The 115,343-nt window shown below is 69.2% G+C and carries 100 protein-coding genes (1 of these 100 running past the window's edge); 45 read left to right on the top strand and 55 right to left on the bottom strand.

The features are described 5' to 3' along the window. Positions 1–724, bottom strand: the 5' portion of a protein-coding gene (locus CIK71_RS14400; RefSeq protein ID WP_096166364.1) for an alpha-L-fucosidase. Its footprint begins 581 nt before the window's first position; only the first 724 of its 1,305 coding nucleotides appear in the window; its start codon is at positions 722–724; the stop codon falls past the left edge of the window. Between the two features lie 188 nt (positions 725–912). On the opposite strand from CIK71_RS14400, the gene CIK71_RS14395 reads away from it, so the two are divergent. The 6 genes from CIK71_RS14395 (at position 913) to CIK71_RS14370 (ending at position 7,665) form a co-directional block, all read left to right on the top strand. Then, positions 913–1,590: a DUF624 domain-containing protein gene (locus CIK71_RS14395; RefSeq protein WP_096166363.1), complete on the top strand. Its 678-nt coding sequence runs from the start codon at positions 913–915 to the stop codon at positions 1,588–1,590. A 298-nt stretch (positions 1,591–1,888) separates the two neighbouring features. Further along, entirely contained in the window at positions 1,889–3,373 is a 1,485-nt protein-coding gene (locus CIK71_RS14390) for a malate:quinone oxidoreductase (protein ID WP_096166362.1), read from the top strand. A gap of 146 nt (positions 3,374–3,519) precedes the next feature. Next, entirely contained in the window at positions 3,520–4,305 is a 786-nt protein-coding gene (locus tag CIK71_RS14385; protein ID WP_096166361.1) for a (Fe-S)-binding protein, read from the top strand. Then, positions 4,302–5,900, top strand: a complete 1,599-nt coding sequence (locus tag CIK71_RS14380) for a lactate utilization protein B (RefSeq protein WP_096166360.1) — start codon at positions 4,302–4,304, stop codon at positions 5,898–5,900. The genes CIK71_RS14385 and CIK71_RS14380 overlap by 4 nt, the downstream gene beginning before the upstream one ends. Next, a complete protein-coding gene (locus CIK71_RS14375) occupies positions 5,897–6,697 on the top strand; it encodes a LutC/YkgG family protein (RefSeq protein ID WP_096166359.1) in 801 nt (266 codons plus the stop codon). Before CIK71_RS14380 ends, CIK71_RS14375 begins: the two co-directional genes overlap by 4 nt. Further along, positions 6,694–7,665: an aldose 1-epimerase family protein gene (locus CIK71_RS14370; protein WP_096166358.1), complete on the top strand. Its 972-nt coding sequence runs from the start codon at positions 6,694–6,696 to the stop codon at positions 7,663–7,665. The genes CIK71_RS14375 and CIK71_RS14370 overlap by 4 nt, the downstream gene beginning before the upstream one ends. Before the next feature lie 156 nt (positions 7,666–7,821). On the opposite strand, the gene CIK71_RS14365 is transcribed toward CIK71_RS14370, so the two are convergent. The 15 genes from CIK71_RS14365 to CIK71_RS14295 form a co-directional block, all read right to left on the bottom strand. Then, on the bottom strand, positions 7,822–8,151 hold the full coding sequence (locus tag CIK71_RS14365) for a histone-like nucleoid-structuring protein Lsr2 (RefSeq protein WP_096166357.1): 330 nt from the start codon (positions 8,149–8,151) through the stop codon (positions 7,822–7,824). A gap of 130 nt (positions 8,152–8,281) precedes the next feature. Next, a complete protein-coding gene (locus CIK71_RS14360) occupies positions 8,282–8,449 on the bottom strand; it encodes a hypothetical protein (RefSeq protein WP_096166356.1) in 168 nt (55 codons plus the stop codon). A gap of 1 nt (position 8,450) precedes the next feature. Further along, positions 8,451–9,959, bottom strand: a complete 1,509-nt coding sequence (gene lysS / locus CIK71_RS14355; protein ID WP_096166423.1) for a lysine--tRNA ligase — start codon at positions 9,957–9,959, stop codon at positions 8,451–8,453. A gap of 43 nt (positions 9,960–10,002) precedes the next feature. Beyond that, entirely contained in the window at positions 10,003–10,890 is an 888-nt protein-coding gene (gene panC, locus CIK71_RS14350) for a pantoate--beta-alanine ligase (protein WP_096166355.1), read from the bottom strand. Next, positions 10,887–11,789, bottom strand: coding sequence for a Rossmann-like and DUF2520 domain-containing protein (locus tag CIK71_RS14345; protein WP_096166354.1), 903 nt, complete (start codon positions 11,787–11,789; stop codon positions 10,887–10,889). Before CIK71_RS14345 ends, panC begins: the two co-directional genes overlap by 4 nt. After that, complete coding sequence (locus CIK71_RS14340; RefSeq protein ID WP_245857591.1) at positions 11,786–13,420, bottom strand: PH domain-containing protein; 1,635 nt, start codon at positions 13,418–13,420, stop codon at positions 11,786–11,788. The genes CIK71_RS14345 and CIK71_RS14340 overlap by 4 nt, the downstream gene beginning before the upstream one ends. Next, positions 13,417–13,986, bottom strand: coding sequence for a PH domain-containing protein (locus tag CIK71_RS14335; RefSeq protein WP_096166353.1), 570 nt, complete (start codon positions 13,984–13,986; stop codon positions 13,417–13,419). The genes CIK71_RS14340 and CIK71_RS14335 overlap by 4 nt, the downstream gene beginning before the upstream one ends. 105 nt (positions 13,987–14,091) lie before the next feature. Next, complete coding sequence (locus CIK71_RS14330; protein WP_096166352.1) at positions 14,092–14,601, bottom strand: DUF3180 domain-containing protein; 510 nt, start codon at positions 14,599–14,601, stop codon at positions 14,092–14,094. Continuing rightward, positions 14,598–15,542 (bottom strand): 2-amino-4-hydroxy-6-hydroxymethyldihydropteridine diphosphokinase, encoded by a 945-nt coding sequence (gene folK / locus CIK71_RS14325; RefSeq protein ID WP_096166351.1) that lies wholly within the window; start codon positions 15,540–15,542, stop codon positions 14,598–14,600. Before folK ends, CIK71_RS14330 begins: the two co-directional genes overlap by 4 nt. Then, positions 15,539–16,399: a dihydropteroate synthase gene (gene folP, locus CIK71_RS14320; RefSeq protein ID WP_096166350.1), complete on the bottom strand. Its 861-nt coding sequence runs from the start codon at positions 16,397–16,399 to the stop codon at positions 15,539–15,541. Before folP ends, folK begins: the two co-directional genes overlap by 4 nt. Before the next feature lie 4 nt (positions 16,400–16,403). Continuing rightward, the gene (folE, locus tag CIK71_RS14315; RefSeq protein WP_096166349.1) at positions 16,404–16,970 is read right to left on the bottom strand and encodes a GTP cyclohydrolase I FolE; all 567 of its coding nucleotides are present in this window, start codon (positions 16,968–16,970) and stop codon (positions 16,404–16,406) included. A gap of 1 nt (position 16,971) precedes the next feature. Beyond that, entirely contained in the window at positions 16,972–19,086 is a 2,115-nt protein-coding gene (ftsH, locus tag CIK71_RS14310; RefSeq protein ID WP_096166348.1) for an ATP-dependent zinc metalloprotease FtsH, read from the bottom strand. Between the two features lies 1 nt (position 19,087). After that, positions 19,088–19,642 (bottom strand): hypoxanthine phosphoribosyltransferase, encoded by a 555-nt coding sequence (hpt, locus tag CIK71_RS14305; RefSeq protein WP_096166421.1) that lies wholly within the window; start codon positions 19,640–19,642, stop codon positions 19,088–19,090. Positions 19,643–19,686: 44 nt separating this feature from the next. Beyond that, on the bottom strand, positions 19,687–20,784 hold the full coding sequence (gene tilS / locus CIK71_RS14300; RefSeq protein WP_096166347.1) for a tRNA lysidine(34) synthetase TilS: 1,098 nt from the start codon (positions 20,782–20,784) through the stop codon (positions 19,687–19,689). Beyond that, complete coding sequence (locus CIK71_RS14295) at positions 20,784–22,193, bottom strand: D-alanyl-D-alanine carboxypeptidase/D-alanyl-D-alanine-endopeptidase (protein WP_096166346.1); 1,410 nt, start codon at positions 22,191–22,193, stop codon at positions 20,784–20,786. Before CIK71_RS14295 ends, tilS begins: the two co-directional genes overlap by 1 nt. A gap of 66 nt (positions 22,194–22,259) precedes the next feature. Here CIK71_RS14295 and CIK71_RS14290 point away from each other — a divergent pair, with 66 nt between their 5' ends. After that, complete coding sequence (locus tag CIK71_RS14290) at positions 22,260–22,772, top strand: inorganic diphosphatase (protein WP_096166345.1); 513 nt, start codon at positions 22,260–22,262, stop codon at positions 22,770–22,772. Positions 22,773–22,944: 172 nt separating this feature from the next. Here CIK71_RS14290 and CIK71_RS14285 read toward each other — a convergent pair whose 3' ends face one another. From CIK71_RS14285 to CIK71_RS14275, 3 genes are all read right to left on the bottom strand, one after another. Next, positions 22,945–23,685 (bottom strand): hypothetical protein, encoded by a 741-nt coding sequence (locus CIK71_RS14285; RefSeq protein ID WP_176485660.1) that lies wholly within the window; start codon positions 23,683–23,685, stop codon positions 22,945–22,947. A 95-nt stretch (positions 23,686–23,780) separates the two neighbouring features. Continuing rightward, on the bottom strand, positions 23,781–24,599 hold the full coding sequence (locus CIK71_RS14280) for a peptide deformylase (protein ID WP_096166344.1): 819 nt from the start codon (positions 24,597–24,599) through the stop codon (positions 23,781–23,783). Positions 24,600–24,695: 96 nt separating this feature from the next. Continuing rightward, a complete protein-coding gene (locus CIK71_RS14275; protein WP_241964108.1) occupies positions 24,696–25,721 on the bottom strand; it encodes an integrase catalytic domain-containing protein in 1,026 nt (341 codons plus the stop codon). 489 nt (positions 25,722–26,210) lie between these two features. Between CIK71_RS14275 and CIK71_RS14270 the strand changes: the two genes are divergently transcribed. The 3 genes from CIK71_RS14270 (at position 26,211) to yczE (ending at position 29,464) form a co-directional block, all read left to right on the top strand. Further along, on the top strand, positions 26,211–27,296 hold the full coding sequence (locus CIK71_RS14270; protein WP_096166343.1) for an ABC transporter ATP-binding protein: 1,086 nt from the start codon (positions 26,211–26,213) through the stop codon (positions 27,294–27,296). A gap of 194 nt (positions 27,297–27,490) precedes the next feature. Then, complete coding sequence (locus CIK71_RS14265) at positions 27,491–28,732, top strand: DUF4032 domain-containing protein (protein ID WP_096166342.1); 1,242 nt, start codon at positions 27,491–27,493, stop codon at positions 28,730–28,732. 12 nt (positions 28,733–28,744) lie between these two features. Beyond that, a complete protein-coding gene (gene yczE, locus CIK71_RS14260) occupies positions 28,745–29,464 on the top strand; it encodes a membrane protein YczE (RefSeq protein WP_096166341.1) in 720 nt (239 codons plus the stop codon). A 237-nt stretch (positions 29,465–29,701) separates the two neighbouring features. Here the strand turns inward: yczE and rlmB are convergent, their stop codons facing one another. The 4 genes from rlmB to CIK71_RS14240 all read right to left on the bottom strand — a co-directional run bounded on the left by rlmB (position 29,702) and on the right by CIK71_RS14240 (position 34,006). Continuing rightward, entirely contained in the window at positions 29,702–30,673 is a 972-nt protein-coding gene (gene rlmB, locus CIK71_RS14255) for a 23S rRNA (guanosine(2251)-2'-O)-methyltransferase RlmB (protein ID WP_096166340.1), read from the bottom strand. Positions 30,674–30,684: 11 nt separating this feature from the next. Next, positions 30,685–32,124, bottom strand: a complete 1,440-nt coding sequence (gene cysS / locus CIK71_RS14250) for a cysteine--tRNA ligase (protein ID WP_096166339.1) — start codon at positions 32,122–32,124, stop codon at positions 30,685–30,687. Positions 32,125–32,211: 87 nt separating this feature from the next. Continuing rightward, a complete protein-coding gene (locus CIK71_RS14245; RefSeq protein WP_096166338.1) occupies positions 32,212–32,694 on the bottom strand; it encodes a phage holin family protein in 483 nt (160 codons plus the stop codon). A 121-nt stretch (positions 32,695–32,815) separates the two neighbouring features. Further along, entirely contained in the window at positions 32,816–34,006 is a 1,191-nt protein-coding gene (locus CIK71_RS14240) for a LacI family DNA-binding transcriptional regulator (RefSeq protein WP_176485659.1), read from the bottom strand. A gap of 341 nt (positions 34,007–34,347) precedes the next feature. On the opposite strand from CIK71_RS14240, the gene CIK71_RS14235 reads away from it, so the two are divergent. Genes CIK71_RS14235 through CIK71_RS14225 form a run of 3 tightly spaced genes read left to right on the top strand, consistent with a single transcriptional unit; the run spans position 34,348 to position 37,303 of the window. Further along, a complete protein-coding gene (locus CIK71_RS14235) occupies positions 34,348–35,721 on the top strand; it encodes a sensor histidine kinase (RefSeq protein WP_096166337.1) in 1,374 nt (457 codons plus the stop codon). Further along, positions 35,718–36,371 (top strand): LuxR C-terminal-related transcriptional regulator, encoded by a 654-nt coding sequence (locus tag CIK71_RS14230; RefSeq protein ID WP_096166336.1) that lies wholly within the window; start codon positions 35,718–35,720, stop codon positions 36,369–36,371. Before CIK71_RS14235 ends, CIK71_RS14230 begins: the two co-directional genes overlap by 4 nt. After that, positions 36,371–37,303, top strand: coding sequence for a DUF4097 family beta strand repeat-containing protein (locus CIK71_RS14225; protein WP_096166335.1), 933 nt, complete (start codon positions 36,371–36,373; stop codon positions 37,301–37,303). The genes CIK71_RS14230 and CIK71_RS14225 overlap by 1 nt, the downstream gene beginning before the upstream one ends. Positions 37,304–37,786: 483 nt before the next feature. Here the strand turns inward: CIK71_RS14225 and acs are convergent, their stop codons facing one another. The 5 genes from acs to CIK71_RS14200 form a co-directional block, all read right to left on the bottom strand. Continuing rightward, positions 37,787–39,766, bottom strand: a complete 1,980-nt coding sequence (gene acs / locus CIK71_RS14220; RefSeq protein ID WP_096166334.1) for an acetate--CoA ligase — start codon at positions 39,764–39,766, stop codon at positions 37,787–37,789. Positions 39,767–39,888: 122 nt separating this feature from the next. Next, positions 39,889–40,740 (bottom strand): VOC family protein, encoded by an 852-nt coding sequence (locus CIK71_RS14215; protein ID WP_096166333.1) that lies wholly within the window; start codon positions 40,738–40,740, stop codon positions 39,889–39,891. Positions 40,741–40,750: 10 nt separating this feature from the next. After that, entirely contained in the window at positions 40,751–40,966 is a 216-nt protein-coding gene (locus tag CIK71_RS14210; RefSeq protein WP_096166332.1) for a ribbon-helix-helix domain-containing protein, read from the bottom strand. A gap of 117 nt (positions 40,967–41,083) precedes the next feature. Next, complete coding sequence (locus CIK71_RS14205; protein WP_096166331.1) at positions 41,084–42,478, bottom strand: L-serine ammonia-lyase; 1,395 nt, start codon at positions 42,476–42,478, stop codon at positions 41,084–41,086. After that, a complete protein-coding gene (locus CIK71_RS14200; RefSeq protein ID WP_096166330.1) occupies positions 42,475–44,256 on the bottom strand; it encodes a DEAD/DEAH box helicase in 1,782 nt (593 codons plus the stop codon). Before CIK71_RS14200 ends, CIK71_RS14205 begins: the two co-directional genes overlap by 4 nt. Positions 44,257–44,326: 70 nt before the next feature. Here CIK71_RS14200 and panD point away from each other — a divergent pair, with 70 nt between their 5' ends. Both panD and CIK71_RS14190 read left to right on the top strand, forming a co-directional pair. Next, entirely contained in the window at positions 44,327–44,752 is a 426-nt protein-coding gene (gene panD / locus CIK71_RS14195) for an aspartate 1-decarboxylase (RefSeq protein ID WP_096166329.1), read from the top strand. Positions 44,753–44,844: 92 nt separating this feature from the next. Further along, positions 44,845–45,771: an AEC family transporter gene (locus tag CIK71_RS14190; RefSeq protein ID WP_096166328.1), complete on the top strand. Its 927-nt coding sequence runs from the start codon at positions 44,845–44,847 to the stop codon at positions 45,769–45,771. 33 nt (positions 45,772–45,804) lie between these two features. Here the strand turns inward: CIK71_RS14190 and CIK71_RS14185 are convergent, their stop codons facing one another. Continuing rightward, the gene (locus tag CIK71_RS14185) at positions 45,805–47,166 is read right to left on the bottom strand and encodes an ROK family transcriptional regulator (RefSeq protein ID WP_176485658.1); all 1,362 of its coding nucleotides are present in this window, start codon (positions 47,164–47,166) and stop codon (positions 45,805–45,807) included. A 267-nt stretch (positions 47,167–47,433) separates the two neighbouring features. On the opposite strand from CIK71_RS14185, the gene CIK71_RS14180 reads away from it, so the two are divergent. From CIK71_RS14180 to CIK71_RS14160, 5 genes are all read left to right on the top strand, one after another. Continuing rightward, positions 47,434–48,456: a carbohydrate ABC transporter permease gene (locus tag CIK71_RS14180; protein ID WP_096166326.1), complete on the top strand. Its 1,023-nt coding sequence runs from the start codon at positions 47,434–47,436 to the stop codon at positions 48,454–48,456. Between the two features lie 16 nt (positions 48,457–48,472). After that, a complete protein-coding gene (locus CIK71_RS14175; protein WP_096166325.1) occupies positions 48,473–49,396 on the top strand; it encodes a carbohydrate ABC transporter permease in 924 nt (307 codons plus the stop codon). After that, complete coding sequence (locus CIK71_RS14170) at positions 49,393–50,805, top strand: extracellular solute-binding protein (RefSeq protein ID WP_096166324.1); 1,413 nt, start codon at positions 49,393–49,395, stop codon at positions 50,803–50,805. Before CIK71_RS14175 ends, CIK71_RS14170 begins: the two co-directional genes overlap by 4 nt. Before the next feature lie 269 nt (positions 50,806–51,074). Further along, on the top strand, positions 51,075–54,020 hold the full coding sequence (gene leuS / locus CIK71_RS14165) for a leucine--tRNA ligase (RefSeq protein ID WP_096166323.1): 2,946 nt from the start codon (positions 51,075–51,077) through the stop codon (positions 54,018–54,020). A gap of 198 nt (positions 54,021–54,218) precedes the next feature. Further along, entirely contained in the window at positions 54,219–55,385 is a 1,167-nt protein-coding gene (locus CIK71_RS14160; protein WP_096166322.1) for a hypothetical protein, read from the top strand. A gap of 121 nt (positions 55,386–55,506) precedes the next feature. Here the strand turns inward: CIK71_RS14160 and CIK71_RS14155 are convergent, their stop codons facing one another. Beyond that, positions 55,507–58,188, bottom strand: a complete 2,682-nt coding sequence (locus CIK71_RS14155) for an ATP-dependent Clp protease ATP-binding subunit (protein WP_096166321.1) — start codon at positions 58,186–58,188, stop codon at positions 55,507–55,509. Positions 58,189–58,587: 399 nt separating this feature from the next. Between CIK71_RS14155 and CIK71_RS14150 the strand changes: the two genes are divergently transcribed. Continuing rightward, positions 58,588–59,982 (top strand): PrsW family intramembrane metalloprotease, encoded by a 1,395-nt coding sequence (locus CIK71_RS14150; RefSeq protein ID WP_096196936.1) that lies wholly within the window; start codon positions 58,588–58,590, stop codon positions 59,980–59,982. Positions 59,983–60,150: 168 nt separating this feature from the next. Here the strand turns inward: CIK71_RS14150 and CIK71_RS14145 are convergent, their stop codons facing one another. From CIK71_RS14145 to CIK71_RS14130, 4 genes are read right to left on the bottom strand one after another with little or no spacing between them, the layout of a single operon-like run. Beyond that, on the bottom strand, positions 60,151–60,576 hold the full coding sequence (locus tag CIK71_RS14145; protein WP_096166319.1) for an RNA-binding S4 domain-containing protein: 426 nt from the start codon (positions 60,574–60,576) through the stop codon (positions 60,151–60,153). After that, positions 60,573–62,021: an amidase gene (locus CIK71_RS14140; RefSeq protein WP_096166318.1), complete on the bottom strand. Its 1,449-nt coding sequence runs from the start codon at positions 62,019–62,021 to the stop codon at positions 60,573–60,575. The genes CIK71_RS14145 and CIK71_RS14140 overlap by 4 nt, the downstream gene beginning before the upstream one ends. After that, complete coding sequence (locus tag CIK71_RS14135) at positions 62,018–62,548, bottom strand: low molecular weight protein-tyrosine-phosphatase (RefSeq protein WP_096166317.1); 531 nt, start codon at positions 62,546–62,548, stop codon at positions 62,018–62,020. The genes CIK71_RS14140 and CIK71_RS14135 overlap by 4 nt, the downstream gene beginning before the upstream one ends. After that, positions 62,545–62,901, bottom strand: coding sequence for a GNAT family N-acetyltransferase (locus CIK71_RS14130; RefSeq protein WP_096166316.1), 357 nt, complete (start codon positions 62,899–62,901; stop codon positions 62,545–62,547). The genes CIK71_RS14135 and CIK71_RS14130 overlap by 4 nt, the downstream gene beginning before the upstream one ends. 24 nt (positions 62,902–62,925) lie before the next feature. Here CIK71_RS14130 and CIK71_RS14125 point away from each other — a divergent pair, with 24 nt between their 5' ends. Next, the gene (locus tag CIK71_RS14125) at positions 62,926–63,291 is read left to right on the top strand and encodes a DUF952 domain-containing protein (protein ID WP_096166315.1); all 366 of its coding nucleotides are present in this window, start codon (positions 62,926–62,928) and stop codon (positions 63,289–63,291) included. Between the two features lie 111 nt (positions 63,292–63,402). Continuing rightward, a complete protein-coding gene (locus CIK71_RS14120) occupies positions 63,403–64,038 on the top strand; it encodes an L-threonylcarbamoyladenylate synthase (RefSeq protein ID WP_096166314.1) in 636 nt (211 codons plus the stop codon). A gap of 106 nt (positions 64,039–64,144) precedes the next feature. Here CIK71_RS14120 and CIK71_RS14115 read toward each other — a convergent pair whose 3' ends face one another. Next, positions 64,145–65,473, bottom strand: coding sequence for an MFS transporter (locus CIK71_RS14115; protein WP_158541965.1), 1,329 nt, complete (start codon positions 65,471–65,473; stop codon positions 64,145–64,147). A 120-nt stretch (positions 65,474–65,593) separates the two neighbouring features. On the opposite strand from CIK71_RS14115, the gene deoD reads away from it, so the two are divergent. Further along, positions 65,594–66,319, top strand: coding sequence for a purine-nucleoside phosphorylase (gene deoD / locus CIK71_RS14110; protein WP_096166312.1), 726 nt, complete (start codon positions 65,594–65,596; stop codon positions 66,317–66,319). Between the two features lie 152 nt (positions 66,320–66,471). Here deoD and CIK71_RS14105 read toward each other — a convergent pair whose 3' ends face one another. From CIK71_RS14105 to gcvT, 6 genes are all read right to left on the bottom strand, one after another. Continuing rightward, positions 66,472–66,738, bottom strand: coding sequence for a hypothetical protein (locus tag CIK71_RS14105; RefSeq protein WP_241964058.1), 267 nt, complete (start codon positions 66,736–66,738; stop codon positions 66,472–66,474). A gap of 70 nt (positions 66,739–66,808) precedes the next feature. After that, on the bottom strand, positions 66,809–67,555 hold the full coding sequence (locus tag CIK71_RS14100) for a gamma-glutamyl-gamma-aminobutyrate hydrolase family protein (protein WP_096166311.1): 747 nt from the start codon (positions 67,553–67,555) through the stop codon (positions 66,809–66,811). 223 nt (positions 67,556–67,778) lie between these two features. Continuing rightward, complete coding sequence (locus CIK71_RS14095; RefSeq protein WP_096166310.1) at positions 67,779–68,990, bottom strand: cobalamin-independent methionine synthase II family protein; 1,212 nt, start codon at positions 68,988–68,990, stop codon at positions 67,779–67,781. Between the two features lie 154 nt (positions 68,991–69,144). Then, positions 69,145–72,141 carry an aminomethyl-transferring glycine dehydrogenase gene (gcvP, locus tag CIK71_RS14090; RefSeq protein WP_096166309.1) on the bottom strand — a complete coding sequence of 999 codons (2,997 nt, stop codon included), beginning with the start codon at positions 72,139–72,141 and terminating at the stop codon, positions 69,145–69,147. Between the two features lie 94 nt (positions 72,142–72,235). Next, positions 72,236–72,607, bottom strand: a complete 372-nt coding sequence (gene gcvH / locus CIK71_RS14085) for a glycine cleavage system protein GcvH (protein ID WP_096166308.1) — start codon at positions 72,605–72,607, stop codon at positions 72,236–72,238. Between the two features lie 58 nt (positions 72,608–72,665). Then, positions 72,666–73,811 (bottom strand): glycine cleavage system aminomethyltransferase GcvT, encoded by a 1,146-nt coding sequence (gene gcvT / locus CIK71_RS14080; RefSeq protein WP_096166307.1) that lies wholly within the window; start codon positions 73,809–73,811, stop codon positions 72,666–72,668. Between the two features lie 222 nt (positions 73,812–74,033). Here gcvT and CIK71_RS14075 point away from each other — a divergent pair, with 222 nt between their 5' ends. Next, a complete protein-coding gene (locus tag CIK71_RS14075) occupies positions 74,034–74,606 on the top strand; it encodes a GNAT family N-acetyltransferase (protein ID WP_096166306.1) in 573 nt (190 codons plus the stop codon). Between the two features lie 26 nt (positions 74,607–74,632). On the opposite strand, the gene CIK71_RS14070 is transcribed toward CIK71_RS14075, so the two are convergent. Further along, positions 74,633–75,871, bottom strand: coding sequence for an arginine deiminase (locus CIK71_RS14070; RefSeq protein ID WP_096166305.1), 1,239 nt, complete (start codon positions 75,869–75,871; stop codon positions 74,633–74,635). A 114-nt stretch (positions 75,872–75,985) separates the two neighbouring features. On the opposite strand from CIK71_RS14070, the gene CIK71_RS14065 reads away from it, so the two are divergent. Together CIK71_RS14065 and CIK71_RS14060 are read left to right on the top strand one after the other, a co-directional pair. Continuing rightward, a complete protein-coding gene (locus tag CIK71_RS14065; protein WP_096166304.1) occupies positions 75,986–76,825 on the top strand; it encodes an aldo/keto reductase in 840 nt (279 codons plus the stop codon). Beyond that, a complete protein-coding gene (locus tag CIK71_RS14060) occupies positions 76,822–77,598 on the top strand; it encodes an SIR2 family NAD-dependent protein deacylase (RefSeq protein ID WP_241964057.1) in 777 nt (258 codons plus the stop codon). The genes CIK71_RS14065 and CIK71_RS14060 overlap by 4 nt, the downstream gene beginning before the upstream one ends. A 59-nt stretch (positions 77,599–77,657) precedes the next feature. Here CIK71_RS14060 and epsC read toward each other — a convergent pair whose 3' ends face one another. Further along, positions 77,658–78,245, bottom strand: coding sequence for a serine O-acetyltransferase EpsC (epsC, locus tag CIK71_RS14055; RefSeq protein ID WP_096166416.1), 588 nt, complete (start codon positions 78,243–78,245; stop codon positions 77,658–77,660). A gap of 8 nt (positions 78,246–78,253) precedes the next feature. Next, positions 78,254–79,183: a cysteine synthase A gene (gene cysK, locus CIK71_RS14050; protein ID WP_096166302.1), complete on the bottom strand. Its 930-nt coding sequence runs from the start codon at positions 79,181–79,183 to the stop codon at positions 78,254–78,256. Positions 79,184–79,386: 203 nt separating this feature from the next. Between cysK and CIK71_RS14045 the strand changes: the two genes are divergently transcribed. Further along, positions 79,387–80,991 (top strand): DUF5129 domain-containing protein, encoded by a 1,605-nt coding sequence (locus CIK71_RS14045; RefSeq protein ID WP_096166301.1) that lies wholly within the window; start codon positions 79,387–79,389, stop codon positions 80,989–80,991. 66 nt (positions 80,992–81,057) lie between these two features. Here the strand turns inward: CIK71_RS14045 and trpS are convergent, their stop codons facing one another. Both trpS and CIK71_RS14035 read right to left on the bottom strand, forming a co-directional pair. Continuing rightward, positions 81,058–82,134, bottom strand: a complete 1,077-nt coding sequence (gene trpS / locus CIK71_RS14040; protein ID WP_096166300.1) for a tryptophan--tRNA ligase — start codon at positions 82,132–82,134, stop codon at positions 81,058–81,060. Between the two features lie 28 nt (positions 82,135–82,162). Further along, a complete protein-coding gene (locus CIK71_RS14035) occupies positions 82,163–83,173 on the bottom strand; it encodes a LacI family DNA-binding transcriptional regulator (protein ID WP_096166299.1) in 1,011 nt (336 codons plus the stop codon). 158 nt (positions 83,174–83,331) lie between these two features. Here CIK71_RS14035 and CIK71_RS14030 point away from each other — a divergent pair, with 158 nt between their 5' ends. The 6 genes from CIK71_RS14030 to CIK71_RS14005 all read left to right on the top strand — a co-directional run bounded on the left by CIK71_RS14030 (position 83,332) and on the right by CIK71_RS14005 (position 92,584). Beyond that, positions 83,332–84,615 carry a sugar ABC transporter substrate-binding protein gene (locus tag CIK71_RS14030; RefSeq protein ID WP_096166298.1) on the top strand — a complete coding sequence of 428 codons (1,284 nt, stop codon included), beginning with the start codon at positions 83,332–83,334 and terminating at the stop codon, positions 84,613–84,615. Between the two features lie 248 nt (positions 84,616–84,863). Beyond that, positions 84,864–86,444 carry an ABC transporter permease subunit gene (locus tag CIK71_RS14025; RefSeq protein ID WP_096166297.1) on the top strand — a complete coding sequence of 527 codons (1,581 nt, stop codon included), beginning with the start codon at positions 84,864–84,866 and terminating at the stop codon, positions 86,442–86,444. A 92-nt stretch (positions 86,445–86,536) separates the two neighbouring features. After that, entirely contained in the window at positions 86,537–87,391 is an 855-nt protein-coding gene (locus tag CIK71_RS14020) for a sugar ABC transporter permease (protein WP_377805754.1), read from the top strand. Between the two features lie 10 nt (positions 87,392–87,401). Continuing rightward, entirely contained in the window at positions 87,402–89,411 is a 2,010-nt protein-coding gene (locus tag CIK71_RS14015) for an alpha-amylase family glycosyl hydrolase (RefSeq protein ID WP_096166296.1), read from the top strand. Between the two features lie 100 nt (positions 89,412–89,511). Further along, entirely contained in the window at positions 89,512–91,206 is a 1,695-nt protein-coding gene (locus tag CIK71_RS14010; RefSeq protein ID WP_096166295.1) for a glycoside hydrolase family 13 protein, read from the top strand. Positions 91,207–91,288: 82 nt separating this feature from the next. After that, on the top strand, positions 91,289–92,584 hold the full coding sequence (locus tag CIK71_RS14005; RefSeq protein ID WP_245857588.1) for a carboxylate--amine ligase: 1,296 nt from the start codon (positions 91,289–91,291) through the stop codon (positions 92,582–92,584). Positions 92,585–92,736: 152 nt separating this feature from the next. Here the strand turns inward: CIK71_RS14005 and cuyB are convergent, their stop codons facing one another. Together cuyB and CIK71_RS13995 are read right to left on the bottom strand one after the other, a co-directional pair. After that, positions 92,737–93,555, bottom strand: coding sequence for a cysteate racemase (gene cuyB, locus CIK71_RS14000; protein WP_241964054.1), 819 nt, complete (start codon positions 93,553–93,555; stop codon positions 92,737–92,739). Then, positions 93,552–94,895 (bottom strand): carboxylate--amine ligase, encoded by a 1,344-nt coding sequence (locus tag CIK71_RS13995; protein ID WP_096166294.1) that lies wholly within the window; start codon positions 94,893–94,895, stop codon positions 93,552–93,554. Before CIK71_RS13995 ends, cuyB begins: the two co-directional genes overlap by 4 nt. A 72-nt stretch (positions 94,896–94,967) precedes the next feature. Between CIK71_RS13995 and CIK71_RS13990 the strand changes: the two genes are divergently transcribed. The 4 genes from CIK71_RS13990 (at position 94,968) to CIK71_RS13975 (ending at position 98,940) form a co-directional block, all read left to right on the top strand. After that, positions 94,968–95,474 carry a YbhB/YbcL family Raf kinase inhibitor-like protein gene (locus CIK71_RS13990; protein WP_096166293.1) on the top strand — a complete coding sequence of 169 codons (507 nt, stop codon included), beginning with the start codon at positions 94,968–94,970 and terminating at the stop codon, positions 95,472–95,474. Between the two features lie 192 nt (positions 95,475–95,666). After that, positions 95,667–96,953 carry a glycosyltransferase family 4 protein gene (locus CIK71_RS13985; protein WP_245857585.1) on the top strand — a complete coding sequence of 429 codons (1,287 nt, stop codon included), beginning with the start codon at positions 95,667–95,669 and terminating at the stop codon, positions 96,951–96,953. Then, complete coding sequence (locus CIK71_RS13980) at positions 96,950–97,726, top strand: TVP38/TMEM64 family protein (protein WP_241964052.1); 777 nt, start codon at positions 96,950–96,952, stop codon at positions 97,724–97,726. The genes CIK71_RS13985 and CIK71_RS13980 overlap by 4 nt, the downstream gene beginning before the upstream one ends. Positions 97,727–97,737: 11 nt before the next feature. Further along, on the top strand, positions 97,738–98,940 hold the full coding sequence (locus CIK71_RS13975) for a glycosyltransferase (RefSeq protein WP_176485656.1): 1,203 nt from the start codon (positions 97,738–97,740) through the stop codon (positions 98,938–98,940). Between the two features lie 115 nt (positions 98,941–99,055). Here the strand turns inward: CIK71_RS13975 and CIK71_RS13970 are convergent, their stop codons facing one another. The 4 genes from CIK71_RS13970 to dnaK form a co-directional block, all read right to left on the bottom strand. After that, positions 99,056–99,493 carry a heat shock protein transcriptional repressor HspR gene (locus CIK71_RS13970; RefSeq protein ID WP_096166292.1) on the bottom strand — a complete coding sequence of 146 codons (438 nt, stop codon included), beginning with the start codon at positions 99,491–99,493 and terminating at the stop codon, positions 99,056–99,058. Positions 99,494–99,635: 142 nt separating this feature from the next. Beyond that, entirely contained in the window at positions 99,636–100,649 is a 1,014-nt protein-coding gene (locus CIK71_RS13965) for a DnaJ C-terminal domain-containing protein (RefSeq protein ID WP_096166291.1), read from the bottom strand. A gap of 118 nt (positions 100,650–100,767) precedes the next feature. Next, positions 100,768–101,442: a nucleotide exchange factor GrpE gene (locus CIK71_RS13960; RefSeq protein WP_096166290.1), complete on the bottom strand. Its 675-nt coding sequence runs from the start codon at positions 101,440–101,442 to the stop codon at positions 100,768–100,770. Further along, a complete protein-coding gene (gene dnaK / locus CIK71_RS13955; protein ID WP_096166289.1) occupies positions 101,442–103,307 on the bottom strand; it encodes a molecular chaperone DnaK in 1,866 nt (621 codons plus the stop codon). The genes CIK71_RS13960 and dnaK overlap by 1 nt, the downstream gene beginning before the upstream one ends. A gap of 307 nt (positions 103,308–103,614) precedes the next feature. Between dnaK and CIK71_RS13950 the strand changes: the two genes are divergently transcribed. The 4 genes from CIK71_RS13950 to CIK71_RS13935 are packed head-to-tail and all read left to right on the top strand — an operon-like array spanning position 103,615 to position 109,178. Then, positions 103,615–104,343 (top strand): TnsA-like heteromeric transposase endonuclease subunit, encoded by a 729-nt coding sequence (locus CIK71_RS13950; protein WP_096166288.1) that lies wholly within the window; start codon positions 103,615–103,617, stop codon positions 104,341–104,343. Continuing rightward, positions 104,340–106,394: a helix-turn-helix domain-containing protein gene (locus CIK71_RS13945; RefSeq protein ID WP_096166287.1), complete on the top strand. Its 2,055-nt coding sequence runs from the start codon at positions 104,340–104,342 to the stop codon at positions 106,392–106,394. Before CIK71_RS13950 ends, CIK71_RS13945 begins: the two co-directional genes overlap by 4 nt. Beyond that, complete coding sequence (locus CIK71_RS13940; protein ID WP_096166286.1) at positions 106,391–107,464, top strand: AAA family ATPase; 1,074 nt, start codon at positions 106,391–106,393, stop codon at positions 107,462–107,464. Before CIK71_RS13945 ends, CIK71_RS13940 begins: the two co-directional genes overlap by 4 nt. A 34-nt stretch (positions 107,465–107,498) precedes the next feature. Then, a complete protein-coding gene (locus tag CIK71_RS13935; protein ID WP_158541954.1) occupies positions 107,499–109,178 on the top strand; it encodes a TniQ family protein in 1,680 nt (559 codons plus the stop codon). 593 nt (positions 109,179–109,771) lie between these two features. Here CIK71_RS13935 and CIK71_RS13925 read toward each other — a convergent pair. From CIK71_RS13925 to CIK71_RS13915, 3 genes are read right to left on the bottom strand one after another with little or no spacing between them, the layout of a single operon-like run. Further along, the gene (locus tag CIK71_RS13925) at positions 109,772–110,479 is read right to left on the bottom strand and encodes an ABC transporter permease (RefSeq protein WP_096166283.1); all 708 of its coding nucleotides are present in this window, start codon (positions 110,477–110,479) and stop codon (positions 109,772–109,774) included. Then, positions 110,476–111,390, bottom strand: coding sequence for an ABC transporter ATP-binding protein (locus CIK71_RS13920; protein ID WP_096166282.1), 915 nt, complete (start codon positions 111,388–111,390; stop codon positions 110,476–110,478). Before CIK71_RS13920 ends, CIK71_RS13925 begins: the two co-directional genes overlap by 4 nt. 17 nt (positions 111,391–111,407) lie before the next feature. Next, positions 111,408–111,755 carry a hypothetical protein gene (locus tag CIK71_RS13915; RefSeq protein ID WP_141393731.1) on the bottom strand — a complete coding sequence of 116 codons (348 nt, stop codon included), beginning with the start codon at positions 111,753–111,755 and terminating at the stop codon, positions 111,408–111,410. A gap of 213 nt (positions 111,756–111,968) precedes the next feature. Between CIK71_RS13915 and CIK71_RS13910 the strand changes: the two genes are divergently transcribed. The 3 genes from CIK71_RS13910 to CIK71_RS13900 all read left to right on the top strand — a co-directional run. After that, positions 111,969–113,102, top strand: a complete 1,134-nt coding sequence (locus tag CIK71_RS13910; protein ID WP_096166280.1) for a sensor histidine kinase — start codon at positions 111,969–111,971, stop codon at positions 113,100–113,102. After that, positions 113,099–113,701 (top strand): response regulator transcription factor, encoded by a 603-nt coding sequence (locus tag CIK71_RS13905; RefSeq protein WP_096166279.1) that lies wholly within the window; start codon positions 113,099–113,101, stop codon positions 113,699–113,701. The genes CIK71_RS13910 and CIK71_RS13905 overlap by 4 nt, the downstream gene beginning before the upstream one ends. A gap of 705 nt (positions 113,702–114,406) precedes the next feature. Further along, a partial coding sequence (locus CIK71_RS13900; protein ID WP_141393730.1) for a hypothetical protein occupies positions 114,407–115,343 on the top strand: 937 nt, incomplete at its 3' end.

Here is a 115,343-nt window from a genome sequence, read left to right as displayed (position 1 = left end):
CGCCGGTCTCGATGACGTCCTCGTCGTAGTTGTTGAGGTCGGTGGAGGTGGTGACGTACTCGACCGGATCCGCCGCCAGGCCATCCTCATTCCCCACCCAGCGGATCGTGGCGGGGCCCATGTTGAAGACCATCGCCGTCGGCTGCAGCTCCGCGATCACCTCGCCGATCCGGTCCCAGGCATATTCACGACCGGCCGATCCGGCACCGTCGAACCACAGCTCATGCAGCTCTCCGTAGTTCGTGCACAGCTCGCGCAGCTGTGCGAGGTAGAACTCGTCGTAGGTCTCGGGGTCCTCGTACTGCGGGGCGTTCCGATCCCAGGGCGAGAGGTAGAGCCCGAGCTTCATCCCGTGCCGACGGCAGGCATCGACGACCTCGGCCACCACATCTCCGCCGCCGTCCTTCCAGGGCGAGGAGGCCACGGAGTACGCGGTGGTCGCCGTGGGCCAGAGGCAGAAGCCGTCGTGGTGCTTCGCGGTGAGCACCACGTACTTCGCCCCGAGGTCCTGGGCGGTGCGCACCCACTGGTCAGCGTCCAGATCGCTGGGGTCGAACGTGTCCGGGGCCAGGGTGCCGTCGCTCCATTCCTTCCCGGCGAAGGTGTTCACCCCGACATGGAAAAAGACGCCGAGTCCGTCCTTCTGCCACGCGAGCTGGGCGGGTGTCGGAGCGAGAACAGCGGGAGCAGTGGAGAGCGCGTCGGCGCGCCGGGTGCTGTGCATGGAACCCATTCCACCAAAGATCGGGCCTTTGATGAACCGCCGGGTGAAGATTTCCCGAGACAGACGTGAATTCTGCAGCGGGCGCCGATCGCTACGTGACACCCCTCTGTAGAGACATCGGTTCTCTGCTGAGAGTGCCCCTTGGACGCTGTGCACGGCCTCACACACGGAGCCGATAGCCTGCCTCCATGAATCGCACCGGAACACCTGCGGGCCCGACGGAGGTCCCCGTCTGGGTGACGCGCCTGAACGAAGGGGTCGAGCTGGTCTATCTGGTCCTGCGGATCAACCTCGTCTGGATGCTCCTCAGCCTCCTGGGCCTCGTGGCACTGGGGGTCGCCCCCGCGAGTGTCGCCGCCGCTGACGCCTTTCGAGCATCTCGCCACGGGGCGAAGGTGAAGGCGCTGCCTGTGATGTGGGAGAGCTACAGGCGACAGTTCGTGACGGCCACTCTGCGGCTGCTTCCCCTGATGATCGTCCAGCTGGGCTCCGTCTCGATGATCTGGATCGTGATTGGCGGCGGGGCCTCCGGCTCGGTGGCTCCGCTCATCCTGGCCGGCCTGGCCGTGGTCAGCGCCACCTGGTCGACGGTCAGCGCCGCGGTGCTCGTGGCGGTCCCCCGAGTGCGACGGCAGGACCTGCTGGTCGCGTGGCGGCTGGCGCTCCTGGTGCCCGGCACCGTGCCGGCGCGGTTCCTCGCTTTGATCCTGCTGCTCGGGGTGTGGATCGTGGTGTGCTCGTTCCTGTGGCCGTTGGCCTTCCTGTTCGGTGCGGCGACCATGATCGTCGTCGCGACGGCCCTGCTCGGCCGGAGGGTCGAGCTGCTGCTGGAGGATCTCGAGGCGCGCAGCGCCGCGACCGTGTGAGCCCGGGCAGGGACCCCTCGACCTCTGCGACGCATCGCTCCGGGCTGTCGGTCCGGTCCCTCGGCCCGGACCGTCAGACCAGACCATCGGCCGAGACCCTCACCCCAGGCCCTCGCCCCTGACTGTCGACCCGGACGTCGGCCCGGACCACCTGCCCGGGTCCCTGGTCCGGAAAGCCGGTTCCGATACCTCCTCGCGACAGGACCAGGGTTACCCTGGTGGGCACGGCCACCTCGACGCGCGAGACCGTTCACGCGGCGCGCACCGGTGCGCCCCGAGACCGCTTGAACGGAGAAACATGGCAGACCTGGACGTGACCCGTGCTGACGCAGTGCTGATCGGCGGCGGGATCGCGAGCGCCACACTCGCCGCGATGCTCACCGAGCTCGAACCGGATTGGCACATCGTCGTGCTCGAGAAGCTCGACCAGCTGGGCCTGGAGTCCAGTGACGGCTGGAACAACGCCGGCACCGGTCACAGCGCACTGTGCGAGCTCAACTACACCCCGCAGGACGTCGACGGATCGGTCAGCCCCCACAAGGCGATCACCATCAACGAGCAGTTCCAGGTGTCCCGGCAGTTCTGGTCGCACCTGGTCGAGAACGACCGCATCGGGGACCCCTCCTCCTTCATCAACTCCGTGCCGCACATGAGCTTCGTGCACGGGATGGAGAGCGTGGACTACCTGCGTCGCCGCCATGAGGCGCTGACCGCGAACCCGCTGTTCGACCGTATGGAGTTCACCACCGAGCACGCGAAGCTCGAGGAGTGGGCGCCGCTGGTCACCGAGGGCCGTCCCGTCACGGAGACGATCGCCGCGACCTATTCGCCCGACGGCACCGATGTGGACTTCGGAGCGCTGACCAATCAGCTGCTGGACTTCTCCGGCCGCGGCGGCACGACGGTCGCGACCGGTTCCGAGGTCATCGATCTGCGCCGGATGGGCACGGACTGGGGCGTCATGGTGCGCTCCACGACCGATGGTTCGATCCAGGTGGTCCGGGCACCGAAGGTCTTCGTCGGCGCCGGCGGCGCGGCTCTCACGCTGCTCCAGAAGTCCGGTATCGACGAGATCCGCGGTTTCGGCGGGTTCCCGATCTCCGGCCAGTGGCTGCGCTGCACGAACCCCGACGTGATCGCCCGTCACGATGCGAAGGTGTACGGCAAGGCCGCCGTCGGCGCGCCGCCGATGAGCGTTCCCCACCTCGACACCCGTCACGTCGACGGGAAGCGCTCGCTCATGTTCGGGCCGTACGCGGGGTGGTCCCCGAAGTTCCTCAAGTCCGGCAGCTACACCGACCTGTTCGCGTCGGTGAAGCCCTCCAACCTCACCCAGATGATGGCGGTCGCCCCGCCGAACCTGGATCTCATGGTGTACCTGATCTCCCAGGTCGCGGCGACCCGGCACCAGCGCTTCGAGGCGCTGTTGGAGTACATGCCCTCCGCCGTCGACGCCGATTGGGAGGAGGTCACCGCGGGCCAGCGCGTCCAGGTCATCGCCCCTGATGCCACCAAGCACGGAGTCCTGCAGTTCGGCACGCAGCTGATCAGCGCGCAGGACGGCTCCATCAGCGGCATGCTGGGCGCGTCCCCGGGCGCCTCGACTGCGACGAGCATCATGCTCAACCTGCTCGAGCGCATGTTCCCCGACCGCATCGAGGGCTGGCGCCCGACGATCTCGCAGATGGTCCCCAGCTGGGGCACCTCGCTGAACGACGATCCCGACGCCGCGCACCGCTCCCTCGAGGCGACGGCGCACTCGCTGGGGCTCGAGCACCCCTGAGCGGCGTCGTCGGCTTCCTGTCCGGGAGGCCGACGGCCCGTCCGTCGCCGGCAGGCCCGGCGGTTCACCGCAGGACACCCCGATCGAGCAGGACCAGGCCGACCAGGACGTCGGCCAGGAAGACGACCAGGAAAGAAGGACGGCGGATGCGCATCTCGCTGATGACCACGTGCTTGGTGGACGTGATGGCGCCGGACGTCGCCCGGGCCACCGTGACCCTGCTGGAGCGGCTCGGCCACGAGGTCGTGTTCGACAAGCGGCAGACCTGCTGCGGGCAGATGCACACCAATACCGGCTACTACACGGAGGCCGCCCCCGTGGTGCGCAGCTTCGTGGACACCTACGAGCCATCGCTGGACAGCATCGACGCGATCGTGATGCCGTCGGGGTCCTGCGCGGGCTGTGTGCGCGATCAGCACCAGCTGGTCGCTCAGCACGAGGGCGACAGCGAGCTCGAGGAGCGCGCCGCCGCCGTCTCCGCGAAGACGTACGAGCTCTCCGAGCTGCTCGTGGACGTGCTCAAGGTGACCGATGTCGGCGCCTACTTCCCCCACAGCGTCACCTATCACCCGACCTGCCACTCGATGCGGGTACTCAAGGTCGGCGCCCGCCCCGTGAAGCTGCTGCGGGCCGTCGAGGGGATCGAGGTCCGGAATCTCCCCGAGTCCGACACCTGCTGCGGGTTCGGCGGCACCTTCTCGGTGAAGAACGACGCCACGTCCGACGCGATGGTGACCGACAAGGCCGCGAACGTGGTCTCCGCCGGCGCCGAGTTCGTGGTCGCCGGCGATGCCTCGTGCCTGATGAACATCGGCGGCAAGCTGCGTCGCAACGGCGCTGCACCGCAGTCGGTGCACCTCGCCCAGATCCTCGCCTCCACCCGGGAGGAGCCCTTCGTGCCCTCGCAGACCATCTTGGGGAGAGCCTCATGAGCACCGTCGACCTCGGCATCCCGTCCATCCGACCCCAGCATGCCTCGCCCTCCTCGAACCTGCGCGGAACGCAGTCGTTCCCGGACGCCGCCCGCTCGGAGCTCGGCGACGAGACTCTGCGCGGCAACCTGCGCCATGCCACCGCCACCATCCAGACCAAGCGCGCCTCCGCAGTCCGCGAGGTGCGGGACTGGCAGAAGCTGCGCAACGCCGGCAGTGCCCTGAAATGGCAGGTCACCGATCATCTCCCGGAGCTGCTGGAGCAGCTCGAGGACTCCGTGACCGCCGCCGGCGGCGTGGTGCACTGGGCCCGCGATGCCGACGAGGCCGGGGAGATCGTCACCCGTCTGGCCCTCGAGCGCGATGCGCAGGAGGTGCTCAAGGTCAAGTCGATGGCGACCCAGGAGATCGGGCTCAACGAGACCCTTGCCCACGCGGGCATCCACGCGATCGAGTCCGACCTCGCCGAGCTTATCGTGCAGCTCGCCGGAGACACCCCCAGCCACATCCTGGTCCCGGCCATCCACCGCAACCGCGCGGAGATCCGGGACATCTTCCTGCGGTCCATGCCGGACATCGACCCGGACATCACCGATGATCCCGCCGCACTGGCGGAGGCCTCCCGCCGCTTCCTGCGCGAGAAGTTCCTGGATCTCCCCGGAGGGGTCGCCATCTCGGGGGCGAACTTCGCCGTCGCCGACACCGGCACGATGGTGGTCGTCGAGTCCGAGGGCAACGGCCGCATGTGCCTCACACTGCCCAGGACCCTGATCTCCGTGGTCGGGATCGAGAAGATCGTCCCGTCCTTCCAGGATCTCGAGGTCTTCCTGCAGCTGCTGCCCCGCTCCTCCACCGGAGAGCGGATGAACCCGTACACGACGCTGTTCACAGGCGTCACCGAGGGTGACGGACCGCAGGAGTTCCACCTGGTGCTGCTGGACAACGGTCGCAGCGCCGTCCTCGAGGACCCCGAAGGCCGCAGCGCGCTGCACTGCATCCGCTGCTCGGCCTGCCTGAACGTGTGCCCGGTCTACGAGCGCACCGGCGGCCATGCCTACGGCTCCACCTATCCCGGCCCCATCGGTGCGATCCTCTCGCCGCAGATGACGGGGATGCACGGTCCGGATGACCCGAACACGTCGCTGCCCTATGCCTCGAGCCTCTGCGGTGCCTGCTACGACGTGTGCCCGGTGAAGATCGACATCCCCAAGATCCTGGTGCACATGCGCGCAGAGGACGTCGATCAGCGCCGTGAGACCTCGGGACAGTTCCGCGGCACCTGGGACGTGGCGATGAAGGGCGCGAGCAAGCTGATGAGCTCCCCGCGCGCCTACGACAAGGCGGTGCGCTCGGCCGGGCCGCTGTCGAAGGTGCTGCCCGGGGACAACATCGGCAAGCTCCCCGGCATGCTTCCGCTGGTTCCGGGCTGGACCGACCACCGCGACCTGCCCAAGCCCGGCACGTCCTTCCGCAGCTGGTGGGACGCCCGGGAGCGGGACCGAGCCAAGAACCCCGACTCGCCGAGCAGCGACTCGCGCACGGGCGGCCCCGATGCTGCCGCAGACGGCCCGGCCACGGACGAGGAGCAGGCATGAGCGACTGGACGGACGAGCGCCCCACTCGCACCCCCGGTGTGAGCGCCAAGGACGAGATCCTCGCCAGGGTGCGCTCCGCGCTCGCGGTCCCGCGCCGCGACGAGGTCACCGATGCCGAGGACGTGCCCCGCGCCTACCAGCGGGCCGACGACAAGCAGGAGGTCTCCACCGACCGCGGGAAGGTGCGCGACGTGCTCGTGCAGCGCCTGGAGGACTACACCGCCGTCGTGCACCGCACCACGGCCGACGGCGCAGCCGCGGTGATCGCCGAGGCGCTCGGCGACGCCGCCCGCGTGATCGTGCCGCCCGAGCTGCCCGAGGCCTGGACCTCATCGGTGACGGCCGACGTCTCCCAGGACGACGGGACCGCCGGCCCTCGCGAGCTCGACGACATCGATGCCGTGCTCACCGGCTGCCATACCGCGATCGCCCTGACCGGCACCCTCGTGCTGCGCGCGGACGGCATCGGCGGTCGCCGGGTGATCACCCTGGTCCCCGATCATCACGTCGTGGTGGTCGAGGAGGACCAGGTGGTGCTGGGCGTCCCCAAGGCGATCGAACGCATGGCCGAGGATCCGCGGGCGGCCTGGACGATGGTCTCCGGGCCGAGCGCGACCAGCGACATCGAGCTCAGCCGGGTCGAGGGCGTCCATGGCCCGCGCAGGCTCGACATCGTGTTCATCGAGCCGGAACCGGATCCCGAGGCCGAGGCCGAAGCGGCCGTGAAGAAGGCCTCCGCGCGGAAGCCGACGGCGAAGCGCTCCTCGACGAACCCCACCCAGGAGAAGACCGCATGAACGAGTACGAGCCCACCGGTATCCCTGCCCCGGACGCCACGGGGGCCGACGTCGGCCGCGACCGCGGAGAGCTGTTCACCCTCACCGCGGGGACGTACCGCGCCGAGGTCTCCGCCGTGGGCGCCGTGCTCGAGTCCCTGACCGTCTCCGGCCGGGATCTGCTGGTCCGCAACCCGGAACAGGGACCGATCCAGTTCTACCGGGGCGCGATCGTCGCCCCGTGGCCCAACCGCATCGGGGACGGCGCCTACACCTGGGACGGGGAGCAGATCCAGGCCGCACTCACCGAGCCCGAGCGAGGAAACGCCCTGCACGGTCTGGTGTCCTTCCAGCCCTTCTCCCCCGTGTCCACCACGACAGAGGCGGTCCAGCTGCGCACCGAGCTGTTCCCCTCCCCCGGGTACCCGTTCCACCTGGAGCTGACGGTCCGGCATGCGCTGAACCCGCAGTCCGGCCTGACCACGACCGTCACCGCCCGCAACATCGGACACCGGGACGCCCCCTACGGGGTGTGCCCGCATCCGTACCTGGTCGCGGGTCCGGAGCCGCTGGACGATTGGTCCCTCCAGGTCGAGGCCGGCACCGTGCTGACCGTCACCGAGGACCGTCTGCTCCCCACGGGGACCGAGCCGGTCGCGCCCGGCAGCGACTTCGACTTCCGCTCCGCACGTGTCATCGGGTCACAGTTCATCGACCATGCCTTCACCGACCTCGGACGGGACCAGGACGGCCATCTGACCGTCTCCGTCACGGCGCCCGGCGGCACCGGCGTCGAGCTCACGGCCGGGGAGGAGTGCCCGTGGCTGCAGATCCACACCGCGGATCGGCCGGAGCCGGAGCAGAACCGTCTCGGGCTCGCCGTCGAACCGATGACCTGCCCGCCCGATGCCTTCCGCAGCGGTACCGACGTGGTGCGCCTCAGCCCTGGACTGCAGCACGAGGCCGCCTGGTCCATCCGGGGCTGGTAACCCGGCCCGGTCACCCCGGACCCGGCCCCATGGCCACGGCCTGGTGACCCCACCGGAGCCCTGGTACGAGGAGCCCGCAGCAGAAGAGCCCGTCGCCATTGCTGGCGACGAGCTCTTCTCAGACGGGGAGGTCGATCCCCGGCGGGAACTACGCGATCACTTCGCGTGGGCGTCCTCGTATGCCTTGCGGATCGTGCCGGAGATGCGGCCACGATCCGGGACCTCGTAGCCCGCGCTCCGGGCCCACTCGCGGATCCGTGCGGAATCGTTCGGGCCGCCGGCGCGGGCTGCGGTGCCGCGGCTGCGACGGCCTCCGACACGACGCGACTTGGCGATCCATCCACCGAGCTCCTCGCGGAACTTCTCGGCGTTCTGGTCGGACAGGTCGATCTCGTAGTCGACGCCATCGACCGAGAAGCTCACGGTCTGCGATGCCTTGTCGCCGTCGATATCGTCGACGAGCTCCACATAGGTCTTCCGTGCCATGGGATGCTCCCTCATTGGTCTGGGTATCTCGGGTGCGCGGTCCGGTGTACAGATCGCGATCGACGCCCAGTATCCACGGGAAATGAACGAATATCAATCCGTCGCAGAAAATGTGTACCGAGCGATACTTCTATTCTTCGGAGGCGCGAAGGTCCCGGTATTCCTGCTCCGCCTGGCGCTGGGCCTCTCGTTCCCGTCGGTCCGCGCGCAGCACGGCACGCATCACGAACCAGAACAGCAGGCCCACGCCGATAGATGGCAGCAATGCGCCGGCCTCGAACCAGAATCCTGAATCCATCTCAGGCCTCCGGCTTCACGAGCGGGAAGAGGATGGTCTCGCGGATGCCGAGTCCCGTGAGCGCCATGAGCAGTCGATCCACTCCCATTCCCATGCCGCCCGTCGGGGGCAGTGCGTATTCCATGGCCTCGAGGAAGTCCTCGTCCAGGAGCATCGCCTCGTCGTCGCCCTGCTCCGCGAGGCCGGCCTGCTGGGCGAAGCGCTCGCGCTGGATGACGGGGTCGACCAGCTCGGAGTAGCCGGTGCCGAGCTCGAAGCCGCGCACGTACAGGTCCCACTTCTCGACCACTCCGGGAGTGCTGCGGTGGGCACGCACCAAGGGGCTGGTCTCGACCGGGAAGTCGCGCACGAACGTGGGCTCGTAGAGGTGATCGCCCACACGGTTCTCGAAGAGCTCCTCGACCAGCTTCCCGTGACCGAACTTCGGGTGCTCCAGGTCGAGGTCGAGCGACCGGGCGATCTCGCGCAGCTTCTCCGGAGTCGTCTCGGGGGTGATCTCCTCGCCGAGGGATTCCGAGAGGGAGCCGTAGACCGTGATCTTCTTCCATTCCCCGGAGAAGTCGTACTCCGAACCATCCGCAAGAGTGACCTGCTGGGAACCGGTGGCACGCTGGGCGGCCTCCTGGATCAGCGTCTGCGTGAGGTCCGCGATCGTGTCGTAATCGCCGTAGGCCTGGTATGCCTCGAGCATCGCGAACTCCGGCGAATGCGTGGAATCTGCGCCTTCGTTGCGGAAGTTGCGATTGACCTCGAACACCCGCTCGAGACCGCCCACGGCGGCCCTCTTCAGGAACAGCTCAGGAGCGATTCGCAGATACAGATCGAGATCGAAGGCATTCATATGGGTGACGAACGGGCGTGCCGCGGCGCCCGAGGGGATCACCTGGAGCATCGGGGTCTCGACCTCGACGAAATCGCGCTCGCGGAACGATTCGCGCAGCGAGTGCATCACCTCGGCGCGCTGGCGCACCGCGTCTCGGGCCTGCTGGCGCACGATGAGGTCGACGTAGCGATGACGCACGCGGGATTCCTCGGACAGCTCCGCGTGGAGCACCGGAAGGGGGCGCACGGCCTTCGCGGCCATTCGCCAGGTCTCGGCGAAGACGCTGAGTTCCCCGCGGCGCGAGGCGCCGACCCGGCCGTGGAAGAAGACGTGGTCCCCCAGGTCGACATCGGCCTTGAGGTCCGCCAGCCGCTGCTCGCCGATCTCCGCGAGCGACGCCATGATCTGCAGGCGCTCACCGGCGCCGTCCTGCAGGGTGACGAAGGCGAGCTTGCCGGTGTTGCGCTGGAACACGACACGGCCGGCGACGCCGACGCGGTCCTCGGTCTCCTGGCCGGCCTCGAGATGGCCGTAGGACGCGCGGACCTCGGCGATCGTGGTCGTGACGGGGACCGAGACCGGGTAGGCCTCCTCCCCGCGTTCCAGCAGCCGCTCCCGCTTGGACTTGCGGACCGCTACCTGGTCGGAGGTGTCCGTGGGGTCGAGGGCAGGTGCGTTCTCACTCATGGTCCGCATTCTCTCATCACTCCCCGAGGATCTGCTGGTCCGGTCAGTCCGCTGTCGCCACCACCACAGCCGCATCCAGCAGTCTGACGTCCTCGACGCGCCCGGCGAGCACGACGAGCACCTCTCCCCGGTGGTCCGCGGTGATCTCCTCGAGAGTCGCGGGATCCAGCGCCAGGGCGTAGTCCCAGTCGATCTCCGCCCGGTCGACGGCGGCGACCAGCGCCCGGCGGACGGCTGCTGCCGAGGGCGCTGCGTCCCGGGCCGCAGCGATCGTGCGGGACAGGGCGAGGGCCTGCTCCCGGCCCTGATCGGAGAGGTAGGCGTTGCGGCTGGAGCGGGCCAGTCCGCTCGCCTCCCGGTGGATCTCGACGGGTTCGATCCGCACCGGCAGATCGAGGTCGGCGACCAGCCGCTGGATGATCGCGAGCTGCTGGGCATCCTTGCGTCCGAAGACGGCCAGCTGCGGGGAGGTCAGCTGCAGGAGCTTGGTGACGACGGTGACCACACCGTCGAAATGTCCCGGACGGGCGGCTCCCTCGAGGATCGTGCCCGCCCGTCCTGCAGTCACCGAGACGGTCGGCGGCAGCATCGGATACATCTCCTCGACGGCGGGGGCGAAGACCAGGTCGACCAGGCCGTCGACGACGGCGAGGTCGGCGTCGAGGTCGCGGGGATAGGCCTCGTAGTCCTCGCCGGGTCCGAACTGCAGGGGATTGACGAAGTCGGTGAGGAGCACGTGATCGGCGAGCTCCCTGGCGCGGGAGACCAATGCCAGGTGCCCCTCGTGCAGCGCCCCCATGGTGAAGACCGCGGCGACGGTGCCCTCGAGTTCGGCTCGCCGCGCGCGCAGCTCGGTCTTGGTGGTGATCAGCGTGGTGGTCCGGTCCGGCCCGTCGCCGGCAGGGCGTGCGGCCTGCGGTGTCGTGATCATGCGTCCTCCCTGGGCGGGTTCTCCTCGAGCAGTCCGCGGATCCGGGCCCGGCTGCTCTCGGGGATCTTCGCACGGGACAGCGCGGCCAGCGCCAGTGCGCGGTAGGTGTCCGTCGTGTCTCCGCGCACTCCGGAGGCGTCGGTCGTATCAAGGTCCTCGAGCGCCTCGAGGTGGGTGGCGACGGTTCCCGCGTCCCCGCGCATGACGGGGCCGGTGAGCGCGCGGGCGCCGTGGCGCAGCGACTCGTCCAGCGAGGCCTCCAGCAAGGGCCGCAGATAGGCGCCAGGATCGGCGATGCCGATCCGTGCGAGGGCCTCACGCGCCTGATCCACCAGCACCACCAGGTGATTCGCGGCGTGGGCGAGGGAGGCGTGGTAGAGCGGACGGTCGCCCTCGGCGAGCACCTCCGGATCGCCTCCGAGCTCGACCACGAGCGCCCCCGCGACGGGGAGGAAGGTGTCCGCTGCGGTGATCGCCATCGGGCAGCCGATCAGCCGGGACAGGTCGGCCCGGGTTCCGGTGAAGGTCATCGCCGGATGAATGGCCAGCGGCGCGCATCCGACCTCGGCGAGCGGTGCGAGCACCTCGATGCCGTGGAGCCCGGAGGTGTGCACGGCGAGCTGCCCTCCGGGAGAGAGGCCGGTCGCGGCGATGCCTGCGGCGAGGGGCCCCAGCTGGTCATCGGGAACGGCCAGCAGGAGCATCTCGCTGCGTTCGACGATCTCGGGCACCCCGAGCAGGGGCACCCCGGGCAGCAGGTCCGCGGCCCGGTCCCGAGAGGCGTCGGACACCGCGTAGGCACCGGTGATCGCGTGGCCCTCGGCGCGCAGCGCCGCCGCCAGGACCGCGCCGACACGGCCGGCCCCGATCACGCCGATGCCGAGCCGGGGTGCGTTCATCGGTCCTCCTGGGACGCGTGCGGAGCGGTCGAGGATCGGCCGAGGATCGGCTGCGGCCACTGCTCGCGATCCCGGTAGCGGCGCAGCGTCCGTGCGTCGCGGGCCAGGGTCCCGTGGAGGGCGAGGGCGTCCTGCAGGGGGATCGCAGAGATGTGCAGGTCCTCCCCCGCCACGTGCACCGCGAGGTCGAGCACACCGAGCCGACGGCTGAGCGGACCTTCGCTGAGCGTGGTCTGCTGGATCCGTTCGCGGGGCACGATCTCCACGGTCCTGGTCAGGATGCCGCTGCGATGGATCAGCGCGCCGGGAAGCAGCACGGTGACGTCCGTGCGTCGGGAGATCCAGAACAGCCGGGCGGGGGTCCGGATCCCGTGGATCTCCCGCGCCTTCGCGGTGAGCAGGTGCTCGAGGGCGGCGAGGTCGTCGTCGGTCCCCAGCGGGGCCGCGAGGTGGCCGAGCGTGGCGCCGAGCTCCTCGCGCGTGCCGACGGGCAGCACGCTCTGGGCACCGTTCTCGTCATCGTCATCGATACCGGCGACCGTCACGGTCACCGCCGTCCAGTCGGGTGTGCGCCACAGCAGCGGCCGACGGACCGAGAAGCGCTGGACGCGTCCCGAGGCGATGTTGTCGGTGCGGGTGTTGGCCAGGCCGCGGCGCATGCGCAGGCCGCGGTCGGTGTCCCGGGAGACGAAGCCCCACCCGGATTCGATCTTGCCGAAGACGTACTTCAGCACTGTGAACGCTGCCGGGGCCAGGGCGATGATCATCGCGAAGGAGAAGCCGTCCGTCCAGATCCCGAGCCCGATCGCCACGCCCAGCCCGAGGATGCTCATGACGATGCCGACGAGGAATCCCAGATCGCGCACGAGCGAGCGCACCAGCCGACCGGTGGGGATCGTGGCGATCATGTCGCCGTCGGTCACCCCGTCGTAGAGGAGCTTCTGCAGCGCTCCCGGCGCGTCCTCGCCGGTGCCGTCGACCGTACTGGTCTCGTGGGTCCCCTCGGTCCGGTGCGCCGCGTCGCGGTCGGCCTGCGGGGCGTCGGCCGCGGCCCCTTCCGACTGATCAGGGCTCTCGCCCTCAGGAGTCCGGGCACGGGCGGCGACGCCGAGGATGCGCTGACGCAGCTGCTCGGCGTCGGCGGACTTCACGTACTCGATGTCGAGGTACGACTCCCCGCCCCCGGCGATCTCGACCCGCACCTTCGCGAGCCCCAGCAGCCGGGCGAGCAGCGGGCGCTCGACAGAGACCGATTCGATGCGGGCCCGGGGTGCGTACTCACGCGATTTGCTGATCACGCCGGTATGCAGGGACACCCCCTCCTCATCGACCGCATAGGTCATGAACCACCAGCTGATCGCCGACAGCACGATGGCGATCACGACTGCGGCGAGGATCACGCCGGCTCCGATGAGCGCCTTGGACACGGAGAAGTCGTTGACGAGCCGGGCGATGTTCTGCGCGGAGACCACGGCGACGATGGCGACCACGATCTTCCACCCGGTCACCAGAGGAGTGATCGGATGGGTGCGGCGGCGCGGCGTCTCGGGGGCACGCTCCGCGCCGGGGGCGTTCGGCGCCTCGGGACCGTTCTCCGCCTCCGAAGGGTTCACTGCGTCGGGCGTGTTCACAGGGCGGCCATGGTCTCGATGCCGCGCTCGGTCAGCATCGCCCGCAGCCGTTCGGCCTCCTGCTTGGGCAGGCCCGGCAGCACGACGCTGGAGACGGCGGCGGCAGTGGTCACGGTGAGCTTCGCGAGGCCGTACCGGCGATCCACCGGGCCCTCGTCGATCTTCACCGACTGCACGCGCCCGTACGGGATCGTCTGCACCTTGCGGAACATGATGCCGCTGGCGATCGTGAGGTCCTCCTCCGCGTCGAGGTATCCGATCGCCCGCACCCGACGCGGGGTGAGCAGGATGCTCTGCAGCAGGATGACCAGCGGGACCAGTCCGATCAAGGAGAGCCACCACCAACCGGTCAGCGCCGCGGCGACGATCGCTCCGGCGATCATGAGCACCCAGATCGCATAGCCCACGATCGACGCGACGTAGCGTGCGGGCACCAGCCGTGGCGAGACGGTGCGCAGGCCGTCGGCGCCGAGCCGGGCCCCTGGTGCACGTTGGATCTCCGGCTCGTCGGGGACGACGTGCAGAGGGTGGGCTGATCGCTCGGGAGGTTCGGGCGCGGAAGTCATGGGAGCCATCGTGTCACTTCATGCCGCGACGGCGCTTCGCCGAGGGTGGACGGACACCCCCGCCGAACGTCGGAGGTCACGTCGACCCACGGAGCGCACCGGGAGTCAGCGGCTCGCGCCGGCCTCCTCGCCGGAGCCCTCGCCGTCGTCCGGGGGCAGCTGACCCCAGCGCTCGACGACCACGCCGAGCACGCCGAGGGCGAGCCCGGCCACCGCGGCCGTGCCCGTGGGCAGGGTGGCACCGAGCAGGTCCCCGGTGCCGGTGACGAGCAGGAACAGCGCCTGCCCGGTGAAGATCCCTCCGACCACCGCTCCGGTGTAGGCGCAGGCCCGCGCGAGCAGGACGGTGCGGAACGCCGTGGGCAGATCGATCTGGTGCCGACGCGGAGCCAGGCTCGGATGCGTTCGCCGCTCCTCGCTCTCGAGCATGTACCGGCGCAGCGGGATCCCGTAGATCAGCAGCACCCCGGCCAGGATGAGCAGCACCAGGGTGGTCAGCCATCCGGCGATCGGGAGGGTGTATCCGCGGGTGGAGAGGGTCTCGAGCAGTTGGGCGCCGAAACCTGCGCCGACCACGAGGATCAGCAGGAGGATCGGCACGTTGAGAGGTCTCACGGACGGTCGAATCCCGGGATCGTCGGGCCCGCGCGCAGACCGTCGCGGTCCGCGGCCAGCTCCAGGAGATCGGAGACCGGCCCGCGGCCGGGCAGCGCCGCCTCCGCGCGGGCGGCGTGCCAGGGGGCCAGCACGAAGGCACGCTCGTGGGCGCGCGGGTGCGGAAGGGTCAGCTCCTCGTCGTCGCTGAGACTGGTGCCGTAGGTGATGACGTCGACGTCCAGCGTGCGCGGGCCCCAGCGGACCAGGCGCTCCCGGTGCGCATCGCGCTCGGCTCGGCGGGCGGCGTCGAGCAGCTCGAACGGACCCAGCACCGTGCTCACCCCGATGACCGAGTTCAGGAAGGCCTCCTGGCCCTCGGGCCCTCCCACGGGGGCGGTCTCCAGCACGGGCCCGGTCCAGGCCACCTCGATGCCGTCCGTCGTGCTGAGCAGCTCGAGCGCCCGGGCGAGGTGCGCCTCGCGGTCTCCGAGGTTGGTGCCGAGCGCGAGGACCGCGTCCACCGGTGCCGCGTCCCGCGTGATCGTGACGGCGACATCGCCCACCGGCAGGCCGACGGGGGCGGAGGGCTTGTGCACCGTCACGTCGACCCGACGCACCAGAGGATGGCCCGTCTCGGTGAGGATCCGGGACGCGATCCGCTCGGCGAGAGCCTCCACCAGGTCGTAGGAGCCGGTGCCGATCTCCTCGTGGACGGCGGCAGCGACCTCGGCGTAGTTCACGGTGCGCGCGAGCGCATCGGTGCGGCCGGCCGGCTCCGTGGACAGGTGCAGCCTCACGTCGACCACGAACTGCTGGCCGAGATCCTTCTCCTGGCTGAGCACACCGTGGCGGCCCCAGGCCCTGATCCCGGTCACCTCGATCAGATCGAGGACGCCGGGCGTGCGCGGGGAGTCCGCGCGGTGGGGGGTGCTGTGGGTGCTGTCGTGCGCTGTGCTCATCGGCGGGCGCTCCGGCGCAGTCTGTCGCCGACGCGGACCGCGGCGAGGGAGGAGGGGACGTCGTGCACTCGCACCGCCCAGGCGCCGCGCTCCGCGCTGTAGGCGCTGATCGCGGCGGTCGCTGCATCGCGGTCCACGCCCAGGGAGCTCACGAAGCGCTTGCGGGAGGCGCCGATGAGGATCGGCAGCCCGTGGGATGCGATGCCGTCCCAGTCGGCGAGCACGTCCCAGTTCTGCTCGCCTGTCTTGGAGAAGCCGAGTCCGGGATCGGCCACCAGGAAGCGGTCCTCGACGCCGGCCTCGCGCAGCGCGATCAGGCGGTCCTCGAGCTCCGTCGCGCTGTCGCGGGAGGCGTCGTCGTAGACGGCCAGCTCGTTCATGACGTCGCTGTGCCCGCGCCAGTGCATCGCGATGAACACCGGGGGCGTCCCGCGCACCGTGCGCAGTCCGGCGACCTCGCTGCCCATGTCCTCATCGGCACGACCGGCCGAGACATCGTTGACGATGAGCGCGCCGGCCTCGACGCTCGCGACGGCCACGGAAGCGCGCATGGTGTCCACGCTGGTCACGATGCCCTCATCGGCCAGGCCGCGGAGCACGGGGATCACGCGCCGCAGCTCCTCGTCCTCATCGACCCGGGGAGCGCCCGGTCGGGTGGACTCGCCGCCCACGTCGATGATCGCCGCACCCTGGGACGCCAACAAGCGGCCGTGGGCGAGGGCGTCGTCCGTCGCGAAGTGCTCGCCGCCGTCGGAGAACGAATCGGGCGTCACGTTCAGCACACCCATCACGAGGGTCTCCTCCGACTCGAGCGAGTCAGGGAGGCCCGCCGGGCGCAGTCGGGCGGTGGAGCTCATGCGATCACGCCCGGTTGATGAGGCTCATGGCCTCGGCCCGGGTGCTCGAGCTCTCGCGCAGCATGCCTCGCACGGCGCTGGTGACGGTGCGCGCGCCCTCGGCCCGCACCCCGCGCATCGACATGCACATGTGCTCGGCCTCGATGACGACGATCGCACCTGCCGCGCCCAGCTCGCTCATCAGCGCGTCGGCGATCTGGAAGGTGAGACGCTCCTGCACCTGCGGACGGCGCGCATAGACATTCACCAGACGCGCGAGCTTGCTCAGCCCGGTGACGGTCCCGCCGTCGGGGATGTACCCGACGTGGGCGGTTCCCATGAACGGCAGCAGGTGGTGCTCGCACATCGAGTGGAAGCGGATGTCGCGCACCAGGACGAGCTCCTGGTGGTCGATGTCGAAGGTGGTCGACAGCGGCTCGTGGGCATCCTGGCCCAGGCCTTCGAAGACCTCGGAGTACATGCGCGCCACCCGTGCCGGGGTGTCCAGCAGCCCGTCCCGGTCCGGATCCTCGCCGATGCCGGCGAGGATCTCCCGGACGGCCGCCTCCACCCGTGCGTGATCGACGGCCATCTCAGCGCCCCGTCCCGGGGCCGCCGTCGTAGCCGTAGCCCTCGCCCGTGCCGTCGCCGTGCGGGGCGCCGGGGATCTCGGGGCCGTCCCCTCCGGGATGCGGGAGCTCGGGCGGATTCGGCTGCAGGGGCTCGCCCGCGTCATGCGACTCGGCACCGGTCGCCGTCGTGGCCGCACCGGCCTGGGGCGCCGCCAGAGCGGGCCGTTCCTGGCTGGACTGCCACACCTCGCGCAGCGGGCGCTTGGTGACGTCGGAGAAGATCGCCGAGAGCTCGCGCTCGTTCAGGGTCTCCTTCTCGAGCAGCTCCTCCACCAGGCGATCGAGGACGTGACGGTTCTCCACGATCACCGACCAGGCCTCGTCCAGCGCATTGTCCAGGAGCAGGCGCACCTCCTGGTCGATCACGCTCGCGGTCTCGGCGCTGAAGCGGGGCGCCTGCCCCTGCTGCATGCCCACGAAGACCTCGTCCTGCTCGCCCGCGAGGGCGACCTGGCCGACGGCGTCGCTCATACCGAGCTGCATGACCATCGTGCGGGCGATCTTCGTGGCGTTCTGCAGGTCGGAGCTGGGTCCGGTGGTGACGTCATGGAAGATGCTCTCCTCCACGGCATAGCCGCCCATCGCGTAGGCGAGGCGGTCCAGCAGCTCGTTGCGCGACTGGTAGTTGCGGTCCTGGGTGGGCACCACCATGGTGTAGCCGCCAGCACGCCCGCGCGGCAGGATCGTCACCTTGGTGACGGGCGCGGAGTTGTTCATCGCCGCGGCCACCAGGGCGTGACCACCCTCGTGGTAGGCCGTCATCTGGCGCTCGCGATCGGACATCACCTTCGAATAGCGCTGTGGTCCCATGGACACGCGGTCGATGGCCTCGTCCAGAGCACGGTCGTCGATGATCTGATTGCCCGAGCGGGCGGTCAGCAGCGCGGCCTCGTTGAGCACGTTGGCGAGGTCTGCGCCGGACATGCCGATGGTGCGCTTGGCGACGGCCTCGAGGTCGACGTCGTGCGCGAGCGGCTTGCCCTTGGCGTGCACGCCGAGGATGTGCAGGCGGCCCTTGAGGTCAGGGGCCTCCACCCCGATCTGACGGTCGAACCGCCCCGGGCGCAGGAGGGCGGGATCCAGGATGTCCACGCGGTTGGTGGCGGCGATGAGGATGACGTTCTGGTTCTCCTCGAACCCGTCCATCTCCACCAGCATCTGGTTCAGGGTCTGCTCGCGCTCGTCGTGGCCGCCGCCCATGCCGGCGCCGCGATGACGGCCGACAGCGTCGATCTCGTCGATGAAGATGATCGCCGGGGCGTTCTCCTTCGCGGTCGAGAACAGATCGCGCACGCGGCTGGCGCCGACGCCCACGAACATCTCCACGAAGTCCGAGCCCGAGATCGAGTAGAAGGGCACGTTGGCCTCGCCGGCGACGGCCTTGGCCAGAAGGGTCTTGCCGGTGCCGGGAGGGCCGTACAGCAGCACGCCCTTGGGGATCTTGGCGCCCACGGCCTGGTACCGGCCCGGGTCGACGAGGAACTGCTTGATCTCGTCGAGCTCCTCGACGGCCTCCTCGGCGCCGGCGACGTCCGCGAAGGTGACCTTGGGGGCCTCCTTGTTGAACAGCTTCGCCTTGGACTTGCCGAACTGCATGGCCTTGCCGCCGCCGCCCTGGGCGTTCATGATCAGGAACCAGAACACGGCGATCAGGAGCACGAGCGGGAGGAACGACAGCAGCAGGGTGGACCACCACGAGCTCGACGCGATCTCGTCGGTGTAGCCCTTCTCGGGCGCCGCGTTCTCGACCGCCTGCACGACATCGGCGCCGCGGGCATTGACGTACGAGAAGCGGACCTGCTTGCCCTTGTCGTCATCGCCGTCGACGAAGTCCTCGGTCAGGACGAGGTCCACGCGCTGCTGGTTGCCGTCGATGATCTTGGCCTGCTCGACGGTGCCGCCCTCGAGCAGCTCGAGACCCTGCTGGGTGTCGATCTCCTGGTAGCCGTCGCGGCCGAACAGCGAGAACAGGGCCATGCCCAGCAGCAGTGCCACCAGGATCCAGATCGCCACCGACGTGAACGGGCGGCGCTTCCTGCCCTTGGTGTTCTTCTGCTTGGAGGAGGTGTCCGCCATATCAGTCCTCGTAGACCGAGCGCTTGAGCACGCCCACGTAGGGGAGGTTCCGGTAGGCCTCCGAGAAGTCGAGTCCGTAGCCGATCACGAACTCGTTGGGAATGTCGAAGCCGACGTACTTCACGTCGATCTCCACCCGCGCCGCCTCCGGCTTGCGCAGGAGGGTGCAGATCTCGACGCTCTTGGGGCCGCGCGAACGGAGGTTCGACAGCAGCCACTTCAAGGTCAGGCCCGAGTCGATGATGTCCTCGACGATCAGCACGCGGCGCCCGTCGATGTCGGCGGAGAGATCCTTGAGGATCCGCACGACGCCGGAGGACTTCGTGCCCGAGCCGTAGGAGGAGACCGCCATCCAGTCCATCTCGACGTCCAGCGGGATCGAACGGGCGAGATCGGCCATCACCATCACCGCACCCTTGAGGACACCCACGAGGATCGGCGGTTCGTCCGCGTAGTCCGCGGCGATCTGCTCACCGAGCTCGGTGACCTTCTCGCGGATCTGCTGCTCATCCAGCAGAATCCGTTCGACATCGGGATGGTGGTGCGTCTGGGGCACGCGGATCTCCTCCAGGGAACGTGGTGGGGTGCGTCCGCCGCGGCTCACGGATCCGTACGGCGCCACACCAACAGGCCGTCGCGGCGAGCGACCTCGATCCTACCCGGTACGGGTACTGCTGCCTGACCATGCCATGAGACCACCAGAGCGTCGATCGTGAGCACCTGCCGGCGCAGCAGCGACTTGGTGGACCCGGCGCGTTCCGTCTCCTCCTCGCAGAGGTGCCGAGCCCGCCGCGAGGCGTCCCGCAGCACGCGGGTGCGCAGTGCGGCGGGAGCGACGGCCAGAGCATGGACGTCCAGGAGCAGGAGGTCCTCCTCCTCACGCTGCTCGCCGCCGTCCCGGACCAGCGAATCCAGCAGGTCGTGCGCTTCGGCGTCGAGATGGTCGACGTCGGGGCGGAGGAGGTCGGCGGTGCGGGCGAGGTTCACATCGACCTGCTCGCCGAGGACCTCCCGCAGCAGCGGGAGCGCCCGATGCCGCACCCGGGCGCGGAGCATCGACTCGTCCGCGTTCATCGGGTCCTCCCACCACTCCAGGTCATGGAGGCGGCAGATCTCCTCGGTGTCCTCCCGGCGCAGCGCCGTGGACTCGTCGCGGCCGGTGCCGAGGAACGGCCGCAGCAGCGCGTCGCGAGAGCGCGGGATCCCTGCCAGCGCCCGCGGCCCAGCACCGCGTGCCAGGCCCATCAGCACCTGCTCGGCCTGGTCATCGAGGGTGTGGCCGAGCAGGAGGGCGAGGGCGCCTCGATCCTCGAGCAGTGCGTCCAGCGCGGCATGACGGGCATCGCGCGCCGCGTTCTCGAGCCCGCCGGGAGCGTCGGGGTCCACCCCCACCCGCAGCACGTGGGCCGTCGCCCCCAGCCGTTCGGCCTGGGCCCGGGCACGCTCGGCGACGGAGGAGGACTCGTCCTGGAGCCCGTGGTCCACGATCGCCGCCTCGCACTCCAGCCCCATGCGTGACGCCACCCAGACCGTCGTCGCCAGCAGCGCGAGCGAGTCCGCTCCCCCGCTGAGACCCACGACCACGCGGGGCGCGAGCCTGCCCACGGCGGTGTCGTCCGCGAGCGTCTCGAGCCGCTGGGCGAGCGCGCCGCGCACCGCGGTCCTGCCGCGGGCGACGACCGGGGGCGGTCCGGCCATCAGGAACCCCTGACCATCTCTGCGGCGACGTCGTCGACCGCGGCGCGGGCTGCGTCGGCGTCGGCGCCGTCGAAGCCGTGCACCACGATCGAGAAGCCGGCGGTGCGTCCGTCCGCCAGCACGACGGTGCCGGCCAGGGTGGAGGAGCCTCCGAGATATCCGGTCTTGCCTCGCACCAGGCCGCGGGCGTCGCTGACGTCCTGGTCGCCGAACCTGTCGGCGAGGGTTCCGCTGAGCCCGGCGATCGGGACGTCGAACAGGATCTGCTGCAGGACAGGCTCCTCGGGCGAGGATGCCTGGGCGAGCACTGCGGAGAACAGGGCCGGCGGGACCCGGTCCTCCGTCGAGAGCCCGGACCCGTCACGGATCGTGAGCGCCTCGAGATCCTCCGCGGGGACTCCGGCTTCGGTGGCGAGGTCGCGCACCTCGGCCTCGACCGCAGCGGCAGCCCCCTCCGTAGTGGTCTCGTCGCCGCGAGCGGCCGCGACGAGGTGGGCCAGCAGCTCGGCGGTGGTGTTGTCGGAGATCAGGAGCGTGTGCTGCACGATCTCGGAGAGCGGAGCGGAATGCACCTCGACGCTCGGCGCCTCAGTCGGCGCGTCGGCCGACGTGACCTTCCCGGTCACCGTGAGCCCCTGCTCCTCGAGCAGCTCCACGAAACGCCGGGCGACGTCCCCCTCCGGGTCGGTCGACTTGGGTCCGTACTGCTCGCCGTCCAGCCAGCCTTCGTCCAGGGCGAGCGTGGCGGTGGGCGTGACCCACCCGCCCGCTGTGCCGTTGCTGCCCCAAGCAGGGTTCGCGCCGCCGCTGAGATAGCTGGTGTCCAGCGCGAGCGAGACCTCCTCGGTGCCCTGGTCGGTGGCGAGCTGCGCCGCCTGGGTCGCGAGGTCGCGCAGGTCGGCATCGGTGAGAGTCATGTCACCACCGCCCTGGAGAGTGATGAGTCCGTCCTCGACGGTCGCGCGGGTGGTCAGCACCTCGTCCCCGGTGTACAGGCGCAGCACAGCGGCGGCGGTGAGCAGCTTGAGGGTCGAGGCGGGGACCCGTGCGGCGTCAGCATCCCGTGCGGCGATGACCTCGCCGGTCTCGACGTCGACCACGCTGAAGGCGAGCCCGTCGTCCACCACGGGGTCCCCAGCATGCGCGGACATGCGTTCTTCCAGGTCAGCACTGCTGGTGGGGTCGACCTCCGGTGCCACGTCAGGCCCTGGCGCGGCGGCGGGGACACGGTCCCAGTCCTCTGCCTGCGCACGCGGGCCCGCCTCGGGGCCCTCCTGCTCGGAGCTGATCGTGAGCACCCCCGGGAAGGCGTCGGTGAGATCCCCGATCAGATAGAAGCTCGCGGGCACGGCGGCGCACAGCACGATCGCCGTCGTGCGCCACACCCGCTCGGGTACTCGTCCCACCATGCCCCCACGATATGGTGTCCCGGTCAGAACCAGTGCCCACAGGGCCGGAGCAACGGAGCGGCTGTCGTGGAATTCGACGTAACCATCGAGATCCCTCGCGGGAACCGGAACAAGTACGAGGTGGACCACCACAACGGGCGGATCCGCCTGGACCGGATGCTGTTCACCGCCACTCGCTATCCCGATGACTACGGGTTCATCGAAGGCACCCTCGGTGAGGACGGGGACCCCCTGGACTGCCTCGTGCTGCTCGAGGAGCCCACGTTCCCGGGATGCCTGATCCGCTGCCGTGCCCTCGGCATGTTCCGCATGCGGGACGAGGCCGGCGGCGACGACAAGATCGTCGCGGTCCCGGTCGGCGACCGGCGACAGGTGCGCCGCCAGGAGCTCACGGATGTCTCGGAGTTCCATCGGCTGGAGATCCAGCACTTCTTCGAGGTCTACAAGGACCTCGAGCCGGGCAAGAGCGTCGAGGGCGCGCACTGGGAGGGCCGCAGCGACGCGGAGGCCGAGATCCGTCAGTCCTACCAGCGTGCCGTCGGCACGGAGCATGAGAACGACTTCACACAGGAGGTCTGAGTCCGCATCGCCCGGACCTCGCCTGCGGAGCGGACCGGCATGACGAAGGAGGGGCGCCCCTCCTTCGTCATCTGCGCGTCGGCGTCTGTGTTCGTCGCCTGCGCGTCGGCGTCGGTGCACGGTCATCCGCGCACCCGCTCACCGCGAGCGCCGCCCGACGTCCCGGCGGGACTCAGCCCTCGAGCGCGGGGCCGTCCCCGGCGAGCTCGCCCTCGAGCGTGGGTGCCTGGGAGAAGATCTCCAGCATCGCCTCGACCACGGAGCGGGAGACCGCCCGAGCGCCGAAGCCACCGATGACCGCGCCGACACCGAAGGGCAGCAGACGCCCGAGCCACAGCTTCCCGGTGCGGGCGAACACCCGACGCCGCACGTACTTCGAGATCTGCTTGCTCACCAGACCGGGCAGGAAGCCGCCGCCCCCGCCGAGCACCGCGTTCCACTGCAGGCCCTGCTTGCCCATCGCCTTGGCGATGATCTCGGCGCCGCGGTCACCGCTGAGCACGCCCATGAGCACCAGGCGTCGGGTGCTGCGGTCCGACATGTCGACACCGTGGATGTCCGCCGCGGCGAGGGTGAGGAACGCGCAGGCCTCCGCGAAGGAGATGCCCTCGCCCACCGTCAGCCCCAGGGCAGCGGCCGTGCCGAGACCCGGCAGCGCCGCGACCCCGCCGATGCCCGCACCGGTCAGCGTCATCAGGGAGGAGAAGCGTCCGGTGACCTTCTCCAGCAGCTGCCGGTCGGTGGCCTCCGGGTGCTTGGCGCGCAGACCCTCGACATAACGACGCGCGAGCGGTGCCTGCACCTTCATGGCGCCATCGATCACCGACAGCCAGCGCTCGTCGAGCTGCTCGCGGACGTCGCCGTCCTCGAGCTCTCCGCTCTGCGGTGTGTTCTGGTCATCCGAGCTCACCATCGGCTCCCCTCATCTCGTGTCATGCATGTCGTGAACAGGGACAAGCTACCGCCCCCGCCTGGCAGCACGCCTCCGTCGCTGCTCTGGGCGCGGTCTCAGCGAGCGATGACCTCGCCCTCGCCGAGCTCGGCGATCTCCCCGCTCAGGCCGAGGCGACGCACCGCCTCCCCCAGGTCCGCGTAGTACGGCGCGTACCCGGACTCGATGTACGAGCGCGGGACCATCAGGTCGTGGCAGAGGGTCCCGGCCAGATGGTCGGTCTCGTGCTGGAGGATCCGTGCCGGCCAGCCCACGTGCTCCTCGTCGATCTCGCGCAGCTCACCGCCCGGCAGCAGCTCCAGGGCCTGCACCCGCACCCGGCGGGACCTCGGCACGATGGACTGCCAGCCGTCGACCGACAGGCATCCCTCCCATGCGTAGACGCGCTCGGTGCCCAACAGCGTGACCTGTGGGTCCAGCAGCGCACGGAGGGGAACGGGCCGACGCTCGAGCAGATCGTCCTCGGCATCGCGCTCCTCGAGGTCGTCGAGCTCGTCGGTGTCGTCGACCGCGCGGCGACCGTGGGACTCGTGGGGCTGATCCGGCGCGTCGTCCCCGTTCTCCCCGTGCTCCCCATCCTCCCCGTGCTGTTCCTCCTCGGACCCGACGCCTGCCGCGGCGCGCACGCGATCCTCGATGACGTACAGCGACAGAGGCAGCCCGACCTGCGGTGCGGCGAGCCCGACGCCAGGAGCATCGCGCATGGTGACCGTCATCGCGTCGACCAGCTCCAGCAGCAGCTCGGGGGCCAGTCGCCCGCGTGCGGAGAGGGAGGTGCGGCGCAGGGCGGGATGACCCGCCTGGACGATGCGCAGCGGGTCACCGTCCTTCGCGCGCCGGTCGAGGATCTTCCGGGTGAGCTCAGTGATATCCACTCCCCCAGTATCCCGCAGCGGACCACGCCGCACCGCTGCGGCTCCGTGCTCGCCCTTCCGTCGACACGGGACCGGACAGGGTCCTGTTGCCTCATGTCAAGATGCCCGCTTGGTCTTCTTCGTTGCCTCACTCGTTTTTGCCCGCGAAGCGGTCGGCGGGGTGACCGGCAGGCGGGTCGGTTGGTGCTTGGCGCGGACGAGGTCTAGGAGCTGGTCTTGGAGGTCGAGCAGATCGCGGCGCAGCTGGGCCGGGTTCAGCGTGCGGTACTGACGCGTCAGCGTGGTCTTGGACTTCTTCGAGACCTTCTCGCTGGACAGAACCCGCTGGTAGGGCGTCTGCGCGGGGTCGTAGCGCTTGGTGACTTTCGCGCCGTATCTGGTCTTGGAGATCAGCTTCTGGCTGGGCGAGAAGAAGTTCGTCTGCCACCGCAGCACCTCGTAGATCTGCCCGAGCAGCTCGAGCTCGGCAGCGGTGTCGTAGCGGTAGTAGCCGACGGTCTTGCGGACCACCGACCAGTTCTTCTCCTCCACGTGCGCGCCGTCGTTCTTGTTGCCCGACCGCGACCGAGTGAAGGTGATCTTCTGCCCCTGGCAGTAGCGCAGCAGATGGCTGTTGATGAACTCCGACCCGTTGTCCGAGTCGATCCCCTTGACCGTAAACGGGAACCTCGCGGAAAGCTCGACCAGCGCCGCGAACACCCACTTCTGGGCCTTGTTCCGCACTGCCGCGGTCTCTGTCCAGCCGGTGTGGATATCGGTGACCGTCAGGGTCTGGCAGAAGTCCCCAGAGGGGTCTCCGCCCTCGTGGCCGACGCAGTCGATCTCGACGAACCCGGGCTCGGCCTCGTTCCACTCCGCCCAGGTCCGGATCGGGATCTGCGACTTCAGCAACGTGCCGGGCTTCGTACCCGAACGGCCCCTGATCTGGAGCTTCTTCCGGTCCGGGGCGAGCCGGCGATCCATCGTGGCTGCCGACATCGAACACAGCAGCGCAGCGGTCTCGTCGCTGAGGTCGAGCTCGCCGCACGCCCGCAGCCGCTCCACGATCTCGCCCATGAACGGCGCCATCCGCTTGCCCGCCGGAGCGCCCATCACCGCCCACACCTTCCGCAGCGCTGCCATCACGTCAGGGCCGTACTTCGGCGGCCGGGGCGTCGCCAGCCTCCGTCTCGTGCGCCCTGCAGGGCGCGGCCCCAACGCCCGCCGCAGCGCCTTACGGGCGTGATCACGATGCCAGCCCGTCGTCGCGCACAACTCGTCCAAGATCACCGTTTTCGCGGTCTTGGACGCCGCCCGATACCGGATCGCGACCTGCCGGGTGACCGCCTGCCTCTGCGCCATTGTCAGTCCCATGCCTCACGCTCGGCCCGCCGGACGCTGCCACGGCCCAGGACACGCCGACCTACGCGGGCATCCCTCTCATGAGGCAACGAAACCGTTTCGCGGGCATTTCTCGTGAGTCAACGCGAGGGTTTTCCGGCAGATGAGAGATGGGATACACTCACCTCGCCGGTGCAAGGGAGCACCTCTTCGCGAGGGGCGATCGAGACCGGTGACCATCACTTCACAACGGACCGTCCGGCACGTACCTGCCGGTGAAGGAGCACCACCATGGCAACAGTGACTTTCGACAACGCCTCGCGCGTCTACCCGGGCCAGGAGCGCCCGGCCGTCGACAACCTCAACATCGAGGTCGGCGACAGCGAGTTCCTCGTCCTCGTCGGCCCGTCGGGCTCCGGCAAGTCGACCGCCCTGCGCATGCTGGCCGGGCTCGAGGAGATCGACGCCGGCCGCATCCTCATCGGCGACCGCGACGTCACGGACGTGCCGCCGAAGGACCGCGACATCGCGATGGTGTTCCAGAACTACGCTCTGTACCCGCACATGACGGTCGCCGACAACATGGGCTTCGCCCTGAAGATCGCCGGCACCCCCAAGGCCGAGATCCGCAAGCGCGTCGAGGACGCCGCCGCGATCCTGGACCTCAGCGAGTACCTCGACCGCAAGCCGAAGGCGCTCTCGGGCGGTCAGCGTCAGCGTGTCGCCATGGGTCGTGCGATCGTGCGTTCGCCCCAGGTGTTCCTCATGGACGAGCCGCTGTCCAACCTCGACGCCAAGCTGCGTGTGGCGACCCGTACCCAGATCGCGTCGCTGCAGCGTCGCCTCGGCGTCACCACGGTCTACGTGACCCACGACCAGACCGAGGCGATGACGATGGGTGACCGCGTCGCGGTCCTCGACCACGGCGTCCTGCAGCAGCTGGACTCCCCGCGCCGCATGTACGACCACCCGAACAACGTCTTCGTCGCCGGCTTCATCGGCTCCCCCGCCATGAACCTGTTCGACACGAAGCTCACCGATCAGGGAGTGGAGTTCGGCGGCGCCGTGGTGCCCGTGGATCGCTCCACGCTCTCCGAGACGGACGAGACCTCGGTCACCGTGGGCGTCCGCCCCGAGGACCTCGAGCTGGTCTCCGACAACCAGGGCATCGCGATCGAGGTCGACCTCGTCGAGGAGCTCGGCGCCGACGCGTTCATCTACGGTCGCCGCGAGGGTGCGGACGAGACGGACAAGCCGTTCATCGCACGAGTCGACGCCCGTCGTCCCCCGGTCAAGGGCGAGACCGTCCACTTCCGTCCGGCCGAGGGTCACATCCACCTCTTCGATGCGAAGAACGGTCAGCGCCTGGGCGACTGATCCTCCCCGCAGCACCGTGCGACGGGCGTCCGGCTCCTGCCGGGCGCCCGTCGCCGTATCCACGGGACGCGACCTCCCGCGCGATGTGATCCGGGGAACGGATGCGGAGCCGGCAGCGTGAGGTTTGTGTATCCGGGCGGTGAAAAACTGTCATCGGGTGGGCACACGAGTCGTGATCAGGAGACAATGGAGCAATGGCACCCCTGGAGATCACCGCGTCCCGGGCCGACCCCGCACTGCTGGACCTCCCCTGGGACCAGCCGCTGGAGGACTGGCCCGAGGACATGCTCGCCGCTCTTCCGCGCGGCATCTCGCGTCACGTCGTGCGCTTCGTGCGCGTCTCGGGACGAGTGCTCGCGCTCAAGGAGATCAACCATCACCTCGCCAAGCGCGAATACGAGATGCTCCGTCTCCTCGGCCGCATCGGTGTGCCCTCGGTGGTCCCGTTCGCGGTGATCTCGGGCCGCACCACGCGCACCGGCGAGCCGCTGGATGCCGTGCTGATCACCCGTCACCTGCAGTTCTCCCTCCCCTACCGGGCCGTGTTCAGCCAGGTCTCCCGGGAGGACACCGCACAGCGCCTGCTGGACGCACTGGCCGTGCTGCTGGTGCATCTGCACATCGAGGGCTTCTACTGGGGCGACGTCTCCCTGTCCAACACCCTGTTCCGTCGCGACGCGGGGTCCTTCGCCGCCTACATCGTCGACGTCGAGACGGGCGCGCTGCACGAGAAGCTCACGGACGGTCAGCGGCACTACGACCTCGACCTGGCGCGCACGAACATCATCGGCGAGCTCATGGATCTGCAGGCCGGCGACCTCTTCGACCCCGAGGCCGATCCGGTCGAGGTGGGCGATGACCTGGTGCGCCGTTATGACGAGCTGTGGGCCGCCCTCACCGAGCGCGAACGCTTCTCCGCGGATGAGCGGTGGCGGGTGTCGGCTCGCATCGAGAAGCTCAACCGCCTCGGGTTCGACGTGGGCGAGCTCGAGATCACCACCGATCTCGACGGCACCACGCTGTCGATCCTCCCCAAGGTGGTCGACGCCGGCCATCATGCCCGACGGCTCATGCGCCTGACCGGCATCGACGCGCAGGAGAATCAGGCACGCCGCCTGCTCAACGACCTCGACCAGTACCGCGCTTCCACCGAGCAGCAGGCCGAGGACGAGGAGTTCGTGGCGCACGAGTGGCTGCAGCACCAGTACGAGCCGGTGGTCCGCGCGATCCCGCGATCGATGCGCTCCAAGCTCGAGCCGCCCGAGTTCTACCACGAGGTGCTCGAGCACAAGTGGTTCCTCTCGGAGAAAGCCGGCACGGATGCCAGCCTCGACGAGACCGTGCGTCATTACATCCTCAACGTGCTGATCCACCGGCCCGATGAGAAGTCCCTGGTCACCACGGAGACATCCGCACTGCCCATCTTCGACAGCTGAGGGCCGCCGACCATGGCCGTTCCCCCTCCTGCCGGCGATCGCACGCTCTCGAACCTCTCCCTGCGCGACCAGCTGCGGGTGGATCGTCTCCCCCTCCGCCTCCTCCAGATGCTGGTGGGGCTGACCGGCTTCGGCTTCTCCCTCGCGATGCTGCTGCGCTCCGGTCTCGGCGGTGCCCCGTGGGACGTGCTGCACGCGGCCCTTGCCGAGCGGGCGGGCCTCACCGTCGGAACGCTCAGCATCGCGGTGAGCTTCGTGGTGCTGCTGCTGTGGATCCCCCTGCGCGAGCAGCCGGGGATCGGCACCGTCGCGAACGCGATATGGGTCGGTGTGAGCATCGATCTGGGGATGCTCGTGCTGCCGTCCGTCCAGGGCCTTCCGATGGCGCTCGTGCTGATGATCGTCGGCGTCGTGGTCAACGGGGTCAGCGCCGCCATCTACATCGGCGCCCAGCTCGGCCCCGGCGCCCGCGACGGTCTCATGACCGGTCTGGCGCGGCGTCTGCGTCGCCCCGTGGGTCCGGTGCGGATCTGCCTGGAGGTGCTGGTGCTGGCGATCGGCTGGAGCCTCGGAGGACCGGTCGGCGTCGGCACGCTGCTCTACGCCGTCGGGCTCGGGCCGGTCATCCAGCTCGCACTCCCCCGTGTGATCATGCCCGTGCGGCGCCCGGTACGGGCACCGAGCGCTCACCGCGATGCTGCTGCGACGGAGCCTCCGGCGGATCCAGCCTGACCTCCTCGCCCCGTCTCGACAGGGCTGAGGCCGTCAGCCGAGCCGCAGACGGGATGGACGCCGACGCGACGGGCCCGGAAGGTACGTCCCCGGGAAACACGGCTCCGGAGAGCTTGGGTGCCAACGGCATGGGAGCCGACAGCGCCGTGGCCGCCGACTCGTGAACAGAGCCCGGACGGTCCGCCACTGGGCAGACCGACCCGGGCTCGGTCACGCGTGCACGATCCCTGGTGCTCCTCAGGCGTGGCCCTGGGCCGCGCGCACTCCGGAGATCTCGTACAGGGCGATCGCGGCGGCCACGGAGGCGTTCAGCGACTCGCTGCGACCGGTCATGGGGACCGAGACGACCTGATCGCTGATCTCCCTGGCGAGCCGGGAGAGGCCCTTGCCCTCGGCGCCCACGACGAGCACGGTGGGCTGGGTGGCGAGGTCGAGACCACGAGTGGTCACGTCGCCGTCCGCATCCATGCCGAGCACGAAGACGCCGTCGCCCTTGAGGGCGCTGAGGGTGCGGTTGAGGTTCGTCACCTGGGCCACGCGCACCCGGCCCGCGGCGCCGGCCGCCACCTTCCACACGGCCGCCGTCATCGACACGCTGCGACGCTCGGGCAGGATCACGCCGTGCACGCCGAAAGCGTCGGCGCTGCGCAGGATCGCGCCGAGGTTGCGCGGATCGGTGATGCCGTCCAGCGCGATCAGCAGCGGCGTCTCGAAGGCATCCGAGGCGACCTTCAGCAGGTCCTCGATCTCCGCGTACTCGTAGGGCGGCATCGTCAGGGCCACGCCCTGGTGGACGACGTGGTCGGTCATGCGGTCCAGGTCGGTGCGCGAGGCCTCGGCGATCGGCACGCCCTGGGCGGTGGCCAGACGCATGATCTCGCGGACCCGTTCGTCGGAGTCCATCCGCACCATGACCGTGAGCTGCGTGGCCGGCACGCTCTCCTGCAGCGCCTCCAGCACGGCGTTGCGGCCGGCGACCTGGTCGCTGCCGGGCTGCTTGCGGCCGCCCTTCGAGCCGGAGCCGCCACGGTTCCCCGCCGCACCCGGGCCGCCCTTGGCGTTGCCGTACTTCTTGTGCGCGGGGCGTTCCTCCGCGCGGGGCGTCGGGCCCTTGCCCTCGAGCGCGCGACGGCGCACCCCGCCGGAGCCGACGGTCGCGCCCTTCTTGCCCTTGCGCACCGCGCCGCGACGCGAGCTGTTGCCTGCCATGGGTGTTCTCCTCAGTGGGTGGTCTCGAGTGTCCAGCGCGCGCCGTCCTGGGCGTCCTCGACGCGGATGCCGGCGGCGCTCAGTGCGTCGCGCAGGGCATCGGCCCGGGCCCAGTCCTTCTCGGCGCGGGCCGCCGCACGGGCGGCCAGCTGGCTGGTGATCAGCGCATCCAGCGCTGCGTGCTCGGCGCCCGCGGCGCCGGAGGTGCTCCCCCATTGCGGGGACAGCGGATCCAGGCCCAGCACGTCGAGCATGGCCCGCAGCCGGCCCAGCCCGTCAGCGATCCGGTCCGCATCGCCTCCTGCGGCGAGCAGGGAGTTCAGGGCCGACTGCTCACGATGGACGACCGCGAGGGCTTCGGGGACGGCCAAGTCGTCGTCCATCGCCGCGATGAAGTCCTCGGGCAGGTCGATCGCGGAGAGTTCGGCGTCGGGGGCCGCGAGCGGAGCGTCGCCGAGCACCTCCGCTGCGCGGCGTGCGGTCGTGCTGAAGCGCTCCCACACCACCTCCGCCTCCCGCATCGCGGTCGCGTTGTACTCGACGGTGGCGCGGTAGTGGCCGCTCACCAGCGCGAGGCGCACGGCCGCGGTGGGGTGCTCGGCCAGTGCGCGCGCCGCGGTGACGAAGTTGTCCAGGCTCTTGCCCATCTTCAGCCCGTCGACCGTGAGCACGCCGGAGTGCATCCACCGCTGTGCGAAGCCGAAGCCTGCGGCGTGCGACTGCGCCTGCTCGTTCTCGTGATGCGGGAACCGCAGGTCGAGGCCTCCGGCGTGGATGTCGAAGGTCTCCCCGAGGTACTTGCGGCTCATCGCGGAGCACTCCAGGTGCCAGCCCGGACGGCCGCGGCCGAAGGGGGTGTCCCAGGACGCCGTCGCCGGTTCGGTGGGCTTGGCGGCCTTCCACAGGGCGAAGTCACGACGGTCCCGCTTGCCGGGTTCGCTCTCCTCGCCCGCGTCCTGCATGTCCTCGATGCTCTGCCGGGTCAGGGAGCCGTAAGCGGGGTGCGAGGCGACGTCGAAGTACACCGAGCCGTTGCCGTCGGCGTAGGCGTGGCCACGCTCGATGAGCAGCTCCATCAGCTCGATCATCTCGGGCACGTGGCCGGTGGCGCGCGGCTCGTAGGTGGGGCGACGGTTCCCGACGCGATCGAGCACGTCGTGGAACTCGCGCTCGAAGCGGAGCGACCAGGCCCACCATTCGGCATTCGCCTCGTCGGACTTCACGAGGATCTTGTCGTCGATGTCGGTGACGTTGCGGATGTGGACGACCTCGTAGCCGTGGCGCTCGAGCCAGCGGACCAGGATGTCGAAGGCGACGAAGGTGCGCAGATGGCCCAGATGCGGCGCCCCCTGTGTCGTCGGGCCGCAGACATACAACGACACCGCCCCCTCGCGCACCGGGACGAACGGTGCGGTGGTACGGGTGGCGGTGTCGTGCAGATGGAGAGTCACGTGAGCCAGGGTACTGCCCAGCCAGGGTGGAGTCCTCTCCGGATCACTCGGGGATTGCGGGGATCACCCTGCGCACCCGCTGAGAGGTCACTCGGTGCGGGAGCTGACCTGCTTGCCGTAGAGCTCCTCGAAGGTGTCGTCGTAGGAGACGGCGTTGCTGCGTCGCTTGCCCTGGACGGCGTCGACCGCGGACTGCGCGGTCTCGATCGTCGTCTCGGGGGCCTTGATCTTCTTGAAGACGAGGAAGGCGACCAGGCCGGCGATCGCGCCGATCAGGATGAACACCCCGGCGACGATGAGGAAGGCGCCCCAGTAGGGCAGGCCGAGGGCCTGCAGCCCGGTGGCGGCGGCGAACAGCAGCATCACCCAGGCCGAGAGCAGGAGGAACAGCAGCACCGCGGCGCAGGCGGCGATGATGCCGGCCTTGATCGCGATCCCGGTGATCTCCTTCTTGGCGATGTCGATCTCATGATGGACAACGCCGAGGAGCTCGTCGCGGATGGACTGGACGAGTTCACCGATGGACCGCTGGGTGGGCGGCGTGCTCGGATCGTTCGTGGTGTTGATCATGGTCAGAGCCTAACGCAGGGTCGAAGGGTTTCAGGGCTTCTCGGAGCAGGGTGGCCCGGCCACCGGGGACGCGAGCGGAACCGGAGGGGCGCACGCTGCTGTCCGGGGTCGGGATCGGGGCTCAGTCGACGGAGATCCGCTTGCGCTTGGTGGACTCCGGTCGGGGCCCGGCCGAGCTCGAGCGCCGGACGACGATCGACGGCGCGACCGCGACATCCCGTGCCGGGGTGTCCAGGCCCGAGACTCGCTCGACGAGGAACTGCGCGGCCAGCGCACCGAGGCGATCCGAGTTCGGATCCACGCTCGTGGTCTGGGAGATCCCGGACGAGGCCAGCGAGGTGTTGCCGTAACCGGCCACTGCCAGCTCCTCGGGGACGGAGATCCCCGCCTCCCGGGCGGCGGAGAGCAGCCCGACGGCGGTGACATCGTTCGCACAGGTCACGGCAGTGGGGACCTTGCTCCCGCGCAACAGCATCGACCCGGCGGTCTGGCCCACCTGCTCGGTGAAGTCGCCCGGCTCGACGCGGGCGTGCTCGCCCAGTCCGTGACGCTCCATGGCCGCCCGGAAGGCGTCGGCGCGCTCGCGTGCCACGGCCGCACCGACACCACCGATATGCGCGATCTCGCGGTGGCCCAGGCCGACCAGGTGGTCGACGAGCAGGCCCTGGCCGACCTCGTCGTCGATGCGCACGGTGTCGAAGCGGCCGACGAACTCCTTGGAGCAGCCGATCCCCACCAGGGGGCGGTCCGCGATGGCCGTGAGCACGCTGTCCATGTCCGCGAGATCCGAGATCATGAGGAAGCCGTCGACCCCGAGCTGGACGAGCGATTCGATCGCGTCGGTATCCGCAGCCACCGGGTATTCCGGCATGCGACGACGGGTGGGGACGACGACGGCGGTGCGGCCGGTGGCCGACAGCTCGATGCGGATGGCGCGCACCAGATCCGAGATCCAGGTGTTGCGCATGGTGTTGACGAGGACGGCGACCACGCCGCGATGGTCCTCCTCCTCGCTGAGCTCCTCGAGCGGGAAGTGCAGTCGCTCCGCCGTCTCATGGACCCGCGTCACCATCTGCGGCTTGACCTCCTCGGCCCCGCGCAGCGCACGCAGCGCGACCGTGCTGGAGATCCCGAGGGAGTCGGCAACATCCCTCAGGGTGCCCCGCTGCTGGCCGCTGTCGGCCAGCTCCTCGGCCGTGCTGTCGAGGTTCTCGACCATCTGGCCCGAGGTGCCGTCGTCGGGGCTCACCGCGTCGGGCTCGGAGGCGTGGTCGATGGTCTCATCGGAGGAGGCACTCGCGTCACTGCTCATGCCCCCATTGAACCGCATCGGCGGCCGTCGGCGGGCACGCATGCCACGTCGTGGCGCTCACTGTTCCCAGGATCTCCTCGGAACGCGGCCCGCCCACTGCGCGGGACACCCGGCAGGAGGGAACGGCTCGAGCCCCCGGAACGTTCGAGCCGCCCCGCGCTCACGATGTCCGCGCCACCCCGCTCTCAAGACGTCCGAGCCACCCCGCTCTCGAGACGTCTGCGCCACCCGTCGGCGGCCGGTTCCGGCGACCCGCACGGCGACGCCCGGGGGTTTTCCCCCGCGAGGGACGCGGGCGGGCCCCGTGGGAGGTTCGCGAGATCCCGAATACTCTCAGGGCCATGGACGATACGACTGTGCCTGCCACGGCACCCCAGCGCCCACGGCTCAGCGCCTCGGCGCTGGCCTCCGTGCTGCTCGGAGGCCTGCTGTTCTACTCCTGGTTCTGGATCAGCATCACGATCTTCTTCACCGGTCTCGGTTCCCTGCCGGCGCTCGGGACCGGATTGCTGCTGCTGATCCCCTGGTTCCTGGTGATGCAGGTCATCGTGCGGATCGAACGTCGTCGCGCCGTCGCAGTGCATCGGCTCTCGGTGATCCTGCCGCCGACCCGCCGCTCGCGCCGTGGCGGGTTCAGAGGCTGGCTGTCGGACCGCTGGCTCGAGTTCTGCACCGGTGCCTTCTGGCGCGGTGTGCTGCACCACCACCTCGCGATGCTCGTGGCCGGAGCCTTCTTCACCCTCTTCGTCATCGCCGTGTGGCTGGGCTGGACCAGCGCCGATGTCGCGCTGCGCCAGGGTGCGCTGCAGCTGGGATCCCTCGAGCTCTCCCGCTGGATGCTCGGGATCGTCGCGCTGTCCTGCGCGGTGGTCGCGGGCATCTCCCTGGTGCTGGGGGCCCTCGCCGATCGCGGGGTGGCCAGGGTTCTCGTCTCCGGCTCCGAGGAGGACCTGCGAGTGCAGGTCGCCGAGCTCGTCGAGCGTCGGCAGGGTGCGGTCGATGCCGCCTCGCAGGAGCGCCTGCGCATCGAACGGGATCTCCATGACGGGGTGCAGCCGCGTCTGGTGAACCTCGCGATGACGCTCGGGATCGCGAAGAACACCATCCGCACGGATCCGGATCGGGCCACCGATCTCGTCGGCCAGGCGCATTCCGAGGCGAAGGCGGTCATGACGGATCTGCGCCAGCTGGCACGCGGGATCCATCCGGCGGTGCTCACCGATCGTGGCCTCGATGCCGCCCTCTCGGCCCTGGCCGCGCGTTCCCGGATCCCTGTCGAGCTCCACGTGGATCTGCACGACGGCCGGGGAGCACGCCTGGACCGCGAACGGGAGGCCGTCGCCTACTTCCTCGTCTCCGAGGCGCTGACCAACATCGCCAAGCACTCCGAGGCCGAGCACGCCTCCGTGAGCGTCAGGCAGACCCGGGACACCGTGGAGGTGCGCATCGAGGACGACGGCCGAGGCGGGGCCCAGGTGCATCGCGACGGCCTCTCCACCGGCCTCGCTGGCCTGACCGACCGCGTCCGCGCCACCGGCGGCCGGCTGGAGGTCGCAAGTCCCGTCGGCGGCGGAACCGTCCTCCTCGCCGTCCTCCCCGTCCCCGCTCGGTCCGCCGCCGTCGCGATGCCTGCCGCTCCCCGACCCGGAACCCAGAACCCTCAGAACACGCAGGACCCCCAGACCATCCAGAACACCAAGGAGGCCCTCCGATGAGGATCGTGATCGCTGATGACGCCGTGCTGCTGCGAGCCGGTGTGGAGCGACTGCTCACCGAAGCCGGACACGAAGTGGTCGCCGCAGTCGGGGACGCCGACGCCCTGCTGGCCGCGGTCTCCCACCACGCACCGGATCTCGCGGTGATCGACGTGCGCATGCCTCCGACCTTCACCGATGAGGGCGTGCGGGCCGCGATGCTCATCCGCCAGCAGAGTCCGGAGATCGCCTTACTGGTGCTCTCGCAGTACGTCGAGGAGCGCTACGCCTCGGATCTCATCGCCGACTCCTCGCGCGGCCTGGGCTATGTGCTCAAGGACAGGGTCGCGGACGTCGACGATTTCCTCTCGGTCCTCTCCGACGTCGGCGACGGAGGCACCTGGCTGGACCCCGAGGTGGTCCAGCAGATCTTCATCCGCTCCCGCCGTCGTCGGACCCTGGAGGGCCTCACCCCGCGAGAGCGCGAGGTGCTCTCTCTGATGGCCCAGGGCCGCTCCAACCAGGCGATCGCAGACACGCTGTTCGTCTCGGCCGGGAGCGTCGAGAAGCACATCTCCTCCCTGCTCACCAAGCTCGACCTTCCGCCGGTGGACGGGGAGAACCGTCGGGTCATGGCCGTGCTGCGTTATCTGGAATCCGAGGAGCACTGATGACCATCCCCCCTCACGATCCACAGCCGCTTGAGGCCACCGGGCCCAGGATCGAGCCCGGGCGCCGTCTGAACCCGTCCCGGCAGGGTGATCGTCCCTGGCGCCTGGTGATCACGCTGCTGGGAGGAATCGTGCTCCTCCTGATGCTGCTGTTCCTGGTGGCCTACTCCACGACGAGCTGGCTGGACGGCCGACGCTATGCGGACGTCCCGGCCACTACCGGGCTCGGCTCCCCCAGCTCGCTCACGCTGAGCAGCGACGTCGGCAACGTGAACGTCGTGCACGATGCCGACGTGGACGACGTGACCCTCGCGCTGGTCGAGAACGGCGAGATCTCCCTCCCCGCCGAGGGCGACGTCACCCGCGCCGAGATCACGCAGCGAGGCGGCGATTCCTCGAAGACCGTCACCGTCAAGCAGCCACAGGGCCCCGCCGCCGTGCCGTGGGACCAGCCCGGACGCGACCTGCTGCTGCTCATCCCGGACGGCCACGGCATGGCGCTGACGGTGACGGCGGGAGTGGGCGACGTCGACATCGACGGCACCTTCTCGACGCTCGAGGTCACCGCCGACGTGGGCGACGTGAGCCTGGATTCCGTCGAAGCACCGGACGGCGTCGCTGTCACCACCTCGGTGGGCGGCGCGGACATCGACCTGGCGGGCTCCGAGCTCAGCACGGTCGACGTCACGAGTTCGGTCGGGGACGTGGACGTGGTCCTGCCCGACGACGCGGGCGGCACGGTGACCGTCCGCACCTCCATGGGCACCATCGACGTCGAGGTCCCGGGCAGCGAGCCCTGGGATGTCGAGGCCCGCTCGGACGTGGGCGAGGCGCGGGTGGACCCGGACCTCACCCGCGGCGCCGACTCCTCCTCCGCGCTCGGGACGCTGACCGCCACGTCGGATATCGGGGACGTGACGATCACCCGCTGAGCCCACGTCAGGGACATGACGATCAACCGCCGGGCTGTGCCCACCCCCGGGGCGCGACGATCGCCCGCCGGGCCGTGCCCACCCCAGGGGCGCGACAATCACCCGCCGGGCCGTGCCCACCCCAGGGGCGCGACGATCACCCGCCGGGCTCTGACGGGTCGGCGTGTCACGGGCGGGCCGCTGGTGAGGTCATATGCCGTAGGCACCAGAGCTCCTCACCAGCGGCCCGTCCACGACACGATCCGCCCACAACGGCCCGGCCCAGCAACCCTGGCAGCCTCGGCCCGGCAACCCAGGCAACCGAGGCAGCCCCGGCAGCCTCGCCCCGGCAACCCCGGCAACCCCGGCACCTCGTCCGGGCTGCCCCGGCTCCCGCCAGCCACGACAACCCGGTCCACCCCGGCAGCCGCGGCCACCGCAGGCGCTGGAAACCTCGCCGCGGCAGTCGCAACCGACCGGGCAGGTCCGGATCAACCCTTGGGGTCAGCCCTTGCTGGACATGCCCTCCTGGATGAGGTCCATGACCGAGGCGTCGGCGAGGGTCTGGGTGTCGCCCACCGTGCGGTTCTCGGCGACATCGCGCAGGAGGCGGCGCATGATCTTGCCGGAGCGCGTCTTGGGCAGCTCCGTGACGACGAGGATCCGCTTGGGCTTCGCGATCGGACCGATCTCCTTGCCGACGTGGGCGCGGAGGGTCTCGATGACCTTGTCCTCGCCACCGGCCTCGGCGATCGCATCCTCGTTGCCTCCGCGGAGGATCACGAAGGCGACCACGGCCTGTCCGGTCGTCTCGTCGGCCGCGCCGACCACGGCGGATTCGGCGACCCACTCGTGGCTGACCAGCGCGGACTCGATCTCCATGGTGGAGAGCCGGTGGCCGGAGATGTTCATGACGTCATCCACACGGCCCAGCAGCCAGATGTCGCCGTCCTCGTCGCGCTTGGCGCCGTCGCCCGCGAAGTAGAGACCCTCGAAGCGGGACCAGTAGGTCTCCTTGAAGCGCTCCGGGTCGCCCCAGATCCCGCGCAGCATCGCCGGCCAGGGCTTGTCGAGCACGAGGTATCCGCCCTCGCCGTTCTCGACGGGCTTGCCGGACTCGTCGACCACATCGGCGCCGATCCCTGGCAGCGGCACCTGCGCCGAGCCGGGCTTGGTGGCGGTGATCCCGGGAAGCGGGGAGATCATGATGGCGCCGGTCTCGGTCTGCCACCAGGTGTCCACGATCGGGCAGCGGTCTCCGCCGATGACGCGGCGGTACCACATCCAGGCCTCGGGGTTGATGGCCTCGCCGACGCTGCCGAGCAGCTTCAAGGAGGAGAGGTCGTACTTCGCCGGGATGTCCTCGCCCCACTTCATGGCGGTGCGGATCGCGGTGGGCGAGGAGTAGAACTTCGAGACCTTGTGCTTCTCGACGATCTCCCACCAACGGCCCTGGTGCGGGCTGTCCGGGGTGCCCTCGTAGATCACCTGGGTGGTGCGGTTGGCCATGGGACCGTAGACCACGTAGGTGTGGCCGGTGACCCAGCCGACGTCGGCCGTGCACCAGTAGACGTCGGTCGACGGCTTGATGTCGAAGACGTTGCGGTGGGTATAAGCGGCCTGGGTCAGGTAACCGCCGGTGGTGTGGATGATGCCCTTGGGGTTACCGGTGGTGCCGGAGGTGTAGAGGATGAACAGCGGATGCTCCGCCTCGACCCACACCGGCTCGTGCTCGGCCGAGGCGTCCTCACGCGCCTCGTGCCACCAGACGTCGCGGCCCTCGTTCCATTCGACGTCGCCGCCGGTGCGACGCACCACGAGGACCTTCTCGACGCTGTCGCCGCCGGTGGCGAGCGCCTCGTCGACGGCAGGCTTCAGCGGCAGCTGCTTGCCGCGACGGTTCTGCCCGTCGGCCGTGATGACGACACGGGCCTCGGCGTCCTCGATGCGCGAGCGCAGGGCATCCGCGCTGAAGCCGCCGAAGACGACCGAGTGCGGTGCGCCGATGCGGGCGCAGGCGAGCATCGCGAAAGCTGCCTCCGGAATCATCGGCAGGTAGATGGCGACCCGGTCCCCGGTCTTGACCCCGAGATCGGTCAGGACATTCGCCATCCGGCTGATCTCGTCCTTGACCTGGGCATACGTGTAGGTGGCGTCGGTGCCGTCCTCGTACTCGGCGAGGATCGCGGCCTGGTCGCCGTGGCCGGACTCCACATGCCGGTCCACGCAGTTGTAGGCGACGTTCAGGGTGCCGTCGGCGAACCACCTCGCGAAAGGCGCATCGGTCCAGTCGAGCGTCTCGGTGAACGGTGTCTTCCAACTCAGCAGGCTCGCCGCTGAACGCCAGAACGCCAGGCGGTCCCGCTCGGCCTCCTGGTACAGCGAGGGGCGGGCGACCGCGTTCTGGACGAACTCGGAGGACGGGGAGAAGGTGCGGGTCTCCTGCGAGAGATTCTCGATCGCGGTGGCGGCGTCGTCAGACATCAGTACTCCTGGTTCACGGGCCCCGGGGCCGCCGGGGCGAAACGGACGGCCCAACCGTATCGCAGGAGACCCACGTCACGGGACACCGCCCAGATTCCGCCCCCACCTGGCGGTCCTGCTGCTCAACGAGCCGAACGGGGGTGCACCTCGACGACCTGACCGTCAGGGTCGGTGACGTGCAGACGTCGCTCACCCTCGTCCGTGACCACGTGTGCGGGGTACCCGGCATGTGAGAGTCGCGCCGCGAGCTCGTCGAGATCCTCCGAGGTCTCGAATCCGAGCCGCACCAGTGAGACCTGCAGGTCGGGATGCCCAGGGTCGCCACCGGGCCGACACGCCACCATGCCACTGGACGGCTCGTGCAGCCCGATCGAGCCGTGCCCGGGGCTGGCGAGCGCACGATACCCGTGGTTGCCGCCATCGACGGGAACGAATCCGAGCGCCGCGAAGATCTCGATGTCGCGGTCTCTCTCCGGCCCCTCAGCACTGGCTCGCACCGCTGTGACCGAGAGGCGCGGGTCGGCCTCGGAGCCGTCGTGGAGGACGTAGCCGTAGGGATCGGCCTGATCCTCGTTGATCCCGATGGCCTCGCCATGAGGACCGGTGAGGTTCCCCTGGTGACCGTAGCTCTCGTCCCACACGGTCACCTCGAGGCCGGCCGCCCGCAGGTGCTCCGCAGCCGCCCCGACCGAACGGACCGCCGTGCTCAGCTGGGTCTCGCCCGCAGGCGCGGCGGTGGCAGAGGCCGCTCCCGCGCCGTGCACCATCACCCGGCCGCCTCCGCCGGCCACGAGGTCGGCGAAACCATCGCCCTCGGTCGTGATCAGCGGCGTCATGCCGAGGGTGCGCAGGAACGCGATCAGCGCCGCCGGATCAGCGCTGAACCTCAGCGGGAAGACGGTGAAGGCGATCGCCTGCGGTGACGTGCGCTCAGGTTCGTCGTGGGTCGTGCCGGGGCCGGTGCGGTCAGCCATGGTGTGCTCCTCAGGCGTCTTTGCGGTGAAGATCGGACGGGGAAGACGGGGTCGACGGGGACGGCGGGGCGGAGAGGTACTGCGTCAGCGCTCTGTCGACGAGAGCGCTGAGGCTCGTGGACTCGTCGATCGCGCGATGCTTGACGGCGACGACGAGATCCTTGGGGAGGTACACGTTGAACTGGACCTTGGGGGCCGGTGGAGGGGTCTCCGAACTGTCTTCCATGACAGAATGCTAGCAACCTAGAGAGAGCTGTCAAGAGGCCCGTGGGAGGCCCGCCAGGGACAGGGAAACTCGTGTGCGACCGCCGCCCGGGCGCGAGGACGCCACGGCCGATGCGGCTCAGCAGTCGGGGAGGCTGACCGGGACCGCAGTGACAGCGAGCCCGCCCATCGCGGTCTCCTTGTAGCGCGCGTTCATGTCCTTGCCCGTCTGGCGCATGGTCTCGATGACGGTGTCCAGCGAGACGAAGTGCTCGCCCGTGCCGCGCAGGGCGAAGCGTGCCGCAGTGATCGCCTTGACGGCCGCCATGGCGTTGCGCTCGATGCATGGCACCTGCACCAGGCCACCGACGGGATCGCAGGTCAGCCCCAGGTTGTGCTCCATGGCGATCTCGGCGGCGTTCTCGACCTGGGCGGGCTTGCCGCCCATCGCCTCGCACAGGGCTGCGGCAGCCATCGAGCAGGCCGAACCGACCTCGCCCTGGCATCCCACCTCGGCCCCCGAGATCGAGGCGTGCTCCTTGTACAGCGAACCGATCGCCCCGGCGGTGAGCAGGAAGCGCACCGCGATCTCCTCGGGGTCGACGCCCTCGATGTAGGTGGTCGCGAAGTACAGCACGGCCGGGATGATGCCGGCGGCGCCGTTGGTGGGCGCGGTGACTACGCGGCCTCCGGCAGCGTTCTCCTCGTTGACGGCGAGGGCGGCGAGCGAGACCCACTCGAAGGCGTTCATGGGCAGGCGCACCGGGTCCTCGGCGCTGAGGGAGTCGTACCAGGAGGAGGCGCGGCGCTTGACCTCGAGGCCGCCCGGGAGCACGCCGCTGATGTGCACCCCTCGGTCGATGCAGTCCTCCATGGCGCGCCAGATGCGCAGCAGCCCGGAACGGATCTCCTCGTCGCTGCGCCATTGGCGCTCGCGCAGGAGCATCGCGTCGGAGACGGAGATCCCGCGGTCCTCGCACACCCGCAGCAGCTCGTCCCCCGTGGTGAAGATCGTGCGCCCCTCCCCCTCGGACGCCACCTCGGCGATCGGACGGTCCATGTCCGCCTCGTCCAGCACGAAGCCGCCGCCCACGGAGAACATCGGCCGACGCACGAGCTCCTCGCCCGCGGCGTCGAGGGCGAGGAAGGTCATGCCGTTGGGGTGCTGGGGAAGGATCGTGAGGGGGTGCAGCACGATGGTGGAGGGCCGCAGGTCGATGGCGAGCAAGCCGCCGAGGAGAAGGCCGCCATCGGCTTCAATCGCCGCCACGCGCTCACGGCCCGTCACCGGGTCGACGTGCTCGGGGTCGTTGCCCTCGAGTCCCATGACCACGGCGTCCAGGGTGCCGTGCCCCGTCGCCGTGGCGGCCAGCGATCCGTACAGGTGCACCTCGACCCGGGCAATGCGGGAGGCGACGCTCGCCTCCTGGAGCACCTCGCGGGCGAACTGAGCCGCCGCGCGCATCGGTCCGACGGTGTGAGAGCTCGACGGGCCGATCCCGATCTTGAACAGATCGAAGGTGCTGATGCTCATCGTCCGCCGCCCCGACGCGGACTGCGCGACGACGTTCCGGAACGGGGGCCGCCCTTGGCGCCCTTCCCTCCCGGACCGCCCTTGCCTCCCGGACCGCCCTTGGCGCCCTTGCCTCCGGAACGACCTCTGCTGCCCTGGTCCCCCTTGCCGCCGGTGAAACCGCCGCCGCCCTTGCCCGAACCGCCGCGACCACGCGGATCACGGCTTGCGGCATCACGCTCCGACGAGTCCGCAGTGCGCTGGCCCCGTCGGCCGCCGGCCGGTCGGGACGAGGACGGGCGGGACCTCTCCGCACCGGCCGTCTCGGACCGTCCTCCGCGGCCTCCGCGGCCTCCTCCACGAGCGGCTCCACCACGGGCGGCACCGCCGCGTGAGGGGGCGGCTCCGCGACCGCCCCGTCCTCCACGGGCTCCGCCGCGACCACCCTGGGCGGGCCCCTCGGGCTCCTCCTCCCAAGAGGCGCGACGCTCCTCGTTCGCACGACGCTCCTCGGCGCGACGCGCATCGGCCCCGGAGGTGCGGTTGATGTCGAGCTTGCGGGGTGCCCCCTTGTACTTCACGAGCGCCGGATCCTCGGCGGGCTCGCCGGAGGGATCCTGCCCGCCGAGCCGGTCCAGCGCGGGGTCGTCCGCCGAGGCGACATCGGCCCAGGCGGCCTCCACGCCGGCGTCGGAGACGATGCCCCGGGTCTTGTTGACCTGGTGGGGCAGGGCGAGCGTGACGACCACGCCGGTGGCGCCGGCTCGAGCGGTGCGACCGGAGCGGTGCACGTACTCCTTGAGATCGTCGGAGGGATCGACGTGCACGACCATCGTCACGTCATCGATGTGGAGGCCGCGGGCGGCGACGTCGGTCGCGACCAGCACGGGATACGCGCCCTCGCGGAAGCCCGCCAGCACGTTGATGCGCAGGCCCTGCTGCTTGTTGCCGTGGAGCGCAGCGGCGCGCACCCCGACCTCGAGGAGCTCCTGGGCGACGCGCTCGGCACCGAGCTGGGTGCGCGTGAACATCAGGGTGCGGCCTTCGCGCGCTCCGAGCTGGGCGGTGACCGATCGCTTGGCGGAGGGCTCGATGGCGAGCACGTGGTGATCCATCGTGGTCACCGCGGCCGAGACCGGCGTGGTCTCGTGGCTGACGGGATCGACCAGGAAGGTGTCGACGATGTCCTCGACCTGGCCGTCGAGCGTGGCGGAGAAGAGCATCTTCTGGGTCCCCATCGGGATCGCTGCGAGGATGTCGCGCACATCGGGCAGGAAACCGAGGTCCGCCATGTGATCGGCCTCGTCGATGACGGTGCTCTCGACCAGGTCCAGCTGGAGGGCCCCGCGCTCGGCGAGGTCGATCAGGCGGCCGGGCGTGGCGACGATGATCCCGACGCCGCGGGCGACCGCGTCGGCCTGCTTCTCGATGTTCATCCCCCCGGCGACCAGCTGCGCCTTCACGCCCACCGCACGCGCGAAGGGATGGATGGTGTCGACAACCTGGACGGCGAGCTCACGGGTCGGCACCAGCACGATCCCGAGCGGGCGCTTGCGGTGCACCTTGCGGCCCCGGAAGCGAGCGGTCATCGCGAGCGTGAACGCGAGCGTCTTGCCCGAGCCGGTCTCGGCGCGGGCGAGCACATCACGGCCGGCGAGCGCGTCGGGCAGGATCGCGGACTGGATCTCGAAGGCACGCTCGAGTCCCTGATCGGCGAGGACACCGATCAGTTCATCGGGCAGAGCCATGTCCTCGAAGCGCTCCGCGCTGTGGGCGGGTCGGCGACGGGCCTTGGGCATGGTGATCCTCCTGACGATACGAACACCGCCATCATCCCGCATGTGTCCACCGTGGGAGACTGTCAGGACGATGTTGCGCACACTCATGACTTCGAAGATCCACCGGGCCACCGTCACGCAGGCAGACCTGCACTACGTGGGCTCGGTGACGATCGACCCCGATCTCACCGAGGCAGCCGGCCTGGTCGAGAACGAGCAGGTCTCCATCGTGGACATCACCAATGGTCACCGCCTCGTCACCTACATCATCGACGGCGAGCGCGGCAGCGGCGTGATCGGGATCAACGGTGCGGCCGCCCATCTGGTCACCCCCGGCGACCTGGTGATCATCATGGCGTACGGCCAACTCGACGAGACGGAGATCTCCTCGCATCGGCCCCGCGTGGTCCATGTCGATGAGAGCAACCGCATCGTCGCGATCGGCCACGACGGAGCTCAGCCGGTTCCCGGCATGCCCGACCAGGTCAGCGGCCGCGAATCCCGCGGCATCGTCTGAGCCTCCGCAGTCTCGCCACGGACACGGGAACCCCTTTCCCGTGTGCCGTCTAGGATCGTCCTCGTGATCACCCGTCGTCCCCGCGCTCTCTCATGACCGGAGTCCTGGCCGGGTTCTTCATCGTCTGGTCGCTCATCGCCGTGGGCTGGGTGGCCGGGCGCGCCGGCATCCTCGGCCCGCACGGGCGCTATGTCCTGAACCGGGCGACCTTCTTCATCGCCTCCCCCGCCCTGGTGCTCGTGGGCCTGCTGAGCTCGGACGTGCAGGAGATCTTCTCGGTGCCGATGGCGGTCGCCGGGATCTCCGGACTGGGGACCGGCGCCCTGCTGCTGCTCGTGCTGCGAGTGTTCAGTGAGCGCCGCGGCACCGAGCTCGTGGTCGCCGCGATCAGCGGCTCGGTGGTCAACGGCGCGAACATGGGCTTCCCCATCGCGGCCTATGTGCTCGGGGACATCTCCCACGCCCTGCCGGTGATCCTCTTCCAGCAGGCCGTCTACAACCCGCTGTACCTCTTCGTGCTGCACCAGATCACGGAGAAGGAGTCCCTGGGCCCGGCCGGGATCGCCCGCAGCGTCGCCGCGAACCCCACGATCATCGCTGCGGCCGTCGGACTGGTCCTCTCGCTCGCGCGGGTACCGGTCCCTGACGTCGTGCTCGAGCCGATCCAGTCCCTGGCCGACATGGCGATCCCCGGGATGCTGCTGGCCTACGGGCTCTCCCTGCACGGCTCCCGTCCCCTCGCGAAGGCCGACGGATACCGCGGCCTGATCGCCGTCTCCTCGGGCGCGAAGCTCGTGGCCATGCCGCTGATCGCCCTCGGGATCGGGCTGCTGTTCGGGCTGCGCGGACACTCCCTGTACGAAGTGGTCGTGATGGCGGCCCTGCCCACCGCACAGAACGTGTACGTGGCCGCCGCCCGCTACCGCGCCGCGGAGAACCTCGCACGAGACACGGTGCTGATCACGACCATCGGCACCGTTGTGGTGCTGTTGCTGATCTCGGGAGTGCTCGGGGTCTGACCGCGACCGGGCCTCTGCTGCGCAGGCCCCTCCTCACAGCGATCCGGCGGTGCTGCTGCCCGGCGCGAGCTCCTGGTCCAGGAAGAGGCAGGCCGCCCCGATCGCCCCGATGTCATCGCCCAGGTGCGAGGACTCCATCGTCGCGTGTGCGCCCTGCAGCCACTGCGACACCTGTTCGTGAGCCGGCCGCTCCGCGAGCGCACGCAGCGCCGGCCAGGTGGGCCCCCCGATGATGATCCGCTGAGGATCGTGGACGCCAGCGAGGATGCGGATCGCCTCCCCCAGTGCACGTCCGTGGCCGGCGATGATCTCCTGTGCCGGTTCGGAGCCGCGCTCGGCCTCAGCAGCCAGAGCATCGATCGCCGCCGTCATCCCGGCCGCGTCGCGCACCGGGACCCCGGCCTGCTGGGCCGAACGCACGAGCACCGGCGCGTCGGTGTACAGGCACAGGCATCCGTAGCGTCCGCAGTTGCAGGCGTCGTCTCCGCGCCCGATGGGCAGGTGGCCGATCTCGCCGGCCTGGGTGGTCCCCCCTCGGTGCACGGCGCCGTTGGCGCTGACCGCCGAGCCGACGCCGTGGCCCACGTACATGTACAGCACGGTCTGGGTGCTCTCGAGGTGGCGCGACCAGATCTCGCCGGTCAGCGCCGCGTTGGTGTCCTTTCCCAGCACTGCGGGCAGGCCCGTCGCAGCGCTCAGCTCCTCCACGATCGGGATGTCGCGCCAGCCGGGCATCCAGGGCGGGTCGCGCAGGATGCCGGCGGTGGCATCGAGGCCGGCGGGCGCCGCGATCCCGATGCCGAGCAGCCGACGTCGCGTGGCCAGTCCATCCGCTGCGCCCGGCGGCCCCTCAGCACCCACCCCGGAGAGGGCGTCCTCTCGTGCCTCAGGCCCCGTCGGGCCGCGACCTCCCCCAGTGCCCGCTGATCCGCCACCAGCCACATCACCCCCGGCAGCGAGGTCAGCATCGGCCCCGGCCGGACGCGACGGTGCAGCGGCGGCCCCGAGCGACAGCGTGAGCCCGTCGATCTTCGCGGCGATGCGGGAGATGTCCGCCTGCGGGTCGTCGGTCGGCGGATCGAGGGTGGCCCGGGCGACGGGACGGGCCGCCAGATCGCAGACGACCACAGTGATGTGCGCCGGATCCAGATGCACACCGATCGTGAGACGGGCATCGGCGACCACGCGCAGCAGCGTGTGCGGCTTCCCCGGCCCGGAGACGCGCCGGCCCGCCTGCTCGATCATGCCCTCGGCGATCAGGCGCCGGGTGATCAGGGAGACGGCCTGGCGGGAGAGACCGCTGCGGCGGACCACGTCCGACTGCCCGATCCCCTCGGGCGAGCTGCGGATCGTATGGAGCACCAGCCTCTCGTTGTACTCGCCGATGTCGGTCATCGATGATCCGCGCACAGTTCTCCTCGTGTCTTGGTGTCTTGGTGTCTTGCTGTCGTGCCGTCGTGCCGTCGTGCCGTCGTGCCCAGCCAGTTTCCAGTCCGACGACGCAACCGCTTAAGCGGTTATTGCCTTTAGTCCATCGGTGTGAGTAACCTACCTCACACGGGAAGACGTGGCCCGGATGGAGACGGTCACGAAGGCACCGACGCCTGATCTTCCCGTGTCACCGCACCGATGGAGGCGCGGCGAGAATCCGAAGGGAGAGCGATGAGCGCGAGCGATGCCGTCGCGACGGGCACACCGAGGACCGGGTCTCCCGGTTCCGTCCCCGCCGCCGACCTCACTGCGCGGAGCGGGCCCCGAGCCCAGAACGGCGGTGGCGGTAGATCCGCCAAGAGGAAGCTGACGGGACGAGAGAAGCGGAATCTCCGACTGGGACTCCTCTTCATCTCACCGTGGATCATCGGGGTCGCTGTCTTCGTCATCTATCCGCTGATCTACTCCTTCGTGATCAGCCTGACGCAGTACTCGGGGATGCAGACTCCGACATTCATCGGGTTCCAGAACTACATCGCCGCGTTCGCCGATCCGATGGTGCACACCTCGGTGGGCAACACCGTCTACTACATGCTGCTGGCGGTGCCGATCGGTCTGATCGTGGCCCTGCTGCTGGCAATGGCGATGAACCGCAACGTGCGCGAGGTCGCGATCTACCGCACCCTGCTGTACCTGCCCTCGCTGATCCCGATGTTCGCGATGTCGTTCATCTTCATCGTGTTCGTGAACCCCCAGTTCGGCATCGTGAACCAGTTCCTGGGCCTGTTCGGCATGCCGGACACCAACCTGCTGGGCGAGCCGCGCTACGCGAAGATCGTGATGATCGTGATGGCCCAGCTGGGCGCAGGCAACGCCGCGCTCATCTATCTGGCGGGCCTGCGGAACATTCCCGAGACGCTCTACGAAGCAGCACGCATCGACGGCGCGGGCAAGTTCCGCCAGTTCTTCTCGATCACCGTTCCGCTGCTGACTCCCACGATCCTGTTCAACCTGATCACGGGCGTCTCCGGCGCGATGATGGTGTTCACCGAGGCGTTCATCATGACCAACGGCGGCCCGGACAACTCGACGCTGTTCTACATGCTGTACCTGTACCGCAACGCCTTCTCGTACGGGCAGCTCGGCTTCGCCTCCGCATTGGCCGTGCTGCTGTTCCTGTTCGGCATGGTGCTGGCCGGACTCATCTACTGGCTCTCGCGCCGGTTCGTGAACTACGACGTGTCGGCCGGCTGAGGAGCAGAACACAGACATGGCTATCAATACTCTCGAGACCGGGACGCAGAATCTCGGTCAGTCCCCCAAGCTCAAGTCGCGGTCCGACTACGGCCGCAACGCGGACGGCTCCCGGCAGAGCCCGGTGGGCGCCTGGATCTCGCGCCTCGTGATGCTCCTCGTGCTCATCCTGTTCTCGCTCCCGCTGTACTGGATGCTCATCTCCGCGCTGAAGACGCCCGAGGAGCTCGCACAGTTCCCGCCCACCCTGTTCCCCACCGAGTTCCGGTGGCAGAACTTCTCCGACGCCGTCACCGTGATGCCGTTCTGGACGTTCTTCCGGAACACCGCGATCATCACGATCAGCGTGGTGGTCTTCAGCGTGATCTCGAATTTCATCGTGGCGTACGGCTTCGCCTGCATCGAGTGGCCCGGGCGGAACAAGGTGTTCTTCATCGTGCTGGCCACCCTGTTCCTGCCCTTCCCCGTCACCCTGATCCCGATGTTCGACATGTGGGCGGGCCTCGGCTTCGTGAACACCTGGGTGCCGTTGATCGCGCCGGCACTGTTCGCCGGCGGGTTCTTCACCTTCCTCCTGCGACAGTTCATGCTGCAGACGCCGAAGGACATGATGGACGCGGCACGTGTCGACGGCGCCAGCGAATGGTCCATCGCCTGGCGGATCGTGTTCCCCACTGCGCGTCCCGCGGTCACGGTGATCGCGATCTTCGCGGCGGTCGGCACATGGAACGACTTCATGGGCCCCCTGATCTACCTTCAGGACGCCAGCAAACAGACACTGTCGATCGGTATGCAGGTGTTCCGCTCCGTCAATGCTCAGGACATCCAGTTCAACCTGCTCATGGCCGCCTCGTTCCTGGTGCTGCTGCCGCTGGTCATCCTGTTCTTCATGTTCCAGCGCTACTTCATCAGCGGCATCACTCTCGGAGGTTTTAAGTGATCAATCGTCGGACCCTGCTGCGCGCCCTCGGTGCCGGAGCGAGCGTCACCATCGCCGGCGGCTCGATCGTCGGCTGCACCGACCGACCTGTCGGAGACGACCGCGACCCCGACACAGTAAGAGTTTGGGGCGTCTCCAATAGTTTCGAAGACACTCAGACTGCCGTCCTCGAAGCATTCTCCGAACAGTACCCCGAAATAAAGGTAAACGTCTCGGTCGCCCCCGACAACGGTGCTGGCGATAACTCTCCAGTCATCACCGCCGTAAGAGGCAGAACTGGCCCCGATATCTTCTGGATGGACCGATTCAATGGGGCACAGTACGCTTCCCTCGGACTACTCGAGCCAATTGATGACCTAATCGAGGAATACGAAAAGGTCTCCCCGGAAGAGTTCATGTCTAACTGGGTCAAGTTCGCTACAGATGAGCTCTTTTACGACGGCCAATATTATGGGCTCCCGTTAGACACCGACACCAGAGCTCTTTTCTACAATAAAGACCTTGCCGAAGAGGCCGACATTGACCCAGACCTTCTCGACCCCGAGACCGGGCCAATGACCATTGAGCAGATGTGGGAAATTAACGACTCCTTCAACATTCAAGACTCGCGCGGAACCTACGAGAAGCTCACGTGGATACCTTGGGACGACCAGGGGTCGCTGCTCATGTGGGCATACGCTTACGGCGTTTCGATGTTCAACAACGAGTCGTGCAACGTCACACTGGACTCAGACGAAATGCTAAATGTTGCAAAAATATACGCGGAATGGGCTGACAGACTCGATTTTCCGCGCGTCGACGCCTTTAAGGCCACGTACCAGCCACCCAACGCTCCCCCCAGTCAGACCTCCTTCTTCTCTGGCCGGCAACTGTTCCAAATCAGCGTCCCTGACTCGGTTGGAAGCCTCAAGAAATACAAGCCCGATCTTCGCTACGGCTTGACGCACCTGCCAATCGCCGACTCGGGTGGGGAACCTTTCAATTGGGCCGGAGGGTTCTCCTTCGCCATGCCCAAGGGTTCCAGCATGTCGAAGTCCGCATGGGAGCTCATGAAATTTTATGCCGGATACGAGGGTCAAAAGATTTACATGCCCGGAATCGCGAAGATCCCGACATACGTAGAAGCCGCTAAAGACCGCGAAGCCTACGACCCCGCGATCCAGTTTTTTGTCGACCAAATGCCGTACGCGCAATCTCGACTGCCACTGCCGGTCGGCACGAAAATATGGGATGCGATGTTTACGCTGCAGGATAGTCTGAATCAGAAATCACAGAGCCCCGAGGACGCGGTGACCATCGCTCAGGAATACGTGAACCCAACAATGCAGCAGTTCTGCCCAATTAAGCTCCCAGAAGGCTTCGGGCAGCCAGACCCCAACTTCCTACCGGAGGATGCCGACAACATGTGAGGCGTGACGCTATTCGGATGCCTCTCACCGCGCCCTCGGCTTGCCCTCGTGATGCAGGACCGGGGGCGCGGTACCATGACCATGTGACACGACGGCTTCTGCTTATGCAGCCGCGTCGGACAATGTTCGCGCCCGCCCCGCGCTCCTGACCGCGCAGGTGCGCCTGTGCGGGCCCCGACGCGGCTCCCCTCGCCTGCGCGAGGGTTTTTTCATGTCACGAGACACCTGGCGGCGTTCGCCGCACTGAACTTTCGGAGGACGATTCATCCATGAGCGAGGCCCCGTACCGATACACCGCCGCCGTGGCGGACGAGATCGAACGCCGCTGGCAGCAGCGATGGGACGAGGAGGGCACCTTCTTCGCCGACAACCCGGTGGGTTCGCTGCGTGCCACCACGGACTCCCTCGCACAGGCCGCTACGGCGAGCTCCGAGCCCGCCGAGAAGATGTACATCATGGACATGTTCCCGTACCCCTCCGGGTCCGGGCTGCACGTGGGGCATCCGCTGGGCTACATCGCCACGGACGTCGTCGCCCGTCATCAGCGGATGATGGGCAAGAACGTGCTGTACACGATGGGCTACGACGCCTTCGGCCTGCCGGCGGAGCAGTACGCCGTACAGACCGGCACGCATCCGCGCACCACCACCGAGTCGAACGTCGCGAACATGCGCCGTCAGCTGCACCGCCTGGGCCTGTCCCATGACTCCCGCCGTTCGCTGGCCACCACGGATCCCGAGTTCATGAAGTGGACCCAGTGGATCTTCCTGCGGATCTTCGACTCCTGGTACGACCCCGAAGCGACCAACGCCGACGGCATCACCGGCCGGGCCCGCCCGATCGCCGAGCTGCGCGCGGAGCTGCGCGCGGGCACCGTGGACCCGTTCGCCCTGGCGGACCGCCAGAGCATCACCCTGCCTGAGACGTGGGTCGGCCGCTCCGTCGCCGACGTCACCGCCGCGTCCGACGCGGAGATCTCCCGCCTGGCTGATTCCTTCCGTCTGACCTACATCTCCGAGACCCCGGTGAACTGGTGCCCAGGGCTGGGGACCGTCCTGGCCAACGAGGAGGTCACGACCGAGGGCCGTTCCGAGCGCGGCAACTTCCCGGTGTTCACCCGCCGCCTGCGGCAGTGGAACATGCGGATCACCGCCTACGCCGACCGTCTGATCGACGATCTGGACCGGGTGGACTGGCCCGAGTCGATCCGTTCGATGCAGCGCAACTGGATCGGCCGCAGCGACGGCGCGCAGATCACCTTCCCCGCAGCCGGACTGGCCGGGAACCCCGAGGCGTCCTTCGACGTCTTCACCACGCGTGCAGACACGCTGTTCGGTGCGACGTTCTGCGTCCTGTCCCCCGAGCATTCGCTGCTCGAGGATCCGTCCGCATTGCCCGCGCAATGGCCCGAGGGCACCAAGGACGCCTGGACCGGCGGCGCGGCCACCCCGCGTGCGGCCGTCGAGGCCTACCGTGTGCGAGCCGCCTCGCTCGGTGAAGACGAGCGCACCGCGGAGGACCGTGAGAAGACCGGCGTGTTCACCGGTCTGATCGCCACGAACCCGATGGACGGCCGCGAGGTCCCCGTGTTCACGGCGGACTACGTGCTGACGGGCTATGGCACCGGCGCCATCATGGCCGTGCCGGCCGAGGACGAGCGTGACTTCGCCTTCGCCGACCGGTTCGAGCTGCCGATCATCCGCACCGTGAAGCCGGCCGACGACTTCGAGGGCGGGGCCTGGACCGGCGACGGCGAGAAGATCAACTCGGCCAATGCGGATCTGGACCTGAACGGCCTGGACAAGGACGAGGCGAAGGCCCGCGCGACGCAGTACGCCGAGGACCGGGGCTTCGGGCGTGCTCGCACCACATTCCGCCTGCGGGACTGGCTGTTCTCCCGCCAGCGCTACTGGGGCGAGCCGTTCCCGATCGTCTACGACCCCGCGCACCCCGAGGTGCCGATCCCGCTGCCCGAGTCGATGCTGCCAGTCGACCTGCCCGAGGTCGCGGACTTCTCCCCCAAGACGTTCGATCCGATGGACGCCGACACCGAACCGCAGACTCCGCTGTCGCGGGCGGACGACTGGGTGGAGGTCGAGCTGGATCTGGGTGAGGGCCCCAAGACGTACCTGCGCGAGACCAACACGATGCCCCAGTGGGCAGGCTCCTCCTGGTACCACCTGCGCTACATCGATCCGACCGAGGATGACGTCCTGGTGCGGGCGGAGAACGAGGAGTACTGGCTGGGCGCACGCGAGGACGGCGGCGTCGGCGGCGTGGACCTGTACGTGGGGGGCGTCGAGCACGCCGTCCTGCACCTGCTGTACGCACGCTTCTGGCACAAGGTGCTGTTCGACCGCGGGGACGTCTCCAGCCAGGAGCCCTTCCACCGGCTGTTCAACCAGGGGTACATCCAGGCCTACGCCTACACCGACTCCCGCGGGGTGTACGTCCCGGCCGAGGAGGTCGTGGCGGAGGCCGACGGCACGTACTCCTACCAGGGCGAACCCGTCACCCAGGAGTACGGGAAGATGGGCAAGTCCCTGAAGAACGCCGTGGCGCCGGACGACATGTACGAGGAGTTCGGCGCGGACACCCTGCGCGTCTACGAGATGTCGATGGGCCCGCTGGACGTGTCGCGACCCTGGGAGACCCGCGCGGTCGTCGGCTCCCAGCGCTTCCTCCAGCGGCTGTGGCGCTTGGCGGTCGACGAGGAGACCGGCGACATGGTCGTCTCCGACGCACCGGCCGATCTCGCAACGCAGCAGGCCACGCACCGGGCGATCGATGGCGTGAGCCGCGACATGTCCCAGATGCACTTCAACACGGCGATCGCCAAGCTCATCGAGCTGGTGAACCACCTGACGAAGGTCGGCACGGCACCGCGCGAGGCCGTCGAGCCGTTGGTGCTGATGGTGGCCCCGCTGGCGCCGCACCTGGCCGAGGAGCTGTGGTCGCGCCTGGGCCACGACGACTCGATCAGCCGTGCGCCCTATCCGGTGGCCGATCCTGAGCTGGTCAAGGCCGACATGGTCACCTGCGTCGTCCAGGTCAAGGGCAAGGTGCGCCACCGCATCGAGGTGGACCCGGAGATCTCCGAGGCCGATCTCGAGGCCCGTGTGATGGCGGAGGAGCGCGTCCAGGAGGTGCTCGAGGGTCAGACGATCCGCAAGGTCATCGTGCGCGCCCCGAAGATCGTGAACATCGTGGTCTGAGCGTTCGCGCGAGGCGTCTGCGGCCCCGGGACCTCGAGGTCCCGGGGCCGCTCTGCGTCCGTCGGGCGGGCTGTGCTGCAGGGTCCGCACCTGCCTGCCCCGGGCGACCGTTCCTCCACATCGCGGGCCGGACCGGCTCCGTCCACAGGCGACCGGCCTCCTCGGCATGCGCCCGGCACGTCTGGCTACGTTCTGTGCATGGACACCATCTGGGGATGCGACACCGAGACCATGGACGAGCTCGCCGCGGAGGTCGTCGAGCGCGTCGAGCGGCTGATCGCACTGTTCGACGCTCTGCGAGGTGCGTCAGCGGCGGTCACCTGGACGGGGCCGGACGCTGACGACCACCGGGCACGGACCGCGACCGTGGCCCGCCAGGGCGCCGACCTGTGCGGGATCCTGCGCGAGCACGCGCGCCGGCTGCACGACGAATCCGCTCAGCAGTCCGATGCGTCCCGGGCCGACCCGTTCGCCGATCCCGGCTTCGCGGTGAGGGCGGGCGGGATCGACCCGTTGAGGGCGCCCTTCACGGGGACAGGTTCGGCCACCGCTCCCCGATCCGGGAAGTTCACTCTGTTCCCCGAGGTGGATCCCGGTTTCCGTCATCCGATCGACCACGAGAAGATCGCCGGCGTCTGGCGGAAGCTCAACGAGCCGTGGAGCATTCCGCCGTTCGCCGGTCCGTTCGTACCGCGGCTTCCGCACCACGGCGGCGAACTGCCCCAGAGCGAGGAATACGGCCTCACGCAGGAGTCGCTCGAGCGCGGTGAGCTGGCACGACGTACAGCGCTGCGCGGAAACGTCTACACCGCCGGCGGGCAGGCGGTGCTGGACGCCCACACGATGGCAGGTGAGGCGCTGGATGGGGCCGAGGCAGCCCTGATCGACAGCGGCCATGACGAGTTCACACCAGCCGTCTCTCTGGCGCGGGTGCCGCTGGACGCCTCCTCGCTCCTGATCGGGGAGAACTCGACGGCGGCAGGCATCGTGCACGGCGTCGACCACCTCTTCGCCAACTACTCCCAAGCGGGTGGTGAGGTGATCGATGCCCTGGGCGAGGGTGATCTCGCCGGGGCGGCCAGGGCGATGGAACGGGGCGGGTATCGGCACCTGGAGGCGCTCGGCGAGATGGCCACCTCCGGTCCGATCTCGGAGCTTCCCGGAGTCAGCGCGGACATGGCTGGACACGCGGCCGATGCCGTCGAGCCTGTCAGCCCGGAGGCCGCTGACTCGCTGCGGGACCTCGAGCACGCCCACCGCGAGATCGCCGACCGTGTCGAAGGCGTCCGGGAGAGCGTGCTGGATTCGGAGACCTGGTACGACATGCGACGCCGCGAGGCGCCGCTCCCCTGGGATGCCCGGTGATGAGACCGGATCCGAACGGGAAGCAGCGCCTCGCGAGGAGACCCGACCCTGCGAGGCGATCAGGTGATCGGCTGCTGCGGGCCAGGACGGCTCAGGCCGCCTCGGGACCGTGCGCGGAGACTCACGCCTCCGCGGTCGGCTCCTCCTGCTCCTCGCCCGTCGACGAGCCGGACTGCTCCGGCGTCGTTCCGTCCTCCGGAAGGACCACCAGAGACAGGCCGTGGCCGTCCTCCTGGACACCCACGGCGACGCTCTCGCCGTCATGGACCTCGCCCTTCAGGATCAACCGGGCCAGTCCGTCACCGATCTCCTTCTGGACCAGGCGCTTCAGCGGACGCGCTCCGTACATCGGGTCGAAGCCCTCGGCGGCGAGCCATCGGGTCGCCGCCTCGTCGACCTCGAGCCGGATGCGCCGATCCTCGAGACGCGAGGCGACCTCCGCGATCTGCAGGGTCACGATCCGCGAGAGCTGCTCGCGCGAGAGCGCATCGAACATCACCACGTCATCGAGCCGGTTGAGGAACTCGGGCTTGAAGGAGGCGCGCACCACCTGCATGACCCGCTCGTGCTTCTCCTTCTCCTCGAGCGACTGGTCCTGCAGGACATGCGCCCCGAGGTTCGAGGTGAGGATGAGGATCGAGGAGCGGAAGTCCACGGTGCGGCCCTGGCCGTCGGTCAGGCGACCGTCGTCGAGCACCTGGAGGAGGACGTCGAACACATCGGGATGGGCCTTCTCGATCTCGTCGAGCAGCACCACCGAGTAGGGCCTGCGGCGCACGGCCTCGGTCAGCTGACCGCCCTCGTCGTAGCCGACGTAGCCCGGAGGGGCACCGACCAGACGGGAGACCGTGTGCTTCTCCCCGTACTCCGACATGTCGATGCGCACCATGGCGCGCTCGTCGTCGAAGAGGAAGTCCGCGAGCGCCTTGGCCAGTTCCGTCTTGCCCACGCCCGTCGGCCCCAGGAACAGGAACGAACCGGTGGGACGATTCGGATCGGCGATCCCGGCGCGTGACCGCCGCACGGCATCGGAGACCTCGGCGACGGCTCGGCGCTGGCCGATCAGGCGCTCGCCGAGGAGGTCTTCCATGTCCAGCAGCTTCTGACTCTCGGCCTGCAGCAGCCGACCTGCAGGGATGCCGGTCCAGCTGCCCACCACATCGGCGATGTCGTCCGGTCCCACATGGTCAGAGACCAGCGGACGGTCTCCCTCGAGGCTCCCGGCGGCCTCCTTCTCCTCCGCATCCACCAGCTGCATCTTGAGCTCGGGGATGTCCCCGTAGAGGATCTTGGAGGCTGCCGTCAGGTCGCCCTCTCGCTGGGCACGGTCGGCCCGCATGCGCAGCTTCTCCAGCTGGGCCTTGAGGTCGCCGACCAGGTTGAGTCCGGCCTTCTCCCGCTCCCATCGAGCCGAGAGGGTCGTCATCTGCTCGCTGCGATCGGCGAGCTGGGAGCGCACCGACTCCAGCTGCGCGATGCTGCCGGGATCGTCGCTGCCGTCGAGCGCGAGCTCCTCCATCTTGAGCCGGTCCACCTGCCTGCGCAGGATGTCCAGCTGCTCCGGCGACGAATCCAGCTCCATGCGCTGCCGCGACGCCGCCTCATCGACGAGGTCGATCGCCTTGTCCGGCAGCTGACGCCCGGAGATGTAGCGGCTCGAGAGCGTCGCTGCGGCGACCAGTGCGGCATCGGTGATCGAGACCTTGTGGTGCGCCTCGTACTTGTCCTTGAGCCCGCGCAGGATCGTGATGGTGTCCTCGACGCTGGGCTCGCCGACGAACACCTGCTGGAAGCGCCGTTCGAGCGCAGGATCCTTCTCGATGTTCTCGCGGTACTCGTCCAGGGTGGTCGCACCGACCATGCGCAGCTCGCCACGGGCCAGCATGGGCTTGAGCATGTTGCCGGCGTCCATCGAGCCGTCGCCGCTGCCTCCTGCGCCGACCACGGTGTGCAGCTCATCGATGAACGTGATGATCTGGCCGTTGCTGGTGCGGATCTCGTCGAGCACCGCCTTCATGCGCTCCTCGAACTCACCGCGGTACTTCGAGCCCGCGACCATCGAAGAGAGGTCCAGCGAGATCAGGCGCTTGCCGCGCAGCGAGTCGGGCACGTCGCCGGCGACGATGCGCTGGGCCAGCCCTTCCACGACGGAGGTCTTGCCGACGCCGGGCTCGCCGATCAGCACCGGGTTGTTCTTGGTGCGGCGCGAGAGCACCTGCACCACACGGCGGATCTCGCCGTCGCGTCCGATCACCGGGTCCAGTCGGCCCTCCCGAGCCTGTTCGGTGAGGTCGACACCGAACTTCTCGAGGCTCTGGAAGGATCCTTCGGGGTTCTGGGAGTCCATCTGGGTCATCCGTTCATCTCCTGGGGTCAGTCGGGTCACGGCATCGCGAAGGGAGGTCGGCGTCGCGCCGACGGCGGAGAGCAGCCGGGACGCCGCGTCCTTGCCGAGCGCGATGCCGATCATCAGGTGCTCGGTGGACAGATAGGTCCGGTGCTGGGAATCGGCCTCGCGGCGCGCCGCCTCGAGGGCGTCGAAGCCGGTGCCGACGAAGGTGGGCTGGGCGCCCGCACTGCCGGTGACCTGGGGCAGACCGAGCACAGCCTGCTCGGCGCGTCGCGCGACGTCCTGCGGATCGGCGCCCACCTCGGTGAGCACGGCGCGCCCGATGCCGTCAGTCTGAGCGGCCAGCACCCAGAGCAGGTGCATCGAGCTGATCTGCGGATTGCCGAGCTCGACGGCCTTCTCCGCGGCAGCGGTGACCGCTTCCTGCGAACGAGTGGTGAACTGGAATTCCACGATGCTCCTCTCCCTGGCCTGTCTGGTCTCTCAGGTCTCTACGGTTCTTCGGTTCTTCGGTTCTTCGGTTCTTCAGCACTACGGGACCACGGTCCGGTGGTGCCGCGAGCCCGGTGGTACCGCGCTCGGCTCACTGCCTGCAACGAACCCTGGGTTGAGTCTATTCCGCTCAACCTTGTCCTCGGTGCCGGTCTGCTCGAGCCAGCGGCGGGCGCTCCGCCGGCGCCTGTCCACAATGCGCTCGGGGCGGTCTCCGCATCAGCGATGATGGATGGTGACAGCTGTAACATCTCCACGGACAGAGACATCGGCGCGTGCGGGGGATGCCGCGATGATGCCTCCGGTCCGCTCCGCTCCTCTGGCCCTGACCTCTCCCCTGCCGCCGAAAACGAGGCCCTCATGTCCCAGCCCCCTTTCCCGCCGCGGAACGGTCAGCTCATGCCCAACGGGCGCGCACGCCCCGGAGCTCCTGCCGGGGCCCGGTCCGCCTCCCTCGCTCCTCAACCCCGGTATGTCGACTACGGCAATCCACGCGCCTACGACACCTCGGTGCGTCCGGCGACCGGTCTCACCGCCTCGCGCTATGCGCCGGCGCAGCTCCAGCGCCCCGACCGCGTCCAGCCGCAGTCGGCATGGTCCACCCAGATGCGTCGGGTGCAGGAGGTCTCCCAGGAAGCGACCAAGCCCCCCACGGTGAGCCTGCTGGTGTGGCTCACGGCGGTCGTGCTGGGGTTCGGACTCGTCGTCGTGCTGGGGCTGACCTTCCTCAGCTTCATCGTCACCTCGAGCGCCAATCCGGCGTGGTGGACGGTCACCGCCTTCCTCGCCCTGATCTCGCTGATCGTGATCGCCCTGGTGATCTTGCTGGCCGACAGATGGGATCCCCAGCCCTTCCCGCTGCTGGGGATCGCGATCCTCTGGGGTGCAGCCGTCGCGGCTTTCGTCAGCTACCTGCTGAACACCGGGGTCTCTCTGCTGACGTACTCCCTGACCGGCAGCAACGGGCTCGTCGAGTTCATCGGCCCGGTGATCTCCGCTCCGCTGGTGGAGGAGACGTCCAAGGGACTCGGGCTGCTGCTGCTCATGCTGCTCGCGCGGCGGTACTTCAACGGGCCGCTGGACGGCCTGATCTACGGTGCGCTAATCGGCGGCGGCTTCGCCTTCACCGAGAACATCCTCTACTACGCCCGGGGCCTCGAGGACGGCGGCGGAGTCGGCGTGGTGGTCCTGTTCGTCATGCGCGGCGTGCTCAACATCTTCGGCCATGCGATCTACACCTCGGCGACCGGCATCCTCGTCGGTTTCGTGGTGCGCAAATGGGGCACCGGCATGGGGTTCCTCGTATTCATCCCCGCCCTGATCCCCGGCATGCTCCTGCACGGCCTGTGGAATCTCTTCGCCACGCTCGGCGGCGGACTGCCGTTCATGCTCGTCCTGTTCGGCGGCGAGGCGCTGCTGTCCCTGGTGTGGCTCATCCTCATCATGGTGCTGATCTGGGATGAGTCGCGGCTGACCCGGGTACGGCTGGGCGACTACGCGAACCTGGGCTGGCTCACGCACGAGGAGGTCGACATGCTCGCCACGTGGAAGGGCCGCCGCGAGGGCAAGCGGTGGGCCGCACAGATCGGCGCGAAGCCGGTCATGAAGCGATTCATCCGCGAGAGCGCGGATCTCGCCTCGATCCGGCAGCGGCTGCTCGCTGACGGGGCCCACCCCAAGGTGGTGGGCATCGAGGCGAACCTGCTCGCACGGCTCACCCAGAACCGCCGTGAGCTCCTGTCCCACGCCGGCTGACACCGCGGCCCGGCACGGCGAGGCTGAGCCCGCTCCGATCCTCCGCACGGGCCCGGACACGGAGATGGATCCAGCTCCGTGCCCACACGCCTGACGCTCTGGCCACGCAGACGACACCGAGACCGCTGGTTCCGGGCCCCGGGGCCCGGGCCCCGACGACAGACGGGTTCAGCGGCGGTCGCTGTCCTCGCGCCCCCGCAGACGGTCCAGCGCGCGGCGCTCACGCTTGGTGGGCCGTCCCGCTCCACGGTCACGGCGGGGCGGCGCCGCGGCCAGCTGCGGCGCGGGCTCGGGGCTGTGGTCCTCGTAGGCCTCCCGGGCGATCGGGGCGCCGACGCGCTTCGTGAGGATCTTCGTGATCACCACGATCCGCTCCTTGCCCGGAGAGCGCAGCCTCAGCTCATCACCCACCACGACGCGCTGAGCAGCCTTGGTCGGCTCCCCGTTGCGGCGCACATGCCCGCCCCGGCAGGCCGTCGTCGCCGCCGATCGAGTGGGCATCAGCCGGGCGCTCCACAGCCAGACGTCCAGGCGCACGGAGGTGGGTCCGCTCGCTTCGGGCTGGGAGTTCGCCGCACCGCCTTGAGCAGTCATGCGGCAGACGGCTCCCGCACCAGTGGCCAGGGGTCCAGCTCCTCCAGCTGCGCCGCCAGCGCCAGCAGGAGGGCTTCCTCGCCGGGCCGGGTCCCTCCGAGCTGGATGCCGAAGGGCAGCTCGGTCCCGTCGATCTCCTCGCGGTGCAGCGGCACCGACATCGCTGCATTGCCGATCATGTTCCAGCTGCTGGTCCACGGGGTGAACGCGCACTGGGCGTCGAAATCGTCAGCGCCGCCGGGCAGCTGGAGCTCACCGGGGAAGGCAGGCGGCCCGGACAGCGTCGGGGTGAGCACCACGTCGTACGCGGAGAACGCCTCGCCGGTGCGCCGAGCGATCGCCTGCACCCCGGACAGCGCCTGGGCGAGGTCGACCCCGCTGTACCCCTGACCCTGCTCGCGCAGCCAGCGGGTGAGCTCGAGGAGTTCGCCCTCCTGCTGCGCCTCGAGCGGGATCGAGGCGGCTCCCACGCTCCACAGCGGCATGAACGCCGCCCATTCCTGGGGGGTGAACGGTGCGGGGATCGGGGTCGTCACATGGCCGAGCCCGTGCAGCAGCTCGATCGCACGCTCGACGCCGCGCAGTGCCGCCGGATGCACGTCGGTCACCGCGGCGAGCGGTTCGAGGAGCACCCCGATCCTCAGCGGGCCCGGCGCCCGGCCGACGCTGTCGAGATAGCTCATCGGGGGGCGGGGTCGGGGCATGAAGTCCCCGTCGCGCGGCCCGGCGATCAGGTCGAGGCCGGCGGCCGCGTCGCGGACACTGCGGGAGAGGACTCCATCGGTGGCCAGCCCCATGCCCTCGGTCGAGTAGGGGCCCGGCGAGACCACTCCGCGCGAGGGCTTGATCCCGACGATGCCGCAGCACGCGGCAGGGATCCGCACCGACCCTCCCCCGTCGGAGCCATGGGCGATCGGGACCACTCCGCTCGCGACCGCCGCGGCCGCACCGCCGCTGGACCCGCCGGCGGTGCGGCGCAGGTCCCAGGGCGTCCGGGCCGGCGCCCCGGTCGCGGGCTCGGTGTAGCAGGGCATCCCGAACTCCGGGGTGCTGGTCTTCCCGATCGTGAGGGTGCCGGCGTCGAGGAGGCGCTGCGCGACGCCGTCGGTCACGGTCGCGATGTTCCCTCGCAGCGCCATGCTCCCGGCCTCGAAGGGCTGCCCGGCGACCTGGGTGAGGTCCTTGATCGGCATCGGCACTCCCCACAGAGGGGACCGCTGCCCGAGCTCGTCGAGGGTTCCGTCGCGCCGGGCGTCCTCGATCCCCTCTGCTGCGATGCGCGCCTGCTCACGAGTGAGCTCCTCCAGCACGTGCGCGAAGGCGCCCACCTCGGCACCGACGCCCCGGGCCGCGTCCAGGGAGTCAGCGGCGAGTTCGCGAACGTCGATCTCACCGCGACGCAGGGCCGCCGCGGTCTCCAGGGCGCCGAGGGGAGCGTTCGTCACCGTGCGTCCTCGGCGTCGTGCGCTGCGGTGCGCTCATCGGTGTCGCCTGCGAGGAGCGCAGCCCGTATGTGCTCGATGATCCCGTCGGTCGCCTCGTCGATCTGGGACCACGCGAGCTCGAAGTCGCTCTCGTCGCCCCACCAGGGGTCACGGATCCCGGTGTCCTCGACCGGTTCGGGGGCGAAGTCGCGCACCATGAACAGCCGCTCCGAGAGGTCCTCTCCCGCGATCCGGCGCACGGGGGCGACGTGGTCGTGGTCCAGGGCGAGCACGAGGTCGGCCCCGAGGATCTCCTCGCGGTCCATCTGGCGGGCGCGGTGCGCGGACGGGTCGATGCCGTGGCTGCGCAGCAGCGCTCCGGCGCGGCGGTCGATGGTGTTGCCGGCCTCCTCGTCGGAGACGCCCACGGACGACACCTCCACGCGGTCCCCGAGGTGCGCGTCGTCGAGGGCAGCGCGCAGGGCGTACTCGGCCATCGGGGATCGGCAGATGTTGCCGGTGCAGACGGTCACGATGCGGTAGGTCAAGGCTTCTCGTCCTCCTCGGAGGTGTCGGGGCGCCCCAGCAACGGGGCGAACTCTGGATGCCGTTCGATCCAGCCACGGACGAACCAGCAGGTGGGTCGTACGGACAAGTCTCTGGCGCGAATGTCCTCGAGGGCGAAGCGGACCAGTGCCGAGCCCACGCCGCGGCCGCCGCGATCCGGGGCGACCACGGTAGAGCGGAGATCGCGGACTGCGGGCCGCTCCGGTGGACCGGGGGTGTCGTCGCCGTAGTAGAGGACACCGACCACCGTCTCGCCGTCCAGGGCCACATAGCGGTCTCGGTCATCGTCGTGGACCAGGCGTACCGCGCCCGGCCCGGCGGAGGTCTCATCCATGCCGGTCACGGTACACTGCCGGTCATGCCCGCGCCCCTGATCTGGCACATCACCGAACTGCCCGCCTGGGAGGCGGCCGTCCGGACGGGTTCCTACACCCAGGCCACCCGCGGCCGGGACCTCTCCGAGATCGGCTACCTCCACGCTTCCTGGCCCGAGCAGGTCTCGATGGTCGCCAAACGTGTCTACCCCGATCGTCCGTCGAACCTCGTGATCCTCGAGATCGACGTCGCGCGCGTCGAGGCGGCCGGCATCGCGGTCGACATCGAGGCCGACGACGAGGGCAAGGGCCGCGGCTACCCGCACATCAAGGGCCCGCTGCCGGTCAGCTGCGTGCTGCGCCTGCGCCGCACGAAGTGGATCGGCCGCGAGTTCGTCGTCGTCGCCTGAGTCGTCGTCGCCTGAACCGCACCCACACCCGTACCCGTACCCGTACCCGTACCCGTACCCGTACCCGATGAGCATCGTGGAGTTCCCGGAGCCGTCGACGTAGCATCGAGCATGGCCAGATCCTCCGCCTCCGCGCGATACCTCGACATCCATCCGGTCGATCCGCAGCAGCGTCTCGTCGACCAGGCCGTCGCCGTGCTCAAGGACGGCGGCCTCATCGCCTACCCCACCGACTCCTGCTACGCCCTGGGCTGCTCCCTGGGAGCGACGGAGAGCCTCGAGCGGATCCGGCGCATCCGCCAGGTGGGCAAGAACCACCACTTCACGCTGGTCTGCGCCGACTTCGCCCAGCTGGGCCAGTTCGTGATCGTCTCGAATCCGACCTTCCGCCTGGTGAAGAACTCGACCCCCGGTCCGTACACCTTCATCCTGCCGGCCACCAAGGAGGTGCCCCGGCGGATGGCCCACCCCAAGAAGCACACCGTCGGCGTGCGCATCCCCGACCATCGCGTCGCCCACGCACTGGTCGAGGCACTCGGCGAGCCGATCGTCTCCTCGACACTGCTGCTGCCCGGCCAGGAGGACCCGCCCTCGGAGGGCTGGGTGGTCCAGGACCTGCTCGGCGACCAGGTCGACGTGATCATCGATTCCGGCGAGGTGGGCCTCGAGCCGACCACGGTCGTGGACCTCTCCGAGGGGGACCTTGTCATCGCCCGCGAGGGCGCCGGCGACATCACGCGCTTCTGACGGGCGCACGACAGGCCGGTGACCGCTCCGCTCCGGGCGCCTGCGGCTCGACGTCATGGGCTCGACGTAGTGAGCGCCACGTGGTGGGCGCCTGGCTCGACGCAGTTCAGGCGTTCGTGTCGTCGGGGCGCGCGGGGTCGGCGGGCCCGGCAGAGCCGACGGGGTCCGCGTCGTCGGCCCGTCGCGAGTGCGCGCTCAGCACACCGGAGAACGCGAAGATGCCCACCGCGTACAGGGGCACCATCCACAGCGCATACCGCAGCGTGAGGGCGTCGGACAACGCCCCGACCACCGGCGGGGTCACGAAGAAGCCCAGACGCGCGAACCAGCCCACCACGGTGATCCCCACGCCGTGGGGCACGCCCGGCATGTCGTCCGCGGCGCGATAGGCCGCAGGGAACAGCGTCGCCACGCCCCAGCCGGCGGCCGCGAAGCCGATCAGCGCTGTGCCGGGGCTGGGCAGCAGCAGGGCCAGGCTCATCCCGAGGACGGCGACCAGCGCGCCCAGCCGCGCGGTCCGGCGATCCCCCAGGCGATCCACGACATAGTCCCCGGTGAAGCGCCCGAAGGTCTGTGCGCCCTGCAGGGCCACGAAGGCCATGCCCGCGAGGAAGGGCGTGGCGTCGAAGGTCGACCTCATGAACAGAGCACCCCAGGTGCTGCCGGCATCCTCTGTGGAGCCGGCGAACACGAGGATCATGCCCAGCGCGCTGACCAGGCCCAGCGCACGCAGGCTCATCCCGGCGATGCGGAACCCGGTCGGTGCCAGCTCCGCGAGGACCTCAGCACCGGAGGCGGCCGACGGGGAGGCTGTGGATGTGCGCTCGGTGGCATCGTGTCCCGGCAGCATCCTGCCCAGGCAGTAGGCAGCCAGGGCACCGAAGCCGATCAGGCCGACGATGCCCTGCAGCCACAGCGGCACGCCGAGCTGAGCGCAGGCCGAGCCCAGCAGCCCGCCCGCGACCGCTCCGAGGGACCACCACCCGTGGTAGCTGTTCATGATCGAGCGCCGGTAGCGCCGTTCGACCCGCATGCCGTGGGCGTTCATCGAGATGTCGGTGAGGGAATCCGCGGCCATGGCCAGCATCAGGGAGACGGCGAGCCAGAGCCAGGACCCGGAGAGGTAGACGGCGAGGTGCGTGGTCGACGCAGCGATCTGCGCGACCACACTGACGCGCGCGGAGCCGAAGCGGCGCATGAGGATCGCCGCGCCGAGCCCTGCCACCAGGCCGCCGATGGGCCCGATGCCGACGGCGAGGCCGAAGGCCGTGTTGCTCAGGCCGATGCTCTCCACGAGTTCCGGATAGCGCGGCAGGATCGCGCAGAACGAGGAGCCGTTGAGGAAGAACAGCAGGGAGACCGCCCACCGGGCATGCCGGGCATCGCGGGGCACTGCGGCGGGCACGGCGGACCCGCGCGAGTGGTGAACGTTCACGATCACCTATTGTCCCTCAGCCCGACCGTGAAACCAACCGCTGCACGGCCCTCCTCGATCCTCCCTCGACACGTCGGCGCCGGGACTCCCTCGCACCTGCGCCCGTCGTACTCTGGCGCCATGTCGACACACATCGGTGCCTCACCCGGCCAGATCGCTCCCTACGTCCTCATGCCCGGAGACCCCTACCGGGCGCGCTGGATCGCCGAGACCTTCTTCGAGGATCCCGTCCAGTACAACGACGTGCGCGGGATGCTCGGCTACACCGGCACCTACGGCGGCGTGCGCGTCTCCGCCCAGGGCTCCGGGATGGGCCAGCCCTCGATGGCCATCTACGCCCAGGAGCTCTTCGACGACTTCGACGTCCAGGCGATCGTGCGCGTGGGGACCTGCGGCGCACTCTCCGAGAAGGTCGCCGTGCGCGACGTCGTGCTCGGCGTCTCCGCCTCGACCGATTCCGCGATGAACGCCGCCCGGTTCGGGCGCGTCTCCTACGCTCCGGCAGCAGACTTCGAGCTGCTGCGGCTCGCGGCGGACGTGGCGGAGGAGAAGCTGCTGCCCGTCGTGCCGGGCGGGCTCTACTCCGCCGATCAGTTCTACAGCCCCGACCCCACCATCACGGCGACCCTGGCCCGCTACGGGGTGCTCGGCGTCGAGATGGAGGCTGCTGCGCTCTACACCCTGGCCGCCCAGTTCTCGCGCCGTGCGCTCGCCCTGTGCACCGTCTCGGACCATCTGCTCACCGGTGAGGAGACGAGCGCCCAGGAGCGCCAGGAGACCTTCGAGGACATGATCGTGGTGGCTCTGGACGCTCTGGTCCGGCTGGATCAGCAACACAGCGCGTGAGACCTCAGGGCTTCTGAGGCGTCGGCTCTCGGAGCCGGCGCCCGGAGCCTGCGGCTCTCCGGATATGCGGCTCTGCGGACCTGCAGCTCTCCGGACATGCGAGGGCCCAGCCACCAGATGGTGGCCGGGCCCTCGTCGAAGTTCTCGGGTGCTCAGGTCAGCAGGCGCGGCACCAGGTCGAAGGTGCCGAACAGCGCGACCATGCACATCGCCAGACCGACGACGAACGTCACCGTGGTGAACAGGCTCATCGTCCAGAGCCCGGCGGCGAACAGGACGAACAGCACGAGGAACAGCACGATGCTGAGCACAAGGTTGTTGCCGTTTGACGTCTGATTGCCGGGCTGCCGCTCAGCGGCATCGGCGATCTGCTCCGCCTCGTGGGCGTGGGCCGCCTCGTGGTTGGTCATCGTGGTCATTCCTCCATGTCACCCGTCTGCGTCACCCGTCTGCTCCGCGCGACGCAGGGCACGCGCGGTCGGCCCCATCTTAGACCAATGCCGGGCCGGATGCCGTCGCGGCGCGGTGCTCGATCGCCGTGAGCAGGCTCTCGAAGACCTGCGCCCCGTCGGCTCCGTCGATCTCGGGGTGCCACTGCACCGCGAGCACGGTCGATCCGGAGGCCGCCTCGACCGCCAGCGGCAGCCCGCTGTCGTGACGCGCGACGACGCGCAGATCCCCGGCGACGGCCCGCACTCCCTGGTGATGGAAGGCCGTGACCTCGGCGCGGGTGCCGAGCGCGACGGCGAGGTCGCTCGCGGCCTCGATGCCGACCTCGACGCGTGTGGGCCGCTCCCCGGTGGCGGGATGGCTCGGGACGTCGACGGGAAGGTGGCGGTGGAGCTCGCCGCCCTCGGCGATCACGATGATCTGCAGGCCGCGGCAGATGCCGAGGACGGGGACCCCGGTGCGCCGGGCGCCGCGATAGAGCGCGGTCTCGAAGGCGTCGCGCTCGGGGTCCGGGGTCATGTCGGTGACCAGGGCGCTCTCGCCCCAGGTGGCCGGGTCCAGGTCGGTGCCGCCGGTGAGCACGAGCCCGTCGAGCTCGGCGATCTCCTCATCGGTCCATTCATCCTGCGGGGCGATGATCACGGGCCGGGCGCCGGCGTCGCGGATCGCGCGCACGTAGTGCTCGGTGACGACGACGGCGTCGTGGCCCGCCCAGGCGCCGGACATCATGGCCCGGGTCCCCGCGGTCACGCCGATGAGCGGGCGACGGGTGGTGCGCTGCGCCATGATGTAGTCCTTTCCGCAAAGATCCGAGCCGCCGTGTCGACGACATGACTATTCGACCGCGCGCCGAGGGTGGCGAGCGAGCTGTGTGGCCGAATATGACAAAGGCACGGTGACTCCAGGTGGAGTCACCGTGCCGTCATCGTGCAGCCCACTCGGAGAGGGCCTCGCGCCCGTTCCGCCGCGGCCGCTCTCCGCCGCCTGCAGTCCTCGAAGGCGCTACGCCTCAGAGGCGCTTCGAGGCGATCTCGGCACCCTGCACGAGGGACTCGAGCTTCGCCCAGGCGATCTGCGGGTGGATGCGCCCGCCGAGGCCGCAGTCGGTCGAGCCGATCACGCGATCCGGTCCCACGATCCGGGCGAAGCGCTCGAGACGCTGCGCGACCAGCTCCGGGTGCTCGACGACGTTCGTCGCGTGGGAGACGATCCCGGGCACGATGACCTTGTCCTCGGGCAGCTCGAGCTGCTCCCACACCGTCCACTCGTGCTCGTGGCGCACGTTGGCGGCCTCGAAGCTGTAGTACTTCGCGTCGATCTCCAGCAGCAGCGGGGCGATGTGGCGGAACTCGATGTCGGTGGTGTGCGGTCCGTGCCAGGAACCCCAGCACAGATGGAAGCGGGTCTGCTCGGTGGGGACATTCACCAGGGCGCGGTTGACGGCGTCGACCCGCTTGCGGGTGAAGGCGAGGTAGTCCTCGACGCTGGGCTCGGGGTTGATCTGGTCCCAGTTCTCCGCGATCGACGGGTCATCGATCTGCACGATGAGGCCGGCGGCGGCGATCGCCTCGTACTCCGGGCGCATCACCTCGACCCAGGCGTCGAGGAAGGCGTCCTCGTCGCCGTAGTGATCATCGACGATGCGGCTGCCGGATCCCGGGGACAGGGCAGCGAGGTACCCGCGCTCGTACCCGGAGGCGTCCAGGGCCGCACGGAAGTTGGCGATGTCCTGCTGGCCCAGCTCGCGACCGGCCTCGGAGTAGGCGATCTCGCCGGTGGCCGCCGGGAACGTCACCTGGGTGCCGACGGTGATGCCGGAGGTGGGGTCCTGATAGGCATCGGCGAACGTCGTCCAGTCGCGGCGGTCCGGGAACGTCGTCAGGCGCACGTTCCCGGGGCTCGAGCGCACGGGTTCGCTGGAGAAGTGGTCGTCCCCGGTGAGCTCCAGGCCGCTGACGCGATCGAAGATGTACGACCACCAGGAGCCGTAGTTCACGGCCGAGCCCATCAGGTGCCCGTACTCGCCGTCGTTGGGGATCGAGATGCCGATCGAGCGCTGCTTGGCGACGACGTCGGCGACCGCCTGCCGCAGGACCTCGCGGAACTCGTCGGTGGGCTCGGGGGTCAGCCCGTCCGCGCCGACCGGGCGGGCGGCGTTGGCGTCGATCAGCTTCGGACTGCGAGGGAGGGAGCCGGCATGGGTGGTGAGGATCTCGGTCATGATCCGAGGCTAGGAGCAATGACGCCCCGGTCGGAAACCGGGGCGTCACAGGAGTTCACAGGACCGCCGTCATGTGACGATCACACTCACGAGCCGTGCCGCTCTCGCGCACCGGGTCCTTCCCGGCGCCGGTCGCGGCTGCGGCGACCGCCGCTCACGGCTCGTCGGACGGCCAGGTGGGCACCAGGTTCCGGTCACCGAAGGCCTGATCGATACGGCGCACCGGCGGCCAGTACTTCGACTGGATCCGCATCTGCGCGCTGTCGTGGGTGGTGAGGTCCTCCGGTGCGGTCCAGCTCCCCGGGTAGACCGCGACCTCGCGGGAGTAGGGGTGGGTCCACTCCCCCGTCGCGATCGACGCCGCGGTGTGCGGGGCGCCCACCAGCGGGTTGTCGTCGACCGGCCAGGTGCCGTCGGCCACCTCGTCGGCCTCCTTCGCGATCATCAGCATCGCCTCGACGAAGCGGTCGATCTCCGCGAGGTCCTCGGATTCCGTCGGCTCGATCATCAGGGTGCCGGCGACGGGGAACGACATGGTCGGGGCGTGGAAGCCGTAGTCGATCAGGCGCTTGGCGACGTCGTCGACCGTGATGCCGGTGCGAGCCGTCAGCGGTCGCAGGTCCACGATGCACTCGTGGGCCACGAGCCCGCTCTCCCCCGTGTACAGCACCTCATAGGCCTCGGAGAGCCGGCGCGCCATGTAATTGGCCGCGAGCACCGCCGAGGCGGTCGCGTGCCGCAGCCCCTCGGGCCCCATGAGACGCACATAGGTCCAGGAGATCGGCAGGATCGACGCCGAGCCGTAGGGAGCCTGCGAGACCGGGGGCCCGCTATGGATCTGCACCCCCTGACCCGTCACCGGATGCTCGCTCTGCTGCATCTCGGGGTGGCCGGGCAGGAAGGGCGCCAGATGGGCCTTCGCCGCGACCGGGCCGACGCCCGGGCCGCCGCCGCCGTGCGGAATGCAGAAGGTCTTGTGCAGGTTCAGATGGGAGACGTCGCCGCCGAACTCACCCGGGCGCGCCACCTCGAGCAGCGCGTTGAGATTCGCGCCATCGACGTAGACCTGGCCGCCCGCGTCGTGCACCAGCTGGCACACGGTGCGCACCTCCTCCTCGTACACGCCATGGGTGGAGGGGTAGGTGATCATGAGGGCCGCGAGCTCGTCGCCGTGGTCCTTGATCTTCTGCTTCAGATCCTCGAGGTCGATGTTCCCCCCGGCATCGGATCCCACGACCACGACCCGCAGCCCGGCGTTGACGGCGCTGGCGGCGTTCGTGCCATGCGCCGAGCTCGGCACCAGGCACACGTCGCGACCGGCTTCCCCGCGCGAGGCGTGATAGGCGCGGATCGCGAGCAGGCCGGAGAACTCTCCCTGGGAGCCGGCGTTGGGCTGCAGGGACACGGTGTCGTAACCGGTGAGATCCGCGAGCCAGGTCTCCAGTTGGGTGATGAGCTCGAGGTACCCGGGCACGTCCTCGGGCGGGGCGAACGGATGGATCGCATTGAAGCCGGCCCAGGTGATCCCAGCCATCTCGGTGGCCGCGTTGAGCTTCATGGTGCACGAGCCCAGCGGGATCATGCCGCGGTCCAGCGCGAAGTCACGGTCCGAGAGGCGCCGCAGGTAGCGCATCATCGCGGTCTCGGAATGGAACGACGAGAACACGGGATGGCGCAGGAACGCGTCCTGCCGCACCAGCTCCTCCCAGCCCCGCCCGGAGTCCGTCGCGACGAGCTCCTGGCCCGGCTCCGGCGCGAAGGGCGCGAAGATCGCCACGATCGCGTCCAGGTCGGACGACGTGATGGTCTCGTCGAGCGAGAGGTGGACGATGTCGTCACCGGCGACATGGACGAGGAACCCGCCTTCCGCAGCCGCCGTCGCGATGTCCTGGGCGAGGCCGGTGGCCCTCACCTCGATCGTGTCGAAGAACGACTCGTGCGTCAGCTCGAATCCGCTGCGCACGAGCAGATCGGCCAGGGTCGCGGTGCGGTCCGCGACCCGGCGCCCGATCCGGGTGAGCCCCTCGGGGCCGTGGTAGACGGCGTACATCGCGGCCATCACCGCCAGCAGCACCTGCGCCGTGGTGATCGAGCTGGTGGCCTTCTCCCGACGGATGTGCTGCTCGCGGGTCTGCAGCGAGAGACGGTAGGCGGTATTGCCGTCGGCATCGACCGAGACCCCGACCAAGCGTCCCGGCAGCTGGCGCTCCAGGCCCTTGCGCACGGCGACGAAGCCGGCGTGGGGACCGCCGAAGCCCAGCGGGATGCCGAAGCGCTGCGAGGTGCCCACGGCGACATCGGCCCCGAGCGATCCCGGGGAGGCGAGCAGGGTCAGCGCGAGCAGATCCGCGGCGACGATCGCGACCGCCTTGGTCGACCTGATCTCCGCGATGATCTCGCTCGGGTCCCAGACCCGGCCCGATGCCCCGGGGTACTGGACGAGCGCCCCGAAGTACGGTCCCTCGGGAACGCCCTCGGTCGCGAAGTCGACCTCGCGCAGCTCGATGCCGAGCCCGGCGGCACGGCCCTGCAGCACGTCCTTGGTCGAGGGCAGCGCGTCCGCGTCCACGAGGAACACGTCGCCGTTGCGCTTGGCGGTGCGGCGGGCGAGCATGAGCGCCTCGGCCGCGGACGTGGCCTCGTCCAAGGTGGAGGCGTTGGAGACGTCCATCCCGGTGAGGTCGCAGATCATCGTCTGGAAGGTCAGCAGCGCCTCGAGCCGGCCCTGGGAGATCTCGGGCTGGTACGGGGTGTACGCGGTGTACCAGGCAGGGTTCTCCAGCACGTTGCGCTGGATCACCGCGGGAGTGTGCGTGCCGTGGTAACCGAGTCCGATCAGGGAGCGGCGCACGACGTTGCGGTCCGCGAGGCCCCGCAGCTCGGCGAGCGCGGCGGGTTCGTCGATGCCGGCGGGCACGGAGGACCGCGCGGCGTCCGCCTCCCGGTCCAGCAGGATCGTGCCGGGCACCGCGGCCTGCAGCATCTCGTCCAGGTTCTCGTATCCGAGGACCTCGAGCATGTGGCGCTGGGAATCGGAGTCGGTGCCGACGTGACGGCGGACGAACGAGGCTGACGAGGCGAGGGAGTCGAGAGGATCGGCGACGCCCGCGGGATCTGCGGAGTGCGTGCCGTGCTCGGACGAAACGGTCATGGAGGATTACCCCTGGATGTCGCGGTTCTCGGTGGATGCGTGGGTCCTGCCGCCGCGGCGGCCGCGCTGCGGGGCGCAGCCGCCGCGGCAGAGGTCAGGACGCGGTGAAGGCCTGGTACCCCGCCGCGTCGAGCAGGTCTTCGGGGAGGGACTCGAAGCTGGCCCTGAGCAGCCAGCCGTCCTCGAACGGAGCGGAGTTCACGAGCTCCGGGGAGTCGACGACGGCCTGATTGATCTCGGTGACGGTGCCGTCGATCGGGGAGAACAGATCGGAGACGGACTTGGTGGACTCGATCTCGCCCATCTCGGAGCCGGCGCTCAGCTCGGCCCCGGTCTCGGGCAGATCGACGTAGACGACGTCACCGAGCTGCTCGGCCGCGTAGTCGGTGACGCCGATGACGGCCACGCCGTCGGACTCGACGCGCACCCACTCGTGGTCCTTGCTGTAGAGGAGCTCTGCGGTCATGGGATGGGTCCTTCCTGGAGGGATGACAGAGGGATCGAGCGGAGACAGTTCGGGAGGATCAGGAACGGGAGTAGAACGGCAGCGCGACGACCCGTACGGGCAGGTCCTTGCCGCGCACGTCGACCACGAGCTCGGTGCCGACGTCGGTGAGCTCTGGCCGCACGAAGGCCATGGCGATGGGGTGACCGAGCGTCGGAGACAGGGCGCCCGAGCTCACGGAGCCCACCTCGGAGCCGTCGGGCCCGCGGACCACCGACCCGGCGCGGGCAGCGCGTCGGCCCTCGGCGACCAGGCCCACCAGCACCGGGAGGTCGTCGACCTCGGCGCTCTCGAACGCGGAGCGGCCCACGAAATCCTGCTTGGACGTCAGCGCCGGGAGCCGGCCCAGGCCGGACTGCGACGGGTGCAGGTCGGCACCCAGCTCGTGGCCGTACAGCGGCATTCCCGCTTCGAGGCGGAGGGTGTCGCGGCAGGCGAGACCGCACGGGGTGAGGTCCTCCCCGCCGACCTCGGTCAGCTGCGTCCACAGCTCGACGGCGGTGGCGTCGGGGACGTACAGCTCGAAGCCGTCCTCCCCGGTGTAGCCCGTACGGGCCACCAGGAGGTCCTGGCCGCGATAGGTGCCCGTGAGGAAGCGGTAGTTCTTCATGGCGGTGATGTCCTCGGCACCGATCCCCACGACACCCTCGCCCTCGTCGGCGCTCCCGGCGGCGAGCAGGCGCAGGAGGATCTCCTCGCTGAGCGGTCCCTGCACGGCGAGCAGGGACGTGCCATCGGAGGAATCCTCCACCTCGACGTCGAAGCCGGCCGAGCGGGAAGCGAGCGCTTCAGCGTCCGCGTCGGCATTGGAGGCGTTGGCGACCACCAGGAAGTGGTCGTCGGCCAGGCGATAGGTGATGACGTCATCGATCACGCCGGCGTCCTCGGTCAGCAGCAGCGAGTACTTCGCACGCCCCACGGAGACGGCGGAGAGCTTGCCGGCCAGCGCATGGTCGAGGGCTGCGGCCGCTTCCGGCCCCCGCAGGTGGATCTCTCCCATGTGGCTGAGGTCGAAGAGTCCGGCGCGCTCACGGACAGCGGCGTGCTCGGCGAGATCCGAGTCGTAGCGGACCGGCATCCGCCAGCCCGCGAAATCGGTGAAGGTCGCTCCGAGCGACTCGTGGACGGCCTCCAGCGCTGTGCTGCGCAGGGACTGCTCGACCATGGTGCTCCTTCTCGTCACGGGGCGGGGTCACCGCCCTCTCCGCATCAACCGCGTCGCACGGCACCTGCCAGGGGCCGACGGGGGCGGCACATCGATGTGCCGCGGGCCTCACCATACCGTCCGGTCCGCGCACTCACCGCACGGACGGGGCCTCTCCGTCCGCTCCGGGCTCTCGACGCGAAGAACGTCTGTCGGGAGGGGAGTACCTAGTACGGTGGCCCCGTGACAAAGGAAGGCACGAGCGACTGGCCGGTCCGGATCCCCACGCCTCGCCTGGTGATCCGCCCGCCAGGGGACGCCGACCGCGAGGCGATGATCCGTCTCCTGACCGATCCCGTCACCCGGGAGTACCTGGGGGGCTCCGTGGACTACGCCTCCCGGCAGGCGCTCGAGCTCTCACCGCTGGGCCTGACCTGGGGTCGTTGGGCTCTGGCCCATCCCGAGGACGACACGATGATCGGGTCGATCACGCTGGACTACGACCGCGGAGAGCTCCAGCTCTCCTATGCGCTGCTGCCGGAATGGACCGGTCAGGGGTACGCCGCCGAGTCCTGCATCGCCCTGCTCACCTGGGCACGTCACGCGCTCGAGGACGACCACGTCATCGCGATCAGCCAGACCCGCAACAAGCGCAGCGTCGCCCTGCTGCGCAAGCTCGGCTTCACGGTGCGCAAAGGCCTCGAGGAGTTCGGCACGCAGCAGCTGCTGATGGAGCGTCCGCTCGCCGAGCCGCTGCCGGCGCAGGCGCAGAGCCTCCAGACCGAGGCGGACCCTCCCCCGCCCACGCGGCGCTGACCTCCTCGCTCGGTCCTGCGGAGGTCTCAGCCCCTCGCGACAGGACAGCTCATGCAGCGCGGCCCGCCGCGGCCGCGACCCAGCTCGTCCCCGGAGAACTCGAGGACCTCCACGCCCTGTGACCGCAGGTAGTCGTTGGTGGACGCGGCCCGCTCGTACGCCACCACCCGGCCCGGGGCGAGGGCGAGCACATTGCAGGAGTCGTCCCACTGCTCGCGCGCCGCGGCATACGCGTCCAGAGGAGCGGTGAGCACCCGCAGGGAGTCGACGCCCATCCCGCGGGCGAGGACCTGGTCCATCTCGTCGGCCGGCCGAGCCCGGGAGTGCAGGCGGTCCCCGGTGCGCTCGATCTCGAACGTCTCCAGCACCCCCAGCGGCCCGTAGCGCAGCATCGACTCCTCATCGACCACCGTCGTGACCGTGTCCAGGTGCATCATCGAGCGCTGGTGGGGCAGAGCGACCGCGATGACGCGCTCCACGGTCCCGTCCTCCAGGAGATCGGCGGCGAGCCGCTCCACTCCGACGGCGCTGGTGCGCTCGGACAGGCCGACGGCCACCACGCGCGGAGACAGCATCATCACGTCGCCGCCCTCGACGGTGGCAGCGCCGGCTCCCTCCGGCCCCAGGATCCTCCGTGGCGCCGCGGTTCCCGAGAACAGGGGATGGTGTCGGTAGATCGCCTCGAGATGGAGGCTCTCGCGGCGTCGGGCGGGAAGGCGCATCGGACTGACCGAGACCATGTCTCCGATCCACGCCGAGGTGTCCCGCGTGAACAGATGGTTGGGCAGCGGGTCCAGGATCAGATGGTCCTCCCGCGCGTTCTGCAGGGACAGCGAGCGCGGGCGCACTCCGAGCGCGCGCAGCTCCGCGACCGTGATGCCCGCGATCAGCACCCTTCCCACCTCGGAGGCGGACAGCTCTGCGAGAGCCTCGGAGAGGTCCTGCACGGCGATGTCGCCGAGCACCGTGGGATCGAGCGCTCCCTCGAGCAGCCGAGCACGCGGCTCGGGCAGATCGAGCAGGTCCGTGAGCAGACGGGTGAGCTCGAGGACCTCGACCCCGTCGGCCTCGAGAAGGCTGGTGAACTCGCGATGCTGCGCCTCGGCCCGGCCTCGCCAGAGCACTTCATCGAAGAGGAGCTCCTCCCGGCTGTCCGGCGTGAGCCGTTCGAGCTCGGGTCCAGGACGGTGCACGATCACCCGACGCAGAGGAGAGATCTCGTCGTGCACGCCGGTGGGCGAGGCCGACTCCGCGCGTTCTGTCATCAAGATCTCCTCATCGAGTCATCGGATGCGAGCACGCTAGCAGGACCCTCCGCCACCGCAGCGCCGTCATGACTACGCTGGTGGTATCCACGTCCACCGCTGCAGGAGGTCCTCATGACCACGCTGTCCATCCCCACCACGACCCTCTCCGACGGCGCGGAGCTCCCGCTGATCGGATTCGGCACCAGCAGCATGAAGGGCACCGGCGCCGTCGAGGGCATCGCCGCGGCGCTGCGCTCCGGCTACCGGCTGATCGACACCGCTGCGCAGTACGGCAACGAGGCCTCCGTCGGAGAGGCGATCCGCGCCAGCGGCGTCGACTCCGACGAGGTGCTCGTGACCACCAAGATCGCCGGCGGCGACCAGGGCCGCGAGGCGGCCCGCACCGGCTACCTCGAGTCCCTGCGCCGCCTCGGCCTGGACAGCGCCGCGCTGGTGCTCATCCACTGGCCCAACCCCTCGCGCGGCCTCGCCGTGGACACCTGGCGCACCCTCATCGACCTCAAGGAGGAGGGCAGGGTCCAGCACATCGGGGTGTCGAACTTCCGTCCCGAGCAGACCGAGGAGCTGGTCGAGGCCACCGGCGTGTGGCCCGAGGTCAATCAGATCCAGCTCTCCCCCGCTCTGCAGCGCCGTGACACGCTGGCCTTCCACCGGGAGCACGGGATCGTCACCGAGGCCTGGGGCCCGCTCGGCGGCCGCGAGGGCCTCGCCGAGCAGTTCGCGCTGCGCAAGGTCGCGGAGAAGCACGGCGTGCAGCCCTCCCAGGTGTCGCTGCGCTGGGCGATCGACCAGGGCATCGTCGTGATCCCGAAGTCCTCCAGCCCCGAGCGCCAGCGCGACAACGCCACCCTCGACCACATCGCACTCGACGATGCGGACCGTGAGCTGCTGGCCTCCCTCGATCTGGGGGAGCAGGCCGCCTGGGACTCCCGGGAGCATGAGGAGTGGTGAGGTCCGGACGCTTCGTCCCCGGACCGGAGCATCAGGAGATCGTCTTCCTGACCGGGTCGGGGATCAGCGCCCGCACGGGCCTGGGCACCTTCCGCGGGCCCGAGGGGCTGTGGACCCTCGCCCCGGAGACGGAGCAGGCGATGCACGCCGAGCTGCTCCCGGAGTCGCTTCCCCAGCTCTGGTCCGTATGGGGCAGGATGGCCGCGATCGCGGCAGAGCACGGCCCCACGCCGGGCCATCGGGCGATCGCCCGGCTCGGCGCCCCGGTGATCACGCAGAACATCGACGGCCTGCATCAGGCCGCCGGCAGCGAGGTCGTCGCCGAGCTGCACGGGAGCGCCCTGTTCGCGGTCTGTCTGTCCTCGGAGTGCCGGTGGCGGGCCCCTCTGGACCCCGGTGACGGCGACCGACCCGAGGACCACGGGGTGCCGGCGACCTGCCCGGAGTGCGGCGCGCCCACTCGGCCGGACGTCGTCCTCTTCGACGAGACGCTGCCCGAGGCTCCGCTCGCGCAGGCGGTGCGCCTGGCTCAGCAGGCGGAGCTGTTCGTGGTCGTCGGCACCAGCAGCACGGTGTTCCCTGCGGCACAGCTCGCCCCGACGGCGAGGGCGCACGGCGCCACCACGGTGCTGATCGACATCGCCCCTCCGCCGGAGACCTCGCTGCGCGCGGTCTTCGACCACATCATCGCGGAGGACGCGCACGAGGTGCTGCCCGACTGGGAGCGCACGCTCAACCAGGTGGGCGGCACCTCGTTCCTCGATCCGTTCTGAACCGCCCGATACTGCTCGGCACGGCTCGGAACGGCTCAGCGCGGCTCCGTACTGCTGCGTCAGATCCAGATCGCCGGGTCTATCTGCACCTCGGGATGTGCGGCTCCCGTGCGCACCTGGGCCGGGACGCCGACGGCGGTGGCGAGCTCAGGGACGTCCTTGACGACCACGGCGTTCGCGCCGACCTGCGCTCCTCGACCGACGACCACCGGGCCGATCACCCGCGCCCCGGCCCCGATGGTGGCGCTGTCCTCGACCGTCGGGTGGCGCTTGGTGCGCTCCATCGAGCGGCCGCCGAGCGTCACCCCGTGGTAGAGCATCACGTCATCGCCCACTTCCGCCGTCTCCCCGATCACCACGCCCATGCCGTGGTCGATGAAGAAGCGGCGGCCGATGGCGGCACCGGGGTGGATCTCCACCCCGGTGAGCGACCGGGCGCCCTGCGCGACCACCATGGCCGGGAGCTTCGCCCCGCGTGCCCACAGTCGGTGGGCCACCCGATGGGTCCAGATGGCGTGCAGCCCCGGGGAGGTGAGCAGGACCGTGAGGTCATCGGTCGCGGCAGGGTCGCGGCGGCGCGCCGCCGCGAGGTCCTCCCGGACCGTCGCGACGGCGTTCATGACCCGGTCGGTCAGGCCGGTGACCATCGGCACGGTCAGTCCGCGTACTCGGCGAACAGCGGGGTCGAGAGGTAGCGCTCTCCGAAGTCCGGCACGATGACCACAATGGTCTTGCCCGCGAACTCCTCGCGAGCGCCGATGCGTGCGGCCGCCTCGATCGCGGCGCCGGAGGAGATGCCCACCAGCAGGCCCTCCGTGCGGGCCACGGTGCGGGCACGGTCCATCGACCTCTCGGCGTCGATGTCCACGACCTCGTCATAGACCTCGCGGTCCAGGATGCTGGGCACGAAGTTCGCGCCGAGGCCCTGGATCTTGTGGGGACCGGCGGCGCCGCCGTTGAGGATCGCGGATTCCTCGGGCTCGACCGCGAAGACCTTCACGTCGCCCTTGCGCTCCTTGAGCACCTGTCCCACGCCGGAGATGGTGCCGCCGGTTCCGATGCCGGAGACCACGGCGTCCACGTCGCCGTCGGTGTCGGTCCAGATCTCCTCAGCGGTGGTGCGGCGGTGCACCTCGAGGTTGGCCGGATTGTCGAACTGCTTGACCTGGACCGCGCCGGTCTCGGCGGCGATCTCCTCGGCCCTGTCGACCGCGCCCTGCATGCCCTTGGCGGGCTCCGTGAGGATCAGCTCGGCACCGAAGGCGCGCAGCAGCATTCGCCGTTCCTTGGACATCGACTCGGGCATCGTGAGGATGACCTTGTACCCGCGGGAGCCGCCGACCATCGCGAGCGCGATGCCGGTGTTGCCGCTCGTCGCCTCGACGATCGTGCCGCCGGGCTGCAGCTGGCCGGAGTTCTCGGCCGCATCGATCATGGCGGCGCCGATGCGGTCCTTGACGGAGTTGGCGGGGTTGTAGAACTCGAGCTTGGCGAGCACGGTGGCCTTGACGTCGTCACCGAGGTGGTTGAGCTTGACCAGCGGGGTGCGACCGATCAGCGCGGAGACATTCTCGTAGACAGGCATGGTTCCTCCTGGTTGGCGGGCCCCTCTGAGAAGACCCACAACGATTGCTTGGACCGATCATAACGTCGACGGCGCGACAGCCGTCCAGAGGGCGTTCATCCTGGGACCCGTCGGCCGACGACCATGCCCCATCCTCCGTTCCGACACGCACGCACCGACCATCGTCGGGACCCTTCCCGGCCGTCCCCCCATAGTGTCTCCCCATGCCTTCCTCTCGTGTCTCCCCCGAGCTCCGCACCCTGCCCTCCGTCGCACCCTCGGTCACCCGAGAGCGGGAACAGCGCTCGGGAGGTCGTGCCGCTGCCGTCGTCACCGGCCTGCTGGCGCTGATGGTCCTGCTCGGGCAGATGACCCTCGCGAGTGCTCCCGCCCGGGCCGAGGCCCCGCACTCCGTGAACGTCACCGACACCTCCGGGGAGGTCGACCCGGAGATCCTCGAGAGCAGGCTCGTCGACGTCGACTTCCGGCGCGATGTGGACCTGGTGGTGCTGGTTCTGGACGTGACGGACTACGGCTTCGAGCAGTCTCAGGACACGGCGCTGAACGACGCCGCGGTCGCCTACTCCCGGGACGCCGCGCCCGAGCTGCTGGCCGCGGACGACGACCACTGGGCCGACGGCACCGTGATCCTCGCCCTGGATCCGGAGAACCGCTTCCTGGGCACCTACGCCGGGGAGGACGTCAAGCTCGACGACCGCGGTTTCGAGAGCGTGCAGGATGCGATGCGCGACAAGGCGGACGACGGGGAATGGGAGGAGTCCCTCGAGGACGGCGCCGAGAAGTACGCAGATCTGCTGGACCGTCCGTGGTGGCAGCATCCCGGAGTGCTGATCGCCGGACTCGTGGTCGTGGGAGGCCTCGCTGTGGGCGCGCTTTCTGCCCTCGGGCTGCGTCGGGCGGCTCGACGACGTGTCGACGACGCGCTGCCCCGCTTCGAGGGCGTGCTGGCGAAGCACCGCCTGACCGCCGCGGCGGCGAGCACCCTGCCCGTCGAGTCCCCCTACGCGGAGGCAGCGCTCAGCGACTACCGGACCTATCTCGAGAAGATCGACGAGGCGACGCAGCTGCGCGCCCGGATCCCGGCCGGGAACGATCGTCCGTGGGGGTGGGGCCTGAAGGGGCGGCAGCGGGAGCAGGCACGCGAGTTCGAGAGCACCGTGACGTACCTCGACGACACCGATGACGACATCATCGCCACGAACGATCTGCTGCATCGCCTCGGCGGCTGGCGCGCGGCCTGGGACCGGGAGCTGCAGCCTCTGCAGGACTCGATCGACGCCCTCGACAGTGCGCTGGACGACGGCGAGGACATCTCGGCGGAAGAGACGGCCGCCGTCGCTGATCTGCTCGAGCTGAGCAGCGACATCTCCGCGGAGATGGGCGAGCTGACGACGAAGCTCGAGGCTGACGAGATCGATCCGGACAGCGCCCTGGAGCGCTTGGACACGCTCACCACCGAGCTGTCCGCGAGCGTCGCCTCGCTGCAGGGCCTGCGGATCTCGCGCCTCGCCGAGGACGACGACGAGGCGGAGGTGATGCGCGACGCCTCGTGGGACGCCGATCTGGAGCACGAGGAGCGTGGGTACCGCTCCGTGCGGGGACGCCGCCACGCGATGGATGCCGCGATCTCCGGGAACCCGACCGACATCTGGCACCTCAGCCCGCTGGTCTGGTACTCCGCCTGGCAGCACGAGTCGAACAGCGATCTGGAGTCGCACCGCAACCCGTCGAGCTCGAGCGGGAGCACCTCGGGCTATTCGGCGGCCTCGGGAGGCTTCTCGGGCGCCGGCAGCTCGAGCAGGTTCTGAGCGCACCCGATCGACTCGGGACGCGGCCGCGCCGAGGACTCCTCGGTCCCGGCGGCCCTCAGACGGTCAGTAGACCATTCCCATGACCTCGCGCACCCGGGCGAGCGTGGCGTCGGCGACCTCGTTCGCCCGCTCGTTCCCGGCGCGGAGCACGGAGAACAGGTACTCGGGGTCCTGCTCGAGCTCGTGGCGACGGGCACGGATCGGGGCGAGGTGCTCGTTGAGGACCTCGGCGGTCATGACCTTGAGCGTGCCGGAGCCCTTGTCCCCGATCTCCTCGGCGATCGACTCGGGGGTGCGGTCCAGGCACTGCGCGGCGATGGTCAGCAGGTTCGCGACCTCAGGGCGGTTCTCCGGGTCGTAGGTGATCACGCGCTCGGAGTCCGTCTTGGCCTTCTTGATCTTCTTGGCCGTCTCGGTCTCGTCCATGCGCAGCATCACGGTGTTCCCGCGCGACTTGCTCATCTTGTGCTCGCCGTCCAGGCCCAGGATGGTCGGCGCCTCCGAGAGCAGCGCGTCGGGCTCGGTGAAGACCTGCTCCCCGTCCGCATAGCGCTCGTTGAAGCGCCGGGCGATGACGCGGGTCTGCTCGATGTGGGGCAGCTGATCGCGCCCCACGGGTACCACGTTGCCGCCGCAGAACAGGATGTCCGCGGCCTGGTGAACCGGGTAGGTGAGCAGGAGCCCGCCCATGGCGGACTTCCCGGCCGCGGCGAGCTCCGCCTTGACGGTGGGATTGCGCTCGAGCTCGGGCTGGGTGACCAGCGACAGGAACGGCAGCATGAGCTGGTTCAGCGCGGGCACCGCCGAATGCGCGAAGAACGTGGAGCGCTCGGGGTCCAGACCCACTGCGAGATAGTCGGTCAGCAGCTCACGCACCGACCCCCTGATATCGCCGATGACCTCACGGTCCGTGATCACCTGGTAGTCGGCGACCAGGACCCAGGTCTCGATGCCCACGTCCTGCAGGCGCACCCGGTTGCGCAACGAGCCGAAGTAGTGGCCGATGTGCAGGGCCCCGGTGGGGCGATCGCCGGTGAGCATGCGCAGCCCCGACGGGTCCTTCTGGATCTTCTCCCACAGTTCGTCGCTGCGTCGCTGGGAGGTGTCATAGCTGGTGCGGGTGCTGGTCGGTTCGCTCACCCATCCATGCTAGCGGGCCGGGCGGGGTTCAGCCCGCCGTGCCGCCCGGGGCCACCGCGGTCGAGCCGCGCACGATCAGCTGGGGCCGCACCACGACCTCCGTGCGCGCCGGGCGCCGCGAATCCTCGCCTCCGCCGAGCGCTGCGCGCACGGCAGCGCGGGCGATCGACGCCACCGCCTGGCGCACCGTGGTCAGGGGCGGGTCGGTCAGGCCCGCCCAGAAGACGTCGTCATAGCCCACCACAGAGACGTCCTCCGGGACGCGCAGCCCTTGGGAGCGGATGCCCTCGAGCGCACCGGCCGCCATCACGTCGGACCCGCAGACGATCGCTGTCGCCCCCCGGGAAAGGAGATCACGAGCGGCCTCGTAGCCCCCGGCGTAGGAGAAGTCGGTGAACGCTGCCGGCCAGGCATCCTCAGGGAACGACCGCGCCACCTCCTCGAAGACGGCGAGCTTCTCGCGTACCGGCCACGTGTGCTCATCACCCACGGCGAGGCCGATCCGGCGGTGGCCGAGGTCCTGGAGGTGGGTGAGCGTCAGCCGCATGGCGTGCTCGTCGTCGGTGGAGAGGAAGGCGGCGTCGAGGTCGTCCCGCACACCGTTGACAAGCACGAGCGGGACGCCGGCGCCGACCACCTCGCGGTAGTGGTCGACCGGCCCGCGCTGCTGGGCGTGATGACCGGAGACGACGATGATCGCCGTTGCCCCAGCATGCAAGAAGCGATGCAAGATTTCGCGCTCTCGCTCCACGGTGCGGGCGCGCATGCCCACCAGCGCGGACGCCCCACGCTCGAATAGCTCCGCTTCGATCCGCTCGGTCCACGCCGCGAACACCTGGTTGTCGAGATCCGGCACGAGCACACCGACCAGCGGTCCCGACCCCGTCACCTCCGGCGCGACATCGCGTCCCAACTCCCTGGCCACCCGGATGACCGTATCGCGCGTGGCGTCGTTGACCCCGGTTTTGCCGTTGAGCACCCGGGAGACCGTGGCCTCACTGACCCCGGCGGCGTGGGCGATGTCTATCAGTCGTGCCATCCCCTCATCCTTCCAGACGCGCGCATCCCCGCCCGTCACCGGATCGATACCTGCAAGTTCTTGCCCAGTCTTGCACAACCAGGCTCACTCGATCTAGTGTCTCCCTCATCGAGCACCGCCAATGGAAGCCGGTCGCTCCACGATTCGAAGGAGAAGACGTGCAGATTCGTCGAAAGAGTTTCCTCGCCCTCAGCGGCGCCGCAGCCGGTTCCGCGCTGCTCGCCGCGTGCGGCGGGGACGAGACCGCAGCTGGTTCGAGCGACGCGGGCGGGGCCTCCGATGCCGGTGGCGCCGAAGAGGGTGCGGCGCCCGCCCGCGCCGACGCCGATCTCGTGATCTGGACCGATGAGGAGAAGGCCGCCTCGCTCGAGGAGCCCGTCGCGACCTGGGGCGAGGCCAACGGCCTTTCCGTCGCGGTGCAAATCGTCGCCGATGATCTTCAAGGCAACTTCATCACCGCCAACCAGGCCGGCAACGGCCCGGACATGATCGTCGCCGCCCACGACTGGATCGGGAACCTGGTTCAGAACGGCTCGATCTCCCCCGTGCAGCTGCCCGGCGACGCCACGGAGGACATCGCACCGATCGGGCTGGAGGCCGTCACCTATGACAGTCAGACGTACGGTGTGCCCTACGCGGTGGAGACTCTGGTGATGTTCGCGAACAAGGAGCTCACCGACGTCCCCGAACCCAAGACCGTCGAGGAGATGGTCGCCGCCGGCGAGGCCGGTGGCGCGGACAACGTACTGTCCCTGCCGGTCGGCGAGCAGGGCGACGCTTACCATATGGAGGCTTTCTACTCCTCCGCCGGCGGGTACCTCTTCGGCACGGACACCGAGGGGGACTTCGATCCGTCCGACGTGGGCGTGGGCCAGGAGGGCTCGATCTCCGCGGGCGAGAAGATCAAGGAGCTCGGCGACCAGGGCGTGCTGTCCACGTCGATCACCGGCGACAACGCGATCTCGCTGTTCACCGACGGGAAGGCCGCCTACCTGGTCTCCGGCCCGTGGGCGCTCGAGGACATCCGCACTGCCGAGATCGACTTCGCCATGGGTCCGGTCCCCGGCTTCGAGGGCCTCGAAGCGGCCGTGCCGTTCGCGGGCGTCAACGCGTTCTACGTCGCCGCCGGCGGCAAAAACCCCGCAATCGCCCAGCAGTTCGCGACTGCGGTGGCGTCCTCTCCCGACATCGTCGAGCAGATGTTCCCCCGCAACGAGCTGCCCCCGGTGAACCTCACGCTGCAGGAGAAGCTCGCGGCGGACTTCCCCGAGATCGTGAAGATCGCCGAGCTCGCCGAGGGCGCGGGCCCGATGCCCGCACTCCCGGAGATGGCCACGATCTGGGAGCCGCTCGGCCAGGCCCAGGCGAACATCGTCGGCGGCGCCGATCCGGAGTCCACGATGACCTCCGCCGGTGAGGAGATCACCAGCCAGATCGGCTGATCCCTCGCCGTCGCGGGCGGGGCGCAGCGCAGGCACGCTGCATCCCGCCCGCTCCCTGCCGAGCTCGGCGTCCTCTGTGCACCCCCGCCGTCAGCGCCCCGTCGGCCCCGGTTCCAGGACGCCGCTCGGCCCGATCTGCCGTCTCGCGCCCCGGTATCCCTCATCCCTGCATCCCTGCATCCCTGAATCCCTGAATCCCTGAATCCCTGAATCCCTGAATCCCTGCTTCACCGAAAGGCAGCGTCGCCATGCCCTCCACCCATGCGCCCGCGCACCGTGAACGCACCACCACGATCCCGACGATCCTGGCGCGCGTGCTGTTCCTCGGCGCCGTGCTCGCCGTGGCCGCGTTCTCCGTCCCGGTCATGATCCAGCTGCAGCAGTGGATGTGGCTGAGCATCGTGGTCCTCGCGACGATCGCGATCTTCGCGCTGTACTCCACGAAGCGCTTCGTGCCGGGCAAGTACCTCTTCCCCGGCACCTTGTTCCTAGTGGTCTTCCTGATCACCCCGATCATCCTCACGATCGGCTATTCCTTCACGAACTTCGGCGACGGCACGCGCGGCACCAAGGAGCAGGCGATCGACTCGATCGTGGCCAACTCCGTGCAGCAGTCCGACGATTCCACCTGGTACAACCTCTCCGTCGCGACCCAGGGCGACCCGGTCGAGGGACCGTTCACTCTGTTCCTCGTGGATCCGGGGACCGGCACCGTCTACCAGGGGGACGAGACTGCACCGGTCCAGGAGGTCCCGTCCGGAGACGTCGAGGTGACCTCGGGCTTCGTGACCGACGCGGACGGATACACGATTCTCGACGCCCGCGAGGTCAACACCGCGTACGACACGATCCAGCAGCTCGCGGTCCCGATCACCGATTCCGAGGCCGTCCGTATCCAGGGCGCGAACCAGGCCTTCGAGGGCAGCACCGTGCTCAGCTACGACGAGGCCAGCGACACCCTGACCGACTCCCGCAGCGGCGAGGTCTATTCGGTGGGCACCGTCGGCGACACCGAGTACTTCGTGAACGCCGACGGCGAGCGCGCCTTCAGCCAGTCCTGGCTCCAGGGCGTGGGACTCAGCAACTACGAGCGCCTGTTCACCAACGCCGGCATCGCCAAGCAGTTTGGGGCCGCCTTCGTCTGGACCCTGGTATTCTCTATCGGCTCCGTGCTGCTCACCTTCGTGGTCGGCTTCGCGCTCGCACTGGTGCTGAACGACGAGCGGGTCAAGGGTCGACGTCTCTACCGCTCGGTGCTGCTCATGCCCTATGCGGTGCCCGGGTTCATCTCGCTGCTGGTGTGGTCGAACTTCTACAACCGCGACTTCGGCCTGATCAACGAGACCCTCGGGCTGCATCTGAACTGGATGGGCGATCCCACGCTGGCCAAGGCCGCGGTGCTGCTGACGAACCTGTGGATGGGTTTCCCGTACATGTTCATCGTCTCCACCGGCGCGCTGCAGTCGATCCCGAGCGACGTCATGGAAGCCGCCCGCATGGACGGCGCGAGCCGTCTGCAGACCACGATCAAGGTGGTCACCCCTCTGCTGCTGGTCGCCGTCGCTCCCCTTCTGGTGGCATCCTTCGCCTTCAACTTCAACAACTTCAACGCGATCCAGCTGCTCACCGAAGGCGGACCGTTCCTGCCCGGTGAGTACACCCGCGGAGGCACCGACATCCTGATCTCCATGATCTACCGCATCGCCTTCGGAGGCTCGGGCGCCGACTTCGGCTTCGCCTCGGCGGTCTCCGTCGCGCTGTTCGCCCTCACCGGTGTGCTCGCAGCGATCCAGTTCCGGTTCACCACTGTCCTCGAAGACGTCAACTGAGAGGGGTCCCCACGATGAGCATCTCCACCCCCACCCCCGCCCATTCCCTGTCGCCCGGGGCCTCACAGGAGCCGTCGAGCGCTCCGCACCGGATGCCGTTCGCCCGCTGGATGTCGGAGATCGGCTGGCGTCACGTCGTCGCGGTCGCGGCCATGGCCTTCGCGATCTTCCCGATCCTGTTCGTCGTCTCGGCGTCACTGAACCCGCTGGGCACCGTGTCCTCCTCGGGCCTGCTGCCGACGGCGTTCAGCCTGACCCACTATCAGGAGCTGCTCCGCGGTGCCCGCGGGCCCTTCCTGCAGTGGTACCTCAACACCGTCATCGTCTGCGGCGTCGTCGCCCTTGTCCAGGTATTCCTGTCCACCCTGGCCGCCTACGCCTTCAGTCGTTTCCGGTTCACCGGGCGCCGGATCGGGCTGCTCTCGCTGCTGCTGGTCATGATGTTCCCCGCGATCCTGGCGATGATCGCCGTCTACACGATGCTCTCCGGACTGGGCCAGGTCGTCCCCTTCCTGGGGCTGAACTCCCTGCCCGGCTACATCGTGGTGCTCCTGGGAGGCTCGCTCGGTCAGGTCTGGCTGATCAAGGGCTTCTTCGACACCGTGCCCAAGGAGCTGGACGAGGCGGCCATCATCGACGGCTGCACCCACTGGCAGGTGTTCACGAAAATACTGCTGCCCACGCTCACCCCGATCCTCGCCACCACGGTGCTGCTGGCCCTGGTGGGCGTGCTGAGCGAATTCCTGCTGGGCTCGATCTTCCTCACGGCCGACGACAAGAAGACCCTCGCGGTGGGTCTGTACGGCCTGCTCCAGGGAGACCGCTCGAACAATCTGGGCGTCTTCGCGGCTGGGTCGGTGATGATCATGATCCCGGTGATCATCCTGTACCAGTTCCTCCAGCGCTACATCGTAGGCGGCGCCACCGCGGGCGCCGTAAAGGGTTGAGGTGATCCCGATGAACCAGGTCCCCGCGCCGTCGGCGGAGCCGCCCTCCACCTCCTTCGATGCCCTCGGAGTCGACGCCACCGGTGTCCCGCTGATCGAGCAGCCCCATCACGACTCGGGTCCGTGCTTCGTGGCCGGCGACGCCCCCGCCCTCGACGCACGATCGACGCTGCGCGTGTGGGTTCCCATCGCCTACCCGGCTTCCGCGCTCGCCCTGCGCACGGTGAGCGACGGGGAGATCCGCACCTCCGAGCTCCACGTCGCCGCCCAGGACTCCACAGGCACCTGGTGGGAGGCGGAGCTGAGCCTCACGAACCCGGTCATGCCCTACCGATTCTGCGTGCTCGCCCCGCAGGGATCCGTGAGCCCCTCGGGTGCCGCGGTCCCCTCCTACGCCTGGCTCACCGCCGCAGGCCTCGTGCCCTGGGATGTCTCTGACGCCACGGACTTCCGTCTGCTCGCCCACGAGCCGGCTCCAGACTGGGTGGACGACGCGATCGTGTACCAGATCTTCCCCGACCGCTTCTCCCGCAGCACCCGGATGCCTCTGGACGCGGACGGTCGCCCGGCGCCTGCGGACTTGCCCTGCTGGGCGGTCCCGATGGCTTGGGAGGACGAGCCCGCGATGCACGGCGAGCTCACCGGCCGGCAGTTCTTCGGCGGTGATCTCGACGGGATCCTGGAGCGTCTGGACCACATCGCGTTACTCGGCGCGAACACCCTCTATCTCACGCCGGTGTTCCCGGCGGGCTCGGTGCACCGCTACGACGCCTCGGCCTTCGACCATGTCGATCCTCTGCTCGGCGGCGACGACGCCCTCGTGCGCCTCTCCACGGCTCTCCACGAACGGGGGATGCGCCTGCTGCTGGATCTCACGACACACCACACCGGCGACACCCATGAATGGTTCCGCGCCGCCCAGGCCGATCCTGAGTCCATCGAAGCGGGCTTCTACCTCTTCGAGGAGCATCCCCACCAGTACGCCAGCTGGCTGGACGTGCCCACCCTGCCCAAGCTCGACCAGCGCAACGCGGAGCTGCGATCGCGGCTGACCCGCGGGGCAGGCAGCGTCGTCGGCCGATATCTCTCCGCTCCTTTCGCAGCCGACGGCTGGCGGATCGACGTGGCCAACATGACCGGCCGCCACGGCACGGTGGACCTCACGCACGAGGTGGCTCGCGAGATCCGCGCCACGATGCGCGAGGTCACGGACTCCCGAGGACAGAGCCGTGCGCACAGCGCCTGGCTCGTCGCAGAGCACGGGCACGACGCCACAGCGGACCTCGCCGGTGACGGCTGGCACGGCACTATGAACTACGCGGGCTTCACCCGTCCGCTGTGGGCATGGCTCGCGGATCCCGAGAGCGACCTGAACTGGCTGGGGCTGCCGATGACCCTGCCGCGTCTGCCCGGCACCTCCATCTGGCGCACCCTGCGCGACTACAACGCCCAGATGCCCTGGCCATCCCGCGCCCACTCGCAGAACCAGCTGTCCAGCCATGACACACCCCGCACCCGGACCGTCGTCGGAAGCCGGGAGCGCCAGCTCGCCGCCGTGGCAGCGCTGGCCACCCTGCCCGGCGTGCCCACCGTGTTCGCCGGCGACGAGCTGGGCGCGCAGGGCGAGAACGGGGAGCATTCGCGCGCCCCGATGCCGTGGGAGGCGATCGACCGGGGCGACGGCGAGCGCATCGATCTCGGCATCCTCGAGGCGACCCGTCTGCTGCTGGGCCTGCGCCGCGAGCTGGTCGCGCTGCGCCGCGGGGGGCTGCGCTGGCTGCACGCCGGCACTGACGCCCTGGTCTACGCCCGGACCCATCCGGACGGGGACGTCCTCGTGCATCTCGCCCGTGGCGCCCATGACGAGATCGTGATCGGAACCGATAGCCTGCCCGGCGCCCCCAGCGCCACGGTGCACACCGAGGTCGGCGGAGCGAACGCCCGCCACGACCGTGGAGTCCTCCGCCTGGACGCGTCCGATGCCGGAGCCAGCATCACCCGCCTCGACTCCGGAGCGTGACTCCGTCGCTCCTCCCCGGCGGCCCATTCGTGGCTCCCGCCCGCGCGGCAGCACCCAGCTCGACGTACAGCATGAGATCCGCACTCTCGGAAGGACCCGCATGACCCTCCACACCCCCGCGACGCCCCAGGCCGCGGAGCATGAGACCCGTGAAGCCCAGCAGTGGTGGCGCGACGCCGTCGTGTACCAGGTGTATCCGCGCTCCTTCGCGGATTCGGACGGCGACGGCATGGGTGATCTGCCCGGCGTCACGGCCCGCCTGCCTTACCTGCGGGACCTCGGGGTGGACGCCATCTGGCTCTCGCCCTTCTACACCTCGCCCCAGCATGACGGCGGCTACGACGTCGCCGACTACACCGATGTCGACCCCCGGTTCGGTTCCCTGGCCGACGCCGACGAGATGATCACCCGCGCCCATGAGCTGGGCCTGAAGGTCATCGTCGACGTCGTCCCCAACCACTCCTCCTGCGACCACGTGCTGTTCCAGCAGGCGCTGGCCGCAGCTCCCGGCTCCCCCGAGCGCGACATGTACATGTTCGCCGAGGGGACGGGGACGGACGGCGAGCTGCCGCCGAACAACTGGACCTCGATCTTCCACGGCCCGGCCTGGACCCGCGTCACCGAGGCGGACGGCACCCCCGGCCAGTGGTACCTGCACATCTTCGACACCTCCCAGCCGGACTGGAACTGGGAGAACCCGCGCGTCCACGAGCTGTTCCAGGACGTGCTGCGGTTCTGGCTCGACCGCGGGGCCGACGGCTTCCGGGTGGACGTCGCCCACGGCATGATCAAACCCGAGGGGCTTCCGGACGCCACCGTGAACGCCGAGGGGCTGATCGACATCCCCGAGGGCGAGGTGCCGGTCTACTTCGACAACGACGGGGTGCTGGACATCTATCGCGAGTGGCGGCCGATCCTCGACTCCTACGAGGGTGAGCGCATGATGGTGCTCGAGGCGTGGATCCCCGAGCACCGCCTGCCGCTGTACATCGGCGCCGAGAAGGCACATCAATCCTTCAATTTCGGCTTCCTCCAGGCCCGCTGGGGCGTCGAGACGATGCGCGCGGCGATCGAGAAGCCGCTCGCCCTGGCCGACGCCGTCGGCTCCCCCACCACCTGGGTGCTGTCGAACCACGACGTGATCCGCCATGCCTCCCGGTACGGGTTCGCCCCGGACTACCGCTTCGGCGAGGGCCTGCGCCGCGACGAGGTGCCCGATGCGGAGCTGGGTCTGCGGCGTGCCCGCGCCGCGACGCTGCTGATGCTCTCGCTGCCCGGATCCGCCTATCTGTATCAGGGCGAGGAGCTCGGGCTTCCCGAGGTCAGCGACATCCCCGACGAGCTGCGCGAGGATCCCTCGCACCTGCGCGCCGGGGTGCCCGGCCGCGACGGCTGCCGTGTGCCGCTGCCCTGGGAGCAGGACGCCCCGGCGTTCGGCTTCTCCTCGACCGGGGAGAGCTGGCTGCCCCAGCCCGCGGAGTTCGGTCCGCTCGCGGCCGACGCCCAGCAGGGCGTGGAGGGCTCGACCCTGGAGATGTACCGCACCGCGCTCGGCCTGCGGCGTGAGCTGACCCTGGGCAGGCCCGAGCAGCCGGTGGTCTTCGAGGAGGATCTGCCCGAGGGGGTGCTCGGGGTGACCCGCGGCGCGCTGACCGTGCTGGTGAACACGACCTCGGCGGCGGTCGCCCTCCCGGTCGGGCACCGTCTGGCGGGCGCCGAGGTGCTCGTCGCCTCCGCGGAGACGACGCCGGGCACCCTGCCCGCGGACAGCGCTGCCTGGGTACGGGTCGGCTGACCCGAGTCGGACGGATCACGGTCGGTCGCGGCGCGCGCTGTGCGCTGCGGCCGACCGTCCTGTCGCGGATAGGATCGGCGCCATGCCTCGACCCGATTCGCTCTCGCCCCTCTCCGGCCGTCCCCTCGACGGCGCTCCCGCCGCTCCGGCGGAGTTCGACCTGGTGCTGCTGGGCACCGGGCTCGGCGTGTACACCCTCGCCCGTGCCTTCCATGAGGAGTACGGCGTCGTGGCGACCGTGGTCACCAAGGTGGGCGTCGAGCCGATGCGCCGCTCGGTCACCTGCGACATGCGTGAGCTGGGCGGGGACGCGAGCGACGAGGACCTGATCACCGCACTGGTGGACCTGGCCGGTGAGCGCCAGGGCGGTCGCCCGCAGCTGCTGCTGGCCAATGCCGATTCGCTGATCCAGCTGATGAGCGATCACCGCGAGCGGCTGGCGCCTCACTTCGTGATGCCGATCCTGGAGGCCGACACGCTCGAGCGGTTGTCGGACAAGGCCGAGTTCGCGCGCCTGTGCACCGAGCACGGTGTGGCCACGCCGCGCACCGAGGTCATCGACCTCAGCGCTCCCCGGGGCGAGGGCTGGGAGCCGCCCCGCACCGAGATCCCGTTCCCTCTGGTGATGAAGGCCGCCCGCACCGCGGACATGGCCGGCGTGCGTTTCGCGGGCAAGAAGAAGGTCTGGTTCCTCTCCGAGCCCGCGGAGCTGGAGGAGCTGGTGCGCGCGATCGCCGATGCCGGATACACCGGTCGGCTGATCGTCCAGGAACTGATCCCGGGCGATGACACCGCCGAGGGCTCCCTCACCGCCTATACCGACGCCGCGGGACGGGTGACGCTGCTGTGCTCGGCGCGTGTGCTGCTGGGTGAGCACACCCCGGATGCGCTGGGGCGCCCCGCCGCGATGATCACGACCGAGTTCGGCGATGCGCTCCCCCAGGCTCGCGCCCTGCTCGAGGCCACCGGTTACCGCGGTTTCGCGAACTTCGACGTCAAGCGGGATCCGCGGGACGGGATCTGGAAGTTCTTCGAGGTGAATCCCCGCATCGGGCGCAACAACTTCTACGTCACCTCCGCCGGCGCGAACGTGTCCCGCTTCGTGGTCGCCGACGCGATCGAGCATCGCGAGATCGAGCCGGTCACGCGCGTCGACGAGATCCTCTATTCACTGGTGCCGATGCCGCTGCTGATGCGCTACGTGCGGGACCCCGAGATGCGGCGCTGGGTGCGCACCGTCGCGCGCCGTGGGGTCCGCAACCCCTGGACCTACGGGCCCGACGGCGGCTGGGCGCGTCGGTATGCACGGATCGTCGGCCTGAATCATGTGCGCAAGTTCCTGCGCTACTACCCCAAGCCCACGGACTCCGGCTTCTGAGCGAGACCGTCCGGAGGAGACCCTCTGAGCGAGATCCTCTGCACGGGATCCACTGAGGGAGGCCTGTTCGCCGGGGCCCGTCAGGAGGATCGGGGCTCAGCGGCTCGCGGCCAGGAGCAGGCTGCTCAGATGTCTGCTCACCGGAAGACTGCTCACCGGAAGGCTGGGGTGAGCTCCTTGCCGCCCTCGCGCACGGTGATCCGTGCGAGCTCGGTGAGCGAGTCGACCAGGCGTGGGTCCCCACGGTAGTCGTGCTGGTCGTAGGCGACCGACAGCTCGGTGCAGCCCAGCACCACAGTGCCCGCGCCCTGCGCGAGAGCCCGGTCGAGGCAGGACTCGAACAGCGTCAGGTCGACCGGCTTACCGGCCTTGACCTGCTCGTAGATGAGCCGGCTGACATCGTCCTGCAGCGCCTGATCGGGCGTCCAGGGGGTGCCTCCGGCGCGCTCGATCTCGTCCTGGTAGACCCGGGCGTGGATGTTGCCCTCGGTCGCGAAGACGGCCACGGGAGCGTCGCCGGCCGTCGCCACGGCCACCTCGGCAGTGGTCTTGACGATGCTCAGCAGCGGGATCGTCACCGCGGACTCGACCTGCAGCGCGTAGTGGTGGGCGGTGTTGCAGGGCAGCACCAGCAGGCTCGCGCCGGCGCGCTCGAGCATGCGGGCGTCCCGTGCGATCACCGGCCCGGGATCGGCGGCGTCGGGGTCGAGGATCCCGGCGGTGCGATCAGGGGTGGTGGAGTGCTGGGAGACCAGCAGATCGAGATGCTCCTGGTCGCTCCCGGCGGAGGTGGCCCGGATGAGCACGTCGAGGAACACGGCGGTGGCCGCCGGTCCCAGACCGCCCAGCACGCCCACCACGGGGCTCGACCAGTCATCGCCGTCCAGCCGACCTCCCTCGAGACGGCCTGCCTCGAGGCTCGTTCCTTCGCGGGGTGATCGCTGGGGCGGGGCTCCGTCGGGGTCGCTCACGAGGGGTCCTGCTCCGTGCGGCTCGCGCGTCGGGGCACGAGCCGCGAGAGGCGGTCACCGCCCTCGGGCCGGTAGTGGCGCTGGAACTTCAGCACGAAATTGGCGGCGGCGGCGAGGGCGTAGCCGCGGCGCTTGGGCTGGGTCTCCGCCTCCGGGTAGTGCAGGGGATTGCGCACCCGACGGGCCTTCAGCACCCGGCGCAGCTGGGCCCTCGCCTCGGGCTGGGTCGTGTAGCGGCGCACCAGCGCGGTGGGCACGACCGTGTAGAGCACCTCGGGCTGGTCCTGGATGATGCCGTCCTCGCCGATGCCGGAGCCGGGGCCCTCGGTGGGCAGGGCGTTCCGGAGGTGCTCGTCGACGTACCAGGTCACCGGGTTGTGCCCGCCTGCGGTGATGTAGTAGTTCGAACGGCCCAGGCGCGGGTTGAGCTCGAAGAACTTGGTGCGGCCGTCACGACGGTCGTACTTGAGGTCGAAGTTCGCGTAGCCGGTCCACCCGAGCTCTGCGCACAGGCGCTGGGCCTGGTCGACCATCTCGCGGTCCACGCCGGTGATGATCGCGGCCGGGTTGCCGATCGCCCCGGGGGCGTGCTCCTCCAGCAGGGTGCGGCCCCAGGAGCCGAAGCGCACGCGGGAGTCCGCGTCGCAGTAGACGGTGAGGATGCGCATGTACTGGTCATCGCCCGGGATCCGGTCCTGGACGATGATCGAGCTGCGGTAGCCGGACTCGCGGATCGTGCGCAGCAGCTCCAGCAGCTCCTCGCGGGAGGGGACGGTGTGGACCTTGCTCTGACCGGGGAACTGGACCCGCTTCCAGTCCGAGACCTCGGCGGGCTTGGCGATGACCGGGAACTCGAAGGGGATCTCGAGGTCGTCGGGGACCTCCTGGGCCAGGTCGACCACGACCGTCCCGGGATGGTCGACGCCCAGTCCCTGGCACAGCCGGGTGAAGTTCTGCTTCTCGGTGGCGGCCACGAAGGTGTCGTGGGAGACGTAGGGCGCGATGTAGCGCTCGTCCAGCCCGATCTCGTCCCGCACCTCGATGATGGCCTTCACCGTCGAGTCCGCGGAGCCGAGCAGGATCAGGGGGAGCCCAGGATGCTCCTCGGCGATGCTCTGCAGCACGGGTGCGAGCTTCTCGGCGTCGAAGGGGTCCTCGCAGCGCACGTTGTCGATGAGGGCCGAGGTGCCGACCACCCATCCGGCGAGCCGCGAGACCACCACGGTCCGCAGGCCGTACGCCTCGTGGAACGCTCGGGCGAGGGAGTAGGCGCCGATGTCGCCGCCGACGACGACGGGCAGGAAGTCCACGCCCTGCGTGGTCAGTGCGTTCTCAGGCATGGCCGCCAGTGTAGCGGCGCGGCACCTGGTGACCGGCTCGACTCGTCGCCGGGCACCACCTAGGCTGGAGGGATGGATCACCACACGAAGGATTCGAGCGATTCCAGCCCCCTGACACTGTCGTCGCAGGCCACGCCCGACGGCACCGTCGTGGCTCCCCAGCAGGTGGTGGAGAACCTCGGCGGGCAGAACCTCTCCCCCGATCTCACCTGGTCCGGAGCCCCGGAAGGCACCCGCTCCTTCGCGGTCACCCTGTTCGATCCGGACGCCCCCACCGGCTCCGGCTTCTGGCACTGGATCGCCTGGGACATCCCCGCCGGCACGACGTCGCTCCCCCTCGGGGTCGCCCGCGACGACACGTCGCTGCGCCAGGCCGTCAACGATTTCGGCAACCCCGGGTATGACGGCCCCGAGCCGCCGGCCGGTCCGTCCCACCGCTATGTGTTCACCGTGCACGCCCTCCCGGTCGAGTCGCTCGACGCGGACCCCGAGGCGCCGCACGTAGGAACCCGGTTCGCGATCTTCTCCCAGCAGCTGGCCTCGGCGTCCTTCACAGGCCATTATCAGGTGGACGGCTGACGCACAAGGGGGAAAGACTCCTCGACGACTCGGGCGCGCCCCGTCGTGCCTGCACAGAGCCGGTCGTAGGCTCGGAACATGCGATCCACGAAAATCCACGACGAGCGGTCGGCGCAAGAATCAGACCTGAGTCTGACGTCGTTCATCCGCTCGGAGGACGCCGTCGATCTTCGCAGCTGCGAGCCTTCAGGGGTGAACGCGCTCAGCATGCTCCCTTCCCCACGGACCGCCGCCCAATGGCCGCCCGCGACCTCCGGCTCGTCCCCTCGTGGTCACCGCCCGCTCCGCGTGCTGCTGACCACCGATTGGTGGGAGCCGGTCGTCAACGGAGTGGTCGCCTCGGTCGCGACCCTGCGCCGGGAGCTGATCGCCCTGGGCTGCGACGTCCGCGTGCTCACCCTGTCCCAGGGCATCCGCTCCCGCAGCGAACCCGGCGTGTACCGCATGGGTTCCGTCTCCGCTGCCCTGTTCTACGACCGGGCCCGGATCGGCATGCCGGGCAGCCGCCGGGTCCTGCGCGACATCGTGCGCTGGCAGCCCGACGTCGTCCATTCGCAGTGCGAGTTCTCCACCCACGTGTGGGCCAGGCGCATCGCCCGCACCGTCGGAGTCCCGCTGGTGCACACGTACCACACCATCTACGAGGACTACACGCACTACTACTCCCCCAGCCGCACCGTCGGCCGCAAGGTGGTCTCCACCTTCAGCCGCCGGGTGCTCTCGGGAGCTGACGCCGTCATCGCACCGACCGCGAAGGTCGCGACCCTGCTGGACGGCTACGGCGTGACCGAGCCCGTCCACGTCGTGCCCACCGGGCTCGATCTGCAGCGGTTCCGCCCCGCCCGTACCGAGGCCGAGCGGCAGGACGCCGTCGCGCTCCGCGACGGGCTCGGCATCACTGCTGAGCAGAAGGTGCTGATCTCCGTGTGCCGCCTGGCCAAGGAGAAGAACCTCGACGAGGTGCTCGACATGGTCGCCGCCGCCGGACGCGAGGACACCGTGCTCGTGCTCGTCGGAGACGGTCCGTACCGGGAGGAGCTCGAGAAGCGCGCCGTCTCTCTCGGCATCACCGACAGGGTCCTCTTCACAGGCGTGGTCGATCCCGCCGAGGTGCAGCGCTGGTATCGCATGGGCGACGTGTTCGTCAGCGCCTCGCGCAGCGAGACCCAGGGGCTCACCTTCATCGAGGCCCTTGCCTGCGGCCTGCCGCTGCTGTGCTACCGGGACCCGTCCATCGCGAGCGTCGTGCTCGAGGGGCGCACCGGCTGGCAGATCGAGGGCGCCGAGGAGTTCGCCGCCCGTCTGGAGACGCTGCTGGAGGATCCGTCGCTGCAGGCGGAGATGTCCGCCGCGGCCGTCTCCCACGCGGTGGCGACCTGCGGTGCCAGCGAGTTCGGGCGCGCCGTGCTCGACGTCTACGGGTCGACCCTGCAGCGCAGCGGTCCGCAGATCATCACCCGCCAGGCCGTGGCGGCATGAGCACCGCCACCGGCTCCGTGCCGGTGATCGCGCGGCCCCTCGAGCGCGCTCCACGTCTCACGCGCGGCGCTGCCCTCGCTCACGGACCAGCTGGAGCGCACACCGCGCCGTCGTCGGCCGATCCCGTTCTGTCAGTCGGCAGCGCCCCCGCGACGAGCGCGGCTGCTCCGGCCGACGGCGTGCCCTCCCGCCGGGATCCGGTGCGGCTGGCCGCCCGGCTCTCCCCGTTGCTGGGCCTCGCGATCAGCGCGACCCTCGTGGTGTGGGGGCTGCAGACGGGAGTGCTGCAGTCGCTGGAGAACCTGCAGGCGTTCATCGGCTCGCTCGGAGCGTGGGGGCCGGTGGTCTTCCTGCTCGCCTCGACCGCCTCGGTCGTGTTCCCGATCGTCCCCGCAGGTCTCCTGGTGATCGCCGGGCCGGTGCTGTTCGGCGCCCTGGAGGGCACCGTCTACAACTACGTCGCCGTGTGCGCCGGGTCACTGCTGAACTTCCTCATCGCCCGGCACGTGGGGCTTTCACTCATCGAGCGGATCTTCTCCGAGCGAACGGTCGAGAAATTCCTGGGCTGGACCCGCAGCGCCCACTTCACGAGAGCCTTCGCCCTCGCGATCACCCTGCCCGTCGCTCCGGACGATCTGCTCTGCTACATCGCCGGCACCACGCGCATGCGCTGGCGCACCTATGTCCTGATCATCCTGCTGTGCAAGCCGTGGGCGCTGATCGCGTACGGACTCGGCATCAGTGCCCTCGTCCTGCGCTACCTGCCCTGGTGAACGGAGACCCCATGCTCATGAAGAATCGCGCCGTGGCCCGCCCGCACGGTCCCGGTGCCCGGCTGCAGCGCCGGATCGAGCAGCTCGCTCGCCGTGTGCGCACGGGCCATCGGGCCTCCGGCCAGAAGACCGCGGGAATCGCAGAGGACAGTGATCACGCGGAGCAGCAGCTGCGGGTGCTCCTGCCCCGCGGCCTCGCCCGCCTCGCCACGCAGTCGGGCATCGGCGCCGCCATCCGCCATCAGGAGGAGGTGGTGCGCTCGCTCGGCCACGAAGTAGTCACCAATCCCCTGCGACGCTTCGACATCGTGCACCTGAACACCCCCTTCCCCGACACTCCGCTGTTCGCCGCCTGGGCGCGACTGCGGCGACGGCCGGTGCTGGTATGGGCGCATTCCACCGAGGACGACTTCCGGGATTCGTTCCCCGGATCGAACACGCTCGCCCCGACGTTCCGCCGTTGGATCGCCTTCCTGTACCGGCGCGGCGACGCGGTGGTCACGCCCAGCGAGTACTCCCGCGACCTGGTCTCGGCGCCGAAGTACGGGATCACCGCGCCGATCCATGTGCTCTCCAACGGTGTGGACACCACGTTCTTCCAGCCCGACCCGGGAGCACGGGCCCGGCTGCGCACATCCCTCGGGCTGGAACCGGGCGCGAAGGTCGTGCTCAGCGTGGGCATGCAGCTGGTCCGCAAGGGGATCCTGGACTGGGTGGAGGTGGCGCGTGCCCTGCCCGAGGTGACCTTCGTCTGGTACGGGCGCACCGATGAGCGCCTGCTGACCGCCGACGTGCGGCGCGCCCTCGGCTCGGCGCCCCCGAACGCCCTCTTCCCCGGGTACATCACACCCGTGCAGCTGCGGGAGGCCTACTGCGGGGCCGACGCCTTCTGCTTCCTCACCAAGGAGGAGACCGAGGGCATCGTGCTGTGGGAGGCTCTGGCATGCGGCACCCCTGCCCTGGTGCGGGCGATCCCGCTGTACCGCGACCGGATGCCGGACGGGGTGCTCACCCATCAGGTCGCCGGGGACGGGCCCGGTTTCGCCGCAGACGCCGCCGCTCGGCTGAGCGCCCTGCTGGACGGCGAGCTCGAGGATCTCACCTCGGCCGGGCGCCGCGCGGCCGAGGGCGTGGATCTGTCGCAGGTCGCCCAGCAGCTGCAGGAGATCTACCGGGCCACCGGCGTCCTCGCTCCGGCACCGCAGGCGGACTGAGGCGACCGGACGGTCCGCGCCCGCCGGGCGCCCGTCGGACAGGCGTCAGATGGACCGAGCCCGTCGGAGGCCCGTCGGACGGGCTGGGACGACCGAGCAGAGGAGGCAGTCCGGATCAGCGCCGGCGCTGCGGATCCCACAGCACGAGCGCTCCCCCGCCCCGACGCTGAGGGCGCTCGCCACGACGCAGCGCGCTGATCTGCCCGTCACGGTCCGCGGAGAACACGCGGCGCTGGGCGGGGCTGAGCGAATCGAGGGTCTCCCGAACCCCGTCGAGCTGCCCGTTCAAGGCCCTGACCTCGTCCTGCAGCTCGAGGATGCGCTTGATGCCGGCGAGATTGATGCCCTCCTCCTGCGAGAGCTGCTGGATCTCCCGGAGCCTGGCGACGTCCACGACGCTGTAGCGCCTGCCCCGCCCGCGCGTGCGGCGAGGAGTGACCAGCCCGATGCGGTCGTACTGGCGCAGGGTCTGCGGGTGCATCCCGGACAGCTCCGCGGCGACGGAGATCACGTAGACGGGCGCGCGCTCGTCGATGCGGTGCCGGGCTGCCAAGGGAATGCTCCTTCCGGGACGGCGGAGAAGCACGATCGGTGGCGCTTCTCCTGCTGCTCCCACTGTGCCAGGTGGCCCCCGGCCGTGGGGTGGGACGGGTGCGGTGGTGACCGTCCCGAGGAGAGGGACGGTCACCGGTTGCTCAGCGCGCGGCGGCCTCGCGGAGGCCGGCGCGCGGGTCCTCGTCGGTCAGCGCCTCACGGAGGTCCTCGACCGCCTTGCGGGCGGCGCCCTCGACATGCGTGGGGACGGCGATCTGCACAGTGACCAGGAGGTCCCCGGTCTTCTTCTTCGTCGCGATGCCCTTGCCGCGCACCCGCAGGGTGCGGCCGCCGGGCGTTCCGGGAGCCACCTTCACGCCGACGGTGCCGCCGTCGAGCAGCGGCACGGTGAGCGTGGTGCCCAGCACCGCCTCGTCGAAGGAGACCGGGACGGTCAGGCGCAGGTTCGCGCCGTCGCTGCTCCACACGGGGTGCTCCTCGACGTCGAGGCTCAGCAGCAGGTCGCCGGCGGGGGCGGAGCCCGGCCCGGGGCGTCCCTTGCCGCGCAGACGAATCTTCTGCCCGTCGTGCACGCCGGCGGGGATGCGGGTGGTCACGTTCTTGCCGTCCACGTTCAGGCGCACCTCGGTGCCGAGGGCCGCGTCGCGGAAGCTGATGCGGGTACGGGCGGAGACGTCCTGCCCCTTCGCGGGGGCGCCGCCGCCCTGGAAGCCGGCCGGCCCGCCGCCGAAGCCGCCGCCCTGGCCGCCGAACATCCGCATGATGTCATCGAGGTCGGGGTTCGCGCCGCCGCCGGGGGCCGCACGACCGCCGCCGGGGAAGCCGCCGCCCTGGCCGCCGAACATCGAGGAGAAGATGTCCTCGAAGCCCGCGCCGCCGGCGCCGCCGCCCTGGCCCGCGGAGAAGCGCGCCCCGCCGGAGCCCATCGCACGGATCGCGTCGTACTGCTGGCGCTGCTCGTCGTCGTTGAGCACCGAGTACGCCTCGCCGATCTCCTTGAACCGCTCCTCGGCCTGGGCATCGTCGGGGTGGTGGTCGGGATGGTACTTGCGGGCCTTCGTGCGGTAGGCCTTCTTGATCTCCTGCGCGCTCGCGTCCTTCGAGACGCCGAGGACCGCGTAGAAGTCCTTGTCGAGCCAGTCCTGCTGGGACATGTGCGTCTCCTTCCGGGAGCGGCAGGGTCTTCTTCTTCTGAGTGTCTAGGGGACGGGCGGGGCCTGCCGGCCGGTCTCCGGCTGGCAGGCCCCGCCGTCAGGGGTGAGCCCGATCGGGTCAGGCCGGGCCGCGGGTTCCCACCCGGGCCGGGCGCAGCACCCGGTCGTTCATCGTGTATCCAGGCTGGATGACCAGCGAGATCGTCGCCGTGTCGACATCCTCGGCGTCCTCGTGCATGAGGGCCTCGTGGAGGTTCGGATCGAACTCCTCGCCGACGGCGCCGAAGCGCTGCAGCCCGTGCGAGCCGAGGATCTCCTCGAGCTTCTGGGAGATCGAGTGGAACGGGGTGCCCTCGGCGATGTCGCCGTGCTGGCGGCCCAGCTCCACGTCGTCCAGGACCGGGATCAGTGCGCTCAGGACGCGGCCCACGGCCGCCTCCTTGCTCACCTCGGCCGCAGCCTCGATGCGCCGACGCGAGTTGACGTACTCCGCCTGCTCGCGCTTGAGCTGCTCGGAGAGCTCGGTGACCTTGCCCTCCAGCTCGGCGACGCGACCGGCGTCGGCCGGTGCGGACCCGGCCTCGCCCTGCTCCGCCTGCTCATAGAGCTTCGCGGCCTCGGCGTCGATCGGGTCGACGGGCTCGGAGGAGCCCTGACCCTCAGGAGCCGGGGTGCCCCCGGAGGGACGGACGCTGCCGTCCTCCGGGTTCACCTTGCGCTTGTCGGTGAAGGAGAACCTCGGCTCGCCATCGGGGCGCTGTGCGTCGTCAGGAGTGCTCTGGTCCTCGGTCATCACTTGGTCTCCTCGTCCTCGTCCACGATCTCGGCGTCGACCACGTCGTCATCGTCCGACGACGAGCCCTCGCCCGTCTCGCCCTCGGAGGCGCCCTCGGCACCCTCCTCGGCCTGCGAGTAGATCGCGGTGCCCACGGCCTGCAGAGCCTCGTTCAGGGTGTCGCGCTTGGCCTCGAGGTCCTCGGTCGAGGCATCCTCCTTGGCCAGCTCGTCCTTGGACTCCTTGATGGCGTCCTCGGCCTTGGTCTTGTCCGCGTCCGAGACCTTCTCCGCGTTGTCCTTGAGCAGCTTCTCGCCCTGGTAGACGAGCTGCTCGAGGGTGTTGCGGGCGTCGGCGTTCTTGCGACGCTCCTCGTCCTCGGCGGCGTGGGCCTCGGCGTCCTTCACCATGCGGTCGATGTCCTCGTCAGACAGGGCGGAGCCGCCGGTGATCTGGATGGACTGCTCGTTGCCGGTGCCGCGGTCCTTCGCGGTCACGTGCACGATGCCGTTGGAGTCGATGTCGAAGGTGACCTCGACCTGCGGGATGCCGCGGGGAGCCGGGGCGATGCCGGTCAGCTCGAAGGTGCCGAGCATCTTGTTGTCCCGGGTGAACTGACGCTCGCCCTGGAACACCTGGATCGCCACGGAGGGCTGGTTGTCCTCGGCGGTGGAGAACACCTCGGAGGTCTTGGTCGGGATGGCCGCGTTGCGCTCGATGAGCTTGGTCATCACGCCGCCCTTGGTCTCGATGCCGAGGGAGAGCGGGGTGACGTCCATGAGCAGGACGTCCTTGCGCTCCCCCTTGATGACGGCGGCCTGCAGCGCAGCGCCCACAGCGACGACCTCATCGGGGTTGACGCTCTTGTTGGGCTCCTTGCCGCCGGTCAGCGACTTCACGACCTCGGTGACCGCGGGCATGCGGGTCGAGCCGCCCACGAGGATCACGTGGTCGATGTCGGAGACGGAGACGCCCGCATCCTTGATGACCTGGTGGAACGGAGCCTTGGTGCGCTCGAGCAGATCCGAGGTCATGTCCTCGAACTGGGCACGGGTGAGCTTCTCGTCCAGGTGCAGGGGGCCGTTCTCGGTCATCGACAGGTACTGCAGCGAGATCGAGGTGGAGGTCGAGGAGCTCAGCTCCTTCTTCGCCTGCTCAGCGGCCTCCTTGAGGCGCTGGAGAGCGATGCGGTCCTTGGACAGATCCACGCCCTCCTTGTTCTTCACCTGAGAGATCAGCCAGTCGACGATCTTCTGGTCCCAGTCGTCGCCGCCGAGGCGGTTGTCGCCCGCGGTGGACTGGACCTGGATCGTGGAGCCCTCGTCGTCCTTGCTCACCTCAAGCAGGGAGACGTCGAAGGTGCCGCCGCCGAGGTCGAAGACGAGGATCTGCTCGTCGTCCTTGCCCTTCTCGAGGCCGTAGGCCAGGGCCGCCGCGGTGGGCTCGTTGATGATGCGCAGGACGTTGAGGCCCGCGATGGTGCCGGCGTCCTTCGTGGCCTGACGCTCGGAGTCCGAGAAGTAGGCGGGAACGGTGATGACCGCGTCCGTCACGGCCTCGCCCAGGTAGGACTCGGCGTCCTTCTTGAGCTTGCCGAGGGTACGGGCGGAGATCTCCTGCGCGGTGTACTTCTTCTCGTCGATCTCCTGGCTCCACTCAGTGCCCATGTGGCGCTTCACGGAGGCGATGGTGCGGTCGACGTTGGTGACGGCCTGGCGCTTGGCGACCTCGCCGACGAGGACCTCGCCCTGCTTGGAGAAGGCCACGACCGACGGGGTGGTGCGGGAGCCCTCGGCGTTGGCGATGACCGTGGGCTGGCCGCCTTCGAGGACGGCGACGGCGGAGTTGGTGGTACCGAGGTCGATTCCGACGACACGGGACATGGGTGCCTGCCTTTCTGCGACGGATACGCCGCAACGAGTTCATGCACTGCCGACCTCTGGCGGCCGACGGCAAGACTTGAGCTGTACGGACTCAAGTAGAGAACCCATCGCGATCGTTGTCAATCCGAGAAGCACTGAACTTGAGTACACCCGACTCAACTTCGGTTCGGCTCGGTTCATTCCCTCTCCCGCCAGTCGTGAGCGAGGACACAGCTGTAGGTTCCCGTTTGATCTGTCGCTGTTCCACTTATTTGGCACTCGCGTGTCGCGCGTTCCACTTACGTGTCGCTCGGTGCACTCTGGATCCATGGCGCGGTCCACCTTGCTGGACACCGAACTTCGCTACGTCGCCGACGACCGTCGCGAGGTGACGACGTCTGTCCGCGATGCGGTGGCGGCGGCTTTGAGTACCGCCCAGCCGGTGCGGCGCGTTGGCTCATACGCGGGGCAGCGGCACTACTCCGGATTGTTCTGGTCGGCGACCACCGGTGGGCACGTTCCCTACGAGAGCCACCTGGAACTGGATCGGCTGTGGCTGGCCGACTTCGACCCCACGGTGACCTGGATCGCGGCACAGCCCATGTGGCTGCGGGGCCGCGATGGGACAGTCATCCGGCGGCATGCCCCGGATCTCTTGCTTACGCGGGCCGACCGCAGCCTCGAGGTAGTCGACGTCAAGCCCGGCGATCTTGCCCGACGCCCGAAGGTGGCCAGCGTCTTCGACTGGACCGCGCGAGTATGCGAGACGCGCGGCTGGCGCTATCAAGTGTGGTCGGGCGCCGATCCGGTCCGCTTGGCGAACATCCGGACGCTTGCGATCGGCCGACGCCCGGGGCACGTCGACCCTGACGACCTTGCCCGACTCCGGGCAGCGGGCAAGGTCGGGGTGACACTGGGCGCGGCTCTGGGGCAAGGTCCCCGCCCGGCGCAGATAGCTGCGGTGATGACCTTGCTGTGGATGGGGCATTGGACCGTCGACCTCAGCGTGCCCCTCGGCCTCGGGGCCCCGATCACCTCGATCCGGGAGTCGTCATGAGCGTGATCGAGATGAACGTGGGGAGCCAGGTGTGGTTCGAGGGCGAGCTGTGGCAGATCGTTGATCTCAGCGCGCGCACCGCGACTTTGAGCAGTGGCTCGACGAGGCGGCGAGTCCTGCTCAATCACCTGGCCGCTTCCGCTCGGGTCGTCACCGAAGAATCCACCGTCCAGCCGGACCAGGATGCCGGCCTGGAGCTCGGTAATGTCGTGCTCTCAAGCCTCACCCAGCAGCAACGTGCACAGCTCGAACGCCGCGCCGCGGCGCTTCAAGCGATCGAGAACCCGGACGCCCGGCTGGCCACGGACCGCGCTGACCGGGTCGCTGCGGCCGCAACAGAGCTGGGCGTGTCCAAACGCACCGTCCAGCGCTGGCTCACGAGCTACCGGGAGGCCGGTATCGCGGGCCTGGCCGACAGTCGGCTGCTGGGGCTGCGCTCCGCGGGAGTAGATTCGCGATGGGACGCGGCCTGTCTCGCGGTGCTCGATGAATACACCGGGGCTTCCACGCCGACGATGAACGTCGTGCTCGACCGGATCCGTCACCGCGTCGAGGATGAGCACGGCTCAGACGCGGTGGTCTGCCCACCTCACACGACGGCGTATCGGCGCCTGAAGGCGCTCTCAAAGGGGCGGCACGCGTTCGGCAGCGCGAAGCAGCGCCGCTCGGTCGCTGCTCGTCCTCACGGTCCGTACGGGCGGCTGCGGGCAACGCGGCCGGGCGAATACGTGGTGCTGGATACGACGCCGCTGGATGTATTCGCGATGGAGCCGGTGACGCTGAGGTGGGTACCGGTCGAGCTCACCGTGGCCCAGGACCTGTTCACCCGTTGCATCCTCGGCCTACGCCTGACCCCGGTCTCGACCACAGCTGCCGACGTGGCGAACGTGCTCTACCAGTGCGTGACTCCGCAGCCGGACGGCGACGATGACGGCGCGTGGCCCTTCCATGGGGTCCCGCGCAACGTACTGGTCGGCACGGAGGAACCTGACGGGGTCTCACAGGAGCGAGTGGGCGGCTTGCCGGCTTGCCTACCCGAGGCGATCGTGGTCGACCACGGGAAGGTCTACCTCTCCTCCCACGTGACCTCGGCCTGTGCCCGGCTGGGCATCACGATCCAGCCGGCGATCCCGTACAAACCCACCGATAAGCCCACCATCGAGCGGTTCTTCAAGTCGCTGCGGGAGGGACTGCTGCAACATCTGCCCGGCTACAAGGGCCCCGATGTCTACAACCGCGGCCAGGACATCGAGGACCAGGCGTTCTACTACGTCACGGAACTCGAACAGATTATCCGCGAATGGGTCGGCCAGGTCCACCACCAGAGCACGCACCAGGGACTGTGTGTTCCGGAGGTGCCGGGCGCGGAATTCTCGCCCGCGGAGATGTTCGAGATCGGCCTGGCCAAGTCCGGCGGCCTACTGCTGCCCAGCTCTGCGGATCTGGCCTTCTCCTTCCTCGACGTCGCCTGGCGCACGGTCCAGCACTACGGCGTCGAGATCAACGGTCGCCGCTACGACGGTCCCGCACTGAACCTGCACCGAAACCACAAGTCGCCGCATCAAGGTGCCCATGCAGGCAAGTGGCCGATCTTCGTCGATCACCATGATGTGCGCCGGGTCTGGTTCCAGGACCCCGACACGAAGCAGTTCGAGCCGCTGGAGTGGGAGCACGCCCCCGCGCTGGACCAGCCGTTTTCTCGAGAAGCAGCGGAGTACACCAAGCGCCTGGCGCTACGATCCCAGCGCCACGTGGACCCGAAACAGGCCGTCCAAGACCTCCTGGACGCCTGGAGCCACGACGCCGTCACCACCCGGCGCGAGAAATCGTTGGCACGGCGACTGAGCGCCACCCGCGCCCACGACGTCTCTACCTTCCGTGACGAGCACGAGCCGCGCGAGGCAGCCTCAGCGCCTGGAGTCATCGATCTACTGGCCGCCCGCGACCGCAAGACCCGCGCACCGGAGCTGGCCGACGACCTCGACGACGTGTTCGCGCGGTATTACGCACAGCACCCGGATGCGGACGGGCTGGAGGTGTTCGACGAGTGAGCGGAAATCCGTGGGCGCAGTGGCTGGACCGGTATGACACGGTGCCGTACCAGCTCTCGCGGAAACAGGGCTGGGATGCGTTCGTCAACGCCGGTTCACGGCCGCGGTTCGAGGTGCTCACCCGAGCGGAGATGCGCGCGTTGAACGCGGACGTGCTGGCGGACTACAACGAGGCGCGGTGCGTGTGGAATGCGAATCCGGCGACGATCAAGACGCAGCAGTTGGCGCGGGCGTTCGATGTGCTGGAGCAGGTGATGGCCTCGAATCGTCGTGATGGGGACAAGCTGCGCGGGGCGGCGGTGATCGATGCCGAGCCGGGTCTGGGCAAGACCACGATCGCGACGCGGTTCGCGCGGGAGGTCCACCGCCGCGAGTACCGTCGCCACTCCCCCGAGACCCCGGACGGCAGCCAGAGGCTACCGGTGGCGTTCGTGCCCCTGAACGCGGGGGTGACGCTGAAGGGTCTGAACCAACAGCTGCTGGAGTTCTACGGTCATCCCGGGGCGTCACGGTCAACTCGTACTCAGCTGACGTCATTGGCCATGGATTGCGTGACCACGTGCGAGACGAAGCTGATCATCATCGATGATCTGCACTTCGTGGACTTCCGGCATCGGAACGGGCTTGAGGTCTCCAACCATCTCAAGGGCCTCGCCAACGTGCTGCCAGCAACGTTCCTGTTCGTGGGTGTGAACTTGGAGGCGAAGCGGTTCTTCGACGAGGGCCTGCTGGGTGAGGCTGCGGTCTATGCGCAGACGAGTCGGCGCACCACGCGGTGCCCTGTCGCACCGTTCAGTTTCGGCGACGGTCACAGCGCCCGCGCATGGACGGATCTGCTGGTGACATTGGAGCGGCACCTGATCCTGGCTGACGCGGGGCCGGGCATGTTGACCAGCCAGGCGCGGGAGCTGCATCGGCGCACCCAGGGGCGGATCGCGTCGTTGATGAACCTGATCGACCGCGCCGCCTTTCTCGCGATCACCACCGGAGTCGAGGCCATCACCCCCGCGGTGATCACTGCGGCGTTGACGGACAATGCGGCCCAACGCCTCGCCGAGCTCCCGGCCTGACCGGCGCCGGTCCGCGACCCCGCCCCTGCGGGGTGTGGCCGGTGGTTACGACATCAGCCGCTGGCCGATCACGGTCGCTCCATTGCCGGATGAGCTTCCGGTCTCGTGGCTGTGGCGGGTGGCTCACCGCTACGGCATGACATCCGCCGTCACGCTGGCGGCGCTCGGCCTGCCCCAGGTCAACGCATCCGTCCCCCGGCTGGAGACCTACCTCCGCTGGCATGCCGACGCCCTCGCAGCAGCTCTCGGCACCCAGCCCTACGCCGCCGATGAAGCGCTTTCACCCCATGAGGCACTCGAGGTCGAGCTCGAGCGGTATGCGATGGACTATCGGATCGGCCGCCTACCAGCGGCGACCATCAGGTTCTGTCCGCAGTGCCTGGCCGAGAGCAGAGGAACTTGGCTCCAGTCATGGCGCCGGCGCGCGCCCGCGGCCTGCCCCACCCATGGAGTACAGCTGCTCGTGCGATGTCCTGAGTGCGGCGCCGTGCCGTTCAGCAGATCGATCTGGATGACCGCAGCGACTCCGCCCTGGATCTGCCCGCAACTGACCGGCCAGCAACCGCCGTCCCGACGACGCCGGAACCGCTGCGGCTACGACCTTCGTCAGACGCCTACCTCCCCGCTGGGCGCTCCGGAGGCTGACACGTTGGACAGGCTGCACACTTCCGCTGAGGCTGCCGCTGCACATTCTCTGGAACCTGTGGACGTGGCGGGGTTCGGCGTGACTGCTCGCGATCATCTGGATGCGATCTTCGAGCTGATCGACGAGGACTCGGACCTCACGCAGGTCCTTGCGCCTGATGCCACGGGGCGCGATCGCCTATTGTCGTCGGCGCGGCTGGCCTTCGAGGTCCTCGATCAGCCGACGGCCCACGCCGCAGCGGACATCGCGGACCGTCATGGACTGCTCGATCCCAATGGCCGGCACACGCCTATCGTGACCGACGCGAGAGCCCGGCGCCGGCCGCACAATCCTCTGCTGGCAGCCATTCGCCTGCGGTCTCTGGAGGACGTGTTGTCACCGACGGCGCAACTGACCTTCCGCCTCGCTTCCTCCATGCCCCGCTACCCCGAACCGATCCCCTGGTGGCCCGATCAGGTCCAATATTGGCTCGAGCAGGTGCCACTGGCTGTGATTCCGCAGGTCCTCTGGCCAGGCACCCTCACACCCTGGATCCAGGACCACGACATCCCGGCCCGCGCCGCGGCCGCGATGCTGCTCGCCAAGATCGGAAGCACACGTGCCTGGTCCTTGATCGCCCTCGACCTGGGACTACCCGCCGCGTTCGCCACTACGCCCAGCGCACTGGTCACCCGGATGCGCCGCAACGGCACCTGGCAGGCACTCCTGAAAGCACTCGAGAACCTCGCGACCAGACTCGCCGACTCCCCTCCACCGATCGACTACTCCGCACGCCGCTGGGCCGCCGAGCCGACACTCATCGAGCAGGCCGTGCAGAGCATCGAAATCGACGCGACGCCCGGGATCACGGTCGACCGTAATCAACTGGCGGTTCTGCTCTGGCAGTCCTACACGGGAGGCGACGCCCGCTACCACCCCGACTACGGCACCAACGCGACCCTCGAGGCCCGGACCACCTCAAGGACGCATGACGCACTGGTCGACAGCCTGATCGAACGCGCAGCCAAAGAACTACACCACCTGACCGCGCAGCCCGATCAAGGACCATTGGAGTGGCGACCCCCATGACTACCAGGCACGGGATCCCACTCCCTGAAGCTCCCGGAGCAGTCCATGCCCCGGCAACAGTCGGAGTTGGAGGTCCTCCGACGAATCGCACTTCAATCGGCCGACCTCGGGATCCTCCCGAACCTGGGCTGGGTGAGCGAACGTGTTGCGGAGCACGGCTACCCGTACCGCGAGATCGATGGAGAGCAGTGGCTCCAAGACGTTCAAGCCGAGACTCTGCTCCTGCGGCCCACTCCACGTGGCAAACGTTTGACGTTCAGAAGCGATGCACGTTTGTCCTCGGGAGCTCGCCATTCTTTCCTCCACCACGATTTCGCGCAGACCCTGGAACGCTGGCACCTCGCGGGTCCCGACAACGTCCCGACACCACCTCAATGCCTCGATTCGATGATCGACCTGTCGCACGCCCACTGAAGCCGACGAGCTGACCGGAGCAAATCGCCCCATCGAGAACGGGAGAGTCTGGAATCCGAGCTTCGACGTGACGGCCAAGCTCTTACCGTCACCTGCGCGTGCACCAGTCCCATCCGACCGTCAGCCTGGCGGCCTAACCCCAGCTGACACCTGATCGCGCATCACTCCCGTTCATGAGTTCAGCGTCTGGGTTCCCATTTGAAGAGCTGGGTGGCGAGGACGCAGGCGACTACTACCCAGGCGAGGGTTGGCAGCAGCAGCGAGACGGCCGCACCGGTGTCGATGCCGTTCCAGGATTCGATGATGAGTTCGGCGGCGGCTCCTCCGGGGATGAGCCGCTTGATGAGGGCGAGATCTTCGGTGCCGGTGATCGCGATCCAGAACGCGGCCGCGAAGGTGAGGAAGAATACCGGGAGGGTTGTGACCTGGGCGTGCTCGGGCGAGTTGGTGAGCCCGGAGGTGGTGAGCGCGAACCCGAGGAACAGGGCTTCGACGGCGAGGACACCGAGGACGAGCATGGGGATGTTCTGCGGTGCGGTGCCGGTGATGCCGAGCACGGCGAGGATGACAGCGAGCTGGATGATGTTGATGACCACGATCGGGAGCAGGAGCCCGGTGAGGATGCTCGTATCGGTGACGGTGGTGCTGCGGAGGCGTTTGAGGAACAGGTTCTGCCTGCGGGCCGCGAGAGTTGTCGTGGCGGTGATGTAAACGCCGAGGGCGGCGATCACGATCACCTGGAGGGCGGCGACGATGCTGCTGCCGCCGAAGTTGTTCTGCGTGGCGATGAGGATGATGGCGAAGACAACGGGGACAAGGATGGCGCAGGCAGCGACGAGCCGGTTGCGGATCAGCATCCGGGTCTCCGCGCGGGCGATGGCGATCATGCAGGCTCCTTCGAGGTGACGGCGGTTTCGGTCGAGAGGGTGCGGAACACGTCGGCGAGGCTGGATGTGTTCGCACGCAGGTTCCGCAGTTCGACTGCGCTGGCGTCGGCCCAGGACAGCAGCCGGTAGAGGTCATGTTGCAGCGCGCTGGTTTCGATCACGACCTGTTCGCCCCGGATGCGGGTGGGAGCGATGGGCATGTCGTCGTTGATCAGGGAGGTCTCGAAGGTGATGTGTGCGGGGAATGCGGCGACGAGGTCGCTGAGGCTGCCCTCGTGCGCGAGTCGACCTTGATGCATGAGGCCGATGCGGTCGGCGTGGGCTTCTGCTTCTTCGAGGTAGTGCGTGGTGAGCAGAATCGTCGTCCCACCCGCTCGGAGTTCATTCACGACCTCCCAGAGCGCGTCACGCGCGGTCGGGTCGAGCGCGTTGGTGGGCTCGTCGAGGAACACCAGCTCTGGCCCCCCGTACACGGCGGTGGCGAAGTCGAGCCGCCGTCTCTCCCCGCCGGAGAGCTGTGCGACGTGGACGTCGCGTTTCCGGACGAGGTCGACCCGTTCCAGTAGACGCGCGGTGTCGTCGGTGCGACCGGAGAGCCGGCCGATGAGGTTCACCGTCTCCTCTACGGTGAGATCTCCGGCGAACCCGGATTCCTGGAGCATCATCCCCACTCGCGGACGCACGGCAGTGCGATCCGTAGGTGCGCCGCCGAGCACTGTGATTGCTCCTTCGGTCGGGCTGCGATGTCCCTCGATGGTTTCGAGGGTGGTGGTCTTGCCCGCCCCGTTGGTGCCCAGCAGTGCGTAGAGCTCGCCGGCGCGGACGTGGAAGGTGAGGTCTTCGACGGCGGTGAAGGATCCGTATCTGCTGGTGAGGTTCTGCACCTCGACGGTATTCGATGTGGTGGGCATCCTGTGTTCCTCTCGGGTCATCGGGTGCGCCGCGCATCCGTACGGCGCAGCACAGTCAGGCCCGCCAGAAGGGCGGCGGCGATGATCCAGACAATGCACGCCGCGATCACCCATCCGGCGTTGTCGAGCACGCCAGCGGGAAGGAACGAGGACGTGCCATAGAAGTCAACGGGGATGTTGTCGGCGACGCTGTCACCGCCGAGCGCGACGCGTCCGGTGCGGACCGCCTCGATCGTGACGACGATCGCGATGCCCGCGGGCACCAGGGTCAGAATCGTGATCAGGATCCCGCTAAGGGCTTTACTCATAGCTCGTGTTCCTTTCATCGAACAGGTCTGCGTTCTCTTTTCGAGGTCACTTACCATCGTCGAGAAACTGTCGAAAGTACGTCAGGGCATCCGGTCACCACCTGATCTGACGCTGGTCCCGATGGGCATATGACAGTTGTCAGGTCCAGAAATGATCGTGCCCACTACAGCCCTCTCGTCCAGCTGTGGGAGTGTTGATGGCAGGGCGGGAACCGGGTTCCGGTGAGGCCGGATCCGGGCTCGAAAAGATCGAAGGGAAAGTGAGGCGAGGTGGCAGACAAGCTCGACGTGAACGTCTCACTGGACGCCTATCGACGTCTCACCCGCTGGGCCTATGTGGTCACGGCGGCTCTGTTCGGAGTCATCGGCACCGCGGCCACCGCCCTCACCTCAGGACTCCACCTGGGGGCGCTTGCCACGGCGACAGCTGCGGGGCTACTCACCTGTGTGAACGGTGCCCGTTGGCCACGGCACCTGCGGTTCGGGCTCCTCAAGATCACCGCGGTCATCGGCGTGCTCGGATGGGGCGTTGCTGTGTGGATTGGAGCATCTCCCGCTGTGGGCTTCGCCCTGTTCCTCCCTCTCGCGTACGCGATCGCTACCCGCAGGCCATGGTGGCCCTGGGCAACGCTCGCCACGGCCGCCATCGTTCTCGCCCCGGTCATCGCCGGAGTGAGCGGACGCCTGGATGGCGAGCGATGGCTGACCGATCAGGTCGCAGCCGTGCTCTTCCTCTGCGCCGAGGTCATCGTGTTCCTCTCCCTCGAACTCGGCTGGGTGGTCTTCGCCCGCATGGACGCCCACCGCGCAAACGAGAACGAGCTCGCCGTCACTCGGGAGCGGCTTCGCTTCGCAAATGATCTACACGACGTACAAGGTCACACGCTGGTCGCCATCAAGTTGAAAGCCGAACTCGCCCGCCGCAGCCTGGATCGTGCGCCCAATACCACCCGGCACGAGCTCGCAGACATCGAAGCACTGGTGGCGGACGTCTCCGCGCAGACCCGACAGATCGCGAACGTCTACCGCACGGTCACGCTCGCCACGGAACTCGCCAACGTCAAACAGCTCCTCACCACCACCGGCATCGTCACTACAATCGATCCCGTCCCCACGATGCTGGGTGACTGGGAACCGCTGGTCGCGACCGCTGTTCGAGAAGGTGTCAGCAACATCCTCCGCCACTCAGCAGCCAGCACTGTCAGCATCCGCTTCGCCCCCGACACGGTCACGATCTCCAACGACGGGGTCCGCGCCAAGCGCAGCACGGCCGCGGATGGCGGTAACGGGCTCGTGAGCCTGCAAACCCGATTCGCCGAACACGGAGGCTCTCTCGACTGGAGGCATCACGGCGATACCTTCACCGTTACCGCCCGCTACGCCGCGAGAGGAGAAGCACGATGATCCGGGTCTACCTCGCCGACGACGAAGAGCTGCTTCGCACAGCACTTGCCTCACTCCTGAACCTCGACGGTGACATCACCGTCATTGCCCAAGCTCCCAGCGGTGACACCGTACTCGCGGACCCTGCCCGCACCGAGGCCGACGTGTTCCTCCTCGACCTGGAGATGCCCGGCCTCGGAGGGCTCGACACTGCCAAAGCACTCCTCGCCGAGAATCCACAGCGCCGGATCGTGATCGTCACCCGGCACGCCCGCCCCGGCATTCTTCGGTCAGCCCTTGCTGCGGGCGTCCGTGGATTCGTCCCGAAGTACACTCCCGCGGAACAGCTCTCCACCATCGTCGGACGCATCGACCAGGGTGAACGGTATGTCGACCCTGACCTCGCTCTTGATGCGATCAGCGTCGACTGCCCTCTCACCGAACGAGAACTCGATGCCCTCCGCCTCACAGAGGACGGTAGAAGCGTCCCCGAGATCGCAACACACCTGCACCTCGCTCAGGGGACCGTCCGCAACTACCTCTCCGACGCCATCACCAAACTCGGCGTCTCCACCCGCCACGCCGCCGCGAAACACGCTAAAGCCCACGGCTGGATTTGACCCGCCGGAAAGGGCTCGTTACGGACCCCTTCTTCGAAGGAAACACAACAACAACGAGACGCCTGCGGTCGCCTCATCCCACTGCACGCCTGAGGATTCTGACAACTAGGCGAGAATCTGAGCATCTTGCCCACAAGATGCACCGCAGGTCACCTCACTGCACCTCTGACAGATCGCGCGAGAACCTACAAGTGGTGTAGGTTCTCGCCCAACTTGGCCAGTTCTCACTTACTTGGCCAGTGCGTGTCAGATTTCTCCCCGACCTGTCAGACGGGCACGATGGACGTGTGGGCGGACGCGAGGTGTTCCTCCGCTACTGCACCGTCGCCGGCGACGAGGTCGCGACGACGTGGGAGCAAGCACGTGCCGATCTGATCGTCGAGGGACTACCCGTGCGAGTGCCGCCGACCTACCGGGGCCAACGGAGCTACCGAGGATTGTTCTGGGCCGCGACCAATGATCGTGTCCGGATCTCAGTTTCGTGTCCTGAGCGTGTTCTATGTCCCGATTTCGAGTTCTGACAGGATGCTGAGGACCATGGGTGTGACGAACCCGCTGGACACCGCGTCTTACGGCCTCACGCCTGGTGACTGACGCCAGTCACCAGAGATCCTCCGGTGGCGAGGCCGAGTACAGCGCTCCCTAGGACTCATCTCCGGGGGGTGGGGCAGGTGAAGTGTTCGTGGCGGTGGGCATAATCTAGGCATGATCCAACTCGGCACGACCAGGTGGCCTACAGACCCCTTTGACCCCACCGGCCGGGACGAAGCTGTTCCGGCCGCGGTAGAGGGGCAGCAGGCGATCGCACAGTTAATCCACAGCGGCGCCCCGATCCCTAGTCTGTTCGACTTGGAGAACGTGACCCGAATCGGACAGGACGCGAGGATCTATCAACAGACCGGACAGGCCTCTTACCGCTATACGGATGCCCGCTTCGAGCCAACAGACCCGCTAAGGATCGTCTACTCACGCCACGACCTGTGGACTCGGCCGAACACGATTCTCACGATCACGGAGGTCGAGCTTGGCGCGGTGCCAGAGAGTGACCTCGGAGGATTCGTCACCGAGGGCCTAAGACGCGCTCGTCAGGCCTTGGCCGCCGCGATCACCGTGCTCGACGAGCGGATCGCCAACCGCTTTATCGCGTTCCAGATTGCCGTCGCCACCCCCGACGGGGTGGCGATCATCGACTCGAGTGACGCCGTCCGTTGTCACGATCAGTCCGTGACTCGCCGCGAGACCGTCACGCCCGCCCTCGAGAACTTGAGTGAGATGTGCGCACCGGATGACGCGACTGCGGCCGCCCTGTCGTGTTACCTAGCTGCGCTTGAGCACACCCTCACTCCACCCGGCCTCATGCTCCTAGTCGGTGCACTTGAGGTCGCCTGCCTAGGGGTCGAGAAGCACGGAACCGGTTTCAACAAGAAGGGACTATGCGACGAGTTGGACCGCCTGGGGATACCCAACGATAGTAGCGAAATCGGCCGGCTCATCGCCGGGCCGCGCGGCACGGTCGTCCACCAGGGCTTTCAGCCTCACCACCAACTGAGAGAAGCCTGGTATTTGACCGAGCGGCTGCTCCGCGCCGTCCTTCAGGTCAAGCTCGGCACTGACCGTTCGTGGCTCATCGCATTTGACGGTG

The organism is Brachybacterium alimentarium (assembly GCF_002332425.1).
Taxonomy (GTDB): domain Bacteria; phylum Actinomycetota; class Actinomycetes; order Actinomycetales; family Dermabacteraceae; genus Brachybacterium; species Brachybacterium alimentarium.
Note: the sequence above shows the minus strand (reverse complement) of the source record. Positions and strands in the feature narration are given on the sequence as shown.

Bases quoted from the DNA above. Each gene is read 5' to 3' on its own strand.
- CIK71_RS14395 (WP_096166363.1), top strand. From the start codon at position 913: ATGAATCGCACCGGAACACCTGCGGGCCCGACGGAGGTCCCCGTCTGG.
- CIK71_RS14390 (WP_096166362.1), top strand. From the start codon at position 1,889: ATGGCAGACCTGGACGTGACCCGTGCTGACGCAGTGCTGATCGGCGGC.
- CIK71_RS14385 (WP_096166361.1), top strand. From the start codon at position 3,520: ATGCGCATCTCGCTGATGACCACGTGCTTGGTGGACGTGATGGCGCCG.
- CIK71_RS14380 (WP_096166360.1), top strand. From the start codon at position 4,302: ATGAGCACCGTCGACCTCGGCATCCCGTCCATCCGACCCCAGCATGCC.
- CIK71_RS14375 (WP_096166359.1), top strand. From the start codon at position 5,897: ATGAGCGACTGGACGGACGAGCGCCCCACTCGCACCCCCGGTGTGAGC.
- CIK71_RS14370 (WP_096166358.1), top strand. From the start codon at position 6,694: ATGAACGAGTACGAGCCCACCGGTATCCCTGCCCCGGACGCCACGGGG.
- CIK71_RS14365 (WP_096166357.1), bottom strand. From the start codon at position 8,151: ATGGCACGGAAGACCTATGTGGAGCTCGTCGACGATATCGACGGCGAC.
- CIK71_RS14360 (WP_096166356.1), bottom strand. From the start codon at position 8,449: ATGGATTCAGGATTCTGGTTCGAGGCCGGCGCATTGCTGCCATCTATC.
- lysS (WP_096166423.1), bottom strand. From the start codon at position 9,959: ATGAGTGAGAACGCACCTGCCCTCGACCCCACGGACACCTCCGACCAG.
- panC (WP_096166355.1), bottom strand. From the start codon at position 10,890: ATGATCACGACACCGCAGGCCGCACGCCCTGCCGGCGACGGGCCGGAC.
- CIK71_RS14345 (WP_096166354.1), bottom strand. From the start codon at position 11,789: ATGAACGCACCCCGGCTCGGCATCGGCGTGATCGGGGCCGGCCGTGTC.
- CIK71_RS14335 (WP_096166353.1), bottom strand. From the start codon at position 13,986: ATGACTTCCGCGCCCGAACCTCCCGAGCGATCAGCCCACCCTCTGCAC.
- folK (WP_096166351.1), bottom strand. From the start codon at position 15,542: ATGAGCACAGCGCACGACAGCACCCACAGCACCCCCCACCGCGCGGAC.
- folP (WP_096166350.1), bottom strand. From the start codon at position 16,399: ATGAGCTCCACCGCCCGACTGCGCCCGGCGGGCCTCCCTGACTCGCTC.
- folE (WP_096166349.1), bottom strand. From the start codon at position 16,970: ATGGCCGTCGATCACGCACGGGTGGAGGCGGCCGTCCGGGAGATCCTC.
- ftsH (WP_096166348.1), bottom strand. From the start codon at position 19,086: ATGGCGGACACCTCCTCCAAGCAGAAGAACACCAAGGGCAGGAAGCGC.
- tilS (WP_096166347.1), bottom strand. From the start codon at position 20,784: ATGGCCGGACCGCCCCCGGTCGTCGCCCGCGGCAGGACCGCGGTGCGC.
- CIK71_RS14295 (WP_096166346.1), bottom strand. From the start codon at position 22,193: ATGGTGGGACGAGTACCCGAGCGGGTGTGGCGCACGACGGCGATCGTG.
- CIK71_RS14285 (WP_176485660.1), bottom strand. From the start codon at position 23,685: ATGGTGAGCTCGGATGACCAGAACACACCGCAGAGCGGAGAGCTCGAG.
- CIK71_RS14275 (WP_241964108.1), bottom strand. From the start codon at position 25,721: ATGGCAGCGCTGCGGAAGGTGTGGGCGGTGATGGGCGCTCCGGCGGGC.
- CIK71_RS14270 (WP_096166343.1), top strand. From the start codon at position 26,211: ATGGCAACAGTGACTTTCGACAACGCCTCGCGCGTCTACCCGGGCCAG.
- CIK71_RS14265 (WP_096166342.1), top strand. From the start codon at position 27,491: ATGGCACCCCTGGAGATCACCGCGTCCCGGGCCGACCCCGCACTGCTG.
- yczE (WP_096166341.1), top strand. From the start codon at position 28,745: ATGGCCGTTCCCCCTCCTGCCGGCGATCGCACGCTCTCGAACCTCTCC.
- rlmB (WP_096166340.1), bottom strand. From the start codon at position 30,673: ATGGCAGGCAACAGCTCGCGTCGCGGCGCGGTGCGCAAGGGCAAGAAG.
- CIK71_RS14245 (WP_096166338.1), bottom strand. From the start codon at position 32,694: ATGATCAACACCACGAACGATCCGAGCACGCCGCCCACCCAGCGGTCC.
- CIK71_RS14240 (WP_176485659.1), bottom strand. From the start codon at position 34,006: ATGAGCAGTGACGCGAGTGCCTCCTCCGATGAGACCATCGACCACGCC.
- CIK71_RS14235 (WP_096166337.1), top strand. From the start codon at position 34,348: ATGGACGATACGACTGTGCCTGCCACGGCACCCCAGCGCCCACGGCTC.
- CIK71_RS14230 (WP_096166336.1), top strand. From the start codon at position 35,718: ATGAGGATCGTGATCGCTGATGACGCCGTGCTGCTGCGAGCCGGTGTG.
- CIK71_RS14225 (WP_096166335.1), top strand. From the start codon at position 36,371: ATGACCATCCCCCCTCACGATCCACAGCCGCTTGAGGCCACCGGGCCC.
- acs (WP_096166334.1), bottom strand. From the start codon at position 39,766: ATGTCTGACGACGCCGCCACCGCGATCGAGAATCTCTCGCAGGAGACC.
- CIK71_RS14215 (WP_096166333.1), bottom strand. From the start codon at position 40,740: ATGGCTGACCGCACCGGCCCCGGCACGACCCACGACGAACCTGAGCGC.
- CIK71_RS14210 (WP_096166332.1), bottom strand. From the start codon at position 40,966: ATGGAAGACAGTTCGGAGACCCCTCCACCGGCCCCCAAGGTCCAGTTC.
- CIK71_RS14205 (WP_096166331.1), bottom strand. From the start codon at position 42,478: ATGAGCATCAGCACCTTCGATCTGTTCAAGATCGGGATCGGCCCGTCG.
- CIK71_RS14200 (WP_096166330.1), bottom strand. From the start codon at position 44,256: ATGCCCAAGGCCCGTCGCCGACCCGCCCACAGCGCGGAGCGCTTCGAG.
- panD (WP_096166329.1), top strand. From the start codon at position 44,327: ATGTTGCGCACACTCATGACTTCGAAGATCCACCGGGCCACCGTCACG.
- CIK71_RS14190 (WP_096166328.1), top strand. From the start codon at position 44,845: ATGACCGGAGTCCTGGCCGGGTTCTTCATCGTCTGGTCGCTCATCGCC.
- CIK71_RS14185 (WP_176485658.1), bottom strand. From the start codon at position 47,166: ATGACCGACATCGGCGAGTACAACGAGAGGCTGGTGCTCCATACGATC.
- CIK71_RS14180 (WP_096166326.1), top strand. From the start codon at position 47,434: ATGAGCGCGAGCGATGCCGTCGCGACGGGCACACCGAGGACCGGGTCT.
- CIK71_RS14175 (WP_096166325.1), top strand. From the start codon at position 48,473: ATGGCTATCAATACTCTCGAGACCGGGACGCAGAATCTCGGTCAGTCC.
- leuS (WP_096166323.1), top strand. From the start codon at position 51,075: ATGAGCGAGGCCCCGTACCGATACACCGCCGCCGTGGCGGACGAGATC.
- CIK71_RS14160 (WP_096166322.1), top strand. From the start codon at position 54,219: ATGGACACCATCTGGGGATGCGACACCGAGACCATGGACGAGCTCGCC.
- CIK71_RS14150 (WP_096196936.1), top strand. From the start codon at position 58,588: ATGTCCCAGCCCCCTTTCCCGCCGCGGAACGGTCAGCTCATGCCCAAC.
- CIK71_RS14145 (WP_096166319.1), bottom strand. From the start codon at position 60,576: ATGACTGCTCAAGGCGGTGCGGCGAACTCCCAGCCCGAAGCGAGCGGA.
- CIK71_RS14130 (WP_096166316.1), bottom strand. From the start codon at position 62,901: ATGGATGAGACCTCCGCCGGGCCGGGCGCGGTACGCCTGGTCCACGAC.
- CIK71_RS14125 (WP_096166315.1), top strand. From the start codon at position 62,926: ATGCCCGCGCCCCTGATCTGGCACATCACCGAACTGCCCGCCTGGGAG.
- CIK71_RS14120 (WP_096166314.1), top strand. From the start codon at position 63,403: ATGGCCAGATCCTCCGCCTCCGCGCGATACCTCGACATCCATCCGGTC.
- deoD (WP_096166312.1), top strand. From the start codon at position 65,594: ATGTCGACACACATCGGTGCCTCACCCGGCCAGATCGCTCCCTACGTC.
- CIK71_RS14105 (WP_241964058.1), bottom strand. From the start codon at position 66,738: ATGACCACGATGACCAACCACGAGGCGGCCCACGCCCACGAGGCGGAG.
- CIK71_RS14100 (WP_096166311.1), bottom strand. From the start codon at position 67,555: ATGGCGCAGCGCACCACCCGTCGCCCGCTCATCGGCGTGACCGCGGGG.
- CIK71_RS14095 (WP_096166310.1), bottom strand. From the start codon at position 68,990: ATGACCGAGATCCTCACCACCCATGCCGGCTCCCTCCCTCGCAGTCCG.
- gcvP (WP_096166309.1), bottom strand. From the start codon at position 72,141: ATGACCGTTTCGTCCGAGCACGGCACGCACTCCGCAGATCCCGCGGGC.
- gcvH (WP_096166308.1), bottom strand. From the start codon at position 72,607: ATGACCGCAGAGCTCCTCTACAGCAAGGACCACGAGTGGGTGCGCGTC.
- gcvT (WP_096166307.1), bottom strand. From the start codon at position 73,811: ATGGTCGAGCAGTCCCTGCGCAGCACAGCGCTGGAGGCCGTCCACGAG.
- CIK71_RS14070 (WP_096166305.1), bottom strand. From the start codon at position 75,871: ATGACAGAACGCGCGGAGTCGGCCTCGCCCACCGGCGTGCACGACGAG.
- CIK71_RS14065 (WP_096166304.1), top strand. From the start codon at position 75,986: ATGACCACGCTGTCCATCCCCACCACGACCCTCTCCGACGGCGCGGAG.
- epsC (WP_096166416.1), bottom strand. From the start codon at position 78,245: ATGGTCACCGGCCTGACCGACCGGGTCATGAACGCCGTCGCGACGGTC.
- cysK (WP_096166302.1), bottom strand. From the start codon at position 79,183: ATGCCTGTCTACGAGAATGTCTCCGCGCTGATCGGTCGCACCCCGCTG.
- CIK71_RS14045 (WP_096166301.1), top strand. From the start codon at position 79,387: ATGCCTTCCTCTCGTGTCTCCCCCGAGCTCCGCACCCTGCCCTCCGTC.
- CIK71_RS14035 (WP_096166299.1), bottom strand. From the start codon at position 83,173: ATGGCACGACTGATAGACATCGCCCACGCCGCCGGGGTCAGTGAGGCC.
- CIK71_RS14025 (WP_096166297.1), top strand. From the start codon at position 84,864: ATGCCCTCCACCCATGCGCCCGCGCACCGTGAACGCACCACCACGATC.
- CIK71_RS14020 (WP_377805754.1), top strand. From the start codon at position 86,537: ATGCCGTTCGCCCGCTGGATGTCGGAGATCGGCTGGCGTCACGTCGTC.
- CIK71_RS14015 (WP_096166296.1), top strand. From the start codon at position 87,402: ATGAACCAGGTCCCCGCGCCGTCGGCGGAGCCGCCCTCCACCTCCTTC.
- CIK71_RS14010 (WP_096166295.1), top strand. From the start codon at position 89,512: ATGACCCTCCACACCCCCGCGACGCCCCAGGCCGCGGAGCATGAGACC.
- CIK71_RS14005 (WP_245857588.1), top strand. From the start codon at position 91,289: ATGCCTCGACCCGATTCGCTCTCGCCCCTCTCCGGCCGTCCCCTCGAC.
- CIK71_RS13995 (WP_096166294.1), bottom strand. From the start codon at position 94,895: ATGCCTGAGAACGCACTGACCACGCAGGGCGTGGACTTCCTGCCCGTC.
- CIK71_RS13990 (WP_096166293.1), top strand. From the start codon at position 94,968: ATGGATCACCACACGAAGGATTCGAGCGATTCCAGCCCCCTGACACTG.
- CIK71_RS13980 (WP_241964052.1), top strand. From the start codon at position 96,950: ATGAGCACCGCCACCGGCTCCGTGCCGGTGATCGCGCGGCCCCTCGAG.
- CIK71_RS13975 (WP_176485656.1), top strand. From the start codon at position 97,738: ATGCTCATGAAGAATCGCGCCGTGGCCCGCCCGCACGGTCCCGGTGCC.
- CIK71_RS13965 (WP_096166291.1), bottom strand. From the start codon at position 100,649: ATGTCCCAGCAGGACTGGCTCGACAAGGACTTCTACGCGGTCCTCGGC.
- CIK71_RS13960 (WP_096166290.1), bottom strand. From the start codon at position 101,442: ATGACCGAGGACCAGAGCACTCCTGACGACGCACAGCGCCCCGATGGC.
- dnaK (WP_096166289.1), bottom strand. From the start codon at position 103,307: ATGTCCCGTGTCGTCGGAATCGACCTCGGTACCACCAACTCCGCCGTC.
- CIK71_RS13950 (WP_096166288.1), top strand. From the start codon at position 103,615: ATGGCGCGGTCCACCTTGCTGGACACCGAACTTCGCTACGTCGCCGAC.
- CIK71_RS13945 (WP_096166287.1), top strand. From the start codon at position 104,340: ATGAGCGTGATCGAGATGAACGTGGGGAGCCAGGTGTGGTTCGAGGGC.
- CIK71_RS13925 (WP_096166283.1), bottom strand. From the start codon at position 110,479: ATGATCGCCATCGCCCGCGCGGAGACCCGGATGCTGATCCGCAACCGG.
- CIK71_RS13920 (WP_096166282.1), bottom strand. From the start codon at position 111,390: ATGCCCACCACATCGAATACCGTCGAGGTGCAGAACCTCACCAGCAGA.
- CIK71_RS13915 (WP_141393731.1), bottom strand. From the start codon at position 111,755: ATGGTAAGTGACCTCGAAAAGAGAACGCAGACCTGTTCGATGAAAGGA.
- CIK71_RS13905 (WP_096166279.1), top strand. From the start codon at position 113,099: ATGATCCGGGTCTACCTCGCCGACGACGAAGAGCTGCTTCGCACAGCA.